Here is a 112,008-nt window from a genome sequence, read left to right as displayed (position 1 = left end):
GGCGATTCCCACACATCTTGACCGTTCCGGACACCGCGCCCGGTGATCAGAGCCTTACCCGGAAAGGCTCACTGCCGTCCGCGCAACCAGGGACACTGCGGTCGAGCAGCCCGCGTTCCTTGCGTAGCGGAGTTCACCAGGCGGGCCGGATTCGCTTGTCGACATATTCAAGGTCGGGCCATCCCGCTTGTGGTGTTACGCGAACACCTCGGCGGTCACTTGCCCGGTCTCGTGGTCCTTGCCGGAAATCGACGACCAACTGCCGCCTTCGGCAGTCCATTCCTGATCGGCGAAGCTCACCCGTTTTATGCCGTGCTCGGTAGCGTGCGAAACGAGCCAGTGTGCGTATCGCCAGCCGGCCTGGGCATCGGCGACCGGCACACCGAGCGCGGGCGACTCAAGCGCCAGGAACAGGGTCTCGAGATTGCCCCAGTCCAGTCGCATGCCATCGGTCAGCGCGGTCATCGCCTCCGCGCCGCGCAGTACCGGATCACGGCTCACTGTGCAGGCGACCGCCCCCGTCGCTTCGCCGAGCAGCGCTGCGGTCAGCACCTGTGACTCGTCGGACCACTTCTCGTACGCCTCGGGGAATGCCGACCGCTGGACCGCTTGCGCCGCGTCGGTGACCCGCATGTCCTGCCAGCCGTCGACCCGCTCCAGCCCGGCGTAGAACGCGTTGGTGGCGTACCGGGTGTCCTGGATCTCCTCCGCTGTGCCCCAGCCCTGGCTGGGTCGCTGCTGGAACAACCCGACCGAGTCCCGGTCACCGCCGGCGAGGTTGCGCAACTTGGATTCCTGGAATCCGGTGGCCAACGCCACCACCACCGCACGCGGTGGCAGCCCACGCTGGGTCCCGATGGCCGCGATCGTCGCGGCGTTCGCCATCTGCTCCGGGTCCAGCGACACCCGCCGCAACTGGTCGGCACCGGCACCGGGCATGCTCTGCGGCAACTCGACCGTGCACCCCCGCGATGCCCCTGGCAGCGAGAAGTCGCCGATCCACCGCCCGAGGCCAACCCCACCGAGTAGGGCGAGCGCCGCCAGCACGGCGACCAACCCCAGCAACGTCCGAGCCCGCACCATCACCCTCCCCGCCAAGCTACTGGGACCTTTGGTACACCAGAGACAGATGTGCCGTCCAGCCACGGCCGTCCCGTTGCCCCGGCCAGTCCGGACACCCCCACTCAGGGCACGGGTACCCACGCTGGATCGCGCTTCTCCCGGAAGGCCAGAACACCTTCCCGGCCCTCCGCCGACAGGAAGTAGCCGGTCGAGAGCTCACGGAGTTCCCCGACCTCGGTCCGGAGGTCATCGGCCGGCACCCGGCGAATCAGCTGCTTGGCGCCGGCGAGAGCGCCCGGTGCGCCCCGCACCAGCGCCGCGCACATCTCGGCCACGGTCGGATCCAACTTGTCGGCGGCGACCGCCGCGGTGACCAGCCCGAACCGCTCCGCCAGCGCCCCGTCGAACAACTCCCCGGTGAGGTACAGCCGGGCGGCGGCCCGGGGCTGCAGTCTGCGGAGCACGGTGGCGGAGATCACCGCGGGCACCACACCTAGGCGGACCTCGGTGAACGCGAATGTCGCCGCCGCGTCGCAGATCGCGATGTCGGCGGCGGCGATCAGACCCAGGCCGCCTGCCCGGGCCGGGCCGCCGACCCGGGCGACGACCGGCTTCGGGCAGTCCCAGACCGCCGCCAGCACGTCACCGAGCAGGCGGACCGGCACCTGTCGTGACGCGTACGCCGCGGCGGTCTCCGCGAGGTCGGCGCCGGAGCAGAAGACCGGCCCGGTGTGGGTCAGCACCACCACCCGTACAGCTGGATCCGCCACCGCGGCGGCCAGTCCGTCGAGCAGCTGCGTCATCAACGGGGTGGACAGCGCGTTGCGGTTGCCCGGGCTGTCCAGGGTCAAGGTGGCGATCCCGCCGGCGGTGGCGGTGTGAATCAGCGGCGCGGCACCGAGGAGATGATCGTCGGCGGGTGTGGACCTGGTGGCTTGTGGCTCATCCATGCGGGCACACTAGCCGCATGCCTGGAGCACTACCCGCCGGTGCGCCGGTACCTGTGGACGGAGCGTTGCCGCCGTCCGCCCTCGCCGCCGTCGGTCGGCACGGCTTCGGGGTGTACCTGCACGTGCCGTTCTGCGCGGCACGCTGCGGATACTGCGATTTCAACACCTACACGCCAGCGGAACTCGGGGGCAGCGCGCCGACCGGGCAGTACGTGGAAGCGGTGTTGGCCGAGCTCGACCTCGCCGCCAAGGTCCTGACCGACCGGCCGCCACGGCGGGTGGACACCGTCTTCGTCGGCGGCGGGACACCGAGCCTGCTGCCCGCCGACGACCTGGCCCGACTCCTCGCCGCGATCGACGCGACCTGGGGACTGGCCCCGGACGCCGAGGTCACCACCGAGGCGAATCCGGAGTCGGTCGACCCGACGTCGCTGCAGGCCCTGCGGCGGGCCGGTTACACCAGGATCTCGCTCGGGATGCAGTCGACGGCTTCGGGCGTACTCGCGGTGTTGGACCGCCGGCACGCACCGGGCCGGGCCGTCGCGGCCGCGTGGGAGGCGCGCGACGCCGGCTTCGCGCACGTCAACCTCGACCTGATCTACGGTACGCCGGGGGAGTCCGCCGACGACTTCGCCGCCTCGCTGGACGCGGTACTGGCAGCCGGGGCGGATCACGTCAGCGCGTACTCGCTGATCGTGGAGGACAGCACCCGCCTGGCGGCGCGGATGCGCCGGGGTGAGCTGCCCTACCCGGACGACGACGAGGCGGCCGACCGTTACCTTGCCGCCGAGGCGGTCCTCACCGCTGGCGGATTCGGCTGGTACGAGGTCTCCAACTGGGCGGCGTCGGAGGCCGCCCGATGCCGGCACAACCTGCTCTACTGGACCGGCGGCGACTGGTGGGGGCTCGGGCCCGGTGCGCACAGCCACGTCGGCGGGGTCCGCTGGTGGAACGTGAAGCACCCGACGGAGTACGCGCGGCGGCTGGCGGCCGGGCGGTCGCCGGGCCATGGCAGGGAGTTGCTCACCGACGCCGAACAGTTGGTCGAGGACGTGATGCTGCGGCTGCGGCTGTCCAGCGGGCTGCCGCTGACCCGGCTGGCCGCCGGAGGTCGGGCCGCCGCCGGGCGGGCGGGCCTCGACGGGCTGCTCGATGCCGCGGCGCTCGACGCCGGGCGTGCGGTGCTGACGTTGCGCGGCCGGCTGCTGGCCGACGCGGTCGTGCGGGATCTGCTTGCCTGACCTGCTGCCGGGGCCTGATCTGCCGTTCGGCCGGGATGCCCCGGGTCCCGACGGGACCCGGGGCATCAGTGTCACTTGATGAAGTTCGCCGACATCGGGTACTTGTACAGCTGGCCCTCGTTGGCCTTCACACCTGCGATGACGCCGAAGATGATCTGGATCGCGAAGACGACGAGGCTGGGGATGAAGAGCAGGCACCAGCTGACGAACAGCATCACGAAGGCGATGCCCGACCAGAGGATCTGGAAGTTCAGCGCGGCCAGCGCGTGCGCCCGAACCGCCGGCGACTGCTGGCCCTTGGCCAGGTAGGCGATCAGCGGGCCGACGAAGCCGAGTGGCCCGAAGCTGATGAACGCGCCGACCGCGCCACCGAAGTGGGCGAGCAGCGACCAGGTCTTCTCGTCGTTGTTGGCGTAGCCGGGTGCGGGTGGACCTCCGTACGCCGGACCGCCTGGGGGGTAACCCCCGGGCGGTGGATAGCCGCCGGGCGGTGGGTAACTCCCGCCACCGGGCGGCGGGTTGTATCCGGGAGAGGAGGCCTCGCCCGGCATCGAGTAGGACGCTGGAGGTGGGGGCGGAGAGGTGGGGTCCGACGGTGTGCCGCCGAAGCCGCTGTCTCCTGGTGGGCGAGGTGGTTCAGTCATGCCCGTCACGGTAGGGGGACGGATCAACCCGTGCCAGCTAGCCCCGCCGACGATTTTACCGGCCGGGTAGCTGATCTTCGCTGCCCAGCCGGGCTGGGGTCAACGCCAGCCGGCTGGATTCCGCGCCACTGGTTTGCGAGCAATAGTGGCATTCGCGGCCTCCATGGGCGGAACCGATCGTCGCAACCTCGCCGTCGGGGACGTATGCTGGCACTCACAATCGACGAGTGCCAGCACCCGGGTCGGCCCGTCGTCGACCTCGACCCGAGCGGTCGACCACGGCGGTCGACCGACATCGGTCAGCTGGCTGCCGACATCGGAGGGGGTGAGATGGGTCTCGACGACCGCAAGCTCGACGTACTCCGGGCAATTGTCGAGGACTACGTCGCGACCCAGGAGCCGGTGGGCAGCAAAGCCCTCGTCGAGCGGCACCAACTCGGCGTCTCGTCGGCTACCGTCCGTAATGATATGGCTGTGCTGGAGGACGAGGGCTACATCCGCCAGCCGCACACCAGTGCGGGTCGGGTGCCGACCGACCGTGGGTACCGACTGTTCGTCGACCGGCTCTCCCGGGTCAAGGCGCTGAGCCCCGCCGAGCGCCGGGCGATCGAGCGGTTTCTGGCCGGGGCGGTCGACCTGGACGACGTGGTACACCGCACGGTGCGGCTGCTGGCCCAACTGACCCGGCAGGTGGCCGTCGTGCAGTATCCGAGCCTGTCCCGGTCGTCCGTACGTCATCTGGAGCTGGTGCCCATCTCGACGACCCGGCTGATGCTGGTCCTGATCGTCGACACCGGCCGGGTGGAGCAGCGGCTCGTCGAGTTGCCGGGGCCGATCAGCCCGGAGGACGTGACGGACCTGCGCCGGCTGGCGAACGAGAAGCTCGACGGGTGTCGGTTGTCCGACACCCCGCCGCTGGTCCAGGCACTGGTCGAGGAGGCGCCGCCGGCCCTGCGACCGGCGATGACCACGCTGTCGACGGTGCTGTTGGAGACGCTGGTCGAGCGACATGAGGAGCGCATCGCGCTGGCGGGGACGGCTAACCTGACCAGAGGGGGACTGCTCGACTTCCAGGGCTCCCTGCGTCCGATACTGGAGGCACTGGAGGAGGAGGTCATCCTGCTCAAGCTGATCGGTGAGGTCGAGCCGAGCACGCTTCGGGTGCGCATCGGTGACGAAAACGAGATTGACAACCTACGGGCCGCCTCCGTGGTCAGTACCGGTTACGGACCAGGGGTGACCATCGTCGGGGGCCTTGGAGTACTCGGCCCGACCCGGATGGACTACCCCGGCACGATCGCCACGGTCCGCGCCGTGGCACGCTACGTCGGCGATCTGCTGGCGCAGAACTGACCGGCGATCAGGGAAACGACCCGGCGAACTGCACATGCGAGACTGACACATGAGGACACCAGACGCAGTGGCCAAGGACTATTACGGGATTCTCGGCGTGAGCCGGGACGCCTCGGCTGACGACATCAAGCGGGCCTATCGCAAGCTGGCCCGGCAGTACCACCCGGACGTCAATCCGGACCCGGCGGCAGCCGACAAGTTCAAGGACATCAACGCCGCGTACGAGGTGCTCTCCGACGACCAGAAGCGGCAGATCGTCGACCTCGGCGGCGACCCGCTCGCGCCGGGCGGCGGTCCGGGCGGTGGTCCCGGCGGAGCCGGACCATTCGTCGGCTTTCAGGACATCATGGACGCCTTCTTCGGGGCCGCCGCTGGATCGCGCGGGCCCCGTTCGCGTACCCGGCCGGGCGCCGACGCCATCCTGCGCCTCGAACTCGACCTGACCGAGACCGCGTTCGGCGTCGAGGCGCCGATCACCGTCGACACAGCGGTCATCTGCACCACCTGCACCGGCGCCGGCACCAGCGCCGGAACCCATTTGGCGACCTGCGAGGCGTGTGGCGGCCGAGGCGAGGTCCAGTCGGTCCAGCGGACCTTCCTCGGCCAGGTCGTCTCGTCCCGGCCCTGCGTCGCGTGCCAGGGTTACGGCACGGTCATCCCGCATCCCTGTGCGACCTGCGCTGGCGACGGCCGGGTCCGTACCCGCCGGTCGCTGACCGTCAAGATCCCCGCCGGGGTCGAGGACGGCATGCGGATCCGGCTGGCCCAGCAGGGCGAGGTCGGCCCGGGCGGTGGCACCGCCGGGGATCTGTACGTCGAGATCCACGAGCGGCCACACGACGTCTACTCCCGCAAGGGCGACGACCTGCACTGCCGGGTCACCGTGCCGATGACTGCGGCGGCCCTGGGCACCCGGCTGACCATCCGCACGCTGGACAGCGACGAGCCGGTCGACGTCAAGCCGGGCACCCAGCCCGGTGCCACGCTGCGGCTGCGCGGCCGTGGCGTACCGCACCTGCGCGGCACCGGCCGCGGTGACCTGTACGTGCACCTGGACGTGCGTACCCCGACCAAGCTCAGCGACGAGCAGGAGCGCACCCTGCGCGAGTTCGCCAAGGCGCGCGGGGAGGAGGTCGCCGAGCTGTCCAAGCAGGGCGGCTTCTTCTCCCGGATGCGTGACGCGTTCAACGGACACGGCTGACCCAGGGCGGCCGAGTGCCGACCGACGCGGGATCTGACCAGACGTGAGCGCGCCGTTGTTCGTCGTCGAGCGGTTGCCGGCCGGCCCGACCTACACCCTCGACGGGCCGGAGGGACGGCACGCCGCGACCGTCACCCGTCTGCGGGCGGGCGAGTCGGTGCTGCTCGCCGACGGGTGCGGCGGCATCGCACACGCCGTCGTGGCGCAGGCCGGCCGGCACAGCCTCGATCTCCGGATCGTCCACATCGACTTCACGGCCGCCGCCGACCCCCGGCTGGTCGTCGTCCAGGGCGTCGCCAAGGGCGACCGGGGCGAGCTGGCGGTGCAGGCGATGACCGAGGTCGGCGTGGACGAGATCGTGCCGTGGGCGGCGATCAGATCGGTGACCCGTTGGCGCGACGACCGTGGCGTCCGGTCGCGGCAGCGTTGGGTGAGCACCGCCCGCGAGGCGGCCAAGCAGGCCCGCCGGGCGTGGCTGCCGGCGATCGGCGGATCGGACCAGACACCCGCCGAGTCGACCGCGGCGGTGGCCGCCCGACTGTCCGCCGCGACTGCGGCCTTCGTACTGCACGAGTCGGCGGAGCAGCGGCTGGCCGGGGCCGAACTGCCGGAGACCGGATCGGTGCTGCTCGTGGTGGGCCCGGAAGGCGGCATCGACGACTCGGAGCTGGCCGCGTTCACCGCCGCCGGCGCCCGGGTGGTCCGACTCGGCGAGCAGGTGCTGCGGACCTCCACGGCGGGGGTAGCCGCGCTCGCGGTGCTCTGCGCACGTCTGGGCCGCTGGTAGCCGTCTCGCACCGACTGGCCGATACCATCCATGACGTGAGTGACAACTGTGTCTTCTGCCGGATCGCCGCCGGCGAACTGCCGACCACCCTGGTGCACGAGAGCCGACACACCGTCGCCTTCCGGGATCTCCACCCGCAGGCACCGACCCATGTGCTGGTCATCCCGAAAGCCCACCACACCGACGTCGCGGCGCTGGCAGCGGCGGACCCGGCGGCGGCCGGGGAGGTGCTGGTCACCGCAGCTGCGGTGGCGCGGGCCGAAGGGCTCGCGGCGGACGGATTCCGACTGATCTTCAACACCGGCCGGTACGCCGGTCAGGAAGTCTTCCACGTGCACGCCCACGTGCTCGGCGGCGCGCCACTCGGTCCGATGCTGTCCCACTGACGCTCCCCGCCGGCGGCGGAAATGGAGCCGGTGCGTCCAGCGTTGACCAGATACGATGGGTGCAATCCGCTCGTCGCGGCCATCCCGGTCGTGGCGCTGAGATGGAAGCAGGTGCGAAAGGCCGTCAGGCCGACCCATGACCGGCACTCCACCGCCCGGGCAGGCCCGGGTGCAGACCAGGATCACCGTTCCGGACCCGCAGATCATGGTCAACCTGCTTGGCGCAGGCGACGAGATCCTGCGGTTGGTCGAGCAGTCCGTCACCAGCGACGTGCACGTGCGCGGCAACGAGATCACCATCACGGGCGTCCCCTCGGACAACGCGGTGGCCGAGCGCCTCTTCGGCGAGCTACTCGAGTTGATCGCCAAGGGCGAGACCCTGACGACCGACGCGGTCCGCCGTACCGTCGGCATGCTGGCACAGGGTGGCACCGAACGCCCAGCCGACGTGCTGACCCTCAACATCCTTTCCCGTCGGGGCCGGACGATCCGGCCCAAGACCCTGGGCCAGAAGCGGTACGTGGACGCGATCGACGCGCACACCATCGTCTTCGGTATCGGTCCCGCCGGCACCGGCAAGACCTATCTCGCAATGGCCAAGGCGGTGCAGGCGCTGCAGGCCAAGCAGGTCAACCGGATCATCCTGACCAGGCCGGCGGTCGAGGCCGGCGAGCGGCTCGGCTTCCTTCCCGGCACGCTGTTCGAGAAGATCGATCCGTACCTGCGACCGCTCTACGACGCGCTGCACGACATGCTCGACCCCGACTCCATCCCGAAACTGATGGCAGCCGGCACCATCGAGGTCGCGCCGTTGGCGTACATGCGTGGGCGCACGCTCAACGACGCCTTCATCATTCTCGACGAGGCGCAGAACACCACCGCCGAGCAGATGAAGATGTTCCTGACCCGGCTCGGCTTCAACTCCCGGATCGTTGTCACCGGTGACATCACCCAGGTCGACCTGCCCGGCGGCACCACCAGTGGGCTGCGGACGGTGCGGGACATCCTCACCGGCCTGGACGACGTGCACTTCGCCCAACTGTCCAGCACCGACGTGGTGCGGCACCGACTGGTCAGCGACATCGTCGACGCGTACGCCCGCTGGGACGCCGACCGTGAGGCACAGCAGAATCAGGGCGTCCACGCGGTCCAGGGCCGGACCGCCCACGGCGGTGGCCGGGCCAACCGGCGCCGATAGAGCCTCAGGAGAGACACGTGTCCATCGAGATCGCCAACGAGTCCGGAGTCGACGTCGACACCGACGCGGTGCTCGCCGTCGCCCGTCACGCGCTGGACGAGATGGGCGTCAACCCGCTCGCTGAGCTGTCGGTGCTCCTCGTCGACCAGGACTACATGGCGGAGCTCAACCACCGGTGGATGGGTGGCGACGGCCCGACCGACGTGCTCGCCTTCCCGATGGACGAAGGCAGCGTCGATCACGGCCCGGGTGAGGCCAGCGCGGGGGAGCCGGGGCTGCTGGGCGACATCGTCCTCTGCCCGGAGGTGGCCGCCAAGCAGGCCGCCACCGCCGGGCACGCGGCCGCCGACGAGTTGCATCTGCTCACCGTGCACGGGGTGCTGCACCTGCTCGGCTATGACCATGCCGAGCCGGACGAGGAACGTGAGATGTTCGAACTGCAGGCTCGCCTGCTCTACAGCTGGAAGGAAGCCCGGGCCAAGTGAACCCCGGCCATATGTCCGGCACCCCGTTGGCCGCCCTCGGCGGCGCGGCGGGGCTGCCGGACCTGCAGTTGTTGTTCATCGCGGCCGCACTCGTGGTGCTGGCCGGGATCATCGCCATGACCGAGGCGGCGCTGGTCGTCGTCTCGCCGGCCCGGGCCGTCGAGATGGCCCGCGACGGCAGCCGCAGCGCCCGCGCGTTGCAGTCGGTGGCCGCGGACGCCGTACGGCATCTGAACCTGTTGCTCCTGCTCCGCCTGCTCTGCGAGTTGACCGCCACCACCCTGGTTGCGTTGGTCGCCGTCGACACCTTCGGCGCCGGCTGGACGGCCGCCCTGGTGACCGCCGGTGCGATGACGGTGGTGAGCTTCGTGGTGGTCGGCGTCGGCCCACGGACGGTCGGACGGCAACACGCGTTCGTGGTGGCCCGGGCGACCGCGCCGCTGGTCCGTGGCCTCGGCCGGGCGTTGAACCCGTTGGCGTCCCTGCTGATTCTGATCGGCAACGCGGTCACCCCCGGCAAGGGCTTCCGGGAAGGCCCGTTCGCCACCCAGATCGAGCTCCGTGAGCTCGTCGACCTGGCTGAGCAACGTGGCGTGGTCGAGCACGGCGAGCGGCAGATGATCCATTCGGTCTTCGCGCTCGGTGACACCATCGCCCGGGAGGTGATGGTGCCGCGTACCGAGATGGTGTGGATCGAGCGCCACAAGACGTCACGGCAGGCCCTGGCGCTGTTCATCCGGTCGGGTTTCTCCCGGATTCCGGTGATCGGCGAGAACGTCGACGACGTGGTCGGGATCATCTACCTCAAGGACGTCGTCCGCCTCGCGCAGGCGGCGGGGTCGTGGGGCGACGACACGCCCGTGGCCGACGTGATGCGTCCGGCGACCTTCGTGCCGGAGTCGAAGCCGGTGGACGACCTGCTCTCCGAGATGCAGGCCGCCCGTACCCATCTGGTGGTGGTCGTCGACGAGTACGGCGGCACCGGTGGTCTGGTCACCATCGAGGACATCCTCGAGGAGATCGTCGGCGAGATCACCGACGAGTACGATGTCGAGCGGCCACCGGTCGAGCGGCTCGACGACGGCCGGGTACGGGTGACCGCCCGGCTGCCGGTCGAGGACCTCGGCGAGCTGTTCGACGTCGAAGTGTCCGACGACGAGGTCGAAACGGTCGGCGGGCTGATGGCACACCTGCTCGGGCGGGTCCCGATCCCGGGGGCTGAGGTCACCGTCGCTGGTCTGCAACTGATCGCCGAGGGCACCACCGGCCGGCGAAACCGGGTGGACACCGTGCTGGTCACCCCGGTCGGTGTCCGGCCGGCGGAGCCGACCGGCCACGGCCACCCCGACCAGGACGACCGCCGGTCCGCCGGAAACGACACATCAAAGGAAAGGCAGCACGCCGATGCCTGAGTCGCCGACCGCTTCCGCTTCCGCCGGGGCGGATCCCACGGCACCGCTCAGCGCCGAGGACGCCAAGCTGGTGGTGCTCGCGCGAGGAGCGCGGGCCCGGATCAGCGCGGTGGAGGGCGCCGCCGTGCGCGACCAGGACGGCCGGACCTACGCGGGCGCGAACGTCACGCTGCCGTCGCTGACCCTGACCGCGCTGCAGTTGGCGGTGGCGTCGGCGGTCGCGTCCGGTGCGACCCGGCTGGAGGCGGCCGCCGTGGTCACCGAGGCATCCACCCTGGACGGCGCCGGCCACGCGGTGGTACGCGACCTGGCGGTCGACGCGCCGGTGCACGTCGCCGCCCCGGACGGCACGCTGCTCGGCACGGTGCGCCAGTGAGTTCCCGTAGGTCGTCGCCGTCGCGAGGGTTGATGCCCGTCGACGGCACCCAGCCGGGGTTCCGGGCCGGCTTCGCCTGCTTCGTCGGGCGGCCCAACGCCGGCAAGTCCACGCTGACGAACGCGATCATCGGTCAGAAGATCGCGATCACCTCCAGCAAGCCGCAGACCACCCGGCACGTGATCCGTGGCGTGCTGCACCGCCCGCGGTCGCAGGTCGTGCTGGTCGACACGCCGGGGCTGCACCGCCCCCGGACGTTGCTCGGTGAACGCCTCAACGACCTGGTCCGGCAGACCTGGAGCGAGGTCGACGTGATCGGCCTGTGCATTCCCGCCGACGAGGCGATCGGCCGTGGTGACCGGTTCATCACCGCCGAGATCGCCGACCTCAAGGCGACCGTGCTGGCCGTGGTGACCAAGACCGACCTGGTCGACCGGGGCCGCCTGGCCGAGCAGTTGCTGGCGGTCAGCGAGTTGGGCGACTTCACGGAGGTGGTGCCGGTCAGCGCGGCCACCGGCCACCAGGTGGAGACGCTGGTCGACGTGATCGCCAAGTACCTGCCGGAATCACCCCGGCTCTACCCGGACGACATGCTCACCGACGAGCCCGAGCAGGTGCTGATCGGTGAGCTGATCCGGGAAGCCGCCCTGGAAGGGGTCCGGGACGAGCTGCCGCACTCGATCGCGGTGATCGTCGAGGAGATGGTGCAGGAGGACTCGCTGATCCGGATCTACGCCGACATCTACGTCGAACGGTCGAGCCAGAAGGCGATCGTGATCGGTGCGGGCGGGAGCCGGCTGCGCGACGTCGGTACCCGGTCGAGGCGGGAGATCGAGCAGCTGCTGGACAGTCGGGTCTACCTGGATCTGCACGTGCGGGTGGCCAAGGACTGGCAGCGCGACCCCCGGCAACTGCGCAAACTGGGATTCTGAGACAGGACAGCCGGGCACGGGCGCGCAGCCGACGACGCTCGGAGCTGCCCGACCCGGTGGCGTCACCGTTGAGCGATGGTGATGCTTCCGCTGCCGGTTTCGGCGTCGATCAGGTGTTCGCCGTCGGCGTCGTGCGGTAGCTGTACGTCGGAGTGGCCGGAACCGGTCCGGGTCCGCACCTGGTAGCTGCCGGACGGGACGGCGATGTGGACCGAGCCGCTGCCGGCCTGTGCCTGGACTGGACCTGCGCTGTCCAGCGACAGTGTCACGCTGCCCGATCCGGCCGTCGCCGCGACACCCTGGCCGCCCAACTCGCGTCCCTCGACGGAGCCGGAACCGGTGGTCAGCGTGACCGGCCCGGCAGCCCTGGCCACCGTGATGCCGCCGGAACCGGTCTGCGCGGTCACCGCACCGTCGGCGCCGTCGACGGTGACGCCGCCGGAACCTACCTTCATCGACACCGACGCCACGTCGAACAGCGCCACTTGTCCGGAGCCGTTCTCGCCGCGTACCGACACCCCCGGTGGGGCATCGATGTCGTACGACACGCTGCATCGCCACCCGCAGTCGATCTTCAACTCCAGCACCGTGCCGACGACCCGGTAGGTGGTGCCCGGTTCGTCGCGTCGGTAACGCACCGTCCGGTGGATCTCGACAGTCTCCGCCGGCCGGGTACGCACCAGCAGGTCACCGCTGCCGGGCGAGACGATGTTGATCTCGGTGATCGGGGCGGTCTCGGTGTGTCGGAAGTCGAGCCGGTGTTCACCGATCGGGCCGCAGCCGGCAGAACCGGCGAGTAGTGCAGCCGCGGCGAGCAGCGTGACAGCCGTACGGGGGAGTGCCATGTGTCCGACGCTACGGGCGTCGGCCGGGTCGCACATCCGGCGCCTTCACCGAGCGGTCCCCGATCACGACCCTGAGATCGGGTCAGGGTCGGGTCGCCGGGTCCGGCAGGGGCCGGCAGCGTCGCCGGACGGGCAGCGTCGCCGGGTCGCCGTACCGCCGGGTCGGGGCACGCGGGACAATGGCCCGATGCCCGGTTACCGCCGCCAGCTCTACCGCGACGACGCGGTGGTGCTGCGTGTGCAGAAACTGGGCGAGTCCGACCGGATCATCACCCTGCTGACCCGTCGACACGGCCGGATGCGGGCGGTTGCCCGCGGCGTACGCCGGACCACGTCGCGCTTCGGTGCCCGGCTGGAGCCGTTCGGCCACGTCGACCTGCAGCTCGCCGGCAACCCGGACGGCCCGGGTAGTTCGCTGCACACGGTCAGCCAGGTCGAAGGACTGCACCTGTACGGCAAGCGGTTCCTCACCGACTACCCGCGCTACACGGCGGCCAGCGCGATCGCCGAGACCGCCGAGCGGCTCACCCCGATGGAGCGGGAACCGTCCCTGCAGCTCTTCCAGCTCACCCTCGGGGCGTTGCGCGCGTTGGCCGACGGGGAGCACGCCAGCACGCTGGTGCTCGACGCCTACCTGCTGCGCGGCATGGCGTTCGCCGGCTGGGCCCCGGCGTTGACCGACTGCGCGGTGTGCGGCACCCGGGGCCGGCACCGGGCGTTCTCCGTACCGGCCGGGGGTTGTGTCTGCCCGGACTGCCGACCGCCCGGCGCGGCCCATCCGGCGCCGGCCACCATCGACCTGATGGCCGCCCTGGCCGGCGGCGACTGGCGGGTCGCGGACGGCTCGGAGCCGGCCGTCCGCCGGGAGTGCAGCGGGCTTGTGGCGGCGCACCTGCAGTGGCACCTGGAGCGCGCGCTACGCTCGCTGCCGCTGGTCGACCGCCGTTCCCCAGGAGACTGATCATGACCAAGGGCAGGGGCCTGCGCCCGCCGGTGGCACCAACGCCACATCCGTCCGGTGCCCGCCCGCCGACGTTGCCCAAGCAGGTGCTGCCCCGGCACGTGGCGATCGTCATGGACGGCAACGGCCGCTGGGCCAAGGACCGGGGGCTGCCGCGGACCAAGGGTCACGAGCAGGGTGAGTCCTCACTGTTCGACACCATCGAGGGCGCGATCGAGCTGGGCATCCCGTATCTGACCGCCTACGCGTTCTCCACCGAGAACTGGCGGCGTTCACCGGAGGAGGTCCGGTTCCTGATGGGCTTCAACCGGGACGTCATCCGCCGTCGTCGCGACCAGCTGGTCGACCTCGGGGTACGGGTGGTGTGGTCCGGCCGTGCCGGCCGGCTCTGGAAGAGCGTGATCTCCGAACTGCAGACCGCCGAGGAGATGTCGCGGCACAACAGCACGCTCACCCTTCAGTTCTGCGTCAACTACGGCGGCCAGGCGGAGATCGCCGACGCGGCGGCGGCGATCGCCAGGGAGGTGGCGGCCGGCAAGGTGGATCCGGATCGGATCAACGAGAAGGTGCTCGCCCGGTACCTCTACCATCCCGAGGTGCCCGAGGTGGATCTGTTCCTGCGGCCCTCCGGCGAGCAGCGGACCTCGAACTTCATGCTCTGGCAGTCGGCCTACGCGGAGCTGGTCTTCCTGGACACGCTCTGGCCAGACTTCGACCGGCGACACCTGTGGTACGCCTGTGAGCTGTACGCACAGCGGGACCGCCGGTTCGGCGGCGCGCTGCCCAACCCGGTCGCCCCGCAGACCTGACCGGACCCGGTGCGAGCCGACGGTTTGCCGGACGTCGGCGGTTCAAGATCTGTGCGTACGGCGAGCCCGGTTAATCGGGTGCGTACGGTGAGCCTGGGCGCTAGCCTGGCTGTCATGCGCTGATGACGCCATTTCTCCGGTGCCGCGACTCCCGCAGTGGGGTTGCCGTCGATCCGTGCCGCGCGCCTCTGCGCGCCGGCCGGAATCTGCACCGCGGGCGTCACCGCACACCGCCGGACCGTTGCGCTGCAACGGAACCCGTAGGTACGCAACCGGCGCCCGCCTCCACCGCTCTCCCGCCACCGCCACGGCTTGCGTGGTGGTCCCGCAGCCAGGAGGTTCCGGATGCCCGAACGATCAGAACAAGATGCGAAGGAAGCCGGCTTCACCGTGCCTGACCTCGCCGTGCCCGAATTCACGCTGCCCGACGTCGAGTTGCCCGCCGCTGCGCCCCGCCCGGTCAGGTCGGCACCCAGCACTGGCCCGCAGTCGGGTGGATCCCGCCGGGGCCGGGCGGGCGGCCGCGATCAACGGGTTGGTGGGGGCCGTAACTACCAGTTCCGGCGCAGCTGAGCGGCTGCGTCCGGGGAGCCGATCCGGTGGCGGGATGGTGATCCCGCCACCGGATCACGGTTGAGCCGCCACCGGATCACGGTTGAGCCGCCACCGGATCGCGTGCGAACAGCCGGCGACGTTGAGCCTCGTCGAGGTGAACAGTGCCGCACCGCCTTCCGGATCCGCTGATCTTGCTGCTAGCTTCTTGCCATAGTTTGGCAAGAGCAATCGAGTAGCGGATCGGGGTGGGTGTGATGGTGGCGGCCACCCTGCTGGCAGGTCGGAGCGACCTGCTCGGCCTCTGTGCGCAGCGGCGCCGGACCGGGATCTGGTTGCTGGCGCTGACCGTCGGGCTGATCGTGACCGGGGTGGTGGCGGTCGGGTCCGGGGCGATCGGGATCGCGCCGACGACCGTGGCCCGGATCATCGGCCACCACCTCGTCGGGGTGCCCGCCCAGGTCAGTTGGACGGTTCCCGAGCAGGCCATCGTCTGGCAGGTCCGACTGCCCCGGGTGTTGCTCGGCATGCTCGTCGGTGCCGGACTCGCCGTGTGCGGGGTGGCGTTGCAGGCCATGGTCCGCAACGTGCTGGCCGACCCGTACCTGCTCGGAATCAACTCCGGCGCCTCCAGCGGCGCGGCCGCGGCCATCCTGTTCGGCGCCGGTGCCGGCTTTGGTCAGTACGCCCTGTCCACCAGCGCCTTCCTCGGTGCGCTCGCGGCGTCGCTGCTGGTCTTCCTGATCGCACGCAGCGGCGGCCGGGTCACCTCGATCAGACTGCTGTTGTCCGGCGTCGCGGTCGGCTACACGCTCTACGCCACCACCAGCTTCCTGATCTTCGCCTCCGGCTCCGCCGAAGGCGCCCGATCGGTGATGTTCTGGCTGCTCGGCTCGCTCGGGCTGGCCCGCTGGAACGCCCTGCTGGCAGTCGCCGCGGTGGTGCTGATCGGCATGATCGGCTACCTGACGATCGTCGGGCGGCGCCTCGACGTGCTGGCGATCGGCGACGAGACCGCACAGACCATCGGTGTGTCACCCGACCGGTTCCGGCTGCGCCTGCTGGTGATCGTCTCGCTCAGCGTCGGTGTGCTGGTCTCCGCCGCCGGCAGCATCGGATTCGTCGGCCTCGTCGTCCCGCATCTGGCCCGACGGATCGTCGGCGCACCGCACGTACGGGTGGTGCCGGTGGCCGCGTTGCTGGGAGCGATCCTGCTGGTCTGGGCCGACGTGGTCGCCCGGGTCCTGCTGGCACCGCAGGAGATTCCGATCGGCATCATCACCGCGCTGCTCGGTGCGCCGTTCCTGCTGGTCCTGATCCGTCGCCTGCACTCCAACTCCGCCTGACCCCGATCCGTCCGATCTGTCAAGGGAGCGACGATGAAGCCATTGCGTACCGCCATCGCCGTGGCGGTGTCCGCCGCGATGCTGCTCACCGCCAGCTGCGGTGGCGGCGGCACCGACGACGGGGCGGCCGCGGCGGCGGGGCAGGGCTATCCGCTGACCATCACCAACTGCGGCGTCGACGTCACCTTCGAGGCCGCGCCGCAGCGGGTCGTGCTGCTCAAGAGCGCGGCCGTGCCGTACCTGCACGCGCTCGGCGTGCTGGACCGGGTCACCGCCCGGGCCGGGCAGTACCCGGCGGAGTACTACGACGAGGCGACCCTCGCCGAGCTGGACCGGATCGCGTTGCTGACCGACAAAACCGACACCAGCGGTCACCTGCAGATCTCCAAGGAAGTGGTGATCAGCCAACAGCCGGACCTGGTGCTCGGCGAGGTGGACAACCTCTCCCGGGACACGCTGTCGGCGGTGGACATCCCGCTGCTCGAGGAGCCGGCGATGTGCCCGGGAAGCACGACGGTGCCGACCTTCGACGACATCTACGCCCAGCTGCGGACCTACGGCGAGGTGTTCGATCGGGCCGACGAGGCGGCAGCGGCGGTCACCGCGCTTGAAGAGCGGATGGCGCAGGTGCGGGCCCAGGCCGGGGCGGGCACCGGCCGTACGGCGGCAGTGCTGTACCCGACCGTCGGCGGCGGCGTCACCTACGCGTACGGCACCGCCAGCATGGCGCACCCGCAGTTGGAGGCGGCCGGGTTCCGCAACGTCTTCGACGACGTACCGGAACGGGTCTTCGAAGTCACCGTGGAGGAACTGCTCGGCCGCGACCCCGAGGTGCTGATCCTGCTGTACAGCGACGGCGACCCGGTCGCCGTCGAACAGGGCCTGACCGGGCTGCCCGGGGCGGAGAACCTGGCCGCCGTACGCAACGGCGACGTGCTGACCCAGCTGTTCAACTTCACCGAGCCGCCGACACCGCTATCCGTCGACGGACTCGAACGGATCGTGCGGCACTTCCAGGCCGAGTCGTGATCACCGCGACCGAGGTCTCCTGGCGCTACGGCGCCAACCCGGTGATCGACGGGGTCAGCGTGACCGCCCGGCCCGGTCGGGTCCTCGGATTGATCGGCCCGAACGGCAGCGGTAAGACGACTCTGCTGCGCCTGCTCCACGGCGCCCTGCGCAGCGGCGGTGCCGGGCGCAGTAGCGGTGCCGGGCGCAGTAGCGGTGCCGGGCGCAGTAGCGGTCCTGGTCGGAGCGGTGGGGCCGGGCGGGTCGTGGTGGACGGGGACGAGCTGACCGGTCTGCCGTCGCGGGAGGTCGCCCGCCGGCTGGCCGTGGTGGTGCAGGAGGCCGGCGGCACCGACACCGCGTTGACCGTGGCCGAGCTGGTGCTGCTGGGCCGGGGCCCGCACCTGTCGACGTTCCAGCGCACCAGCCGGGCCGACCACGAGATCGTGGCCCGCTGCCTGGCCCGGGTCGGTGCCGCCCACCTGGGTGCCCGCGCGTTCGCCGGGCTGTCCGGCGGCGAACGCCAACGGGTGCTGATCGCCCGCGCTCTCGCCCAGCAGGCCACCCATCTGCTGCTCGACGAGCCGACCAACCATCTGGACATCCGCTACCAGCACGAGGTCCTGCAGCTGGTACGGGATCTCGGCACCTGCTCCATCGTCGTACTGCACGACCTGAACCTGGCCGCCCGCTACTGCGACGACCTGGTGCTGCTCGGCGAGGGCCAGGTAGCGGCCGCCGGCAGCACGGATGAGGTGCTCGACCCGGCGGTGCTCGAACCGGTCTACGGGATCGGCATCCGGCGGCTGGACCTCGACGGTGCCATTCACCTGCTGTTCCGCCCACACGAGGTCACCCAGGAAAGGACTGCGGCATGACGGCCGTACAGGATCGGATCAACGCGTACTGGACCGGCCGGGCCCCGGCTACGTCGCGGACGTGCAGCGCCCCGGGCGCTTCGCCGCCGACCAGCAGGCCTGGTCACAGGTCTGGGCGACGGCACTGCCGCCGGCTCCGCTGGACGTGCTCGACGTCGGCACCGGCACCGGCACCGGACAGGCGGCCATCGTGCTGGCCGGCCTCGGCTCCCGGGTCACCGGCATCGACCTGTCCGAGGGAATGCTGCAGCGGGCCCGCCACCACGCCGCCGCGATGCCCAACGGCCCGGTCATCGCGTATGGCGACGCCGTGTCCCCGGACTTCCCGGCGGCCAGCTTCGACGCGGTGACCAGCCGCTACCTGATGTGGACGCTGCGGGAGCCGCAGGTCGCCGTGGCCAACTGGGTACGCCTGCTCCGCCCCGGCGGCACCGTCGCCGTGGTCGACAGCACCTGGTTCCCAGACGGGCTGGACAACGCCTCGGAGAACTTCGCCGACCACTACGACAATGCGGTCCGGTCGGCGCTGCCGCTGGCCACCGTGAAGTCCATCGACCAGACCGTGGCGGTGCTGGAGTGGGCCGGTCTGCGTGATGTCACGGCGTACCGCTGACCTCGATCTACGAACTCAATCAACGGTTCGGCGTGGCACCCGACCACGAGCTCAAACTGCAGTACATCGTCACCGGTCGTCGATGACGGTCGCGGCTCGCTAGGGGTGACGGGTCAGCGGAGTCCGTCCCCTCATCCGGCCCGTTCCAGATGGAAGCAGCTCGACGGTTGCCTCCAGCGACTCAGGATCCTCTGCCGAGATCAGCACCACTACTCGCGGCCGTTGCGCCTTATGCGAACGCGGCGATGTCGGCGGCGCCGGAGCCGGATGGCGGTCCGCGTCTTCGACATCCGCTACGGCCCGGACGACGCCGATTCCCCGGTGGTCGGCATCCTCGCCACGATCACCTCGGCCGGGCGGGACGGGCGGATGGCCGCGATCGGCGTCTACAAGAGTGCCCTGACCCGCTTCGGTGTGGTGCAGCGCCGGCAGCCATTCAACGGCGTCAACCATCCCCACTCGTAGAGAAGTCAAAGAGGATCATGGATATCTGCGCGTTGACGAGCGTGGCGGTACTCGGTTCCTCGCCGGGTTGTTCTCATTCCGAGTCAAGAGCCGCTGGTGCCCTCGGTGCGGCGAGCTGACCACAACCCCACCGCCCGCGAGGTGACGCTGACACACCCTATTTTCGCGTTTTAAGGTGCGTCAGCGTCACCTCGCGACTCCGGATAGGTGAGGCTGGATAGGTAAGGCGTACGGTCAGTGCTTGTCGGCGCAGCAGGGGGTCGGGTCGGGCAGTTCGAACGGCCCGATCCGCCGCCCTGACCCGACCGGAGTGGCGATCAACGTGAGGACTCGGTTGATCCACTGCGGCCGGACGAAGTCCCGGGTCTGCACCGGCGTCTCCGGCTCCGGGTCGACTCCGCCGAGCATGATGACCCGCTCGATCGCGCTGAACTCGAGTAGCTCCGCGACGGTGAGTGTGCCGACCAGACGGTCGACCCCGGGGTAGCGGACTGCCCGCCCGGACCGGCCGGCCCGGTGCTCGGCAGCGGCGAGCTCCGCCGCCGGGATTAGATCGGCCGGGGTGGCAGGCAGGTCGGGCAGCCCGTCGGGGGCGGCCAGGCTGATCGCCACGTGTGGCCTCGGCGTCCGCACCAGATGGGTGCAGGCGACGAGGTTGGGCAGGTCGGCCACGCCGACGACGTCGTGCAGCCAGTGTTCGGCGGCGGCGTCGTCGGCATGCCCCAGGCTCACTCCAGTAATCATCATGGCGGTGGCGGTGGCGGTCAGGACGGCAGGACCCAGATCGGGTTGCCGTAGAACCACAGGTCCAGCCACGGGTCGGCGTCACCGAGCACGTCCATCGCCGGGCCGGCCGGGTCGACGGCCGCGCCCATCAGACCGGGCGCGCCGCGCTTGCCGTCGGTGCCACGGACCCGGACATACATCGGCCGGTCCACCCGGCCCAGCGGGTAGCTGAACGACACCCGCTTGCGGCCCGGCTGCACCTCGAACGAGGCGGCGACCCGGGTGGTCGGCGCGGTGAAGTTGTCCGGGTCGGTGACCGGCCCGGTCACGTCGCTGACGATCAGGTCCACCCGGGCCAACTGCGGCACGAACTGCGCCCAGTTCGGCATGGTGGCCAGGTCGATGTTTAGGGTCACCACGACCGACGTACCACTCTTGACCTTCAGCGTGCCGCCGAGGGTGGCGCCGGCGCCGGGGCGCTGGTCGCCCTGCCGGCGGACCCGCATGTCCAGGCCGCCGATCAGACCACCGTGGTCCACCCAGACCCGGCCGGCCCGGATCGCGTCCATCACGGCCCGGTAGCCGAACGACTGCGCGCCGACGTGGGTGCGGCTGTACTGGCCCGGCCAGAAGTCACCGGCGGTGGTGATCAGCGGACCGTACACCGGGTCGTCGTACCGGCCGTTGGCGTTGAAGTCGCTGTTCGGCCCGCGCATCGAGGTACCGAGGTAGTTGACGTGCGAGTCGGAGTTGGCGCTGATCCACCACGGCTTGCCCTCGGCGAGCAGGCTGTCCCACAGCCCGCCGACGGTGGCGGTCATCCAGTCGAAGCCGCCCCAGGTGCGGTAGCTTTCCAGCGGGTAGCCGGGGAACGACGCCGCCGACGGGCTGCCCTCGTAGTAGCCGCGACCGCGACCGGGGCCGTTCGGGGCGGGCAGGCTGGAAGCCTGGTGCCCGGGCGCGCCTTCCATACCGACGGCCACCGTCGGATCGGCGTCGCGCCAGGCCCGGATCTCGTGCGGCGAGTCGACGCCCCGCCGGGACGGGTGGTTGGCCAGGAACAGCGCACCACCGATCCGACGGTTACGGACCTCTTCGGCGAGGAACTTGATGCCGGCGACGGCGAGCGCCTCGTTGGCCGGGCTCGGGCCGCTGGTGCCGTTCACCGAGCCGTCGTAGTCGGTCTCGAACTGCTTGAGTACGGCGACCTCGTTCTCACCGGGCTGAACGAAGACGGTGCCGTGCTCGGCGGAGGGGATGTTCCACTCCAGACCCTGGTAGATCAGCAGGTCCTTGATCTCCCGGCGGGTCGCGACGATGTCCGGGTTGACCTTCTCCACCCCGATCCGGGCGTGGGTGTCGCCGCCGTGGTCGGTGATGACGATCCAGTCCAGGCCGTACGCGCGGGCGTGCCTGGCCTGGTCGGCCACCCGGTACATGGCGTCGGAGCTGTACTGGGTGTGGATGTGGTGGTCGCCGGCCAGCCAGACGAACTCGCCGTCGTTGGCCTGGCCGCCGGCTGCGGCGGCGCTGTCGCCAGCCGGTGCCGCGTGCGCGGCGTGCCCGCCGGCCAGCACCGACGCGGCCGCGCCGGCACCGAGCAGCCCGGCGCCGCGCAGGAAGGCACGCCGGGACGCCTCGGTCGGGGCGAGTTCGGCGGTCGGCACCGACATGTCGAGCGCCGCCGGGACGTCGGCACCGGCCGACGTGTGCTCGTGGTCGTGGTGGTGGTGTCCCATCCGTGTTCCCGCCTTCCAGATCAACTTTGTCGTGGTCAATCTCGTGGAGGTGGGGAAACGGCAGGCGACCAGCCGTCGTCCGGTCGGCGCACGTGATGTGAAGGTGTGGCCATGTGTGCATGCTTCGCACGGGCGGTGATCTGCGAATTCTCCGTACCTTCAGCCGATCAGCGGGTGGAGCACCCCAGCGGCGACGCCGACCGCCAGCGACAACCCGCCGACCCCGGCGGCACCGACGACCAGACCGGCGTCGGCGGGCCCGAACCGCTGCCGCCGGGCGCTGCTGCGCGGGGTGTCCGAGTCGAACCCGCGCGCGTCCATCGCGGTGGCGAGCCGGGTGCCCCGGCGGATGGCCAGCACCAGCAGGCCGAAACCGGTCGAGGCGAACAGCTGTAGCCGGCGGACGGGGTCCCGGCCCGCGTCCACGCCACGGGCCCGCCGCGCCATCGCCATCAGCCGCCACTCGGCGGCCAGCATCGGTGCCAACCGGAACGCGGCCAGTGCCCCGATCGCGAACCTGGGCGGTGCCTTGACGTTCTGGATCAACGCATCGGCCAGATCCGTCGGATCGGTGGTGGCGAAGACCAGCACCCCGGGCAGCGCCACCGCCAGCAGCCGCAGCGCCAGCCCCAGCGCGGTGACCAGGACGCCCGTGGTGACCAGCAGCGGCCCGGCTGCCAGCAGCACCGTCCCGGTCCGGGCGGCGGCGAAGATCACCAGGGTGATCAGCACCCCGGCGGCGCTCAGTAGCAGCGGCAGCATCCGGCGCAGCACCGTGCGGTAGCGCAGGCCGAACAGCGGGATGACGGCGAACTCGACCGCGATCGCGACAGCCGGCGCCACCGGGTCGAGGGTGGCCAGCAGCACCACGGACAGCACCAACGCGGCGGCGAGCTTCGCCACCGGGTTGCGCCGGGCCAGCGGAGCGCCGGAGGTGGCGGCGTCACTGGCCCTGGGCGGGCCGCCGGTCACCGGGTCAGCCGTCGGTCGGCGAAGGCGTCGACGAAATCGGCGTCGTGGGTGACCGCCACGATGCCGTGTCCGTCGGCCCGCAACCCGGTGAGCAGGTCGACCAGCTCGATCCAGGTCCGGCGGTCCTGACCGAAGGTCGGCTCGTCGAGCACCAGCAGCCGTGGCGCGGTCGCCAGGGCGGTCGCCACGCTGAGTCGCCGGGCCTCACCCCCGGAGAGGGTGTACGGGTTGGCCCGGGCCAACCGGTCCAGCCGCAGCCGCCCGAGGAGGTCGTCGACCACCCGGGTGACCGCCGGCTCCGCAATGCCGCAGCGGCGTGGCCCGAGCGCCAACTCGTCGGCGACGGTGGCGGTGACGAACTGGTGCTCCGGATTCTGGAACACCGAACCGATCCGCCGGACCAACTCGCCCGCCCGCCACCGGTGCGGCGCTGCACCCAGCCGCCCACCGGTGAGTGCGGGACTGGCCCGCACCGCCCCGGTGTCCGGCGCCAACAGACCACCGAGCAGCAACGCCAGGGTGGTCTTGCCGGTGCCGTTGGGTCCGAGTACCGCCAGCGCCTCGCCGGCGCGCACCGGCACCGGCTCCGGCAGCTTGGCCAGCCGTGGTGCCAGCCCGACCCGGTCGGCGGTCAGCAGCGTCTCGCCGGCGGTGGCCGTGGCCCGGCGTGCCGGCAGTGGCTGGTCCGGCACCCAGACGCCCTCGGCGGCCAGTTGCGCGCCGTACCGGTCGAAGACCTGCCCCGGAGGGCCGTCGGCGCGCACCCCGCCGCCCGGCGACAACACCACCACCCGGTCGACCAGCGGCAGCGCCTGCGCGACCCGGTGCTCCACGATGACCATCGTGGTGCGGTCGTCGACTGCGAGCGCGCCGGTGAGGGCCTCGCGGATCAGCACGGCACCGGCCGGGTCGAGGTTGGCGGTCGGTTCGTCGAGCAGCAGCAGATCGGGCTGGAGCGCGAGCACCCCGGCGAGCGCCAGTCGCTGCTGCTCGCCGCCGGAGAGTGCGGCGGTGGAGCGCTGCCGGCCGTACCGGAAGCCGACCAGATCCAGCGCGGTGTCGACCCGGTGCCAGATTTCGGCCGCCGGCACCCCTCGGTTCTCCAGCCCGAAGGCCACGTCGTCGCCGCTGCGCGCCATCACCAGCTGGGTCTGCGGGTCCTGGAAGACGATGCCGACCCGTTCCCGGGCCTTGCGCGGGTCGAGCCCGTCGACGCGGACCGTGCCGACCTGCTCGCCGGAGTCGTCCGGCAGCAGCCCGGCCACCGCCGCCAACAGGGTGCTCTTGCCCGCGCCGGACGGTCCGAGCAGCAGGACCCGTTCACCGGCGTCGACCCGCAGGTCGACGTCGCGCACCGCGAAGGCCCGGCGGCCGGCGTGGCGCCAACCGAACCCGCGCAGCTCCAGCCGGCTCACACCAGGGTGCGGTCGCGGCCGGCCGGGAACCGGTCGAGTACTCCGGTTCGGGCCAACGCCCGGGTCAGCGCGACGCTGCCGGCACCGGCCAGCACGACGGCGCTGACCACGGTGACGATGAAGATCGGAATCCGGAAGCCGACCAGGTCGTACGGTGCGTAGTAGCGGATCTGGTCGAAGATCGCGGCGCCGAGGCCGGCGGCTGCGCCGGCGGCCAGCGCCACCGGCATCCGAAACGAGCGGTACGCCACCGCGAGAAACACAAGTTCGGCACCGACGCCCTGGGCCAGCCCCTGCACGATCACCAGCGCGCCCCACTGGCTGCCCAACGCCGCGGAGACCAGCGCGGCGACCAGTTCGCAGTACAGCGCCGCGCCGGGTTTGCGGATCACCAGCGCGCCGAGCACGGCCGGCACCAGCCACACCCCGTACAGCATGGCCTGGGCGGGTGGGAAGAAGGTGAAAGCGGCCTCGGTGGCGGACCAGACCAGGCCCCAGGCCCAGAAGATCACCCCGAAGGCGACCGCGATCACCGAGGCGACCACGATGTCGACGGTCCGCCAGCTCCGGTCCGGGCGCGGCCGGGCGGTCGGGTCGGTGGCTGGGTGCTGTGTCATACGTCGCTCCAACTCCCTGCGCTGGCATTACCCAGATCAGGTTCGAGGGTCTGCGGGTCTTCCCGCACTCTCAGCGCTGGGTGCGCTCCCCTGTCGGACATGAGGTTGTCTCGCCTGACGCTAGCACCGGGCGGCCCGGGCGAACAGTGATCGCGTCCGGGTGTGGCGGTGGGCACCCCTGCGCGGGTTATCGTGGGCTGCCCGCCTCATTCACCCAGCGAAGGGGATCAGCCCGCCGTGACCGCTGCCGATCGCACCGCGACGCGCCGGGCGCGCCCGGGTGACGAGATCGACTGGGGCACGCCGGCACCGGAGGACCTGCCCGGGTCGGCCGGCACCGGTGCCCCGCCCGGCCCACCGCGCCCACCCCGGCGGCGGCTGTTCGGCGACCGCGTCGGCTCGGTGGAGGTGCTCGCCTTCCTGCTGATCGGATTGGTGATCTTCCGGGAGCCGTTGGCCAACGCCATCTCGAACCCCCGGTTGCAGACCTGGACCACGGTCTTCGTCTCGGTGATGGTCCAGGCGATGCCGTTCCTGGTGTTCGGGGTGGTGTTGTCCGCGGTGATCGCCGTTTTCGTGCCGCGGTCGTTCTGGGCGAAGGCGCTGCCGAAACATCCGGCGCTGGCCGTGCCGGTGGCCAGCGCCGCCGGAGTGGTGCTGCCCGGTTGCGAGTGTGGCTCGGTGCCGATCGCCGGTTCGCTGATCCGCCGGGGGGTGACGCCGGCCGCCGCGCTGGCGTTCCTGCTGGCCGCCCCGGCGATCAACCCGATCGTGCTGGTGTCCACGGTGGTCGCCTTCCCGAACAATCCGGAGATGGCGCTCGGGCGGGGTATCGCCAGCCTGGTCGTGGCGATGGTGATGGGTTGGCTGTGGCTGCGGCTCGGCCGCACCGACTGGATCCGGCTGCCGCACCGGCCGGACCTGGACGACCTGTCCCGGGCGCGCGCGTTCTGGGCGGCGGTCCGCCACGACATCATGCACGCCGGCGGCTTCCTGGTCATCGGCGCGATGGCTGCGGCCAGCATCAACGTGCTGGTGCCCGAGCGCTGGCTGCAGACCCTGGCGGACAACCCGGTGCTGTCGATCCTGGCCCTCGCCGTGCTCGCCGTACTGTTGTCGATCTGCTCGGAGGCCGACGCGTTCGTCGCCGCCTCGCTGTCGCAGTTCTCGCTGACGTCGCGGCTGGTGTTCCTGGTGGTCGGGCCGATGGTCGACCTGAAACTGATCTCGATGCAGGCCGGAACGTTCGGGCGCCGGTTCGCGTACCGGTTCGCTCCGGCGACGTTTGTGATCGCCGTCGTGGTGGCGGTCGCGGTGGGGACGGTGCTGCTGTGAACAAGCAAGCCCAAGGCGTGCTGCTGCTACTGCTCGGCGGTGCGGTCGTCAAGGCCAGCGTCACCGACATGTATCTGCGCTACGTCAAGGAGGTGCTGCAGCCGTTCCTGATCGCCGCTGGACTGCTGCTGATCGCCGCCGCGATCATGACGCTCTGGCACGATCTGCGCCGCCGGTCGACACCCATCCCGGCGGAGCCCCCGATCGCCGACGCCGACGGCGGGCACGACGAGCACGGTCACGGCGGGCACGCCCACCACGAGCCCAAGGTCGGCTGGCTGCTGATCCTGCCGGTGCTCGGACTGCTGCTGGTCGCCCCGCCCGCGCTCGGCTCCTACTCGGCCGCACAGGCCGGCACCGCGTTGAGCAGCGAGCAGGCGGCGTCGGACTACCCGCCGCTACCGGACGGGGATCCGGCCACGATCAGTGTGCTCGACTACGCCTCCCGGGCGATCTTCGACGAGGGCAGGTCACTGGACGGCCGCGCCGTCGCGCTCACCGGCTTCGTCACCGACGGGCCGGACGGCCAGCCGATGCTCGCCCGGATCGTGCTCTCCTGCTGTGCCGCCGACGGCCGCCCGATCAAGGTCGGCATGGACGGCAGTGTCCCCACCGGTCTACCGCAGGACACCTGGATCGAAGTGGTCGGCCGGTACAGCGACCGGATCGGCACCGACTCGGTGAACGGGGCGAGCATCCCGTACCTGCAGGTCGATTCCTGGGAGCAGATCGACCCACCCAGGCAGCAGTACGAGTAGAGGTTTCACGTCCGCCGATCCGGGGCATCCTTCCGCCCGCCGATTTCGGTAGCGGTTGGCGAGAGGACGAGCACAATGGGCCGGGAGACCGACCGGGAACGCTGGCAGCGCAACTTCGCCGACCTGTTGCAGGAACTGCGGGTCGCCCAGACCGGGGTGCAGATCCTCTTCGCGTTCCTGCTCACCCTGCCGTTCAGCAGCGGCTTTCCGGACACGACCGACTTCCAGCGGGACATCTACGTGGTCGCGCTGCTGGCCGCCGCGGCGGCCGCGGCGATGATCATTTCCCCGGTGGCCTTTCACCGGGTGCTGTTCCGCCAGGGCCGAAAGCCGGACCTCGTCCGGTTCGCCCACCGGATGGCCAGCGGCGGCCTCGGCTTCATGCTGATCGCCATGGTCAGCTCGGTGCTGCTGGTCACCGACTTCATCCTGCCCCGGCCTGTCGCGTTCGTCCTCAGCGGTGTCACCGGGATCTGGTTTCTGACCTTCTGGGTCGGCCTGCCATTCGTCAACCGCAGTTGGATGCGCGACGACGACGAGTGGAGCGAGGACGCTCAGGTCCAGTTGCTGCGGGATCCGGCGCGGTGACCGTCAATGCGGTGCGCGTAGTCCGAGAGACCGCAGTTCCAGCGCGGCGAGCGCGGCGGTGATCTCCGGGTCGCCGTCGCGCCACCGGGCCGCCACGTCCGGGTCGATCGCGGCGATCGCGGCGAGCGGGCGGGTGGTCAGCGCCCGTAGTGCCAGCAGGTCCTGCCCGGCGGGCCGGCCACGCAGGGCCGTGGCGGCGCTGGCTCGGCGGATCCAGCGCACCCGCAGCGGCAGCCAACCGAACAGCACCAGACCCAGCGGGAGGATCAGCACGGCGACGGTGAGCCCCAGGGCCAGGTCGGCGACCACGTCCTGTTGCTGCTGACCGGCGGTGGCGACCGAGCTGGCCGCCCCGGCGGCCTGCTCGAACGGGCCGGTCAGCTCGTCACCGACGAGCGGCACCCGCCCTACCCGGCTGCCGACGTCGGCGAAGTTGTCGGCCAGGCCGGTGCCGGCGTCCTGCAGGGTCCGGCCGGCTGCGGCGAGGCCGCCGACCCAGTCGTGCAGCCAGTTGGCGGCTCGGATCCACAGACAGACCCAGACGACGACGATCAGGTCGGTGACGAGTTGGCGGGCGGCGGCGGGGAGTCGGTCCGCGTAGATCTGCATGGGAACACTGTGCCGGACCGGCGTCGTGGAGCGCGGGTCAGCTGGAGCCGACGCGGGTCACTTGGCGGGGGTGCGTCGCGCCGCGCACTGTGGGCAGGTCCCGAAGATCTCCATGGTGTGGCTCACCCCGACGTACCCGTGCTGGGCGGCGACCCGCTCCGCCCAGGCCTCCACGGCCGGCCCTTCGACTTCGACCGCGCTGCCGCAGGACCGGCAGACGAGATGATGGTGATGGCCCTGGCTGCACCGTCGGTACAGGTGTTCGCCGCCGGGTGGGCGCATCACGTCCACCTCGCCGGAGTCGGCCAGCCCTTGCAAGGTCCGGTAGACGGTGGTCAGCCCGACCCGGTCGCCGCGTTCGCGCAACATGGCGTGCAGCTCCTGGGCGCTGTGGAAGCCAGCCAGCTCGTCGAGGATCGCGCTGACCGCGCTGCGCTGCCGGGTGTTGCGTACCGCCGTCTGCTCGACGGTGGCGCTGTCATCGGTCTTCATCGTGTGCCTCCGGAACGTTTCTCGCTGACCGGAATCTGCCGGCGGACTGTCACCGGACCTCCCGAGCATGGCTGACGGCGTCCGAGACGATGTGCGCGACGTGTTCGTCGACCAGCGCGTACGCGATCTCCCGGCCGCGCCGGGAGCCATGCACCACGCCGGCGCCGCGCAGCACCCGCAGGTGCTGTGACACCAGGGGCTGCGGTGCGCCGAGCTTCTCCACGAGCTCGTGGACGCAGCGTTCACCCTGGGCGAGCTCCGTCACGATCGCCACCCGGATCGGGGCGGCCAGCGCGCGCAGCAGTTCGCCGGCGCTCTCGTACCCCTCGTACCCGTTGGCCATCGTCACCCCGCAACGGTAACCAATAGCGGGGCCGGATCGGCAGGCAGGCGTCGTGACGCCGGCTCTCAGCGTTCCAGAACCACCTCGGGGGGCTCCGCCTCGGTGGGCAGCCGGGCCGGGGCGGGCAGCCGGACACCGCGCCGACGTAGCAGCCGCCACGCCCCGGCACCGGTCGCGGTCGCCGCGAACGCCCCGATCGCCAGGATCACGATCGTCGCGCCCATCGCGGTGTTGGCGGTGCCGGCCAGCCACACGCCGGAACCGGCGCAGGCGAGGCCGATGGCCATCGCCGCCGCCATCGTGCTGCGGAATCCCCGGGTGACCTGCTGTGCGGTCGCGACCGGCACCACCATCAGCGCGCTGACCAGCAGCAGCCCGACCGCCCGCATCGCGACGGTGACGGTCACCGCGGTGGTCACCGCGATCAGCAGGTTGAGGGTGCGCACCGGCAGGCCGGAGACCCGGGCGTACTCCTCGTCGTGGCAGATGGCGAACAGCGCCGGGCGTAGCAGCAGCATCGTGACGAGCACGACGGCCGCCAGCACCACGATGATCCGCAGGTCCTCGGAATTGGTGGTGGTGAGCGACCCGAACAGGTACGCCATCAGGTTGGCGTTGCTGCGGTCGCCGGCCAGCCCGACGAGCATCACCCCGCCGGCGATGCCGCCGTAGAAGAGCATGGCCAGCGCCATGTCGCCGGAGGTGCGGCCACGTTCGCGCAGCAGCTCGATGGCGATCGCGCCGATCGCGGCGACGATCACCGCGGTGAGTACGGGGGAGCGGTCCAGCAGCAACCCGACGCCGACCCCGGTCAGGGCGACGTGGCCGACGCCGTCGCCGATCAGCGACATCCGCCGCTGGACCAGGTAGATGCCGAGCGTCGGGGCGGCCAGCCCGATGACCAACGCGCCGATCAGGGCGCGGATCATGAATTCGTACTGGAAGATGCTCATGTGTGCCACATCCGGGGCAGCTCCGCCGGGGCGTGCGGGTGTACGTGTTCGTGGTCGGCATCGGCGTGATGGCCGGCGGGCTCGGGCACGGGTCCGTCGTGGACGACCTCGCCGTGGTGCAGCACCACCGCCCGGCCGATCAGCGGCTGCAGTGGCCCGAGCTCGTGGGCGACCAGCAGTACGGTGCCACCGCTGGTGCTGAAGGCGCCGAGTGCCTGGGCGAACGCCTCCTGGCTGGCCGCGTCGACGCCGGCGGTGGGTTCGTCCAGGACCAGCAGCTCCGGCTCGCCGGCCAGCGCACGGGCGATCAGGGTCCGCTGCTGCTGTCCGCCGGACAGCGTGGCGACCGGGTCGCGTACCCGGTCGGCCAGGCCGACGGCGGTCAGCGCCGCCGCGACGGCGGCCCGGTCGGCGGCACCGGCCGGTCGCAGTACGCCGCGCCGGGCGAGCCGGCCGGAGGCGACGACTTCGCCGACGGTGGCCGGTACGCCGCTGCCAGCACCGAGTCGCTGCGGCACGTAGCCCACCCGGTGCCACTGGCGGAACCGTTTCAGCGGCACCCCGAACAGCTGCACGGTGCCGCTGCGTAGCGGCACCAGGCCCAGCGCGGCACGGATCAGCGTGGACTTGCCGGAGCCGTTGGCGCCGAGTAGCGCGACGACCTCACCGCTGGTCACGGTGAGGTCGACGGCGCGCAGAACGGGGCGGCCGTCGTAGCCGGCCACCCCGTGCGAAACCTGAACGACGCTGTCGGTCACGAACAGCCCAGGGCGACGGTCAGGTTGTCGAGGTTGCTCCGCATGACCGAAAAATAGTCCCCGTCGGCGTCCGGCTGCAGCCCTTCGATCGGGTCGAGCACCGACGTCTCGGCGCCCACCTCGCTGGCGATGGTCTCGGCGATGCTCGGACTGACCAGGGTCTCGAAGAAGATGGTGGTCGCCTGGTGCTCCTGCGCCTCCTCGATCACCTCGGCGAGACGCTGAGGCGCCGGCTCGTCCTCGGGGCTGAGCCCGGTGATGCCGATCTGCTCCAACTCGTAGCGGGTGGTCAGGTAGCCGAAGGCGGCGTGACTGGTGATGATCTCCCGACGCTCACAGGTGGTCAGCCGCTCGGTGTACTCGGTGTCCAGGGCTTCCAGCTCGGTGCGCAACTCGGCGGCGCGGGCGGTGTAGTCGGCGGCGCGGTCCGGGTCGGCGGCACCGAGACGCTCGGCCAACTCGTCGCCGACGGTCGCGAAGCGGGTCGGGTCGAGCCACAGGTGGGGGTCCTTGGCGGCGTCGCCGTCGGTGTGCTCGTCGTCCTCGTGAGCGTCCTCGTCCTCGTGAGCGTCCTCGTCCTCGGCGTGCTCGTCCTCGTCGCCGTGGTGGTGACCGTCGTCGCCGGCGGCGTCGAGAAGCGGCTCGACGGTGACGACGTCGAAGGCCCGGTCGCCGCCCTCCTGCTCGACCGCCGCGTCGACGGCAGGTTGGAATCCGCTGAGGTAGACGACCAGATCGGCGTCACTGATCTGGCCGACCTGTTGAGGGCTCAGCTCCAGGTCGTGTGGTTCGGCCCCGGGCGGGGCCAGGCCGGTGACTGAGACGGCGTCGCCGCCGATCCGCTCGGCCAGGTACTGCAGGGGGTAGAAGGCGGCGACCACGCCGAGAGTCTCGGCGGTGGAGGCGGTGCTATCGGAGCCATCCTCCGCACAGGCAGCGGTGCCGCCCAGGGCGAGCAGCGCGCCGGCGGTGGTGGCGACGGTACGGCGGAAGAGGTGGTTGTGCATCAGGCAACTCTCCGCGAGGGCGACAATCATTGTCAACAACGCATGGTTGCATGCGTCGCCGCAGGTCGCACGGCTTGATCGACGCACGGGTGCGGTCAGGGCGCGGGTGCGGTCAGAAGATCTTGGCCAGCGCGGCCGCCACCACCAGGGTCAGCACCAGCAGCCGCAGCAGTCGTCCCGCTGGCGGTACCGCCAGCCAGGTCAGCCGCAACAGCATGACCAGCGCGCCAGCCAGAAGTAGCAGTGCCGCGCCGCCCACGATGCCCGGCGCGAACAGGCCCACCAGCATGAGCGCGAGCGCGGCGAGGAACGCTCCGGTCGGGTTGATCCGCCGGACCCGGGTCGGCCAGGACGGCTGCGTAGGCTGCATCCGACAGACTCTAGTCAGAAGGGGGATCAGCGTGCTGGTGGTCAACCGGTTCACCGTCACCGATGCGGACACCTCGGGCTTTGTCGATCGGGCCCGGTCCGCGCTGCGGGCCCTGGCCGGCTGCCCCGGATACCAGCGCGGCGCGGTGCACCGTGCGTTGGAGGAGCCTGAGACCTGGTGCCTGGTCACCGAATGGGAGTCGGTCGGCACCTACCGGCGGGCGCTCGGCGCCTTCGAGGTCAAGGTCCACGCCACGCCGCTGCTCGCCGCCTCGCGTGACGAACCGTCCGCGTTCGAGGCCCTCGTCACCGCCCTGCCCGGCGAGGAACCGGCGACGCACACCAGTGACCGGGCCACAGGGCCCGGGCGCTGATCCGCCGGGCACTACCCTAGCGGAATGACCGATCCCGGACCGGTGGAACCGCGCCCATCGTCCGCCGTACCCGCCGGCCCGTCCGAGTGGGCAGCGCCCTCGCCGTGGGAGCCGCCACAGCGCCAGAGCCAACCGGTTGCGGCTGGGCCCGCCGTGCCACCGTCGCCGCACGCCGAGCCGGCCCAGCCACCGTCTGACCTGGCCCAGCCACCGTCTGACCTGGCCCAGTCACCGGTCGACCTGGCCGAGTCAACGCCCGTCCCTACGGGTCCGCCGTACCAGGTGCCGACCGGGCCAGGCGTCGCGCCGCCGTTCGCCGCACCGCCGGTGGAAGGCCGCACCGCGCGGGTCTGGATCGGGCTCGGCGTGGCCGCGCTCGCCGTGCTGCTGTGCTGCGGCGGCGGCACCGTCGCGCTCGTCGGGCTGATCGTCACCGGCACCGAGGCGGTCAACGAACAGGCCCGGGTGGCGGTAGACGACTACTTCGAGGCGGTGAGCCTGCAGGACTTCGGTGCCGCGTACGGGATGCTCTGCGCGGAGGCACAGCGTCGCGAATCATCCGACGAGTTCGCCGAACGGCTCACCGAGGAGCCCGAGGTCGACTCGTACTCGGTGGGGCAGGTCTCGGTGACCAGCAGGATCGTGGTGCCGGTCGAGGTGACGTACTCCGATGGCGGCTCGGAAACCCTGCGCGTGTCGCTCAACCAGGACACCGGCACCGGTGAGCTAGAGGTCTGTGGCATCGAGGAGTAGCCTCCGAGGATCTGCCACAACCGTCCACCCGCACGTCCCCGCTGGCCGCCAGCCGGCGTAGGAGCAGCGCATGCCAGCCGACCGTATCGACGCCGTGGTCAGTCTCGCTCAACGGCGGGGCTTCGCCTTTCCGTCCGGTGAGATCTACGGCGGTGAACCGGTGGCCTGGGACTACGGGCCACTCGGCGTCGAACTCAAGGAGCACCTGCGGCGGCAGTGGTGGCGGGCGGTGGTCCAGCAGCGCGACGACGTCGTCGGTCTCGACTCGGCGGTGATCCAGGCCCGCGAGGTGTTCGCCGCCGCCGGCCTGCTCGATGCGTACGCGCAGACCCGGGCCCGCTGCCGGGCGTGCGATCATGTCCGATCGCTGGACCGGATGGTCGAGGAGTTCACCCGGCGCTCCGGCCGCGCCCCGGCCGCGCTGACCGACATCGTCTGCCCGAGTTGCGGCACCCGAGGCAGTTTCACCGAACCGGAGCGGGTCAGCGGGCTGTTCGGTGCCTGGCCGGACCGGGCGGCACCGGCCAGCGACCCCTACTATCTGCGCCCGGAGGCGGCACCCGGCACGTTCGTCAACTTCGCCAACGTGATGATCGCCGCCCGGAAGAAGCCGCCGTTCGGCATCGCCCAGATCGGCCGGGCGTTCCGCAACATCGTCGGGCCGGGCGAGTTCCTGCTGCGCAGTCGTGAGTTGGAGCTGATGGAGCTGGAGTTCTTCGTGGAGCCCGGCTCGGACGACCACTGGCTCGAATACTGGGTGCAACAGCGCTGGGACTGGTACGTCGACCTGGGTCTCGCACCGGGCCAGCTGCGCCGGGTCGAGCTGCCCCTGGCCGGCCTGCCGCAGCACGCCAAGCGCATGGTGGAGATCGCGTACCGCTCCGGCGGTTCCGGTGCGGAGTTCTTCGGCCTGGAAGGGGTCACCAACCGGGCCGACCACGACCTCACCGCCCACGCCAAACACTCCGGCGCCGACCTGTCCTACTTCGATCAGGAGCGCGGTGAGCGGTGGGTGCCGTACGCGATCGAACCGGCGGCCAGCCTGACCGCCGCCGTGTTCGCCTTCCTGCTCGCCGCGTACGACGAGGACGAGGCACCGAACACCAAGGGCGGGGTGGACAGACGCACCGTACTGCGGTTCGATCCCCGGCTGGCCCCGGTCAAGGTGGCGGTGCTGCCGCTGTCGCGCAACGCGGACCTGTCGCCGAAGGCCCGCGACCTCAGTGACGCGCTGCGGCGCCGCTGGGTGGTGGAGTTCGACGACTCGCAGGCGATCGGCCGCCGCTACCGCCGCCAGGACGAGATTGGTACGCCGTACTGCGTGACCGTCGATTTCGGCACGCTGGCCGACGACGCGGTGACGATCCGGGACCGCGACACCATGGTGCAGCAGCGGGTATCGCTCGACCAGGTCGAGCGGTACCTGCTGGAGCGGCTGCCCACCAGCTGATCCGGACCGGTCACGTGGAATCCTGGACGATGTGTCCGTGACCGCGCACCAGAGTTTCCCGCCGGCCGCCACCAGCCGCGCGCCGTTGCCACTCGGCCCGTATCAGGTCTGGCCGCCGGTGGTGCTGGCCCCGATGGCCGGGATCACCAACGTCGCGTTCCGCCAGCTGTGCCGGGAGCAGGGCGGCGGGCTCTACGTCTGCGAAATGATCACCACGCAGGCGTTGGTCGAGCGTAACCCCAAGACGCTGCGCATGATCGCGTTCGGGCCGGCGGAGCGCCCGCGGAGCCTGCAGCTGTACGGGGTCGATCCGCGGGTCACCGCTGCCGCCGTCCGGATCGTGGTCGAGCGGGACCTGGCCGACCACATCGACCTGAACTTCGGCTGCCCGGTGCCGAAGGTCACCCGCAAGGGTGGCGGCGCCGCGCTGCCGTGGCGGCACCGGCTGTTCAGCCGGATCGTGCGGGACGCGGTGCGGGCGGCGGCCCCGGCCGGAGTGCCGGTGACGGTCAAGATGCGCAAGGGGATCGACGACGACCATCTGACGTACCTCGACGCCGGTCTCGCCGCGCAGGAGGCCGGGGTGGCCGCCGTGGCGCTGCACGGGCGCACCGCCGCGCAGCGCTACTCGGGCAGCGCCGACTGGGACGCCATCGGCCGGCTCAAGCAGGCGTTGGACGTGCCGGTGCTGGGCAACGGCGACATCTGGGAAGCCGACGACGCACTGCGGATGGTGGCGCACACCGGTGCCGACGGTGTGGTGGTCGGTCGCGGTTGCCTGGGTCGACCCTGGTTGTTCGCCGACCTGTCGGCCGCGTTCGACGGCCGGCCGCAGCGGGTGCTGCCCGCGCTGGGCCCGGTGGCCGCCGCCATGCGTCGGCACGCCGAACTGCTGGTCGACTGGTTCGCCACCGGGCGTGCCGACCGGGCTGTCGCCGAGCGGGACGGCTGCACTGATTTCCGCAAGCATGTCGCGTGGTATCTGAAGGGGTTCCCGGTCGGCGGCGAGCTCCGGCGGGCCCTGGCGATGGTGTCGAGCCTCGCCGAGTTGGACGCCCTGTTGGCCCAGCTCGACCCAGCGGAGCCGTTCCCCGTACACGCCCTCGGCCAGCCGCGTGGCCGGACGAACGCCCCGGGGAAGGTCTTCCTGCCGGCCGGTTGGCTGGCCAGCCGGGACGACGAGTCGGTGCCGGCCGGGGCGGAGCTCGCCGACTCCGGTGGCTGAACCGGCGGCACATCCGCAAGGTGACGTTCGACACCGGTGAATGCGCGATCCTGCGCATGGGAGCGTTTCCGTAGGGGCGTTCCGAGCGGTGCCGCTGCCAGGTGCTGTGCGGCTGGTCACCCACTACTGTCGGCCGGCTGCGCTGGTCGCATAGCCTGCGCCAACCAATGGCCATTGGTGAACCATCGTTCAGCGTCGAACGGCACACGGAGGCCAATGATGGCGGTAGCAGGCGAATCCGGCGATGCGTTCCGGTCGGCACCGGAGCACCCGCGATATGTGTACGACTTCGCCGAGGGAAATCGCGAACAGCGGGATCTGCTCGGCGGCAAGGGCGCGAACCTGGCCGAGATGACCAATCTCGGCCTGCCGGTCCCACCCGGCTTCACCATCACCACCGAGGCCTGTCGGGCCTACCTGGACCGTGGCGTTCTGCCGGCCGATCTGCCCGAGCAGATCGCCGCCGCCCTCGCCCGGCTGGAGGGCCAGCGCGGCAAACGCCTCGGCGACCCGGCCGACCCGCTGCTCGTCTCGGTCCGTTCGGGGGCGAAGTTCTCCATGCCGGGGATGATGGAGACGGTGCTCAACGTCGGGCTCAACGACGACTGTGTGGCCGGACTCGCCGCCCAGGCCGGTGGAGACGAGCGGTTCGCCTGGGACTCCTACCGGCGGCTGATCCAGATGTTCGGCAAGACCGTCTGCGAGGTGCCGGGGGAGGAGTTCGAGCAGGCGTTGGAGGCGGCCAAGCGCACCCGCGCGACCGACGACGACCTGGCGTTGAACGCCGACGACCTGCGCAAACTGGTCCAGGCGTACCAGAAGATCTTTTTTGCGCACACCGGCCGGGACTTCCCGCAGGACCCTCGCGAGCAGCTTGACCTGGCGATCCAGGCGGTGTTCGACTCGTGGCACGCCGATCGGGCGGTGGTCTACCGGCGGCAGGAGCGGATCCCGGCCGACCTGGGCACCGCGGTCAACGTGGTCGCGATGGTCTTCGGCAACCTTGGCCCGGACTCGGGCACCGGGGTGGCCTTCACCCGCGACCCGGCGACCGGCGCCCAGGGCAGCTACGGCGACTACCTGGCCAACGCGCAGGGCGAGGACGTGGTCGCCGGCATCCGCAACACGCTGCCGCTGCAGGAGCTGGCCCGGATCGACCGGGACTCCTACGACGAGCTGCTGACCATCATGGCCCGGTTGGAGAACCACTACCGGGACCTGTGCGACATCGAGTTCACCATCGAACGCGGCAAGTTGTGGATGCTGCAGACCCGGGTGGGCAAGCGCACCGCCGCGGCCGCTTTCGTCATCGCCAGCCAGCTCGTCGACGAGGGGATGATCGACCTGGACGAGGCGCTGCACCGGGTCAGCGGAGCCCAGCTGGCCCAGCTGATGTTCCCCTGCTTCGACCTGTCCGCGGGGCCGCTCGCGATCGCCACCGGGATCGGCGCCTCACCCGGGGCCGCCGTCGGCAAGGTCGTGTTCGACTCCGCGCGGGCGGTGGAGCTGGCCGGCCTGGGCGAGGCGGTGATTCTGGTCCGGCGCGAGACCAATCCGGACGATCTGCCTGGCATGATCGCCGCCGAGGGCATCCTGACCAGCCGGGGCGGCAAGACCAGCCACGCCGCGGTGGTGGCCCGGGGGATGGGCAAGACCTGCCTGTGTGGGGCGGACGCGCTCGACGTCGACGTCCGGGCCGGTCGCTTCACCGTCGGCGAGCACACCGTCATGCAAGGCGACGTCGTGTCGATCGACGGCACCAGCGGTTGCCTCTATCTGGGCGCGGTGCCGGTGCGCCCGTCGGAGGTGGTGCAGTACTTCGAGGGGGAGGTCGATCCGGCCACCACCGACGATCCGCTGGTACTGGCCGTACACCGGATTCTGGCGCACGCCGACGGCCGGCGGCGGCTGGCGGTGCGCACGAACGCCGACACCGGGGCCGACGCCGCCCGGGCCCGGCGGTTCGGCGCGCAGGGGATCGGCCTGTGCCGCACCGAACACATGTTCCTGGGCGAACGCCGAGGGCTGGTGGAGCGGCTGATCCTGGCCCACGACGAGGCGCAGCGGTCGGCGGCGCTGGCCGACCTGCTGCCGTTGCAGCGGGCCGACTTCGTCGACATCTTCCGGGAGATGGACGGGCTGCCGGTCACCGTGCGGTTGATCGATCCGCCGTTGCACGAGTTCCTGCCGTCGTTGGAGGAACTCGCCGTGTCGGTGGCGTTGGCGCACTCCCGTGGTCAGCACCCCGGGCGGGACGAGGCGCTGTTGGCCGCGGTCCGCCGGATGCACGAGCAGAATCCGATGCTCGGCCTGCGCGGGGTGCGGCTCGGACTGGTCATCCCGGGCCTGTTCGCGATGCAGGTGCGGGCGATCACCGAGGCGGCGGCCCAGTTGGCCGCCGCCGGGTACGACCCGCGGCCCGAGATCATGGTGCCGCTGGTCGGTGCGGTCCAGGAACTGGAGACGGTACGCGCGGAAGCCGACCGGATCATCGCCGACGTGCTGGGGGAACGTTCGGTCGAGGTCCTGATCGGCACGATGATCGAGGTGCCCCGGGCGGCGTTGACCGCCGGCCAGTTGGCCAGCTCGGCCGAGTTCTTCTCGTTCGGCACCAACGACCTGACCCAGATGGCCTGGGGATTCTCCCGTGACGACGTGGAGGGTGCCTTCTTCTGGCGCTACCTTGAGCTCGGCATTTTCGGCATCTCGCCATTTGAGTCGCTCGACACCGACGGGGTCGGCCGGCTGGTGCGGATCGCCGTCGACGAGGGGCGCGCGGCCCGGCCGGGGCTGAAGATCGGGGTATGCGGCGAGCACGGGGGCGATCCGGACTCGGTGCGGTTCTTTCACGAGGCGGGACTGGACTATGTGTCCTGTTCGCCGTTCCGGGTGCCGGTCGCCCGGTTGGCGGCTGGCCGCGCGGCGGTGGAGTCGACCGGGTCGGACAGCCGCTGACGACTCAGCCCGGGTCGGCCGTGGCTGGTCCGGGTAGGCGGCCGGCTGCCGTGGGGGGGCGGGTACGGCAGCCGGCCACCGGTTTCCCGGTCGGGCCGAGGGGCGGGTGCCGGCAACTGGCCACCGGTTTCCCGGTCGGGCGAGGACGGCGTCAAGAGCCGGGTCAGCGCCGCCGGCGGGGCAGCGCCGGGTTGTACGGCAGGGTGGCCATCGGGGTGCGTACAGCCAGCGGTGCCCGGTTGTCCAGGAAGCTCGGGTCCGGATCCGGCACGTTGGTCACCAGATCGGTCTGCAGGATCCCGTCGACCAGTTGCGCCACCCGGCGGGCGTGCGTGTGCAGCAGTGGCAGGTCGGCACCCGGGCCGGCGAGTACCGCGAGCAGCGCCCGGCTGCCCGCGGCGTACAGGGCGACGTAGCCGTGGGTGCCCGCGATGACGGTTTCCCGTAGCTCGCCGTGACCGGAGGTGACGGCGAACCGGCGGCCGAGGCCGACGCTGGCGGCGGCGAGCGCGGCGATGCTGTCGGCGTCGGTGCCGGTACCCGCGAGGTCCCGGCTGATCATCAGGCCGTCCACGCCGGCCAGTACGGAACCGGCCACTTCGGGCACCCGGCGGCGTAGCCCGTGCAGCTCGGTGAGAATGGCGGTGTCGGTATCCACCGGCGGTCTCCTTCACTCGATCGTCCGGGTGACTGGTCGCCGGCCCCGCTCGTTCGCAGACCGAGACTGGTGCACGGTCCAATCGACGGGATCAGGGCTGAAGTGACGTTGTGCTCCTGGCACGCTACCGCAAGCGATGTGGCTGTGCTGGCCCGTAACCATCGGCAATTGGACAACAACTGGTAGCTGATCGGCCATTGCGAACGATCTTCGGACTGGCTTCGAGTGTTTGGACCGTCACTGCGGTGTGGTCGCTCCGATCGCCGTACCGTAGGGGTGAGCTTGGGGTTCGTCGTGGACAGCGGGAGGTGGTCCAGTGGTCAGTCAGTGGGAGAACCTGGTGGTCGATGCCCACGACCCGGCCCGGCTGGCGCGGTGGTGGGCGGAGGCGCTCGGCTACCGGATAGTGCACGAGGCGCCGGACGAGGTGGAGATCCGCAAGTCGCCGGAGCAGCCTCCCGGGCTGCTCTTCGTGCCGGTGCCGGAGAGCAAACAGTTGAAGAACCGGATTCACCTCGACCTGCGACCGACCGACCAGGCGGCCGAGGTGGAGCGACTGGTCGACATGGGAGCCCGCCGGGTCGACCTGGATCAGGGCGACGTCTCCTGGATGGTGTTGGCCGACCCGGAGGGCAACGAGTTCTGCGTACTCAGCGGGCGGGGCTGAGTCGGCCGGCGGCCACAGTGGGTCGGCGTCGGTCGGCCAGCACCGGCCGCCCGTTGGCCGCCCGGTCGACCGCCGACCGCAGGAGCAGCAGAAAGGTACGTGCGTCGGGCCCGTCGCCGAACCCCAGCCAGCAGGATTCGGCGCGGCCGTGCGCGTGCCAGCGGGCGGTCACCAGCATCCCGTCCCCGGTGGGCGGGGCGAGAGTCAGGGCATTGAGCCTCGCCGAGCGGGCGTATCCGCGTGGCAGATCGTCGCCGGCGGTGACCAGATGCCGACCGAGCAGGATGTCGATCCGATGGTGGACCGCGCCCTGCGTCCGGAGGTGCGGCGACCCTGGTGCGGTCGATCTGGTGAGACAGCAGGCGCTGGCGCCGGCCAGCTCCCCCATGAGCTGGCCGGCGCAGTGCTCCTCGACGGCGTACCGCATCGGTCCGGTCACCTCGGTGCTGTGGACGAGCCGGCTGGTACGGGTCCACCCCTGGTCAGCCACGTCTGCGATTGTGAACCGGTAGCCGGCGCCGCGGGCCGTCGGCGTCAACATCGCGACACAATTCGGAAATCGGACCGAAACTGTCCCCCGGTCGAGTGACGTACTCCACCAGGCCACCGCCCGGTCCGGGTCGATAGGCTCCCGAGGTGAACCCGCCATCCGGCGATCCGACGGCCGGGACCATCGCCGACAGCCACCGCTGGGTGCCCGAGCCGGCGAAGGGCACCGGCTCCGGACGCAGCCCGTTCGAGCGTGACCGGGCCAGGGTGCTGCACAGCGCCGGATTCCGCCGGTTGGCCGCCAAGACGCAGGTGCACACCGCCGACTCCGGCGGTGCCGACGGGGTACCCCGTACCCGGCTCACCCACTCGCTCGAGGTCGCGCAGATCGGTCGCGAGATGGGTGCCCGGCTCGGCTGCGATCCGGACGTGGTGGACGTCGCCGGGCTGGCACACGACCTGGGTCATCCACCGTTCGGCCACAACGGCGAGCACGCGCTGGACGAGATCGCCGCCGACCACGGCGGATTCGAGGGCAACGCGCAGACCCTGCGGGTGGTCACCCGGCTGGAGGCCAAGGTGATCGGCCCACGGGGCGACTCGGCCGGGCTCAACCTCACCCGTGCCTCGCTCGACGCGACCTGCAAGTATCCGTGGCCCCGACGAGCAGGGCAGCGCAAGTTCGGGGTGTACGCCGACGACCTGCCGGTGTTCACCTGGCTGCGTGACGGGGCACCGCAGCCGGACCGGCGCTGCCTGGAGGCACAGGTCATGGACTGGGCCGACGACGTCGCCTACTCCGTGCACGACCTGGAGGACGGCATCCACGGCGGCTACATCGACCTCGCGGCCCTGTGCGCCGACCGTGACGAACAGGCCGCGCTCGCCGCCGACGTCGCCGAGGTCTACTCCACCGAGTCGGCGGACGACCTGGCCGGCACGCTCGCGGATCTGCTCGCGCATCCGGCGCTGCGTCCGCTCACCGGCTATGACGGCAGCCACCCCGCGCAGGCCGCGTTGAAGGGCATGACCAGCATGCTGACCGGCGCGTTCGTGTCGGCCGCGGTGTCGGCGACCCGGCAGCACGCCGGCCGGCTACCGGTCCGGCGGTACGCGGCGGACCTGGTGGTGCCGCGCGTGGTGCGGGCCCGGTGCGCCCTGCTCAAGGGTCTCGCCCTGCGGTACGTGATGCGCCGTCCCGGCGCGCAGGCCGGATACGCCCGACAGCGCGAGATCCTCGCCGAGTTGGTCGAGGCGTTGACGCTCCGGGCACCGACCGACCTGGACGCCGTCTTCGCCCCGTTGTGGAGGCAGGCGTCGGACGATCAGGGCCGGGCCAGGGTGATCATCGACCAGGTGGCCTCGTTGACCGATCCGGCGGCGGTCTCCTGGCATCGGCGACTCACCGGGTCGGCGGGTCGGCGGTCACCGAGCTGACCAGCGCGTCGCCGGCTGCCGGCGGCGCGGGATCGGCCAGGTTGGCGGAGGCGGCGGTCGCGGCGGCGGCGACACCGAGGAAGAACGTGCATCGGGCGTTCGACTCGGTGTACGGCCCGTCGTGCCTCCTGCAGCTGTACGTACTCGGCCAGCGTGATGCTCAACGTGTTCTCGGGCGAGCGGGTCGGATCCTCGGGCGTCGGTGGCACCCTCCTCGGCCATGGAGAGTAGCGCCCCGGTTCATCCTGACCGCCGCGGTCAGGCTCCCGGTCGAGGTCAGCCGCTGGTCGGTGGGCGGACCGCGACGAGGTCGGCGGCGAGCAGCGCCGACCACCAGTTCTCGACGTTGGACAGCGACCCGGAGATGATCCGGGGCTGCTCGCCCTCGGTCAGCAGGGTGAGCGCGGAACCGTCCGGCCAGGCCAGTACCCAGCCGGCGATGTGCGGCAGCTCCTCCTCGGGCGCCAACTCGGCGTCGCGGGTGCGGTAGAGGGCGCACAGGCGTGGGGCTCCGTCGAGGGCAACCACGTCCAGGTGGTCGATGGCGTTCGTCTCAGGCAGCAGCTGGGGCATGGGGGTGCCTCCTCCTTCGGGCTGGGTTTCCGGCAATGTAGACAAGACACAGTGAATCGTGAAGAAAGAGAAACAAGCCAGCGAACGGTTCACTAGGTGCGACACAGACAGTATTGCTGCGGTTACAGGTCAGGACAAGGTCTGTTCTGCGGCGAGGCGTGGAAAATGCGTATTGACAGAACACTGCCTGGTCAGGACGGGGTTCGGCGATCTTGACCGGCCTGGTCGACGGCCGGGCGTCCGGCCGGGCACCCGCACTGCCGGTGATCACGGTGGCAGGGCAGGATGTACCCGAAGGGGGTGGCGCCGCAGCATGGCTGGTCGGATTCGGGACGAGGACATCACTCTCGTACGGGAGCGGACGTCGATCGCCGACGTCATCTCGGACAGCGTCACGCTCAAGTCGGCCGGTGGCGGCAATCTGAAAGGGCTCTGCCCCTTCCACGACGAGAAGACCCCGTCGTTCACCGTCGCGCCCGGGCGCAACGTGTACTTCTGCCACGGCTGCGGCAAGGGCGGTGACGCGATCACCTTCCTGATGGAGGCGGAACACCTCACCTTCATCGAGTCGGTGGAGCGCCTCGCCGCCCGGGCCGGTCTCCAACTGCGCTACATCGAGGCCGGACCGGCACCGGTACGCCAGCAGACCGGCCAGCGGCAGCGGCTGATCGCGGCGCACGCCGCCGCGGTCGAGTTCTACGCCGGCCAGCTGACGACGCCGTCCGCCCGCCCGGCACGGGAGTTCCTCGCCAGTCGCGGCTTCGACCGGGCGGCGGCCCAGCGCTACGGATGCGGGTTCGCTCCTGACGCCTGGGACGAGCTCACCCGCCACCTGCGCCAACAGGGCTACACCACCCAGGAGCTGATCACCGCCGGGCTGGCCCGACAGGCCCGGTCCGGGTCGCTGATCGACCGGTTCCGACGTCGGCTGCTCTGGCCGATCCGCGAACTCAGCGGTGACGTCATCGGATTCGGCGCCCGCAAGCTGTTCGACGACGACGACGGCCCCAAGTACCTCAACACCCCGGAAACCCCGATCTACAAGAAGTCCCATGTCCTGTACGGCATCGATCAGGCCAAGCGGGAGATCGCCCGGCAGGGCCGGGCGGTGATCGTGGAGGGCTACACCGACGTGATGGCCTGTCACCTGGCGGGTGTGCCGACCGCGGTGGCGACCTGCGGCACCGCCTTCGGGCCCGATCACATCGGCGTGCTGCGGCGGCTGCTGATGGACACCGAGGCCGTCGCTGGCGAGATCATCTTCACCTTCGACGGCGACGCGGCCGGGCAGAAGGCCGCGCTGCGCGCCTTCGAGGAGGACCAGCGCTTCGTCGGACGTACCTTCATCGCGGTCAGCCCGGACAGCATGGATCCGTGCGAGCTCCGGCTGGCCAAGGGCGATCTAGCCGTACGCGATCTGGTCGCGCGCCGCGAGCCGCTCGTCGACTTCGCGTTGCGGCAGATGCTCAGCCGGTTCGACCTGGACACCGTGGACGGCCGGGTGGAGGCGATGCGCCGGGCCGCGCCGCTGGTGGCGAAGCTCAAGGACCGGGAGAAACGACCGGAGTACGTCCGTAAGCTCGCCGGTGACCTCGGCATGGAGATCGAGCCGGTGCAGCGCGCGGTACTCGCCGCCGGCGCCGCCCCGCCACGGTCCGCCGGCGGCAACCGGGCCGCGCCACCGCAGCCGGCGGCGCCCCGGCCGCCGGTCGAGCCGGACGACCCGCAGGTGCTGGTCGAACGTGAAGCGCTCAAACTGGGGCTGCAGGTGCCGGTGCTGGCCGGGCCGATGTTCGACACGCTCGGCCCGGAGGCCTATCTGCATCCGGTGCACAGCGCCGTCCGCGAGGCGATGGCGCAGGCCGGGGGGGTTGCGGTCGCGGTGACCGGTGCCGTCTGGATCGAGCAGGTCCGGGACAACTGTTCCGATCTGGCGGCCCGGGGACTGGTCGCCGAGTTGGCGGTGGAGCCGCTGCACGTCGACCGCGAGCCGGACCCGCACTACGTCTCGGTCACCCTGGCCCGGCTGCAGTGGGCGGCGGTCACCGCGCGGATCCGGGAGATCAAGTCCAAGGTGCAGCGGATCAACCCGGTGGCGAACAAGGACGAATACCTGACCCTGGCCGGGGAACTGTTCTCCCTGGAGCAGAACGCGCGGGCGCTGCGTGACCGAGCCGCAGGAGGGCTGTAGCCGTGTGGGGGTTGTTCCGGCGCGGGAACCGGTTGCCGGCGCAGGCGCGTCCGGCGTTGGAGCGTGACGAGCGGGTGCTGGCCTGGGCGTCGGCGGCGGCCGCAGCCGTGGTGGTCACCAACCGGGGCGTGTGGCTGCCGGGCCGGGCCGACCGGCTCGGCTGGCACCAGGTACACAAGGCCGTCTGGTCGGGCGAGGTGCTCACCATCACCGCCGCGGAGGTCGTGGCCCGGCACGAGCAGTACGCCGTGGTCGTCGATCTGCCGCCGATCTCGATCGAGCTGCCGGATCCGCAGGACGTGCCGAACCAGATCCGGGCCCGGGTGACCCGGTCGGTCGGCTTCACCCTGCACCAGCCGCTCGACGGTGGTGGATTCCTGATGGTCGGCCGACGGGTCGCCGGTGTCGACGGGCTGACCTGGACGGTCCGGTACGACCCTGACACCGACGTCGACGCCCCCGGGCTGGCCGAGTACACCGCCGAGTTCGTGGCGGCGACCCGGTCGAGCGTCGAACGGGCCGACTGACCGGTGGTGCCGGCGGCCCCGGTCAGCTCGCCGTGAAGACGTGATCGCTGGCCATCCGGGTGGCGCCGATCAGCCCGGCCTGGTCGCCGAGTTCGGACAGCACGATCAGCATGTCTCCGGTGGCCAGCGGCAGGGAGCTGCGGTAGACCACGCTGCGGATCTCGGCGAGCAGGGCGTGCCCCATGCCGGAGAGCCCGCCGCCGATCACCACCATCCCCGGGTTGAAGAAGCTCACCAGCCGGGCCAGCACCTGGCCGACCCGCCGGCCGCCGTCGCGGACCATCCCGATCGCGACAGGGTCGCCGCTGACAGCGGCCTGGGTGACGTCCAGCGCGGTCAGGGTGCCGATCCGGGCGAGCTGATCGGCGAGTTGGTCGGAGCGGCCGGCGCGGGCGGCGGCCAACGCGTCGCGGGTCAACGCCGCACCGCCGAAGTAGGCCTCCAGACAACCGACGTTGCCGCACAGACACTGCGGGCCGTTCTCGTCGACGGCTGTGTGGCCGATGTCGCCCGCACAGCCGTTGGCACCGCGGTAGACGTCACCGGCGACGACGATCCCGGCGCCGATGCCGACCCCGATCTTGATGAACAGGAAGTCCTCGAACGACCGGGCGATGCCGGCGTGTTTCTCCCCGAGCGCCATGATGTTGACGTCGTTGTCCACCAGCACCGGGCAGCCGAGTTCGGTGCTGAACATCTCGCGGACCGGAAAGCGGTGCCAGCCCGGCATGAACGGCGGCGAAACCGGCACGCCCTCGTGAAAGCTGACCGGTCCGGGGAGACCGATGCCGGCGCCGGTGAACCGGGCGGTGCCCGAGTCGGCGGCCAGCTTGGTGACCAGTTCCAGCGCCTGTGCGATCACCGCGGTCGGTCCCTGCCGCAGCTCGGTGCGCTGCGCGCGGCGGGCCACGACCTGCAGCTCGCCGTCGGTGAGCGCGACGTCGAGGGTGTTGACGCCGATGTCGACGCTGAGGAAGCGGGTGGCTGCGGCGATCCTGATGATCGATGAGGGGCGCCCGCCCCGGGAGGCGGCGGGGCCGGCGGTCTCGACCAGGCCGCGGCTGAGTAGCCGGTCGAGTTCGGTGGCCACCTTGGACCGGGAGAGGCCGACCGCGTCCCCGAGCTCGGCGCGGGATCGTGGGCCGTCGCGGAGCAGACGCAGGATCCGCGCCTGGTGTGCGTTCTCCGGCCACACTCCTAGCACGTTGTCATCGTCCTTTACCTGGAGCCGGCACGCGGAACAGTCCGACGTGGGGCCGGTGGACACGCGGGCGAGGCGAACCGGCGTGGGCAGGGACCGTGCGGGGCGTTGGCTCTACACGCTGACGCAGAGTTAATCGCCAGGATGGTAAACTTAGTGTATAGAGACGCAAACTTCAAGCTGTACAAGTCGTACTTTGTCTTCGATTTGACTAAAGTCGGTCGGGATCGACCCCTTCCACCTCCTCCAGCCGGGGTCGGGAAACTCGCTGGCTGCGGTGTCACCGCCTCGCGGTAGCGTCGTCAGGTGACTGAACGAGGCACCCGACCACTCATCCACGCACGAGGGCTGGTCAAGCGGTTCGGCGGGTTCACCGCGGTGGCCGGCATCGACGTCGATGTTCAACCGGGTGAGGCCTTTGGCTTCCTTGGGCCGAACGGTGCCGGCAAGAGCTCCACCATGCGGATGGTGGGCTGTGTCTCGCCGCCCAGCGACGGGACGCTGCGCATCCTCGGGATGGATCCGGGTCGGGACGGGCCGGCGATCCGGGCCCGCCTCGGTGTCTGTCCGCAGCTGGACAACCTTGATCAGGAGCTGACGGTACGCGAGAACCTCGTCACGTACGCCAGGTACTTCCGCATCCCACGGGCCGTCGCCCGGCGCCGCGCCGACGAGTTGCTGGACTTCGTGCAGCTACGGGAGCGGGCCGACAGCAAGGTCGAGCCGCTGTCCGGTGGGATGAAACGCCGGTTGACCATCGCCCGGGCGCTGGTCAACGAACCGGAGATCGTCCTGCTCGACGAGCCGACCACCGGGCTGGACCCGCAGGCTCGGCACCTGGTCTGGGAACGGCTGTTCCGACTCAAGCAGCGCGGGGTGACCCTGGTGCTGACCACCCACTACATGGACGAGGCCGAGCAGCTCTGTGACCGGCTGGTGGTGATGGACGGCGGACGCATCGTCGCGGAGGGCTCGCCCCGCGACCTCATCGGCCACTACTGCACCCGGGAAGTGGTCGAGTTGCGGTTTCCCACCGACGACCAGGCGGACTTCGCTGGCAAGCTGGCCGGTGTGGCCGACCGGACCGAGGTGCTGCCGGACCGGATCCTGGTCTACGCCGACGACGGTGACGCCGCGCTGAGTGAAGTGCACGCCAGAGGGCTCGACCCCGCCAGCACGCTCATCCGGCGCAGCACCCTCGAAGACGTCTTCCTGCACCTGACCGGCCGCACCCTCGTCGACTAGGACCGCCAGGCATGATCGTGCAGACCGACCGGCTGTCCCTGCGCCGCTTCACCCTCGAGGACCTGCCACTGTTGGTGGAGCTGGACAGCGACCCCGAGGTGATGCGCTACCTCACCGGGGGCAGACCTACCCCGGTCGAAACCGTACGCCGTGAGGTGCTGCCCGCCATCCTGCGGGACTACCTGCGCTTTCCCGAGTTCGGCAAGTGGGCCGCGATCGAGCGCCGCAGCGGGGCGTTCGTCGGCTGGCTCGCGCTGAAGCCGGCCGGCGGTGGCCGGGGCGGGCCGCTGCCGATCACCGAGGTCGAGCTCGGCTACCGGCTCCGCCGGGCGTACTGGGGGCGCGGGTACGCGTCGGAAGGAGCGCGTGCGCTGCTGCGGATGGCCTTCGCCCATCCGTCGGTCGACCGGGTGTTCGCCGAGACCATGGCGGTCAACATCGCGTCGCGACGGGTGATGGAGGCGGTCGGCCTGCGCCTGGTCCGCTCCTTCCACCTGCAGTGGGACGATCCGATCGACGGCGTCGAGCACGGCGAGGTCGAGTACGAACTACGTCGGGTCGACTGGGTGACCAGCCCGCTGGCCGACCGGTTGCCGTTGGCCCCGCCCGGCAGGCGCAACGCCACTGGTGCCGTCCCGCCACCACGGTGAAGCTGAGGGTGACCACCGAAGGCGTAGCGCAATCGCCGTCGCCACAGCGGCCGGCGTTGCAGCGGGTGCTGCTGCTGGCCACGGTCCATCATCTGGCGACCACCCCGGTCAGCCGGCTGGTGGAGATCCCCGCGATCCGCGCCCTGCTCGCCAACCCGCGACGCGGTTCGCTGGCGCGCAGTACAGTACCGACGGTTTTGTCGTACTCGGCCGGTAGAACTGCGACTGATCGTCGGCGCGGAGGAGGATCGGGATGTCGCTGACCGGCGCTGACCGGATCGGCCCGGCGCAGCCGGACGCCCCGGCGCGGGCACCCCGCGGTCTCGGGCCGGCGCTGAGCGTGCTGGAGTTCCACCTCACCGGCTACCGCCGTGCCTGGCGGTCCTCGGTGTTCTCGTCCTTCCTGCTGCCGCTGCTGATGGTGCTCAGCTTCGGCGTCGGCGTCGGCGCCTACGTCGACACCCGGATCGACGGATTCGGCTACCTCGACTGGATCGTCCCGGGCCTGATCGCCTCCACCGCCGTGCAGGTGGCGATCGGCGAGTCGTCCTGGCCGGTACTGGGCGGCTTCAGCTGGCACAAGATCTACTTTTCGCAGGTGGCCGCGCCACTGCGCATCGGTGACATCGTCGGCGGGCTGCTCGGGTTCGTCCTGTTGCGCACGGTGACCAGCGTCCTGGCGTTTCTGCTGGTCGCCACGACCTTCGGCGCGCTGCACTCGGGCTGGTCGGTGCTGACCCTGCCGGCGGTGCTGTTGCTCGCCGCCTCGGTGGCGCTGCCGGTGATAGCCTTCTCCGCCACTGTCACCAGCGACGGCTACCTCGCGATACTGTTCCGCTTCGCGGTGATCCCGATGACCCTCTTCGCGGGCGTGTTCTTCCCGGTGGAGTCACTCCCGGCGGTGGTGCGCCCGCTGGCGTACCTGTCCCCGCTGTGGCACGGCGTCGACTTGTGCCGGGCAGCGGTCCTCGGCGTCCAGCCCGTCTGGTCCGTCCCGGGTCATCTGGCCTATCTGGCGTTCTGGGCGGGTGCCGGATGGTGGCTGGCGACCCGCCAGTTCCGCAAGCGCCTCATTCACTAGCGGGATGTCGAGTCCCGCCGGCCGGATGTCGAGTCGGCCGACCGGTCGGGCACGCGTCGCAAGGAGACAACATGGTCACCCTCGTCCTGCCCCGGCTGCTCGGGGTCGGTGCGTCCGCTCGGCGGGCGGTCTCGGTGATGGAGCGCAACGCGGCGGCGCTGAAGTCCGCCTACTGGTTGGTGCTGGTCTCCGGGCTGTTGGAGCCGCTGCTCTACCTGCTGTCGATCGGGGTCGGCGTCGGCCGGTTGATCGGTGACATCACGCTACCGGGCAGCGGACGGGCGGTCGAGTACGCCGCGTTCGTCGCGCCGGCGATGCTGGCCGCGTCGGCGATGTCCGGCGCGCTGTCCGAGACGACCTTCAACTTCTACGGCAAGATGAAGTTCGTCAAGCTCTACGACGGGATCCTGGCGACTCCGGTGCGGCCGACCGAGTTGGCCTTCGGCGAGTTGGGCTGGGCGATGGCCCGGGGCAGCATCTACTCGGCGACCTTTCTGGTGGTGATGGTCGCGATGGGGCTGACCACGACGCCACGGGCGTTGCTGGCGTTCCCCGCCGCGGTGCTGGTCGGGTTCGCCTTCGGCGGACTGGGCATGGCGTTGTCCACGTACATGCGGAGCTGGCAGGACTTCGACCTGATGGGCTCGGCCCAGTTCGCGGTCTTCCTGTTCTCCGGCACGTTCGTGCCGGCGCAGTCGTACCCGGTGGTGCTGCGGTGGCTGGTCGAGACGACCCCGCTGTACCGGGCGGTCGACCTGATCCGAGCCATCACCATCGACACGGTCGGCTGGCTGCAGTTGCTCGACGTCGGCTACCTGGTCGGGGTGACGCTGATCGGATTGTCGATCGCCGGCCGTCGGGTCGGCCGATTGCTCTGCGAGTAGCCGTCGCGGCATCATCGCTCGACCGCCGTCGCTCCCTTCTGCGACAGACGTCGATCAACTGCGTTGACCAGGTCATACTTCTGGCTCACCGAGGACAAAGTCATCGGCGGTTCATCAGAAAGTTTGGTTCGTCGGGGTCTTTCTTTCCGCTGGTCTCTGGGGTTACTGTCTGCCCCAGACGTAACACCAGCGACACAGTGCCGTAAACGCCGAGTCGCTATCAGGGTCCACCGGACCCGGGCTGCCGCGCCAGGGGCGTGGCGACGGCAGCTGCGGTCCGGGTCGGCGTCGCCAACCGTGATGCCGACCCGGACCGCCACCCCCCAACCGTCCGCCCCGGGGTCACACGTTTCGGCGGCGCGCGGCTCCGTAAGCCCGACCCTCCTCACTCGTCATCCGGCGGCTCTGCGAGCCGCCCTAGAAAGGTGGACAAGAATGGACGAGGTGCTACGCCGCAACGGTGAGCTCACCGCCCCCAACCCCGCACTCACCCGCCGCAAGATCCTGGCCGCCTCGGCCGGTGCGGCGGCGGTACTCGGTGCGGCCGGCCTGCCCGTGCTGCAGACCAACCGCCCGGCCCGGGCCGCCGGTGGCTGGTCCGTCAATCCGCTGATCCCTGAGCAGAACCGGGGCATCATCCTGTTCTCGGTGCGCGACCGGATCGGCGCCGCGCCGGACGACAGCGGCGTGCCCTACGGCTTCGAACGGGTTCTCGCCCGACTGGCCGAGATGGGCTACAAGGAGATCGAGTTCGCCGGCTACAACCAGCACACCTCGATCCTCGGCCGGCAGATCACGCCTACCGAGATCCGCAAGATCCTGGACGACAACGGACTGGTCGCCAACGGCTGCCACGTGTCGATCCGGGCGGACACCTTCCAGGAGCAGCTGGACATCGCCGAGGAACTCGGCATGAAGAACATCGGCACCGGCAGTGACCCGACCCGCAGCGACTACCAGGCGGACTGGGACGAGGCCGCGGAGGTGTGGAACGAGCTCGGCCGGCAGGCCAAGGAACGCAAGATGCGGCTCTACACCCACAACCACGACGCCGCGTACAACTTCCTGCTCGACGCCGGTCCGCTGGACGAGCAGGGGCGACCGACCCGGTCGTCCGGCACCCGCAAGCTCGAGTACTTCATGGCCAAGACTGAGGCCCAGTACGTCTACTTCGAGATGGACATCTACTGGGGCTACGTCGCCCGGCACAAGCACCACACGTTCACGAACTCGGCTGGCCATCAGCGGACCCGTGTCTTCGACCCGCTGTTGACCGTGGCCCGGCGCCCGCGCCGGTTCCCGCTGTTCCACGCCAAGGACGGCAACAAGAACCTGGACCTGTCCAACGGCTACGAGATGGTGCCGATGGGCGACGGCGACATCAACTTCCAGCAGTTCTTCCAGACCATCGGCCACTACGACTTCCACCACGCCAACTGGGAGCAGGACACCGCTCCCGGTGGCTCGGCGAACCCCAGCCAGTCGCTGGCGTTCGCGGAGCGGAGCTACCAGCACATGGCGGACCTGAGCGTCTACAGCCAGACCGCCGAGTAATCCAGCGGTCGCCTGGGTGTACCGCTCAGGCGACCGCGAACTGTCCGCGGTGCTCCGGCACCGGCGCGAGGTGATCCGGTCGCCGCCGTATCCGGCGGCGACCGGGCCGCTCTTGCGGCTGCACCCTGCTGGCCAGGTATTTGTCGGCTCTATCAACAACTTCTGTCACGATCAAAAAAAGTTTTGTTCCGAGCGATCAAAGCTCTGGACACAGGGGTTGGAAGACTCCTAGTGTTTCGGACATGACACGCCGAGGTTGCGTCGGCGTCAACCCACTGTCGGAGGTGGACCCATGCGTACGGCGGATCCCCTGCACCTCCAGTTGTTGCGCCTGCTGCGCGACAACGGCCCGGTCTCCCGTGCCGAGCTAGCCGACCGGCTGGAGATTTCCCGCCCTCGCCTGCTGTCCGAGCTGGAACGGCTGGTCGCCGCCGGGTTCGTCACCGAGGCGGGGATGGCCGCCTCGCGCGGCGGTCGTCGTTCGACCCTGGTCGAGCTCAACCCCAACCTGCGGTTCGCCGCGGTCGACCTCGGCGCCAGCTCGGTGGACGTGGAGATCACCGACGGCCGGCTCGAGCCGGTGGCCGCCTACACCGAGCCCGCCGACATCCGGCAGGGCCCGAAGGTGATCCTGCACCGGATCAACGAACTGCTCACCAAGGCCCGGGTCGAAGGTGTCCACGACCGTCTCGACGCGATCGGCATCGGGGTCCCCGGGCCGGTCAGTTACCGCGACGGCGTACCGGTCTCCCCGCCGATCATGCCGGGCTGGGACCGCTTCCCGGTCCGGGAGCTGCTCACCCGCGAGCACGGCTGCCCGGCGGTGGTGGACAACGACGTGAACATCATGGCGATCGGCGAGCGGCACGGCGGCGTCGCCCACTCGGTCGACGATTTTCTCTTCGTCAAGCTCGGCACCGGTGTCGGCTGCGGCATCTACCTCTCCGGTGAGGTCTACCGGGGCATCGACGGCTGCGCCGGCGACATCGGCCACATCCAGGTCGACCCGCAGGGTCCGATGTGCTCCTGCGGCAACGTCGGCTGCCTGGAGGCGCTGTTCAGCGGCGCGGCCTTGGTCAAGGAAGCCGCCGCCGCCGCCCGAGCCGGCACCTCACCGGCGTTGTCAGAACGGCTCGGCCAACGCGCTGAACTCACCGCTCGGGACGTAGCCGAGTGCGCCATGGAGGGCGACGTGACCTGTATCCGGTTGATCCGCGACGGTGGGCGGCGCCTCGGTGGCGTGCTCGCCGGCCTGGTCAGCTTCGCGAATCCGTCGATGATCGTCATCGGTGGCGGGCTGGCCAACCTCGGGCACATCCTGCTCGCCGAGATCCGTAGCGTGGTGTACCGCCGGTCGCTGCCGCTGGCCACCGGCAACCTGCCGGTCGTGCTCTCCGAGCTCGGCTCCCGCGCCGGGGTCACCGGTGCCGCGGTGCTCGCCAGCGACGTCGCCTTCGAGCAGGCGTCATGAGCGCCGTCGAACCGGCCGGTGCGCAGCCGGCCAAGACCGACACCGAAACCGCCTCCACCCCGGCCGACCAGGCCTCCACCCCGGCCGACCAGGCCTCCGCGCCAGCGGAAACCGGCGGCGACGTGGTGCTGCGGCTGACCGACGTGGTGAAGACCTTCCCCGGGGTACGCGCCCTCGACGGGGTGCAGCTGGAGGTCCGGGCGGGCGAGGTGCACTGCCTGCTCGGCCAGAACGGTGCCGGCAAGTCGACTCTGATCAAGGTACTGGCCGGGGTGCACCGCCCCGACTCCGGCCGGGTCGATTGGCAGGGCCACCAGGTCCGGTTCGCCAACCCGCAGGCGGCCATGAGGGCCGGCATCGCCACCATCTACCAGGAGCTCGATCTGGTCGACGACCTCTCGGTCGCCGAGAACGCCTTCCTGGGCCACGAGCCGCGTACCGTCGGATTCGTCCGCCGCGGCCAGATGGCCCGGCTGACCCGCGACATCCTCGGCCGGCTCGGTCACGGCGAGCTCCGACCCCGTGGGCTGGTCAGGTCCCTGCCAGCGGCCGGCAAGCAGGTGGTCAGCATGGCACGGGCGCTGTCCCACGAGGCCAAGCTGATCATCATGGACGAGCCGAGCGCGGTGCTCGCCCACGACGAGGTCGACAATCTGTTCCGGATCATCCGGGAGCTCACCGCCCAGGGGATCGCGGTCATCTACATCTCGCACCGGCTGGAGGAGATCCGCGAGATCGGTGACCGGGTCACCGTGCTCAAGGACGGCCGGACGACGGCGCAGAACCTGCCGGCGCAGACCACCCCGACCCGCGAGCTGGTCAGTCGGATGACCGGCCGGTCCATCGAGTACGTCTTCCCGCAGCGCGAGACCAACACCCACGGCGAGGAACTGCTGGACGTTTCCGGGCTCAGCCGTGACGGGGAGTTCGACGACGTCTCGCTGAACGTGCGGCGGGGCGAGATCGTCGGCATCGCCGGCCTGGTCGGCTCCGGCCGTTCCGAGCTGCTGGAGACGATCTTCGGTGCCCGTACCGCATCGGCCGGCACGGTCCGGATGGCCGGCAAGGCGGTCCGGCCCGGCAGCGTCGGTGCCGCCGTACGGGCCGGCATGGGCATGGCCCCCGAGGAGCGCAAGAGCCAGGCGCTGCTGCTGGGTGAACCGATCTTCCGCAACATGACCCTGGCGACCTTCAGCCAGCTGTCCCGGGCCGGGTTCACCGACTCCGGCCGGGAGGCGGCCGAGGCCGAGCGGGTCGCCGACTCGCTGGAGCTGCGCCCACGGGGCGTGCACCGGCCGGTCCGCCAACTCTCCGGGGGCAACCAGCAGAAGGTGGTCGTCGGTCGGTGGCTGCTCGGTGACACCCGGCTGCTGCTGCTCGACGAACCTACCCGGGGCGTGGACGTCGGCGCCCGCGCAGAACTCTACCAGGTCATTCATGACCTCGCTGCCCAGGGCGTGGGGGTCCTGCTGGTCTCCAGCGAGGTTCCCGAGGTACTGGGATTGGCCGATCGGGTGCTGGTGATGCGCGAAGGCAGCGTGATCCATGAGGCCCCGGCCAGCCAGATCGATGAGGAAACCGTGCTCGACCTCGTCATGGCGGGGTCGTTGATGGAAGGTGCCGCGGCGTGACCGGGCGACCCGACCAGCTGGTCAGCGGCCAGCCGGTGAGCGAAGGAGTAGGACTGTGACCGCGGACGAGGCCACGGCAACCGTACCCGGCAAGGAGAAGCCGCCAGCGTCGCCGGCGTCCGGCGCCGGTGAACCACCCCGGCAGAGCTGGTGGCGGTCAGACGCCAGCGAGTACGCCCGACGCAACCTCTGGCTGGTCGGAGTCCTCGTCGCACTGATCATCATCGGCGCGGTCACCCGCCCCGACCTCTACAGCGACCCGAACTGGGTCCGCAACAACATCTTCACGATCCTGCAGCAGGCGTCCGCCATCGGCGTGGTCACCGTTGGGATGACCTTCGTCATCATCGCCGGCGGCATCGACCTGTCGGTCGGCGCGATCATGGCGTTGGCCGGGGTGTGGGCCACCACCCTGGCCACCCAGAGTTACGGACCCGGCGGCATGATCTTCACCGCGGTGTTCGTCGGGCTCTGCGTCGGCCTGGTCAATGGCGTGCTCATCTCCTACGGGCGGCTGGTGGCGTTCATCGCCACCCTCGCGATGATGGTGGCGGCCCGCGGTCTCGCCGCGCTCATCTCCGGTAAGCAGACCCAGGTCTCCACCTCCACGGTGATCAACGGAATGGCCACCGAGCGCATCCTCGGGATTCCGTTGCTGGTGATCATCCTCGCCGGGGTGGTGGCCGCTGGCTGGGTGCTACTCAACCGCACCACCTTCGGCCGGCGGACGGTCGCCATCGGCGGCAACGCCGAAGCGGCCCGGCTCGCCGGTATCAACGTCCGCCTGCACACCCTGATGATCTACGGGTTGTCCGGACTCTGCTGCGGTATCGGGGCGATCATGCTGACCGCCCAGGCGAACTCGGCCCAGGCCGCGATGGCCAACATGTACGAACTCGACGCGATCGCCGCGGCGATCATCGGCGGCACGCTGCTCACCGGTGGCCGCGGCACGATCATCGGCGCCCTGTTCGGGGTGCTGGTCTTCTCCACCATCACCAACCTGTTCGCCATCAACGGACTCTCCACCGAATCCCAGAACATGATCAAAGGCGGGATCATCGTGGCGGCCGTTCTCATCCAGCAGTTCCGGTTCAACTCCCTCAGCCAGTTGCTCACCCGAAGGACGACCTGACCCTTCCGGGCCCGGCTGATCCCACCACCCACCGTCCCAGGTGGCCGTCGACTCCGACGGTCGCCAGGAACAGCACACCCAGATAACCCCTCACCTTCCGATCCAGGAGGTCGTCATGACCGCTCTTTCCCGCCGGGCCCTGTTCGGTGCCCGCGGCGCCGCCGTCGACACGTCGCGTCGTCGGCTGCTCATCGGCGGGCGCCGCCGTCGGCGCCGGGGTGCTGCTGTCCGCGTGCACCAGCAACGAGGCCGCACCGGCCAACACCCAGACCCAGGCAGCCAACCAGGGCAACCCCAACTCGGAGTCCGGTGAGACCGTCACCATCGGCTTCTCCGCTCCGGCGGCCGACCACGGCTGGCTCGCGGCGATCACCAACAACGCCCGCGCCCAGGCCGAGGCCTACTCCGACGTGGAGTTCCTCACGGTCGAGGCCGGCGCCGACGCCGCCGCCCAGCGGGCCGCCCTGGACACGCTCATCTCGCAGGGCCCGGACGTCATCGTGATGCTGCCGCACGACGGTGCCGAGTTGACCGCCAGCGGCCTGCAGGCCATGGAGGCCGGCATCCCGGTGATCAACCTGGACCGGGCGTTCACCCAGGCGCTGGCGTACCGCACCCAGATCAAGGGCGACAACTACGGCATGGGCGTGTCGGCCGGCAACTGGATCGCCGCGCAGATGCAGGCCAAGGGCGTCGCGAACCCGGTCATCGCGGAGATCGCCGGCATCGACGCCCTGGAACTCACGCAGGAGCGCTCCGCCGGCTTCAAGGCCGCGCTGGAGGTGCACGGCTTCACCGTCGCCAACCGTCGTGCCGCCGAGTTCACCGCGGACTCCGGCCAGCGCGAAGCAGCGAACCTGCTGCAGGCCCTGCCGCAGATCGACGCCCTGTGGAACCACGACGACGACCAGGGCATCGGGGTGCTGGCCGCGGTCAGCCAGGCCAACCGTTCCGAGTTCATCATGGTCGGGGGTGCCGGCTCACGGGCCGCGATCGAGGCGATCGCCGCCGACGACAGCGTGCTGAAGGCAACCGTCACCTACAGCCCGTCGATGGCCTCCTCGGCGATCTCGCTGGCCCGCCTGCTCGGCCAGGGCAAGGGCATGTCCGACCTGGTCGAGCTGGAGGTGCCCAAGGAGATCATCCTGGCCTCGGAGACCATCACCAAGGAAAACGCGAGCGAGTACCTGCCGCTCGGTTTCTGACCCGCACGGGGAGGCTTACCTTGTCCGCTCTAGACAACGAACTGCGGGTCGGCATGGTCGGCTACGCGTTCATGGGTGCCGCGCACTCGCAGGCGTGGCGCACGGTGAACCGCGTGTACGACCTGCCGCTGCGGGTCCGGATGGCCAGCGTGTGCGGCCGCGACGAGTCGCAGGTGGCGCAGGCCGCCGACCGGCTCGGCTGGGAGTCGCACACCACCGACTGGCGTGAACTGGTCGCCCGGGCCGACGTCGACGTGATCGACATCTGCACACCGGGGGAATCGCACGCTGAGATCGCCATCGCGGCACTCGCCGCCGGCAAGCACGTACTGTGCGAGAAGCCACTTGCCAACACCGTGGCCGAGGCACAGCAGATGGCGCAGGCCGCGCAGGCCGCCCGGGCCGGCGGCGTCCGGTCGATGTGCGGGTTCAACTACCGGCGGGTGCCGGCGGTGACGCTGATGCGTCAGCTCGTCGCCGACGGCCGGATCGGGACGATCCGCCACGTGCGTGCGGTGTACCTGCAGGACTGGATCGTCGACCCGGACTTTCCACTGGTCTGGCGATTGCAGAAGGACAAGGCGGGGTCCGGTGCGTTGGGCGACATCGGTGCGCACATCATCGACGCCACCCAGTTCGTCACCGGGCAGCGGATCACCCGGGTGAGCGGGCTGACCGAGACGTTCGTCAAGCGGCGGCCGCTGCCGGCCGGGTCCAGCGGGTTGACCGCTTCGGCCGGTGGCGACACCGTCGACGGCGCCGGGCCGCCCACCGGCCCGGTCACCGTCGACGACGCTGCGCTGTTCATGGCCCGGCTCGACGGCGGGGCGGTCGCCAGCTACGAGGCGACCCGGTTCGCCACTGGGCGCAAGAACGGGTTGCGGATCGAGATCAACGGCTCGCTCGGGTCGGTCGCGTTCGACTTCGAGCGAATGAACGAGCTGGAGTTCTACGACGCTACCCGTCCCGGCGCGGAGCAGGGTTTCAACCGGATCATCGTGACCGAACCGGAGCACCCGTACCTGTCTGCCTGGTGGCCACCCGGTCACGGCATCGGGTACGAGCACTCCTTCACCCACCAGGCCCGCGACTTCGTCGCGGCGGTCGCGGCCGGGGACGACCCGGCACCGTCCTTCGCCGACGCCCTCCAGGTCCAGCAGGTGCTGGAAGCGGTGGAGCGGTCGGCCGAGCTCGGCGAGTGGATCACCGTGGAATCGGCTCTCGCCACGGCCACCGGCTGAGTGTGTCGACGGCCGTCGAGGCGGCCGGCACCTGAAGACTCCTCGTCCCGTGGGCGAGGATCCCCCGGCGCGGTTGCGCCCCGCGCCGGGGGATCCGCGGGTACGAGGTCGGTCCGTCCGGCGGGACCGGATCGGGATTCCCCGGTCACGCCGGACGGCCAGCACGGCGTACGGAAGAACTCTGGCGGACGTGGCACCGCGCCAGGGGTGAGGCACCAACCGTAACTGTCCGTCCACAACGGAAACAGTGCCCTACGGTGAGGCTCCGGCCTCCCGAACCCCCGGAGGAACGACCCATGAGAACATCCACCCGGCGATGGCTTTCCATCGCCGCGGGCGCGGCGCTCGTCGCACCCATGATCGCCACCGCGCCAGCGGTCGCACACGATGGACACGAGCACCACGACGACTACCAGGTGCTGGTCTTCACCCACAGCGAAGAGGCGGCCCAGCCGTCGACCGCCAAGGGCGTCAACGCCATCCGTACCCTCGGCAAGAACAACGGCTTCACAATCGACGTGTCCCGCAACGGGACCACCTTCACCAGTGCGAACCTCGCCAACTACGCGGCAGTGGTGTTCATCAACAACACCGGTGACGTGCTCGACGACGCGCAGCAGGAAGCGTTCGAGGACTACATCAAGGCCGGTGGCGGGTACCTCGGCGTGCACCTCGCGGTGGACGCCGAGCCGGACTGGGCCTTCTACCGCGACCTGGTCGGCACCACCTCGACCGGCACCACCGCCAACGGTGCTGGCGTCATCGACGCCGCTGACCGCTACCACCCGTCCACCGCGACGATGCCCCGCGAAGTGATCGTGGAGGACGAGTACCTCAACTACACCGGCAACGTCCGGGGCGTGCAGCACGTGCTGGCCAGCGTCGATCCGACGTCGCTGGACGGTAGCAGCATGGGCACCGACCACCCGATCTCCTGGTGCCAGGACTACCAGGGCGGCCGGTCCTGGTACACCGGCCTCGGTGCGTCGGCGGATACCTTCGCCATCGGGGCGGTTCGCAAGCACCTGCTCGGTGGCATCGAATGGGCTGCGGGCATCGCCGAGGGCGACTGCGGCGCGACCGTCGAGTCCAACTACGAGCGGGTCGTGCTCAACGACCAGCCCGGTGAGCCGATGACCCTCGCGGTGCTGCCCGACGGACGGGTGCTGCACAACACCCGCTCGGGGGAGATCCGCCTGTACGACCCGTCGTCGGGGGCCAGCCCGGTCATCAACAACCTGGACGTCTACCAGCACGACGAAGACGGCCTGCAGTCGGTGACCCTGGACCCCAACTTCGCCGAGAACAAGTGGGTCTACCTCTACTACGCGCCGCCGCTGAACACCCCGGTCGACGACCCGGCCACCCAGGGCGTCAACGAAGGTGACGCGCCGGCCAACAGCGACGACCCGAGCGTGTGGGAGGCCTTCAAGGGCCACAACCTGCTGTCCCGGGTCAAGTTCGTCGAGGAGCCGACTCCGCACCTGGACATGTCGACGGAGCAGGAGATCCTCACGGTCGACGTCGACCGCGGTGCCTGCTGCCACGTCGCCGGTGAGGTCAAGTTCGACGGCAAGGGCCTGCTCTACCTGGTCACCGGTGACGACACCAACGCCAGCGGCTCGGACGGCTACACCCCGATCAACCGGTCGGCGACCCGGGGTCCGGCGTACGACGCCGCCCGGTCAGCGGCCAACACCAACGACCTGCGCGGCAAGGTGCTGCGGATCCGGGTCAAGGACGACGGTAGCTACAGCATCCCGGCCGGCAACCTGTTCCGGGAGTCGGCGGACGTCGATGACAAGACCCGTCCGGAGATCTTCCTGATGGGCCTGCGGAACCCCTTCCGGTTCGACGTCGACGACCGTGGCTTCGTCTACATCGGCGACTACTCGCCGGACTCGCGTAACCCGGACCCGCAGCGGGGCCCGGAGGGCACCGGCCGGTGGTTCGCGACCAAGACCGCAGGCAACTACGGCTGGCCGTACTGCTACTCGCCGACCCTGCCGTACATCGACTACGACTTCGAGACGGGGACCTCGGGCGAGCCGTTCAACTGTGCTGCGCCGATCAACGACTCGCCGCGCAACACCGGTCTCAGCCTGCTGCCACCGGTGGAGCAGCCGCAGTTCTGGTACACCTTCAACGCCACCACCACCTGCCGGGACGCCTACCTGGTCGACCCGGCCGGCACCTGTGACTTCCAGTGGCCGACGATCGGCACCGGCGGCGTCGGTCCGATGGGTGGCCCGATCTACTCCTACGACGAGTCGCTGGAATCGGACTACAAGCTGCCGGAGTACTACAACGACGCCGTCTTCTTCGGCGAGTTCAGCCGGGACCGGATGTTCACCATGCGGACCAACGGCAGCGGCAAGTTCTTCGGTGTCGAGCAGTTCCTGCCCAGCACGTTCACCTTCGACAACCCGATGGACATGGAGATCGGACCGGACGGCACCCTCTACGTGCTGGACTATGGTGACGGCTTCTTCCGGGCCAACCCGGACGCGTCGCTCTACCAGATCCGCTACGTCAAGGGCACCCGTGGCCCGGTCGCCGAACTCGACGCGAGCCCGACGTCCGGGCAGGCACCGCTGAACGTGCAGTTCTCCAGCGAAGGCTCGTTGAGCCCCGAGATCGGTGAGACGATCAGCATCGCCTGGGACTTCGACGGAGACGGCACCACAGACTCCACCGAGGCCAACCCGTCGCACACCTACACCAGCAACGGCGTGTACTACGCCCAGCTGACGGTGAGCGATTCGACGGGCAAGCAGGCGACGCTCAGCCGCACCATCACGGTCGGCAACACCGCTCCCACGGTGGAGGTCACCACACCGGTGTCCGGTTCCTTCTTCAACTGGGGTGACGTGGTGCCGTACGCGGTGACCGTCACTGACCCCGAGGACGGTGCCATCGACTGCAGCCGGGTGGAGGTCTCCTTCGTGCTCGGCCACGACGAGCACGGTCACCCGCAGACCACCACCACGGGCTGCACCGGTGACCTGCCGACGCCGGCCGACGGTGCCGACCACGCTGGTAGCTACCTGTTCGGCGGAATCAGCGCCAGGTACACCGACCTGGGCGGCGGCGGCCAGCCGGCACTGACCACGGTCGGCCAGGCCACCATCCAGGTCTACCAGCAGCAGGCCGAGTACGCCCAGATCAAGCAGGGCGTCGAGACCTCCAACACCACCGACACCGACGGTGGCCTGCACGTGTCCAGCATCGACGGCGACGACTACATCGCCTTCGATCCGATCAACCTCGACGGGATCGAGTCGCTGACCCTGCGGCACAGCCGCGGCTCCTCGTCGACCGTGGGTAACCCCCAGGCGGTCGTCGAGGTGCGGGTCGACGCGCCGGACGGTCCGTTGGTGGCCAGCAGCACGCTGAACGCCACCACCGGCTCGCGTGACTGGACCAGTCACGACGTCGCGATCGACCACCCGGCCGGGACGCACCAGCTCTACCTGGTGTTCCGGACGGTGGACGGCGGCCCCGACAGCAACCTGGTCTTCCTCAACTGGGTGCAGTTCAACCCGGCGAGCTGACCGGTCCGTGGGCCGGTGGCCGCCAGGTCACCGGCCCACGGGCAACGATCCGGTAGCCGGCCGGGGACGGGCACACCACCCGTCCCCGGCCGGGGACCGACCAGCAGGACCGCGGCCGGCGCGAGCCGGCCGGGGACAACTGAATGCGGGGGAGGCAGGGCCGAACGCCGAACGTCCCTGCCTGCCACAGCCCCGTCCGTCCGGTCGACCGGGCCCGGCGGCGGCGTCGTTGACGCCGACTTCGGCGCCGTCGGCGGTGGTGCCACCCTGGCGCGCCCGGACGGACGGGGCCCAACCAGATCGGCAGGACCAGCACACCCACAGCAGTACGAGCCGCCAGCGGCGGGCTTGGAGGCGCAGATGCGTACCGGAATCTGGCTGATTGGCGCTCGTGGCTCAGTCGCGGTCACCAGCATCGTCGGGGCGTTGGCGCTACGCGCCGGCCTGGCCGATCCCACCGGCTGCGTGACGGAGCTTCCCGCCCTGCGCGGACCGGCGCTTCCCGGCTTCACGGACCTGGTGTTCGGCGGTCACGACGTCGCGGTGACCCCGTTGGTCAAGAAGGCCGACGCGTTGGCCAGCGCCGGGGTCGTCCCGGGCCGGCTGGGCACCGCGTTGCACGCCGAACTGGCCGGCATCGAGTCCCAGGTCCGGCCGTTGCCCGCGCTGGCCACGCAGGCCGAGACCGCAGCGGCCATCACCGCCGACCTGGTCGCCTTCCGGCAGCGGCACCACCTGGACCGGGTGGTGGTGGTCAACGTCTCCACCACCGAACCGGCACCGCCGCCGCACCCGGCGCACCTCAGCCTCGCCGCGCTCACCGCCGCGCTCGGCGGGGAGACGCCGGTGCTGCCGCCGAGCGCCGTCGCCGCGTACGCGGCGCTGCACGCCGGCTGCGCCTACGTCGACTTCACCCCGTCGGTCGGGGCCCGACTGCCGGCCCTCGACGAGCTCGCCCGCCAGAACCGGGCGCCGTACGCCGGACACGACAGCAAGACCGGTGAGACGTTGGTGAAAGCGGTGCTGGCCCCGATGTTCGCGCTGCGCAACCTGCAGGTACGCAGCTGGTCGGGGAGCAACCTGCTCGGCGGTGGAGACGGGGCCAATCTGGCCGAGCCGGCGGCCAACGCGGCCAAGGCGGCCAGCAAACAGCGGGTGCTCGCCGAGATCCTCGGCTATCAGCCGCAGGGACACACCCGCATCGAGTACGTCGACGACATCGGGGACTTCAAGACCGCCTGGGATCTGATCACCTTCGCAGGCTTTCTTGGCACCGGGATGCGGATGGAGTTCACCTGGCACGGCTGTGACTCGGCGTTGGCCGCCCCGCTGGTGCTGGACCTGGCGCGGCTGACCGCCGCCGCGCACCAGGCCGGCCGCAGTGGTCCGCTGCCCGAGCTGGCCTTCTTCTTCAAGGACCCGATCGGCGACGGACCACATGCCCTCGGTGACCAGTGGCATGTCCTGGTCGACTTCGTCGCAGACCTGCACCGCCAGGCAGCCGACGGCGCGGCCGACTGATGGCCGGCTTCTGGCGCGACCTCGCCGAACTGGTCCGGGCACCAGCGGCCCTGTCCGTGCCGGGTGACGTGGTGGTCGGTGCCGCCGCGGCCGGTGGGCTCGGTCCGCGTACCGTCGGCCTCGCCGGTGCCTCCGTCTGCCTCTACTGGGCCGGGATGGCCGCCAACGACTGGGCCGACCGGGATCTTGACGCGGTCGAGCGCCCGCAGCGGCCCATCCCGTCCGGCCGGGTCACCCCGGGCACCGCGCTCACGGTCGCGGCCGGACTCACCACCGTCAGCCTCGCGCTCACCGCCGCGGCCGGCGGCCGGCGGGCGCTCGCCGTCGGAGTGCCGCTGACCGCGGCGGTGTGGGCGTACGACCTGTGGGCCAAGAACACCGCCGCCGGCCCGGCGGTGATGGCCACCTGCCGTGGCCTCGACGTGCTGCTCGGCGCGGCCGGAGCCGGTCGGGTACGCCCGGCGCTGCCCGCCGCGCTCGCCGTCGCCGCGCACACCTACACCGTCACCGAGCTGTCCCGCAGCGAGGTCAGCGGCGCCGACCCCCGGCTGCCGGCCGCCACCCTGGCCGGCACCGCGGCCATCGCCCTGGCCAGCGCGGCACCGGCGATCCGTCGGTCCGCGCCCGGCACCCCGGGCGCCGGCCCGGGCCACTGGTGGCGGGCGGCGGTCGCCACCGGACTGGCCGGCTGGTACGCGGCCCGCTACGGTGCCGCGCAGACCGCCGTGATCCACGACCCGGCGCCCGAGCAGGTCCGCGCGGCCGTCGGCGCCGGCATCGTCGGGCTGCCCGCCCTACAGGGCGCCCTCACCGCTCGGGCCGCCGCGACACCGGGCCCGCTGGCCACCGTCGTCGGGCTGGCCGTCTCGGTCGCCGCGCCGATCGGTCGCCGACTCGCTCGCAGAATCTCCCCGACATGAGCGGCGACGAGGTGCCCGGGCTGCGGTTCGGCTACGGCACCAACGGGTTCGCCAACCATCGGCTCACCGATGCGCTGACCCTGCTCGCCGACCTCGGCTACCGGGGCGTCGCGCTCACCCTCGACCACGACCACCTCGACCCGTACGCCCCCAGCCTGTCGCGCAGGGTCGCCCGGGTCGCCGATCAGCTGCGGGAGTTGGACCTCGCGGTCGTCGTCGAAACGGGGGCCCGCTACCTGCTCGACCCGTGGCACAAACACGCACCCACCCTGCTGCACGACGACGCGGCGCGCCGGATCGACTTTCTGCGCCGGGCGGTGTCGATCGGCGCCGACCTCGGCGCGGAAGCGGTCTCCTTCTGGTCCGGGATACGCCCGGACGATGTCGGCGAATCGACCGCCTGGGACCGGCTGGTCGCCGGCTGTGCCACGGTCGTCGAGGCCGCCGACGCCGCCGACGTCACCCTCGGCTTCGAACCCGAACCGGGGATGCTGGTCGGCGACATCGCCAGCTGGCGGCGACTGCGCGACACGCTCGGCGCTCCGGACCGGTTCGGCATCACCCTCGACATCGGCCACTGTCGTTGTCTTGAGTCGCAGTCGGTGTCGCAGTGCGTCACCGACGTGGCCGAGCACCTGGTCAACGTGCAGATCGACGACATGCGGCGGGGAGTGCACGAGCACCTCGAGTTCGGCACGGGCGAGATCGATTTCCCGCCGGTGCTGGCTGCCCTCGCCACCGCCGGCTACCGGGGACTGGTCGCGGTCGAGCTGCCCCGGCACTCGCATGCCGCCCCGGCGGTCGCCGCCCGGTCCATCGATTTCCTGCGGTCCGCCGAACGCCGTGCGCCCGTGATGGCCGTCGGTGCCGCCACCTGCAAGGGAGGTCAGCCGTGAACCAGCCCACCCCGGCCAGCACCGGCCCTGGGCCTGACACCGAGATCGACGTCGAGATCGCGCGGCTCGCCGACGCGCTACGCGGCGTATCCGATCCGGACTGGCTCGCCGCCGCGCGGACCCGGCTCGTCGCCGACCCGGCCGGCCTGCCGGCGCTGTGCGCCGCCGCCGGTCGGCGCTGCGGCCGGGCGGATTTGGCCGGCGCGCCGGGCTGGAGCGCCGACGAAGCGGCCCGTGCCCTGCTGCTCGTCGACCTGTCCACCGTCACCAGCACAGCCGAGCTGGCCACCGCCGTCGACGACTGCTACCACCACGGTGACGCCGCGGAACGCCGGGCGGTGCTCAAGGCCCTGCCGCTGCTGCCGATCGGTGACCGGGCGGTGCCGCTGCTGCACGACGCCATCCGCACCAACGACACCCGGCTGGTCGCCGCCGCACTCGGCCGCTACGCCCGACATCTGGACCAGGCCGCCTGGCGTCAGGCGGTGCTCAAATGCGTGTTCGCCGCAGTGCCGCTGGCCGCCGTGTACGACCTGGACGCCCGCGCCGACGGCGAGTTGTCGATCATGCTGGCCGGGTTGGCCGAGGAGCGTACCGCCGCCGACCGTACCCTGCCCGCCGACGCGCTCGCCCTGCTCGCCCGGCTGCGCGCGGCCGATGCCCCTGCCGCCACGGGCGGGCCCACCACAACGCATCAGGAGGGGTGAATGCGCATCTTCGACCCACACATCCACATGACCTCGCGGACCACCGACGACTACCAGGCGATGGCCGACGCCGGGGTCAAGGCGCTGGTCGAGCCGGCGTTCTGGCTCGGCCAGCCACGGACCAACGTCGGCTCCTTCGTCGACTACTTCGACTCGCTGCTCGGTTGGGAACCGTACCGGGCCAGCCAGTTCGGCATCCGGCACTTCGCGACCGTCGCGCTGAACCCGAAGGAGGCCAACGATCCGCGCTGCGCCGGCGTGCTCGACGTACTGCCCCGCTACCTGGTCAAGGACGGCGTCGTGGCGGTGGGGGAGATCGGCTACGACTCGATGACCCCGGCCGAGGACGAGGTGTTCGCCGCCCAGCTGGCGCTGGCCCGGGAGCACGAACTGCCAGCTATGGTGCATACCCCGCACCGGGACAAGGCGCGCGGCACCGAACGGACCCTGGCGGTGGTGGCCGAATCCGGCGTCGAACCCGGCCGGGTGGTGGTCGACCACCTCAACGAGGTCACCATCGGCCCGGTCAAGGAGTCCGGCTGCTGGATGGGCTTCTCCATCTACCCGGAAACCAAGATGTCGCCGCCGCGCATGGTGGAGATCCTCGCCAAGTACGGCCCGGAGCGGATCCTGGTCAACTCGGCGGCCGACTGGGGCCGCTCCGACCCGCTGCTCACCCGAACCACAGCGGAGGCGATGCTGGCCGCCGGTTTCAGCGCCGACGACGTCGACCGGGTGCTGTGGCGCAACCCGGTGGAGTTCTACGGCCAGTCCGGCCGGCTCGACCTCACCGACCTCGACGCCCCCGAGCCAACCTACGAGGGTAGTTCGATCATGCGCGGCGGTGGCTGATGCGGCTACGTGACCGGCGGCACCGCACCGTCCACCTCAGCTACTGCACCAACGTGCATCCGGCCGAGGACCTCGGCGGGGTGCTCGACCAGCTCGACACGTACGCGGTGCCGGTGCGCCAGCGTCTCGACGCCGACCTGCTCGGGCTGGGGTTGTGGCTGGCCGCGCCGGCCGCCGCCGCGCTCGCCGTCGACCCGGCCGCCCGGGCCCGGCTGCGGACCGCGCTCACCGACCGCGGCCTGGAGGTGGTCACCCTCAACGGCTTCCCGTACGAGGCGTTCCAGGCGCCAGTGGTCAAACACGCCGTCTACCATCCGGACTGGACCGATCCGCGGCGGCTCGACTACACCCTGGCGTTGGCCCGGATTCTCGCCGACCTGCTGCCCGACGACGCCGAGCGGGGATCCATCTCCACGCTGCCACTGGCCTGGCGTGAGCCGTGGGACGCCGACCGGGCCGCCGGCTGCGCCAGGATGCTGGACCGGCTGGCCGCCGGACTGGCCGGCATCGCCCGGGACACCGGCCGGACCATCCGGGTCGGCTTCGAACCCGAGCCCGGTTGTGTCATGGAGACCACCGCGCAGGCCGTCGAACTGCTCGCCGGAGCCGACACCGACCGGCTCGGCGTCTGCGTCGACCTGGCCCACCTGGCCTGTGCCTTCGAGGAACCGACCGCCGCGCTCGGCCGGCTGCGGGCCGCCGGGATCGCGGTGGTCAAGGTCCAGGTGTCGGCCGCGCTGGAAGTCACCGACCCGGTCCGCGACCGGGCGGCGATCGCCGGGTACGTCGAACCACGGTTCCTGCACCAGACGAGATCGGGCACCGCCGGCGCGACCGACGACCTGGACGCCGCGCTCGACGCCAGGCTGCCCGGCCCGTGGCGGGTGCACTACCACGTACCGCTGCACGCCGCGCCCGCGCCGCCGTTGGCCTCGACGATGCCGCAGCTGCGGGCCGGCCTCGCCGCCGTCTTCGACGGCGACGGCTGCGACCACCTCGACGTGGAGACATACACCTGGGGGGTGCTGCCGGTGGAACAACGCCCGACGGGGCCCGGGCAACTCGCCGACGGCATCGCCGCCGAACTCGCCCAGGCCCGTGACGAACTGGTCGCGCTCGGACTGACCGCGGCCACCCGTACCACCGCTGGATCGGAGGCCGCGTGAACCCGCTGCTCGTTCTCGACGTCGTCGGCCTGACTCCCCGGCTGCTGCGCCGGATGCCCCGGCTGGCCGCGGTGGCCGACACCGGCTTTCAGGCCGAACTCGGCACGGTCCTGCCCGCCGTGACCTGCTCGGTGCAGTCCACCTTCCTCACCGGCGAGCCGCCGTCCGGGCACGGCGTCGTCGGCAACGGCTGGTATTTCCGTGACCTCGGCGAGGTGCTGCTCTGGCGCCAGCACAACGCCCTGGTCGGCGGGGAGAAGCTGTGGCAGGCCGCCCGCCGGGTCCGCCCCGACTACACGGTGGCGAACGTCTGCTGGTGGTACGCGATGGGCGCCGACGTCAACTGGACGGTCACGCCCCGGCCGATCTACCACGCCGACGGACGCAAGGACCCGGACTGCTACACCGACCCGCCGCAGCTGCACGGCGAGCTGACCGGTCGGCTCGGCACGTTTCCGCTGTTCAACTACTGGGGTCCGGGTGCCGGGCTGGGGTCGTCGGAGTGGATCGCCAAGGCGACCCGGCAGATCATGACCGACCACTCGCCGGACCTGACCCTGGCCTACCTGCCACATCTCGACTACGACCTGCAACGGTACGGCGGGACCAGCCCGCAGGCCGAGCGGGCGGCGGCGGAACTCGACGGGGTGCTCGCCCCGCTGCTGGACGCGGCGGTCGCGCGCGGCGCGACCATCGTGGCGCTCTCCGAGTACGGCATCACCGACGTGTCCCAGCCGGTGCACGTCAACCGGCTGCTGCGCGCCGAAGGGCTGCTGCGGGTCTACACCCAGGCCGGCATGGAGTACCTCGACCCGTGGACGTCGCGGGCGTTCGCCGTCGCCGATCATCAGGTCGCGCACGTGTACGTTCGGGATCCGGCCGACGTGCCGCTGGTCGCGAAACTCTGCGCCGGGCTGCCCGGGGTGGCGCAGGTGCTCGACGCCGACGGCAAGACGGCCGCCGGGCTGGACCATCCGCGTTCCGGTGAGTTGGTGCTGGTCGCGCAGCCGCAAGCCTGGTTCACCTACTACTACTGGCGCGACGACGCAGCTGCCCCGGACTTCGCCCGGTTGGTGGAGATTCACCGCAAACCCGGTTACGACCCAGCGGAGCTGCTGTTCGACCCGGCCAACCCGGGCGCGGCGAAGGCTCGGGCGGCGATCGCGCTGGCCCGGAAGAAGGTCGGGCTGCGCTACACCATGAACGTGGTCGGGTTGGCCGCCGGCGCCCGGGCGGTGCGCGGCTCACACGGCCGGCTGCCCGACGATCCGCAGGACGGACCGGTGCTGCTCTGTTCCGACCCGGCGCCGGCCCGGGAGCGGTTCGCCGCCACCGAGGTCAAGTCGCTGTTGCTGGGCCTCGCCGGGCTGGGCGAAGGTGTGGCCGGGCCCGGTGACGGTGCCGCTGCGTCGGCGACGGAGGTGACCCGGTGACCCTGGCACCGGCGCGTCCCGGTGCGGTGTCGTCGCTGCGCACCCGGTGCGACGCCGAGCTGACCGCGTTCCTCGACCGGCAGGACCCGCACTGGCCGGACGGTGCGCCGCGCGGGGTCTACGACACCCTGCGCCGGTTCGTGCTGGTCGGGGGCAAGCGGCTGCGTCCGATCTTCTGCTACTGGGGCTGGCGCGGCACCGGCGGCGACGACTGCCGGGAGATCGTCGCGGCGGCGGCCGCGTTGGAGATCTTCCACGCCTTCGCGCTGATCCACGACGACATCATGGACGGCAGCGACTGCCGTCGGGGTGAGCCGTCGGTGCACCGGGTCTTCGCCGACCTGCACACCCGGTCTGCCTGGCGCGGCGACGCCGGCCGGTACGGGCACAGCGCGGCGCTGCTCTGCGGCGACCTTTGCGCCGCGTGGGCGGACCAGATGTTCCACGAGTGCGGGCTCGACGCCGAGCGGATCCGGCGCGGCTATGCGGTCTTCGCCGGCATGCGTACCGAGGTCATCGCCGGCCAGTATCTGGACCTGGTCTCTGGGGTCGGTGACGGTTCTGTGGCCAGTGCGCTGACGGTAATCCGGATGAAAGCCGCCAGATACACAGTTACTCGACCATTGCAGATCGGTGCGGCTCTGGCTGGGGCTGGACCTGAGCTGCTGGCCGCGTACGCTGCCTTCGGTGATCCATTGGGCGACGCCTTTCAGCTCCGCGACGATGTGCTCGGAGTGTTCGGCGATCCAGCGGTCACCGGGAAATCCGTGCTCGACGATCTGCGAGAGGGCAAGTCGACGGTGATGATGGCGCTTGCCCGCACCATGGCGGACCGCGGCCAGGCCGCCCGGTTGCGAGAGTTGTTCGGCAACCCGGAGCTGGACGCCGCCGGGGCGGACGAGTTGCGTGCGATCATCACCGACACCGGTGCGCTTGAGTCGATCGAGCAGATGATCCGGATTCGTACCCAGGAAGCGGTCACCATCCTCGTCGATGCGTCGTTGACCCCCGAGACGCGTACGGAATTGACCGCCCTGGCTGAGTCGGTGGCCGAGCGGCAGAACTGACCCGCAGATTCCAAGGAGGCATCGTGGCCATACCCCATCAGGTTACTGGGAACTCGCACCCGGTCGACCAGGAAGGTGCCGAATCCGGCGCGGGGTACCGGCCCCTGCGAATCGCCATGATCGGGCAAAAAGGCATGCCGGCGACCTATGGCGGGATCGAGCGGCACGTCGAAGAACTGGCCAGCCGGCTCGTCGGCCGAGGCCACGAGGTCACCGTCTACTGCCGGCCCAGCTACGGCTCGGTGCCGATGGACCGCTACCGCGGGGTACACCTTCGTCAGGTGCGGACCGTAGCGAGCAAGCACCTCGACGCGATCGTGCACTCCACCACCTCGACCGTCGCCGCGATGCGCGAACGTCCGGACATCGTGCACTACCACGGGCTCGGCCCCGGTCTGGTCGCCCCGCTGCCGCGTTACCTGGCCCGCAGCAAGGTGGTGCTCACCGTGCACGGCCTCGACCAGCAGCGGGCCAAATGGAGCCGGCTCGCCCAGACGGTGCTCGGCACCGCACACTGGCTCAGCGGCCACGTTCCGGACGCCCGGGTCGCCGTCTCCCGTGGGTTGGCCAACCACTACCAGACCCGGTTCGGCAACCCGGCCAGTTACATCCCTAACGGGGTCGCCGCGCCGCGGCAGGTCCCGGCGCTGCACATCGGGCCGCGCTTCGGCCTCACCCCCGGCCGCTACCTGCTGATGGTCGGTCGTCTCGTTCCGGAGAAGTCAGCGGACCTACTGGTCCGTGCTTTCCGCCAGGTCGACACCGACATCCGGCTGGCCATCGTCGGTGGCTCGTCGTTCAGCGACGACTTCGTCGCCCGGGTACGCGCCGAAGCGGTCGACGACCCACGGATCGTCTTCACCGGCTTCGCCTACGGCGACCTGCTCGCCGAGCTCTACTCGCACGCCGCCGGGTTCGTCCAGCCGTCCCGGCTCGAAGGACTGCCGCTGACCCTGCTGGAAGCAGCCTCGTACGGGCTGCCAGTGGTCGCCAGCGACATCACCCCGCACGTCGAGGTGCTCACCGTCGACGGTCCGGGCCATCGGATCTTTCGCGACGGCGACCCCGACGACCTGGTCCGGGCGCTGCGGCAGGTCGTCGCCGACCCGGCCGGGGAGCGGGCCGGGGCACAGGTGCTGCGTGAGCGGGTCAGCGCCGAATACACCTGGGACGCCGCCGCCGCCGACCTCGAAGCCCTCTACCTCGACCTGCTGCGACCCCGTCGGGCACCGATTGTCCGCCCGCGCCGCAGGGCCCGCTCGTAGCCAGACGGCTGATGCCCACTCCCGGCGCATCGGCCCATACTGCCTCATCAAGGACCCAGCTAGATTAGGCCGACCCGGAACGGGCCGAGCGGACAGCGGATCGGCGTGCGGTGACCACGACACAGCAGGAGCCCCGGCCGGCAGGCCGGGAGCCGGACGATGCCATCGTGTCCGGCGGCTCCGACGTACCCGGCCACGCCCGGCCACGCCGATTCGCCGGCCGACTGCTCAGCGTGCTCGCAGCGGTGGCCGCCGCCGCCGTCGCGGTCAGCGCCGGACTGGCCCTCGCCGCCGGTGACCGCCGTGGCGTGGTATTGCCGCTGGCCGTGGTGGCCGGCGCCGCCGTCGGGGTGCTGGCCATGACCAGGTTCTCCGGGTACGTGATCCTGTTGCTCGCGGTGCGGCCGCTGCTCGACGTGGTCAAGCTCAGCGGGCCCACCGCCGGGCGGGCCGACACCGAGCAGACGTCCCGGCTGACCGACCCGTCGACCATGGTCGCGGTGTTGTTCCTGCTCGCCGCCGGACTCTGGCTCGCCGCCCAGCTACGCCGCCGGGGGCGGCTGCGCGGCTCCCCGCTGGGCTGGGCGATGCTGCTCGTCGGGGCGACCGCGCTGGTCAGCGCGGTCGGCGCGGGCCGGCCGACACCCAGCCTGCTGGAGGCGCTACGGATCATGACCGTGGTGGTCATGTTCGTGGTGCTCGAACAGTTGATGCCCGACCGGGCGGCGATCCGCCGGATCCTGATCGCCTGCTACGGCTCGTTGGCCCTGGCCCTGCTCTACACCGTGCTGACCAGTGCGTTCGGGCAGATGCCGTCCGAGGTCAAGGGCGAGTTCGTCCGGGTCAGCGGACCGTTCAGCCAGTCGACCACGTTCGGCCGGTACCTGATGTTTCTGGTGATCTTCGGGTTCGCGATCCACCGGTTCCTGGCCCGACGCGCGCAACTGGTCCTCGCCGTACTGCTGGGTCTGTCACTGGTCTTCCTGATGCTCACCAACACCCGGTCGGCGATCCTCGGCGCCGCGCTCGGTCTGATCGTCGTCGCCGTCCTGCACCGCAGCGCCCGGATGCTCGTCACGCTGCTGATCGTCGCGGTCGCCGGGGTCAGCCTGCTGCCGTCGGTCGGCGACCGGTTCGCCCAACTCGGCCAGGACCGGTCGACTGGCGGCGGCCCGACCGGCAACACAATGCAGTGGCGGGTCGGCTTCTGGGTGGAGATCCTTCCGCTGGCCAACCGCAACCCGGTCACCGGCATCGGGCCGAACATGACCCAGCACGAGACACCGCAGGCCAAGAAGCCGCACAACGACCTGCTCCGGGCATACGTGGAGACCGGCATCGCCGGTCTGCTGGCGTACCTGGCGATGCTGGTGCTGATTCTGCACACGGCGCGGTCGGCGTTGCGCCGCGCCCCGCCGGGCAGCCTGGAACGCGGCGTGGCAGTCGGCTTCGCTGGCTGCGCCGTCGCGTTCATCGCGGTAAGTCTCGGCTCCAACGTCATCTCCAACGTGGTGACCCTGTGGTACTTCGTCACGTTCGCCGCCGCCGCCAGCGCCATCGCCCACGGGCGTGCCACCCCGGACGGCACCGCCGCGTCGCGATATCCGATCCTTGACCCGTCGACACGGCCCGTCGGGAACCCGCGTCCGGTCGCCGGGCCATGACACCAACCGGTATGAGTAGGAGCCATAGCGTGGAGATCGTCGACTATCTGCGCATCGCGCGCCGGCGGCTGTGGCTGCTGATCGGTGTGCCGGTGCTGGCCGCTGGCGCTGCCGCGACCCTGGTGCTGATCGCCCCGCAGCAGTTCACCGCGACTGCGTACGTGGCCGCCCCGGCACTGGTCGGTGGGGCCGCCGCCCAGCAGTACACCGGCAACCAGGCTGCCAACCAGTTCGCCGCCGCGTTCAGCGCCGCCGCCACCTCGCCACGGGTGGTCGACGAGGTCGCCGCCGACACCGGGGTAACTGCCAGTCGGCTGCGCTCCGGGCTGGGTGTCAGCCAGGTCGGCGCGAGTAGCCAGATGATGGTTACCTTCATCTCGCCGGACCGGTCGACCGTGTCACCGGTGCTCGCCGCGACCACCGAACGCGCGCTGGCGTTCCTTTTCTCCTCCCAGGTCGCCATCGCCACCGAGCAGGTCACCGCGGCCAGCGCCGACGTTGCCGCCGCGACTGCCGCGATCACCGCCTGGGAGAAGGAGAACAAGGTCACCCAACCCGACAAGATCTACCAGGCGACCCTCAACGAGATGGCGAGCCTGCGTCAGCAGCGCCTGCAGATGCAGGCGGTCGGCAACGGCCGCGGGGCCGACGCCGCCACCGAGGCGATCAAGGCCGGGCAGCAGCAACTCGACACCATCGGCCCGAAACTGCCCGACTACCAGGCATTGCTCGCCCAACGTGACGCCGCTACCGGTGCGCTCTCCTCAGCCCGGCAGGGCCTGCAGGCCGCCCGGGCACAGGTCCAGGCAGCCGACCCGGCGGAGGTCGCCAGCATCGGCGCCGTCGGCGCGGTCTCCCGCACCACCAGCCTGATCAACACAACCGTCCCGGTTGCCGGTGCCGGTCTGCTGCTCGCCGTGGTCCTGGTCGCAATGCTCGAACTGCTCGCCCGCAACCGTGCCGGTGAACCCCCGACGTCGTCGACTGACAGCCCGAACCCGCCGCCGGGGCCCGACCCGACCGGCGGCGGCGAGACCCGGGAAATCCCGGTGGCCCGCGTCGGCCGGGTTGGTCGGGCCGCGCCGGTCGGTCAGCTGTCCGACACCGGTCAGCCGTCCCAGGCCGGCGGCCGGGTCTATGGATCCGGCGGTCCGCTCGAACCGCAGCCGGGGCGGTGACGTGCCCGCCGGGGTGCAGCCGACGACCGACGCCGCCGATTCAGGTGACCAGCAGGTACGCGGGATGGCCCGGGGCGGCGGACTGAATCTGGTCGGGGCGATCCTCAACCAGGGCGCCGTCTTCCTGGTCATGCTGCTGCTGGCCCGGTTCCTCGGCATCAGCGAGGTCGGCCAGTACGCCCAGTGCTACGCGGTGCTGGCCCTGCTCAGCCTGCTGTCGCTGTCCGGGTTCCGGGCCGGGCTGACCCGGTTCGTCGCGGTGCACCTCGCCGACGACGACCCGGCCGCGATCCGGGGCACGATCCGGCTCGGTCTGCTCATCTCTGCCGGCTCGTCGACCGCGATCGCGGTCGCACTGGCCGGCGCCGCCCCGGCGCTGGCCGCCGCGCTGCACGACCCCGGCCTGGTCACCGGGCTACGGCTGGTCGCATTGACCCTGCCGGCGCTGACCGTCTGCGAAGCCGCGCTGGCCGCCACCCGGGGCTGGCGCACCCAGCGGCCGTTCACCATGATCGGGCAGATCTACGAGCCCGGTACCCGGCTGCTGCTGACCGCCCTGGCGTTGATCACCGGCGTCGGGATCACCGGCAGCTACTGGGCGTTGGTCATCGCCGGCTGGTCGGCCGCGCTGCTGGCCCTCGGCGCGTTGGCCCGGCTGATGCGCAAGGTCGCGCCCAGCCCGGTGGTGTACCGGCCCCGGCAGTTGTTCAGCTTCTCCACGGTCAGTTGGCTTTCGTCACTGTCGTCGACCGGGCTGATCTGGGTCGACACCCTGATGCTGGGCTTCTTCGCCAACGACGAGATCGGCGTCTACAACGTCGCCACCCGGCTGGTCACCGTCGCGATATTCGTGCTCGCCCCGATCAACGCCGCGTTCGGGCCGTATCTTGCGTACCTGCACCACCAGGGGCGGGCCGAGGAGGTACGGCGGATCTACGGTGCCGCCACCGGTTGGGTGGTACGGCTGTCGCTGCCGGCGTTCGTGGCGCTGCTGGTCTTCCCCGAGGGCCTGCTGCGGGTGTTCGGTGGAGCGTTCGCCGCCGGTGCGGCGGTAACCCTGATCCTGGCGGTCGGCCAGCTGGTCAACGCCGCGACCGGACCGTGCGGCACCGTGCTGAACATGTCCGGCCGGGTGGCGGTCAACATGTACGACAACATCGCCGCCCTGCTGCTGAACATCCTGCTCAACCTGTGGCTGATCCCGGCGTACGGAATAATCGGGGCGGCGATCGCCTGGGCGATCTCCCTCGCCGTGGTCAACATCGCCCGGGTGCTGCAGGTTCGGTCGCTGATCCACGCGCTCCCGGTGACGACCGGAATGCTCAAGGGCTTCGCCGCCGGCCTGGTCGCCTTGGTCACCGGACTGCTGGTCCGGCTGCTGCTGCCCGGCTGGCCGGAGCAGTTGCTGGTCGGGCTGCCGGTGGTGGTGCTCAGCTACGTCGGTGCGGTGCTGGCCCTGGGCCTGAGCCGGGAGGACATCATGGTGCTGCGTACCCTGCGTCGCGGCGGTCGGCGCGGTGCCGGTGCCGGTGGCGGTGGCGGTGGCCCGGGATCGGGCGGTGCCGGCGGCCGTGGTTCGGCTGCCCCGACCCTGGAGGAGACGGCGCGGTGACCGGCAACCGGGGCGCGACGGACCGGCTGCGCCGGACGGTACGCGGGGCGCGGGCCTGGGCGCGGTCGGTGGTCCCCGGCCAGCTCGGTGCTCTACCGGACTTCCTGATCATCGGCGGCCAGCGCTGCGGCACCACCTCGCTGCACCACTACCTGGCCGGCCACCCGCAGGTACGCCCGGCCACCGGCAAGGAGCTGCAGTACTTCAGCATCCATCACGGGCGCGGCGAACGCTGGTACCGGGCGCACTTCCCGGCCCGCCCGGCCGGGGTACGCAGCTTCGAGGCCAGCCCCTACTACCTGTTCCACCCGAGCGTGCCGGCCCGGGTCGCCGCCGGCCTGCCGCCGGCCCGCTGCATCGCCCTGCTGCGGGACCCGGTCGAACGGGCCTACTCGCACTACCTGCACACCCGCTCGTACGGCGCCGAACCGTTGTCGTTCGCCGACGCGGTCGACGCCGAGGAGCAGCGGCTGGCCGCCGCGCTGCATGACGGACCGGACAGCCCGACCGCGCACACCGCCCTGCGCAACTACTCCTACCTGGCCAGGGGGCGCTACGCCGAGCAACTGCGGCGCTGGTACGCCGTACTGCCTGCCGACCGGCTGCTGGTGCTGCGCAGCGAGGACATGTATGCCGACCCGGCCGGCGTCTACGACCGGGTGCTGCGCTTTCTCGACCTGGATCCGTTCACCCCGGCGGTGTTCGCCCAGCACACCCGGCGTGCCGACAGGGGCCCGGGGGAGTTGACCGAGGCGCTGCGCGCGCGGCTCGGCAGCTACTTCGCCCCGCACAACACCGACCTCGCCGACCTGCTCGGCTGGCCACACACCTGGCACCCCACCGGCAAACCGTCCTGACCTGACGGGCGACCACGTTGGTCTCGGGCCGAGACACCGGAGGCGCTCGCTGGGGGCGGTCCAAGTTGTCTCGTCGTCGACTACCAGGGCCGGTCAGTGCCGTGTCGCTGGTGCTCTGCGGCGCGGTGACCCTGATGGTGGCGTACGCGCGAGCCTTGGAGTCCGTCACCGGTCTGCCGATCGGCTCGCTCGGTTTCACCGTGTCCGTACCGAACACCCGCGCTGTGCGGGACGGCGAAAGCGTCGACGAGCTGGGGACGCCGGAAACGACCACTCTGGTGCCGAGCGGCGGATCGGCCTCGCGCACGGTGCCGGTCGGCACTACCTGGTGCTGCTGCAGCACGGCGACCGGCTCACCGTACGCAGCCTGCCTGGGTCGTCCGACGCGCCACTCACCATGGACGTGACCATCGACGGTACCGTGGTCACCGGGACCTGGGTCGACCGGGCGTCGACCGGCCGGCGTCGGCTGGCGGGCGTCGGCTGGCCGGCAAGTGGATCGGGTTTAGCAAACCGCTGCCTCATGATCAGTTGTCGTGTTTACGGACGACACGCCGTTGAGAGCCCGTAAACACAACAACTGATCATGAGGGACCGGTAGCACATCACCGGGCCCTGCACCGCCCGATCCACAGCCGACGATCCGTCCACAGCGCGAATGCACCGGGGTCGGGCCGTGGACTGCTGCTGGGGCATCGTCGACGGTCATGGACACAGAGCTCGCCGCACTCCTACGCCGTACCGAGGGAGTGCTGACCCGCAGCCAGATGTCCCAGGTGGTGCCCCGCTGGGCGCTGGAGAACGCGGTGTCCACCGGCCGGCTCCGACACGTGCTGCCAGGCGTCTACGTCGCAGCCGAACTGATCGACGACAACCGTGGTGGAGCGTCGCCGATCCAACTTCTTGGCCCGCAGTCGCGACGGCGTGCGGTGCTGGCCTACGCCGACGGACGGGCCGCGTTCAGCCACACCACCGCACTCGATCTCTGGGGGCTGCGCCGGCAACCCGCTGACGAGGCACTGAATCTGACGGTGCCGTTCGGTGCGGGCATGCGCGGCCGGGCCGGCCTGACGGTGCACCACCGGCGGGCGTTCGCCGTCGGTCCGCCGCAGGTGGTGGTACGCGGCGGCGAGCCAGTGGTACGGCTGGAGCGGGCGCTGGTCGAGTCCTGGCCGCTGCTGCCCGCCGCCGACCGGCCGGCTCCGCTGATCCGGGCGGTCAACGACCGGTGGACGAACGCGGGCCGGATCAGCGCAGCCCTCGACGAACTGCCGCGACTCACCGACCGGGCCGCGTTGCGGACACTGCTGGCGAAGCTGGCCGCCGGCTGCCGCAGCCAGCTGGAGATCTGGGGCCACGATCACGTCTTCGTCGGCGGCGGCATGCCCGACTTCCAGCGGCAGTATCCGGTCCGGGTCGACGGCGGCCGCACCTGTTACCTGGACGTGTACGCCGAGCGGGAACGGGTCGACTTCGAGCTCGACGGGGCGGCATCGCACGGCAGCCCCGCTCAGCGTGAGGTCGACCTGCGGCGCGATGCGCTGCTGGCGACCGCCGGCATCCAGGTGGTGCGGTTCGCACACCGTCGTCTGGTGTACGAACCGCACCAGGTCCGCCGCGAGGTTCTGACGATCCTCGACCGACGCCGCAGCCAGTGATCGGCTGTGCCTGGTGCAGCCGGCGGCCGGCTGCGGCCGGTGTCAGTCGACGTCGGCGAGGATGGACCCCGGGGAACCGCCGGCGCGTAGCAGCATCGGCCGGTCCGAGACGGTGACCTCGCCCCCGGCCGGGGCGAGAGCGGCCCCGGCGACTCCTGCCTGCAGGCTCGGCACCGGAGACACCCGTACCGCGTCGTTGACCTCGGTGGACCACACGACGAGGGTGCTCTCCTCGCCGCGCTGGAACGCCACCCCGGTCAGTCCGTCCTGGTCGATCGGGGAGACGGCGGCGCCGCGCGCCGCCACGGCCAGGCTCTCGAACATCCGGCCGGCCTCGCGTTCCGCGCCGTCGGGTTCGAGCAGCCCGTAGCGGACCTCGCTGCCGGCCCGGTTGTCCGGGTTGTAGCCCAGTGGCAGCCACATCACCTGCCGGATGCCGCCGGCCAGCAGCATCGTGGAGACCTTGACGACCTCCTCGGCCCGGCTGGTGTCGTCGCCGTCGCCGTCGCGCCAGAACTGTCCGACCTCCCATGCCTCGATCGGCACGTCGGCCGGATTCTCGGCCGCCAGATAGTCCAGCAGCGCCGGAACGCCGTCGAAGTGTTCGTAGTAGTGCACCTGGCGGAGCTGCACCACCCCGTCGTCGATCAACCGTTCGGTGGCGGCGAGGAACGCGACGCTGCGCGCGTTGGTCTCGTTGGCGAGCGCGGTGCGTAGCGTGTCGATCGTGTCGACCTGGGGGATCTTGCGGCCGCGGGTGCCGATCCGCCGCTGGAAGTACGCGTTGTATGCGGCGATCGCCTCGTCGTCGCGGCCCTCGCCGACCAGCCGGTCGACCACGCCGAAGCCGTACGCAACGCTGCTGATGCCGGAGTCGACAACGACCGCGGTCGGGTCGGCGGCGTGCACCGCCTCGGCGGCGGCGGTCACCAGAGTGACGAACTCCTCGGGGGTGCCCCGCCAGTACTGCGGGGCGTTGACCTCGTTCTCGATCGCGTACTGGCGTACGCCGTAGGGCGCGTAGCGGCGCACCACGTCACCGACGAACCGCTGGTAGGCGGCCATGTCCAGCGGCATCGTCGACTCGGTCTTGTTGGCCTGGCCGCGCAGATACTCCGGGGTGCCGCCGGTGGCCCAGCACATCTCGGTCCGGATCTTGATGTTGAGCGCGATGCCGAGTTCGCGACTGCGTTGGGCGATCCGGTCCACCGCCGTCCAGTCCTGCTGGCCGGCGGTCGGCTCGATGCTGCACCAGCTGATCTCGTGATACGTCGCCGAGCCGGACAGTTTCCGCAGGTACGGCAGGAACTCGTCGTAGCGGTTCCAATCCCAGTGGGCGCCGAACGGATGGGTGTCCTCGGGGTAGGGCGGCAGGCTCGGCAGCGGCGCCCCGGTGGGCGGGACCGGCAGGGGAGCGGTGTCCTCGTCGCCGCTGGTGCAGCCGGCGAGCAGCAGAATCACGCCCAGCGCCGCCGCGACGCAGCGCCGGGCCGAGGTGTTCAGCCGGGCCGGAGTGTTCACCGGTAGTCCAGTTCGCGCAGCATGCGGCCGGAGAAGACGGCGACGAGCAGCCGCAGGAACGGGTCGAGTTCGCGGCGGTGGCTGCCGACCCGGGACCGGTAGATCGCCGAGTCGGTGCCAGCGGCGACGCGGCGTCGGTCCGCCTCGGTGGTGTACTTGCCGGCTACGTCGTGTGGCTTGTCGACGTAGTCGAGCACGCCTTCCTCCCAGGGCTCACCGAGGAACTCGAACAGCGCACGCATCGACTTCTCCGGCTCATGTACCGCGTCCTCGTAGCGCAGTTCGTGATAGCGGTCGGCGGGCAGCGTGGCACCGACCGCCCGGGCGGTACGGATGTAGCGCGGCCACTTGACCACGCACTTCACCGCCGACCAGTAGCCGAACCGTTTGCGGTGCGAGACGACGACGTCCCGGCCGTCCCGGATGACGTGCACGATCTGCGCGTCGGGGAACACCTCGGTGACGAAGTCCAGGGAGATCGCGTACAGCGGGGTCTTGTCGGCCCAGCGGGCCTTGCCCCGGCCTTGGGCGTAGTCGGCGTGTACGCCACCGAAGAAGTCGGCGATCCGCCGCAGCCAGTCCTCCCGGGGGAAGCCGAAGCGGGACAGCCGTTCCCAGTCGGAGCCGACGATGCGCCGCAGGTCGGGCAGGAACCGGGTCTCCGGCCCGCAGGAGATCCGCGAGTGCGAGTCGAGCACCAGGCGCAGGAAGGTGGTGCCGGACCGTTGGCAGCCGACCAGGAAGATCGGTGCGGTGCGGGTCGGCGGGTCGGCGTCCGACGTGGTCATCGTCGATCCGGGCTCGGTGGGCGGCGCGGCGGGCTCAGTCACGGTCGGTCCTTTCCACGCTCACCGGGGGTACGCCGGTCGGTGTCGGCCTGTCGAGGTGGGGTGGCGAGGGCCGCCGGCGCGCTGCCGGCGAGTCGTTTGGTGAGGTCGTCGCAGAGGGTACGAACGGCGGGGTCGATCGGCAGCGGCCGGCGATGCGGCGCGCGGGGCGCGATGTGTGCGGACAACTCCGGCCGGTACGCGACGCCGAGGAAGTCGCAGAGCCGGCTGACCTGCCCGGCCGGGTCGGCGATCAGCGCGTCGTAGGAGCTGAGCAGTACGTCGCCGCGCTGGTCGAGGCCGAGCCGGTAGTAGAGCGTGTTACGGACGTACCAGAACAGCGCGGCGGCGGTGTGTGGGTCCATCCGCCGGTAGTCGAAGCCGTGGATGAGTTCGTAGGTGTCGGCGTCGAGGCGTTGCCCCTGCCAGCGGCGGCCGATGGTGCCGTCGGCGATGGCGGCCAGAGCGCGCAGGTTGGCGTCGCCGAACTTGGCGACCTCGGAGCGGGCCCGGTCGTCGACGTCGCGCCACGCCCAGATGGCCCTGCTCGGCGCCACGCCGGCGAGGTCGAGCAGCTCGTCCACGCGGTGACTCTCGCACAACGGCTTGACCAGCACGTACGCGTGTCTGCTGCGCCGGAGCACGGCGGTGAGCACCGGGTCGTCGCGCAACTGAAAACGGCGGAAGACCCGGCCGTCGTTCTCGTTGTGGACCTCGAACTCGCCGGCGTTCTCCAGGCCGCGGACCAGCATGTTGGTGCCGGAGCGTTGCAGGCCGACCAGGTACACCGGCGTCGCCTGACCGCGCGGTACGCCGTGCCGTGCTCGCCAGCGCAGTTTGGTCCACGCGGTGCCGGCCCGGTCGATCGGGTTGAGTCGGTCCTCTTCGACGAGCCGGCGCAGGCCTTCGCTGCGGATCCACCGGGCGTGTCTGGCGATCCGTCGGGCGGTCCAGGCAATGGTGGAGGGTTCGTCGTCGTCTTTCACCGGTCCTCCTCGGGCACGTCACCAGCCGTTGTGGCCAGGCTGGGGCGAGGTCGGGCCGCGGCCAGGCTACCCACAGATCGGGGCGAAACGCCAGAACGCCGGCTGGTCAGCCACACAAGATCATCCGATCAGCTAGTTGGCGATTCGGTGCTGGACTAACCTCACGCAGGTGCATAGCGTGAGCTAGCAGCCAGGGTCGGAGCCCTGAGCCACCATAACCGGGTGGACGCACCCCGGTATCGAGCGAGCGGGCCGGACTGATGCGTGTCCTCCATGTGAACAAGTTTCTGTACCGTCGCGGTGGTGCGGAGGGCTATCTACTCGACCTCGCCGATCTGCAACGCGCCGGTGGCGACGAGGTGGCCTATTTCGGGATGACTCACCCGGACAATGACAATCCACTGCCGTACGCCGCGCATTTTCCGCCGCACGTCGAGCTGGAGCCGGCACCGCGCGGTCTGCGCCCCCGGATCGCCGCCGCCGGCCGGATGATCTGGTCACCGGCGAGCCGACGCGGCCTCGCCCGGGTCATCGACGACTTCGGGCCCGACATCATCCATCTGCACAACATCTACCACCAGTTGTCTCCGTCGGTGCTGGCCGCAGCCCGTGACACCGGCGTGCCGTGCGTGCTGACGATGCACGACTACAAGCTGGCCTGTCCCAGCTACCAGCTGCTCGACCAGGGCAAGGTCTGCCAGGCGTGCGTGGGTGGCGGCCCGCTACACGCCGCGCGGCGCAGGTGCAAGGACGGATCGGTAACCGCCAGTACGCTACTCGCGGTGGAGACCTGGTTGCACCGACAGTTACGGATGTACGACCCGGTCGGGGTGTTCGTCAGCCCCAGCCGGTTCCTCGCCGACGTGATGCGCCGGGCCGGGGTCTACCCGGACCGACTGCAGGTGATCAACCACTTCGTCGACACCTCGGCGGTTGCCGTCAAGGATTCGCCGGGTGGCGGTGTCGTCTTCGCCGGCCGGATCTCACCCGAGAAGGGAGTGGACGTGCTGGTCGAAGCGGTCGCGCACCTGCCCCGGCAGGTGCCCGTCCACGTCGCGGGCGACGGCCCGGCGCTGCCTGCGGTGCGCGCCCTCGCCGAGCGGGTCGCACCCGGCCGGGTGCGGTTCCACGGCCGGCTGGACAAGACCCGGCTGCACGAGCTGATCCGCTCGTCGGCGGTGGTCGCGGTGCCGTCGCGCTGGCACGAGAACCAACCGATGGCGGTGCTGGAGGCGTTCGCCTGCGGCGTGCCGGTCGTCGGCACCGACCTCGGCGGGCTACCCGAACTGATCAGCCCGGGGACCGATGGTGAGGTGGTCGCGGACGGCGACCCGGCGGCGCTCGGCGCGGCGCTCGGCAAGCTTGTCGCGGACCCCGACCGGGCGTACGCGATGGGTGGCTCCGCCCGCGAGAAGATCGATCGGGACTTCACCCCGGCGCTGCACCTGAGCCGGCTGAGGGAGGCCTACCTCACCGCCGCGTTGACCGCACCGGCCGGCGGCCGGCGATGAGCGCCCCGGCCGCTGCTCAGCCGTCGCCCGCACCGGTCCGGGTCCTCTATCTGGCCGGCAGCGGGCGCAGCGGCAGCACGCTGATCACCACGATCCTCGGCCAGCTCGACGGCTGTTTCGCCGCTGGCGAGCTGCGCTACCTGTGGCAGCGCGGCGTGCTCGACAACCGGCCGTGCGGCTGCGGTGAGCCGTTCGACGCCTGCCCCGTCTGGCAGGCGGTGCTCGCCGACCTGTCCGCCGCTGGGCCGCCCGCTGCCGCCGCCGTCGATCCGTCCACGCCCGCTGCCGGTAGATCCGCACCGACTCCTGGCAGCTGCGCGCCGGACGCAGCCGGTATCGCCCGACGGCTGCGTTCCCGGCTGCGGATGCGCGACCTGCCGGCCCTGCTGCGCCGCGCCGCCGGCGGTCGGCGGGCCGTGGCCGAGCATCCCGACGACCTGATGATCGCCGGCCTCTACCCGGCGATCGCCCGCCAGGCGGCCCACGCGCGCATCGGCGACGGACCAGTGGTGGTCGTCGACTCGTCGAAGCTTCCCCCGTACGGTGCCCTGCTGAGGGACCTGCCCGGAATCGATCTGCGGGTGCTGCACCTGGTCCGGGATCCACGAGCCACCGCCTTCTCCTGGCGGCGGCGGCGTGGCCTGGACGGGGCCGACGACCAGAAGATGATGAGCCGGCCACCGGTGTGGAAGGCGGCCTTGCTGTGGCGGGTGTGGAACGCGGCCACCAGCCGGCTGTTCGAATCCGCCGGGCCCGAGCGCTATCTACGGATCCGCTACGAGGACGTGGTCGCCGAACCCGCTGTGCAGTTGCGCCGGATCGCCGCGTTCGCCGGACTGGACCCGGCCGGGTTGCCGCTGGACCCCGAGGGCCGGGTCACCCTGGCACCGACCCACTCCGTTGCCGGCAACCCGGGGCGGCACCGCACCGGGGCGGTCGCGATCACCGATGACGCCGAGTGGCTGCAGGCGCTGTCGACCCGGTCGTACGCGGTGGCCACGGCGGTGACCATGCCGCTGTCGCTCCGGTTCGGCTACCCGGTGCGCCGACCTGCCGGCTCGCCGCCGCCACCGGATCCGCCGCCGCCGTCATCGGCGGCATCGGCGGCATCCCCGGCGCCGCCGGCGCAGCGGCCGGAGTCCGCGTCGTCGTCCATCGCGGCATCGACCAGGAAGGGCTGACCAGATGCTGTCCGTCGTCGTAGGCACCGGACGGTGCGGTTCCACCCTGGTGCAGGAGATCCTGGCCCGGCATCCGGCCAGTGGTTTCGTCTCCGGGCTGGACGACAAGCTCCCCCGGCTCAACCTGGCCGGACGCCGCAACGGGCGGCTCTACCGCCGGTCGGTGCCCAGACCCGCCGGGATGACCTCGCTGGGGCACAGCCGCCGGCTGCTGGAGCGGGGCCGGTTGCGGGTGGCGCCGTCGGAGGCGTACCAGTTGATCGACCGGCAGGTGATGGCCGGCTATTCCAAGCCGTGCCGGGACCTGCGGGCCGACGACCTCACGCCGTACGTGGCGCAGCGGCTGCGGGGCTTCTTCGACCGGCGCATCGAGCGGCAGGGCTGCCAGGTGCTGCTGCAGCACGTCACCGGCTGGCCACGTACCGGCTGGTTGCACGCCGCGTACCCGGACCTGCGGGTGATCAACGTGGTGCGTGACGGCCGCGCGGTCGCCAACTCGTGGCTGCAGATGGGCTGGTGGGATGGCTGGCGTGGGCCGGACAACTGGTTCCTCGGGCCGCTGCCGGCCGATCTGCGCGCCGAATGGGAGGAGGCCGAGCGGTCGTTCCCGGTGCTCGCCGCCCTCGGCTGGAAGATGCTGATGGCCGCCTTCGTCGAGGCCCGCGCCGCACATCCGGCCGGCCAGTGGCTGGACGTCCGCTACGAGGATCTGCTGGTCGCCCCGCGCGACGAGGTCGCCCGGATGCTGGACTTCCTCGGACTGCCGTGGTCACCGGAGTTCGGGCGCGGCTTCGACCGGTACGAGTTCCACGGCGGCCGGGGCGCGGCGTACCAGCGGGAGCTGAGTCCGGCCCAGCTGGCCGCAGTGGACCGGGTATTGGAGAAGCCGCTCGCCGAGTGGGGCTACTGAATCCGAGGCCGGGTGCTGCCCCTACCGCTGCCGCCGGTGTCGGCCTAGAGTGATGCCGGAGGCCCACGTGGGCCGGTGTCCGGGCGGGAGGCGCAACCCGCCCGGGTGGTCTTCATCGGCCGTTCACCGGTCCCGGCAGTGCCACCACCGCACCTTTAGCTTCATCGGGCCGTCACCTCGCGCCGGTCCAACCGGTTGCCGCACCAGCGGCGTCGGTCGGAATCCCAGTGACGACAACGGGAGAAGGACCATGGCGCGACCCATCACGCTCTTCACCGGCCAGTGGGCCGACCTGCCGTTCGAGGAAGTGTGCCGGCTGACCTCGCAGTGGGGCTACGACGGACTGGAAATCGCCTGCTGGGGCGACCATTTCGAGGTGGACCGGGCGCTGGCCGACGACGACTACGTCGAACAGAAGCGGCAGACGCTGGCGAAGTACAACCTCAAGGTGTACGCGATCTCCAACCACCTGGTCGGTCAGGCGGTCTGTGACCACCCGATCGACGAACGGCACCAGGGCATCCTGCCGCCGCGGATCTGGGGCGACGGGGAGGCGGAAGGGGTTCGTCAGCGCGCCGCCGAGGAGATCAAGAACACCGCCCGGGCTGCGGCCAAGCTCGGTGTGTCGACCGTGGTCGGCTTCACCGGTTCGTCGATCTGGCACACCCTGGCCATGTTCCCGCCGGTGCCGCCGGAGATGATCGAACGCGGCTACCAGGACTTCGCCGACCGGTGGAACCCGATCCTGGACGTCTTCGACGAGGTCGGGGTCCGGTTCGCGCACGAGGTGCACCCGAGCGAGATCGCCTACGACTACTGGACCACCCGCCGCACCCTGGACGCGATCGGGCACCGGCCGGCTTTCGGCCTGAACTGGGACCCGTCGCACTTCGTCTGGCAGGAGTTGGACCCGGTGAACTTCATTCTGGAGTTCGCCGACCGCATCTATCACGTCGACTGCAAGGACGCGAAGGTGCGCACCGGCGACGGGCGGCGGGGTCGGCTTGCGTCGCACCTGCCCTGGGCGGACCTGCGGCGTGGCTGGGACTTCGTCTCCACCGGCCACGGCGACGTGCCGTGGGAGGACTGCTTCCGGGCGTTGAACGCGATCGGTTACGACGGGCCGATCTCGGTCGAGTGGGAGGACGCCGGGATGGATCGACTCGTCGGCGCGCCCGAGGCGCTGCAGTTCGTCCGGCGACTCGCCTTCGACGCACCGTCAGCGGCCTTCGACGCGGCGTTCTCCAGCAGCCGCGACTGACCGCGCGTAAGGGTCGTCACCGACACACCACGATCGGGCCGGCCACCTCATGTTCGCATGAGGTGGCCGGCCCGATCCGTGTGTCGCCGGCCGCGCCGGTGGGTGCCGAGTCTCAGCTGATGCCGGTCCCCGTGGTCTTGCTCGTGGACGAGCCGGTCGATGCAGTGCCGGTGGAACCGGCAACGCCACCGCCCGCCGGGCCCGCGCCGACTCCACTGCCGGTGAGGCTGTCGGAGTGGTCGTGGCCGTTGAGCTTCTCGCCCAGCCTGGTGTGGCCGAGCCGCTCCTTGCCCTCGCTGTAGAGCCGGTTGGCCTGGGCCTGCGCCACACCGGCGGCTTCCTGCACTGTCGGGTGATCCATCACCTTGCGGGCGTTGAGTACCAGCTCGTCGTACTTCTCGCGGCCGGCGCGGGCGCCCAGGACGAAACCCACGGCCACCCCGCCGATGAACCAAAGCTTTCCGCGCATGGCGGCTCCTTCCGTACCTGACCCGTGCTGCTCGTCGGACACCCGACCCGGGAATCGAGTCCGTGCCGGATGGTCGATGAGCGACCCGGTCGTCACTTTCGTCGTCTGTCCAGTGCTGTCTACCCATACTGCTCCCTTCTCACGCATGACCGCAGACAACTCAGGTATTTGTCCGCTTTGTCGATAGGTCGATCACCGCCGCCACCGCTGGCCCGGCAGCGCCCGACCCGGTCGCCCGCGGCGACCGGATCTGCTGTACTCTTGTCCCGTCGCAAGGCCACTGGGGAGATCCAGTCGCCCGGGCGGCGCAAGCGGTCCCCCGTAGCTCAATTGGCAGAGCAGCCGGCTGTTAACCGGCAGGTTTTTGGTTCGAGTCCAAACGGGGGAGCTTTCACCCAGATCATCGCTGACCGTACGAGTGGCGTAGGCCCTGCCGCCTCGGGGCCGCTTGGGCGACCCGACCCGACCCGCGTCGGCGAGGACATCTGCGTCGGCGGCGGCTACCGGGAAAGTCCGTCGATCCAGGCGCCTTGGCCAGGAGCTGGAACCGTAGAACATTGAGTTCTACACTCGTGCCCATGGAGCGCATCGGTGTCCGGGAGCTGAACCAGAACACGAGCCAGGTGTTGGCTCGGGTGAGTGGCGGCGAGACCGTCGAGATCACCGATCGCGGACGCCCGATCGCCCGACTTGTTCCGGTAGGCGACGACAGGTCGATATTGGCCAAGTTCGTAGCGGCAGGGCGAGCCGTTGCCCCCACCGGCGGCGGATCTGTGCCACTTCCGCCGAAGTTCGGTGACGAGAATATGGACGTGGCCGCCTCGCTCGCTGCGATGCGTGACGAGGAGCGCTGGTGATCTATCTCGATTCAGCTGCCGTCGTCAAGCTGGTTCGGCAGGAGGTGTGCAGCGCCGAGCTTGTCTTCTGGCTCAACCAGCACGACGACGTGCCGCTGGTCTCCTCCGCCCTCGTCGAGGTGGAAGTGCCCAGAGCGCTGCGCCGATCAGCTCCGCAAGCGTTGATCGGCGTGCCGGCTGTCGTCGGGCGGCTGTTCCGACTGGAGATCGACAGTACGATCCGTGCGACCGCAGCCGCGTTCGCTGAGCAGACGCTCCGCAGCCTCGACGCGATCCACCTGGCCACCGCCCAAGTACTGGCCAACGAGTCCGGCACGGCACTCACCGCCTTCGTCACCTACGACCGGCGGCTGCTCGATCACGCCAAGCAAGCAGGACTGCCCGTAGCAAGCCCCGGCCAGAACTGACCCACGAATCCACTGCCCTGGTGCGGAGTCGGTCGCCACACGGCAACGCAGGCCACGACATCGGCCGTGGCCTGCGTCTTGCGACCCTGCGCCCTCCGTTTGGGCATCCGTTTCGAGTGGGGCGGGCGGGGCTCGAACCCGCGACCGAGGGATTATGAGTCCCCTGCTCTAACCGGCTGAGCTACCGCCCCGGCGAGGGAATCTTATCCGGTCGCCTCGAACGGCGTGGTCCCACTGTGGTCGGATCGAATTGCGCCGATCGTCACGAAACCGTCTTGTAGCTCAGGGTAGTCGGCTGGCATTCATAGGTGATAGTCGTTTCGTTGACGGTCAACCGGCGCGGTGAGGGGCAGCGAGGTGACCCTCGGTACTTCGGCCAGCGGTACTTCGGCCAGACGAGCCCGTCCAGGTCGGGCAGCCGGCGGGTGCCACGTTCGACGTCGTACTTCCCGCCCGACTACCGACGGTGCGGGTCCGCCCGGCTCGCCGCCGCGCCTTCGACGCCCTGCTCGCGCAGGCGCGGTCGGTCTCGTACGCGTGTGAGGTCTCGGACGATGAGGCGTACGCGGCGGTTGGACGCCGAGTCCTGGACCGTTGTGATCTGCTCTTCGCGGTCTGGGACGGAAGCGCGGGCGGAGTCGGCGGCACGGCAGAGGCCGTCGCGGCGGCACGACGGCGTGGCGTCGCCGTGGAGGTGATCTGGCCCCCGGGTGCGGCCAGATCGCGCTGAGCTGACCGGACAGCCCGGTCGCCGCTGAACGACTCCAGCGGCGACCGGGCGTCGGCCCGGACCGGATCAGCTCTTGAGGAAGGTGAGCAGGTCCTCGTTCACCTGATCCTGGTGCGTCGCCGTGATGCCGTGCGGCGCGCCGGGGTAGTACACCTCCTGGGCCCCGGGCACCAGCTGCGCGGTCTTCATCGAGGCGTTCTCGATAGGAACGATCTGGTCGTCATCGCCCTGCATGACCAGCGTCGGGATGTCGAAGGCGGCCAAGTCGTCCCGGAAGTCCGTTTCGGAGAACGCCGCGATGCTCTGGTACGCGTTCCACAGCCCAGCCTGCATACTCGCTGCCCAGAACGCGTCGAGCACACCCTTGGACACCTTCGCGCCGGACCGGTTGGCGCCATAGAACTTCAGCGCCAGTTCCTGATAGAACTGCGACCGGTCCTTTGCCAGCGTGGCCCGCATCTCGTCGAACACCGCAAGGGGCAGTCCGTCCGGATTGTCGGGGGTCTGCACCATGATCGGCGGAACCGAAGAGATCAGCACCACCTTGGCGACCCGATCGGTGCCGTACCGGCCGATGTAGCGGGCGACTTCGCCGCCACCGGTGGAGTGGCCCACCAGGGTGGCTTCACTGATCCCCAGCGCCTCGATGACGGTGGCGAGATCGTCCGCGTAGCCGTTCATGTCGTTGTTGTCCGGTGACTGGCTCGACCGGCCGTGTCCACGCCGGTCGTGAGCGATCACCCGGAATCCCTGCTGGGCGAGGAACAGCATCTGGCCGTCCCAGGCATCGGCGTTGAGCGGCCAGCCGTGCGAGAAGACGACCGTCGGTCCCGAGCCCCAGTCCTTGTAGTAGACCTCGGTGCCGTCCTGCATGGTGAGGTAACCCATGGCGTCACTCCTGACTGTTGGTGTGCTCCCGCGCGGTCGACGCGGCTGCGCTGCCGGTCGCGTTCGGCGAGGGCTGCCGTCACTGCAGTCAAGGAGTCTCCGCAGACCCGGCAAGCAAACCGGTGTAGGTAGCCGACATCGGGGAACCGACAGCGCGCCGGTCCTACATCTGGTGCACAGCGGCAGCACGCCGTGCGAGCAGCGTGGGCGAGCGTCCTTGCCTGACGTCGGTACTGTCTGCGCCCGGCGCGGCGGCACCGATCCGGTCACCAGGCCGTCGGCGTTGCATCCCGACCCGTGTCGGTCCTGGCGCTGGTGTACCTGATCGCGGCACCGGCGTCGCTGCGGCGGCGGCGCCTGGTCCCACCTGCTGCCCGGCGGGCTGGCCATCGTGGGTTCCGCCGGCTGGTGGATAGCGATCGTCGAACTCGTTGCGGCGAGCTACCGCCCGCGCACCGCGCACCGACCGTGCCCGCGCCGGGCTGCTCCTCTGGGGAGGATGGCTGCTGGTCACCACGGTCCGGCCGCAGCCCGACTGGCATCCCTGGCTGCGGATCATGGTGGCCGTCGCCGGCACCGCCGCAACGGTGGCGCTGCCCTTCTCCGGCCGGCTGTGGACCCGCTTCGCGCTGATGGCCGCCGGCGCGGCCACCCGCGTACGGCGAATGTCCGTGCTCGACGGTATCGGTGCGCGCCGGGTCGACGCGGCCCGGGTCGGCGCCTGCGACGGCGGGATCCGAAGATCGTGGTCAGGGTACGGTGGGCGGGGTCGGGGAGAGGGGTACGGCTGATGGCCGACGCGGTCACCAACGAGGCAACGGACGTGGCCGTTCCGGTCACCAACTGGGCGGGAAACGTCACGTTCGCCGCCCGACACATCCACCGGCCCACCAGTGTCGACGAACTGCGCCGGATCGTCGGCGCCGCGACCCGGATCCGCGCACTGGGCACCGGACACTCGTTCAACCGGCTCGCCGACACCGACGCCGAGCTCGTCTCGCTCGCCGGACTGCCCACCGAGGTCGTCGTCGACCCGGTGGCGTCGACGGTGACCGCCGGCGGCGGGATCCGCTACGGCGAACTCGCCGAGCACCTGCACACCCGTGGGTACGCGCTGCACAACCTGGCGTCCCTGCCGCACATCTCGGTCGCCGGGGCCTGCGCCACCGCCACCCACGGTTCCGGTCAGGGCAACGGCAACCTCGCCACGGCGGTGCGCGGGATCGAGCTGGTGACCGCTGCAGGCGACCTCGTCGCGCTGGATCGGTCCGACCCCGACTTCGCCGGCGTGGTGGTCGGCCTCGGCGGGCTCGGCGTCGTCACCAGTGTCACCCTGGCGATCGAGCCGACGTTCGAGATCGCGCAGTACGTCTACCAGGGGTTGTCGCGCGACGCGCTGGCCGACAACTGGGCGCGGATCGCGGCCAGCGGCTACAGCGTCAGCCTGTTCACCGACTGGACCAGCCCCGACATCGACCAGGTGTGGGTGAAACGGCGGATCGACCGGGACCATCCGCCGGTGGACGCCGACGGGTGGGGGCTGACCGCCGCGGACGGGCCCCGTCATCCCGTGCCGGGCATGCCGGTGGAGAACTGCACCAGCCAGCTGGGGGTGGCCGGGCCGTGGCACACCCGCCTGCCGCATTTCCGGCTCGACTTCACCCCGAGCAGCGGTGCCGAGCTGCAGTCGGAGTATCTGGTGCCGGTGGCCGACGCGGTCGCCGCGCTCGACGCGGTCGCCACGATCCGGGACCGGATCGCACCGGTGCTTCAGGTCTGCGAGATCCGGACCGTCGCCGCCGACGAGCTGTGGCTGAGCATGAACCACCGGCGGGACGGCGTCGCGATCCACTTCACCTGGACCGCCGACACGGCGGCGGTCGCCCCCGTCATCGCCGCCGTTGAGCAGGCGTTGGCGCCGTTCGCACCCCGGCCGCACTGGGGCAAGCTGTTCGGTATCGGTCCGGACGAGCTGGCCGGTCGGTACGAGCGGTGGAACGACTTCGCGCAGTTGCTGGCCCGGCACGACCCGACCGGAGTGTTCCGTAACGACTTTCTGGACCGCTACTTCCCGCGCTGACCCGGCAGCACGCCGGCCGCCAGCCGGTGGCCCGTGCCGGCAGGCCTGCCGGCGGCCGCTGTCGCGCCGACCGGGACAGCCGCTGGCGTGGCGACCGTGCCCGCGCCGCCGGTGCCGGCCGGGTCGTCGGCGACCGGCGGGCGCCACCTGCGCAGCCGCCACGCCTCGCCGTCGGCGGCAATCGCCTCGGCCCGTAGGCTCCGGGCCGCCGCCCGAGCAGTCTCCACCGCGGCCCAGGCGCCGCGTTCCCGTTCACCGGCGGCCAGGTAGTCGCGGTACCGGCCGTCCCGGATCACCGTTCGTAGTGCCAACTCCTGTTCCACCGGGTGTTTACGTGGATCCCAACCGTTGCGGTTGGCCAGTGCATCGGTCAGTTGCCGTACGGTCAGCTCCCGCCGCCAGTAGGCGCTCATTGCCGTGCGGTGCAGGTAGCGTTCCCGGTCGGCGTACTCGGCCGGTGTCCTGGCGGTGTCCGGGGTCGGCAGCGTCGCTGTCGAGGCCAGCCGCCGCACCGCCTGGTCGGCGTCGTCGAACTCCTGCCAGGCGACATCGACCTCAGCCTGGACAGCCAGCCATTCGGCGTGCTGGCGGCGCACCGTCTGCTCCGCACGTGCGGCGGCGACGGCGACCTCACCGGCGTATCGGTGAGCGTCACGGGCCTGTTCCACGCGGTGCCCTCGCCGCCGGAGCCGGCGGCCGAGCCACCTGGGCCCCTCGGCCAGGCCGACCGCCAGTCGGGCTACCCATGCCGGCAGCCGACCAGGTGCTGGTGCCGGCATCGTGCCGGTGCTTGCCGATGCCTGCTGGGTGCGAAACATGAGCAGGGTGAGCGCGAATCCTGCCGAAAGTAGCATTCCGGCCCAGATCGCGGTGGCCAAGGGGAGATCGGTCATCGTTACCTCGTTGGTCAAGGCGGGCAGCGGGGTGGCAGCGGCCCGGCGCGGTGCTCGTGGGACGCCGGGCCGCGGCAGTTGGCCGAGCCGGGTGAGGCTGGCCAGGGTCGCCGGCGGCGTGCTGCAGCCGGGGTACCTCTGACGTCAGTCAGTCGGAGAAGCGGACGGGTACGTCCGAGCGGGTCAGCGGCGCGGCGGAGCGCGTGGCCCGGCGACCTGCGATGCCGGACCTGACGCGAGGCCGGCATCGGCGGGACCGGTCCGCTCCTGGGCGGCGCTGTCCGGCGCGTACCCGGTCAGGCTCCGTGTGGCTCGCGTCGCGAAGTCGATCGGGCCGGGGCCGCGAGCATCCGTCGTGTCCTGGCTCAGTGCCGTGCCGGGTCGGGTCGACTCCGTGAGGTCGGCCGGTGCCGTGCCCTGGACGGCCGCCGACGGCGGCAGGGTCACCACATGTGCCGGTGAGGTCGCCCCCCAGGACCGGTACGGCTGATCGGCGGATCCGGCCGACAGAGCCAGGACCGCGATGGCGAGGCAGGTCAGCATCCTGATGGACCGACGGGCCACCCACCACAGTGGTGAAAGGTGTCCCGAGCCGCCCGACATGCTGACAAATGTAACGCGTCGCCCGCCGAGTCGGCGTAGACCGTGACGCAACAGACGAGTGACCGGTGGCACCGAGCCGGGCGCTCCCGTCACCGAGACGGCGCTATCGGCGTGGGGGGCTGTGCGGAGGTGCGGCGATCCGGGCAGTCGGGGGAGGATGGGCCGGTGACGGACGACAAGCAGGATCCAGGTGTGGCCCTGGTCACCGGGGCATCCCGCGGGCTGGGCAGGGTGATCGCCCAGGCCCTGGGGGCCGCCGGCTGGACGGTCGCGGTCAACTACCGCTCGGACGCCGCCGGCGCCTCGGCCGTGGTCGACACCATCCGGTCCGCTGGTGGCACCGCCGCCGCGTTCGGTGCCGATGTCACGCAGGAGGCCGCCGTCGCGGACCTGGTGGCTTCGGTGGCCGAGCGCCTCGGCCCGGTCCGGGCGTTGGTGGCCAACGCGACCGGCCCCCAACCGGAGCGGCGGATCGAGGAGTTGACCTGGCAGGACCACCTCGACCAGCTGACGTTCTTCGTGAAGAGCCCGACCCTGCTGGTGCAGGCGGTGCTACCGGGAATGCGTTCGGCCGGCGGTGGCCGGGTGATCCAGATCGGCACTGACATGTTCGACCGGGGACTGCCAGGCTGGTCGGCGTACGCCGCGGCGAAGGGCGCACAGATCGGCCTCACCCGGGTCTGGGCCCGTGAGCTGGGCCCGTCGAACATCACCGTCAACCTGGTCGCACCGGGTTGGATCCCGGTCGAACGGCACGCTGGCAGCACCGAGGAGTCGCTGCGGTCGTACGCAGCCGAGGTGCCGCTGCGACGCGTCGGCACGCCGACGGACGTCGCGGCGGCCGTTTGCTACCTGGCCTCGCCGGCCGCCGCCTACGTCACCGGGCAACGGATCACCGTCAACGGCGGGCACACCGCCTGACCGTGACCCCGCCGCGCTCAGCTGCGGTCGTCGATGCGGGCCTTGACGCCACCGGACTCGGCGAGCATGTGCAGCAGCGCCGACCCGTCGATCAGCTCCAGCGGCTTGCCGGAGGCGAAGTCGAATGCCGCTGGCACATAGCCGGCAGTGGTCACCAGGATGCCGTTCGAGGCGTTCTCGGCCTGTACGACGCCGAACAGGTCGCGGACCGCTGACACGCCGACCGTGGCGCCGCCGCGTCGGGCCAGCACGACGACCTTGCCGCCGAACAGCGGGCGGGGATCGTGCGCCATGCATTCCACCGTGCCGTCGGAGGTTGTGCGGACCTGCCGCATCTCCAGCCCGAGCCGGGTGAACAGGTCGGCGATCAGCTGCTGGAACTGGTCGGCCGCGATGGTCAACAGGTTCGGCCGTTGATCGAGGTCGGCCAGCACGTCGATTTCGTCGGCGAAGCGCTTGTCGACCTGGTCGAAGTCGATCACCGGTGTCACCGGGTCCAGACCGGCCGGGTGATCCGACAGCCGGGCGTGCAACCGGCGCAGACAGGCGGCCGGGTCGACCTTGGCCAGGTTGATCGCCACGAACTCCGCCCGGTTGGTACGCAGGCTGACCAGGCACGGGCGGGCCCGCCGCCCAGTGCCCGGGTCGAGCGTGTCGACGATCCCGTTGAGGGTGACCGTCTCGATCAACCCGGTGCGGTCCGCTTCGTACAGCTCGTGCACGGTCCGTAGGGTGATCTGGGTGATCACGTCGGCGTACCGCTCGACGATGTCGGCGGCCGGGCGACCGACCGCCGTGACCTCGTCGTCGTCGGGCAGGTAGCGGTACTCGTGGACCCGGGGAATGATGCCCACCGTGGGGAGCTGGTACTCGACCACGAGTTGGCGCGATTCCGGCAGATAGGCCAGCCGGTACCGCTGCGGGAAGTCGTCCGGGTAGACGGAGTTGCCCAGCACGAGGCCGAAGTACTCGACGACGGCCTTCGGATCCGCGGCGGCGAAGACGGCGGAGAAGCGGTCGATCGCCGCGTTGTGCGCGGCGACCTTCGCAGCCAACTTCTCGCTCTGCTGGTGGTGGCGTTCCTCGGCGGCGGCAAGTAGCCGCCGGCGTTGCGTCTCGGCTGCCTCGTGCTGCACCTTGGCCTGCTCGAAGGCCTGCTGCGCCTCGGTGACCTGCTGTTGGTGGCGGGCCTCGCCGCCGAACATCTTGCCCAGTCCGGCCGGCGCGGGCGGGGCGAAGTCCTGCCACTGCGGCGGCGACAGGGGAGTAGCGAGCTTCCCGGGATCGAACGGGGGTGGGGTGGTGCTGCGCTTGAGCCGGTTGAGGTCGATGTGGTCGTCGACCGCGAGAGTCTCGGCGAGCAGCTCCTCCAGCTCCTCCAACCGGGAGCGGATGTTGCCGTTCGCCGCCGCCACCTTGGCCAGCCGGGCTTCGGTGAACAGCCGCTTGCGTTGGCGCTCGTCCTCGGCGGCCGCGCGTTCGGCGGCCTGCCTGGCGTGCTCGGCCTCCCAGGCCAGCTGTTGATGCTGGCGGTACGCGAAGGCCTGGGTCCGCTGCTGGGCGTGCACCTGCTGTGCGTGCGCCCGCTGCATTTCCCGCATGCTGCTCATGTGTCGCCCCGATCGTCGCGCCGGCCATCACTGGACGTGCGTCAATCTTGTCCGAACGTCACAGTAGCGTCCAGTGTCCAGCGCTGGTGGCGGCGGTTCGCGCCCCACCACCCCGACCGGTTCGCTACGGGCCCTCGGCGAGGAGGACGGTGATCTGGCCGACCGCCCGGCGCAACCTCCCGCGTCCGGTGGTGCCAACCCGGCCGCGCGCACCCGGCTCACCGGTGCGTCCGAAGCGGTCCGGTTGCCTATCCTTGTGCGTACCTCCGCCGAGCGGGCCGGTGGTGACGGGTAGGGAAGGCGGACGGGGTGGCGGACGACGACATGGCGGCTGGTGGCCGCGACCCGTACCGGTGGCTGGAGGAGGTGCACGGTGAAGCGGCCCTCGATTGGGTCCGTGGACACAACCTCGCCACCGCGGCGACCTGGACCGAAGCTCCGGCCTTCGCCCAGCTACGGGACCAGATACGGCAGGTCCTCGACTCCGTCGACAGGATCCCCGACCCCACCTGGCGCGGCGAGCACCTCTACAACTTCTGGCAGGACGCCGAGCATCCGCGCGGGACGTGGCGGCGGACCACCATCGAGGACTACCGCGCGCCACAGCCCCGCTGGGAGGTCCTGCTCGACCTCGACGCCCTCGCCCGAGCCGAGGACGAGAACTGGGTATGGAAAGGTGCCTACGTGCTACGGCCGGGGTACGAACGCGCCCTGGTCAGCCTCTCCCGGGGCGGATCCGACGCCGCCGTGGTCCGCGAGTTCGACCTGACCACCCGGGAGTTCGTCGCCGACGGCTTCACCGTGGCGGAAGCCAAGAGCTCCGTCTGCTGGATCGACGCCGACCACATCTACGTCGGCAGCGACTTCGGCCCCGGGACCCTCACCACCTCCGGCTACCCCCGTACCGTCCGGAAATGGCGTCGCGGCACCGCGCTCGCCGACGCTGAGGTGGTGTTCGCCGGTGAGGCCGACGACGTCTCCGTCGTCGCGGTGCACGACCCGACCCCCGGCTACCAGCGCGACCTGGTGGTACGGCGTACCGAATTCTTCCGCAACCGCACCTTCCTGCTGCGGCCCGACGGCGAGTGGGAGCTCGTCGACGTACCCGACGACGCCGAGATCGACCTGCACCGGCAGTGGATGCTGATCGAGCTGCGCAACGCCTGGCAGGCCGGTGACGTCACCTATCCCGCCGGGGCTGTGCTGGTCACCCCGCTCGACGAGTTCCTCGCCGGTAAGCGCGAGCTGACCACGGTCTTCGAGCCGACCGAGCGCAGCGCCTACAGCTACCACGCCTGGACCCGTAACCACCTGCTGCTGGTGACCCTCACCGACGTACGCAGCGAGATCACCGTACTGACCCCCGGAGACGACGGCTGGCAGCGGCGGATGCTGCGCGACGCCGGCGGATTCGACCACACCGACGTCGCCGACACCGAGCCGGACCTCGGTGACGAGTTCCTGCTGCACACCGCCGGGTTCACCCGCCCGCCGACACTGCTGCACGGCAGCGTCGACGGCCCGACGCAGCCGGTCAAGACCGGGCCGGCCTTCTTCGACGCCGACCAGATGACCGTCCGGCAGTTCTTCGCCGTCTCCGCCGACGGCACCGAAGTGCCGTACTTCCTGGTCACCCCGGGGGAGACCGCCGATCCCGGACCGGCTGCCGGGCTGACCCTGATGACCGGGTACGGCGGCTTCGAGATTGCCTGGACGCCGGCCTACAGCGGGGTGATCGGCACCGGCTGGCTGGCCCGGGGCGGCAGTTTCGTGGTGGCCAACATCCGGGGCGGCGGCGAGTACGGCCCGCGCTGGCACACCGCCGCGCTGCGGGAGAACCGGCCCCGCGCGTACGAGGACTTCGCCGCCGTCGCCACCGACCTGGTCGCCCGCGGCCTGAGCACCCCGGAGCAGTTGGGCATCTACGGCGGCAGCAACGGCGGGTTGCTGATGGGCGTGATGCTGACCCGCTACCCCGAGCTGTTCGGCGCGGTCGTCGGCCAGGTGCCGCTGCTGGACATGCACCGTTACCACAAGCTGCTCGCCGGAGCTTCCTGGATGGCCGAGTACGGCGACCCCGACGACCCGGCCGACTGGGCGTTCATCCGGGAGTACTCGCCGTACCAGAACATCGCGCGCGGTCGGGCGTACCCGCCGTCGTTGTTTCTGACCTCGACCCGCGACGACCGGGTGCACCCCGGGCATGCGCGCAAGATGGTCGCCCGGCTGCAGGAGTACGGCCACGACGTGACCTACCACGAGAACGTCGAAGGGGGACACTCGGCGGCTGCGGACAACGCCCAGCAGGCGTTCAAGTGGGCGCTGCTGCTGGAGTTCGTCTGGCGTACCCTGACCGACCAGCGCCCGTCCCCGGCCGAAAGCCTGCCGACGACGCGGTGAGGTCCACCTCGCGGCGGGGCCACATCGGGTGGAGGCTGATTGACGCTATGCGGGCCAGCCGACGTCAGCCAGTCTCCAGCCGATGAGTCAGCGACGTTCCTGGATTGCGACCGGCACGTGGCGCTCAGGCCGGCGACAGCGCCGTCCAGCGGCAGCCACAGCGCTGCCGCTTCGTACCAGCGTCGGTGATCGGCTCTGACCGCTGCCTCGGCGTTCAGGCAGACGTCGGAAACAATCGCCGTCGGCACGCTGCTGCCCGATGGGCCGCTCGCCGGTGTCGGTGAAGTGCTCGCTGGCTAGCCCGGGTGCGGGCACTGCTCGACGGCGAGCCGGCCGGCTGATTGCTCAGGTGATGCCGGGTGCCCGGTCGCGGACGGGTAGGAACACCGTGACCACGGCCATGCATGACGCCCAAATGACAAGGATCATGGTGAGCTGGCCGCCGCTGATCCCTCCGTCGAAGAGCACACCGGCGGCGACTCCGACGGCGACTCCGGTGCCGAGCGTCGCGGCGACCGCCCACCGACGCTGGATCCAGCCCCAGAGCAGGACCGTGGTGAGCGCGGCCGTGAGCAGGCCGACCCCGATGGCCGGGAAATGCCCCTCCGGTACGCCGTGGATGATCATCTCCACCCCGCCGATCGGCAGGTGCAGCGGCTCCGTGGCGATACCTTCGAGCAGCTGCCGGGGCTGTTTCCAGACGACGACCGGCAGTAACACGAACAGCACCGTACCGGTGAGGATCGCGCGGCTGGTCGGGACGGGCCGACGGTGGTTGGCCGCGCTCCACTCCGGCGCGTACGGTCGTTTCCGTCGACCCAGCTGTGGCAACGGGATTCGGGCCGGGTCATGCCGATGGGCCAGCCACCACAGTGTGACGGCAACGATGGTGCCGATGATCGCCAGCGACTCCGGACGGTCCTCCATGGGCTGGTTGGCCGGCCAGCGCAGGAGTATCGCGGCGCCACTGACGGCGAAGACCGCTGCCAGCGCCAGTCCCAGCACCCTCCACCGTCGGGCGCAGCGCGACATTTCACTGCCGATCTTGTACCAGTGTTCGTCCCAGGATTCGGTTTCCCGGCTCAGCCGTGCCCAGTTGCCGAATCCTCGTACCCAGCCGACACCGATGAGCACGGCCGCCATCAGCGCGGCGACTCCGGCGAGCCAACCGGGTCGGGTGCCGTCGTCGGCCGACGCGTCGCCGACAGCGGCGTAGCCGAGGAGGAACAGCAGGACGGTGGTCGCGGCGCGGATCGGGTCGGCAGCCAACGGCAGCAGCACGATCAGCGGGCGTCCCGCCAGCAACAGCAGCCGGCTGATGCACGGTAGCCAGCCGCCGCTGACCGGCCAGGCGGCTCGGTAGCAGAGGTGGACGACCCGGCTGACCAGTCCGTACCGGTAGGCGACCGGAAGATCGCTGATGCCCTCGTTGCCGCGGGAGACCCGGTTGGTCAGCTGTTCCCAGTGATCCGTCGCCGGTCGTTGCCGAGGCTGGTCGGATTCGGTCTGACCGGACTCCTTGGCATCGTCGTCCTCCTCCAGCAGGATCTGGTACTGCAGCCAGCACTTCAGGGCGTTCTTGAGACATTCACGCTGGTCCGGTTGGAGCCGACTCGGGCCGGTGGGTTGGGCCGGCAGATCCCCGCTGTGGCCGGTGAGAATCTGGCGCCAGTCCCGACCGGAGACGCCAGGGACGGGCTCCTGCACCCAGCGCCGCCAGGCGCGGTCGAGCTCCGATTTGTCGCAGCAGCCGCAGAGCTTGTCGACGATCATGTCCGTGATGCCGGCTGCGGCGTCCAGCCGCCCCCAGGCCCAGTCGTTCGCGCGCCACGGTCGGCGGAGGAATCCGCCGAAGTTGTGCAGCGTGGTGCCGGCGAGTTTGGCGCGGGAGTTGATGACCGGCTCGGTCGGATCGAGCTGGCCGTTTTTCAGCCACTCGGTCAGCCGCTTTCGGCGTTCGCTGTAGTCGATGTTGCGGAACTTGCCCTGCAGCGGGCTGCGTTGACTGCCGGTGATCTTGTGGTAGTGGATGACCGGCTGTACGCCCGGTATGCCGCCGGCGACCGCGAACAGAGTGTGCAGCTTCTTGATCTCCAGGTTCTTGAGGATGTCGCAGTCATGAATGTCGTAGAACGCGGAATCACACCAGCTGCGCTGGTCGTCGGAGCATACGCCCGGGTTGAAGGGGCGGTGGGCGATGGAGCCGCCCTGCTCGAGTAAACCGCAGCGGAGCTCCTCCGCGATCCGCCAGATGTCATCGAGGGCGTTTGTCCTACCGCCTTCGGTGAGGCTTACCTCTTTGGCCATGTACTTCGTGGGGTAGCGTTCAAGAAGTCGCCGGTTGAAGGAGCGTTCGTCATGTCCGTCGTCGCGTATCGCCCGATCCAGGTCGCCGCCGAGCCCGTGTAGTCCTTTTTGGAGCGCACGGGCGCGCCGGGTGGCAGCTGCCAGGTCAGGATTTTCCAGCGGGCCACCCGGTCCCTGGAAGTCGCGGAGCAGCTCGGCGCCGGCGAGGTCGCGGATATGGTCGGCCACCAGTAGGAGCCGGTACGACTTCCGCTTGGTACGGGAGAGCTGGTCGCATGCTTCGTCGAATTCCTTCGTGTCGTCGTACCGGGAGTTTCTGTTCTTCTCCTCCAGCGCGCGTATCCAGGCGATCATCAGCATGATGGCGCCGTAGGCGGCCTCGATGTCCTGCAATTCGTTGTGCTCGTTGGTGATCTCGCGGGGATCGGTTTCCGGTTCGGCTGTGTGGTATATGTCGGCCAGTTGGCTCCGGATGTGTAGGGCTTCGTATTCGCCGAGCACGTGGTATGGTCCGGACAATGCCGGTCTGCCGATCGAGTATTCTGACGGCTTGGTCAGGATCTCGGCGATCTTCTGCGCGTCGACCGAGAGACGGTATTCGCTGTACTGTTTCGCTGCCGGTGGGAGCGACTGACTGTCCGGTGTGCCCGATCTGTTGCCGGCGACCAGCCGGCAGATCCGACAGTTACATGAATTTCCCGTGCCAAATCGTCGTGACCGGCCCCGCTCGGTCATCGAGACCTGCTGAGTGAGCAGGTGTTGCCGGATCTGGGCTGCCGATCCGATATCGTTGGTACTGCGGATCGCCCCAAGTTCCTCTTCTTCGGTCTCCGCACGCTGTTTTAGGGCGATGGCCCGGAAGAGGACCCGAAGCCAATGCACCGCCCCTTTCTCATCGTGCCGGCTTGCGGCCTTCGCGGATGGCGACGGGTCCGGATCGAGATAGACCAGCCGACGGTCAGTCGGGGACGAGGCCGCTGTCCGACAGATCGCCAGCAACGCCCGGCGGATCGGGATGTTGTCGAAGATGCCGCCGTCAACGACGTGGAACGGTTTCGAGTTCAGATGCAGGCTGGTTTTCTCGGGGCGCAACCCGGAGAAGACCAGCGACATCTCGGGCACCGCGGTCCGGTCGGCGCCGCTGCCGTACTCCAGCTTGTACTGGTGGCCGGCGACTGCGTGGATCGACGCGGGCTCGAACGCTCCCGGGAACGACGAGGTGGCCCGGGCGGCGAGCGCGAGCCGGTCGAGGCGGAACTTGACCGGGTGCGGTGGCTCGTCGCCGGGGTGGTCGGTGGCGTCCGGGCGGTCCTCCGGCCCGGGAAAGTCGGTGACGCCGGTGTCCAGGGGAGCCGTCCGCCGGGTGAAGTGGAACTGAGCCTGCCCCTGTGCCAGGCTGCGTTCCAGGCTCTGATCATGATCGACGAGCAACGTCGCGGACAGATCCACGGTCATGTCGGCGGCCGCGAGTTCACGTCTGCCCCGGTCACGGAGCTTGTAGAGCGCCTGACAGATCCGTCGGTACAGGTACCGGTCCCCGGCCAGCAGCGAGGGGACCCGGCCAGCCGGGCGAGGCTTGCGCAGCATCTGCCACATGTCGGCGTCGTCGAGCCAGAGGTCGCGCACCTCGTCGACGGTTGCTCCGGCGCACTGCGCGACGCCGTAGACGACGGCGTTCAGTCCTCCGGCGCTCGCACCGGCGAGCACGTCGATCTTCACTTCGTTGTAGCGGGCGAGCCGGAGCAGGCTTGCGTAGATCTCGGCTCGATGCTGCTGCGTCGGGCGCTCCGGGGACTTCCCGCGGCGCAGAACGGCCGTCCGCTGCAGCCCCGGCTTGGTGCGCCGCAGCACGTCCAGCTCGGCCACCGCCCCGCCGATCCAGGTGGCGAGGCTGACGCCGCCGCGCATGGCGAGCGCAATTCGTAGCTCGCGCCGGTTGGTCTGCGCCTCGTCGTCCGACATCTCCGCTTCCGGCGGTTGGTCGTCCAGCGTGCTGCGCGGCTCGCACGGGCCGCATTGCTCCTCCGGCATGATCACCTCCGGGCGGTCGCTGGGAGGCAGCCTGATGGTCGCACGAGGTCGGGCCGGTGCGAGCGGAACCAGCAGGAGCTCACCCTGTGACAGCCAGGCGCCGACGGCCCATCACTCCGTGATAGGGCGGGACCGGTATAGCCGTACACATTGAAGTTGCTATTTTTGTCGATAGTGTTCGCACCGGGTACCCAGCAGCGCCTGTCGCTCAGGCGCACCACCTGTCGCCGGGCTCGCCCACGAGGCTGGCCCGGACCCCCCGACGATGAGGACACCTCGACGATGAAGGCACTCCCGCTCCTGTCCCGGCTGCTGCTGGCCACCGGGCTCGCCGCCGCCAGCCTGGCCATGCCCGCCGCTGCCCAGGCCGCACCGGTGTCGAGCACGGCAGACGACATCGGCATCCTGGTGGTCAACGGCCGCCCGGCGACCGAGAACTACTCGTTCCTCGTGTACACGTCCGGTTGCACCGGGTCGCTGATCAAGGCGAACTGGGTGGTCACCGCGAGGCACTGCCCGACTCCGAGTTCGGTGCGGGTCGGCAGCGTCAACCGCAGCAGCGGCGGCACCGTGGTGTCGGTGATCCGGGCGGTGAACCACCCGACGATCGATGTGAAGCTGATGCAACTGGCGAGTTCGGTCAGCTACGCGCCGGCTCCGATCCCGACCACCTCCGGCGCGGTCGGCACCGCGACCCGGATCATCGGCTGGGGTCAGACCTGCGCGCCGCGGGGCTGTGGCTCGGCACCGACGGTCGCGCACGAACTCGACACCTCGATCGTGGCCGACAGCCGCTGCCTGGGAATCAACGGAACGTACGAGATCTGCACCAACAACACCAACGGAAACGCCGGTGCCTGCTACGGCGACTCCGGCGGTCCGCAGGTGCGGATGGTCTCCGGCCGTTGGAACCTGATCGGTGCCACCAGCCGCGCCGGCAACAACAGCTCCGTCTGCGCGACCGCCCCGTCCATCTACGGTGACCTGCCGTCCATCCGTACCTGGATCAACACCCAGGTCGGCGGGCTGCCTGCCTGATTCCTCGCTTGACCCGTGCGCCGCACCGGCGAGTCCGGTGCGGCGCACGTCCATGCCTGACCGTCGGCAACGTATGACTGTCCGCCGTCCTGTCGCCACCGCTTGGGCCGATCGGTGGGTTGCGGTCGTAGCGCTGCCCGCCGACGATTGTGCGCGCGAGTGATTCCGGCCCGCCGGTGGTCGTTGCTGACTTGTCCCCCGGGGCGTACTCGTGGAGTTTCTCACTTCGAACGACATTCGTTCCTCGCAAATTCGCTCCGTCTCCACGCGGTTGCCTGCAGTGTTCAGTGGGTTGTCGGTGGTGGGGAGCCCCGATCGTCCACGGCTAGCTCGTCAAGCCACTGACCTGCGAAAACGAACTTTTCGGATCGGCGTTGAACCCCCCGCATTGACCGAAAGTACGATGTCCTCAGGTTGAGGGATACCCGCCAATTTTCCATCAACGGTGACTCGACCCAGATAAGGGAAGGGTCTGCTTGACAGTCCTGGATTCCCGCTTTTAGCGTTGCCACACGTAAACGTGGTGCGAACTCGTCCCGGCAATGGAAGTGGCGTTTGAAGGCACCCGTTTGACCAGCACCAGCAGTGTACGGCTGCCTCCACCGGACGACGCCTGTCAACCGCGCCGCCCTCGACGAGAAGGAGTAGGTAACCCCCCATGTACAGGTCGACACAACGGCGCAGTTCGACCCCGCGTGGCCGAAGCCAGCGCGGCATCAACGGTCGGAGCAAGCGGGTCATCGCTGTTCTCGGCACGGTCACTGTGTTCGCAGGGATCGTCGCAGTCACCCAGGTCTCCTCGGCGAACGACCAGCTGAGAACATCTTCCGAATGCGTCGCGCCCAGCCCCGGCGCTGCTGCTGAAGGTGGCGTCACCACCACCGTGACCAGGGAGAACGGGCGCGAGGTGCGCCACCACTGGGGCGACGGTCAGACCACGCTGGAGGAATGTGAGAGCGGCACGACCGTGTTCGCCGCTCCGACCATCGCTTGCCCGTCGGTCGAGGACCAGCTGCCGGAGATCCCGGCGGCGGCGCGCACCGAGGTGGCCGACAACCTCCAGTTGCTGCAGTCCCAGATCGACGAGGCCAACAACCGGCTCGCCGACAGCGTCGGCGAGGGCGGGCCGAACTTCATCAACAACGCCATCCTCGACCCGCTGGCCAGCGCGCGGGTCGCCACCCTCGACCGGATCGCGATCGCGATCGGGCGGGTCGCGCCCCGCCCCCGGGACCTGGACGAGCTGGCCACCTGTGACCTGGTCAACCAGCCGACAGGCGACGGTAACGACGACGGCGATGCCGGCAACGACGGTAACGACGACGGCGATGCCGGTAACGACGGTAACGACGACGGCGATGCCGGCAACGACGGTAACGACGACGGCGATGCCGGTAACGACGACGGTAACGACGACGGCGATGCCGGTAACGACGACGGCAACGACGACGGCGACGCCGGCAACGACGACGGCAACAACGGGCTGGAGATCCTGGCCAACAGCTGTGAGAACAGCAACCTGGATGACCACGACGGCTTCCAGATCGGCAACCGCTGCGTCGACACCCAGATGGGTGAGGTCGGCGCCGCCAGCAACAACCCGTCGCTGCTTATCACGGAGTTCCCGGATGAGGTCGACGCCAACGAGCCGTTCACCATCCGGGTCAGCACCCGCAACCTGATCCGTGACCGCTTCCTCCCGGCCGGGCAGGGCGGCTACTACGTCGAGAGCTCGCTGCTGAACGAGCAGGGCCTGACTCGCGGTCACTTCCACACCGCGTGCCGGCTGCTGCCCTCGACCGACGAAGCGCCCGACCCGGCTCCGGCTCCGGAGTTCTTCGTGGCGACCGAGGACGGCGGCGGTGGTGCCCAGCCAGACCAGGTGACGATCCAGGTATCTGGGATGCCGCAGTCCGGCATCGCGCAGTGTTCGGTCTGGGCTGGTGACGGATCGCACCGGGTGCCGATGTCGGAGCGGGCCAACCAGACGCCGGCCTTCGACTCGGTCCGGATCCAGGTCAACTGATCACGCGCTTCGGGTAACCGCAACGACCCAGCCGGTGCAGGGCACGGACTCGATCGAGTCCGTGCCCTGCACCGCATGGTGGGTGGATCAGGACAAGATCGCCAGGTGGAACCCGCGGTCGGCGAGGACGCCGGCGCTGGTATAGGTCTGGATGAAGACGCCGTTGGCGATGCCGGCCCGGCCGACGACGGTGATCTCACCGGGGGCGGACGCGCCGACGCTGCCGGGCAGGCCGATCGTGCCGACGTACGCCGATCCGGTCAGATCGTGGCTGAAGACCACCTGGTAGGTGCCGACGGCGAGACGCAGCGCGGAAACCGCGCCGAATCCACGGACCAGACCCCCGGCGGCGTTGACGACGGCGAAGAACGTCTGCGCGGTCGGCGGCATTCCGGATGTGGTGGCGGGGACAAGGGCGATGCTGGCCCGTTCGCGGTCGGTCTTGGTGGCGGGCGGTTGCTCGATGACGGCGGCGCTGAGCTCCGCACTGGTCGGTTCAGACATGTGCACTCCTCGGGTGCGGCGTGTCGCGGCATGGACGCGAACTGCCGGAAGGGGATCGATGACGTCGCCCGTGGGGCCCCAGCGGATCTGAACGCAACTAAAAGTCTATGAATAAATACGGAGAGTTACCATTGATGAGCCTGTCCAATCGAGGACAGCCTGGTGGTGCTCTCGCCGCCGCCAGGCTGGAGCTCAGGGAAGCTGTGCTCCGGCGTCGGACAGTCGGCGCTCGAGGAGGACAGCTAGAGGAATCGACTCGCCGTCGCGACCGCCTGCGCCGATCACCAGCCGGGGTTGTGCCGGGGTGAGTTGAACGCCGGCCATCCGGGCACGCAGGCTTGGTAGCACAGTCAACAGGTAGAGGTTGCCGTCGGTGCCCACGGCCAGTGAGTGATCCGATTTCAGATACCAGCCGTGCAGGCCGGTCCGGTAGTGACCCCAGCCCCGGTGCGGCCGGGCGACCAGCCGGTGTGCGGCGATCCCCTGCTCGTGCGCCGTGGCGACGAAGCTGGCGATCAGCGCCACGGCTTGCCGGGCTTCGGCCGCGCTGCGCTGCCGCTGATCGGCCGCGTGCGCCGCGATTGCCCGCTTGCGCTGCCGCGCCCAGTCGTCCTGGTCCCGCCGATCCACCGACCCACCGTACTGTCGTCGGCTCACCGGCCTGGCGTCGGCCTCCCGCACCCGGGGCACTGCGGATCGGGCCGGGAACGTGCGGGAAGCGGGGGAGCGGGCCGGGAAGGTGCAGGGGAGCGGGCCGCAACCTTGCGGCCGGTCGGGCAACCCACTGCTACCGGGCTCCTTGACCAAGGCCAAAGCCGGTAGGGGTGACGCCGATGCGATCGGTGCCGCCCCTACCGGCCGGAAATCGAGGTGTGCTGGGCAATGCCTCGGTCACGGCCGCAAGGAAGAGCCGGTCGGTTCGTCCACCTCGACGAACTCGATCCGTCCGTCGACGGAGTCGGTGCCGTCGCGGTGCGCGATGGCGGACCGGGCCATCGCACCGGCCAGCCAACCCAGCGCCACTCCTGCGGCGGCGGCACCGGCGATCCACGCCCATGGCATCGCGGGACGTCGTCCGGCGAGCGCGTCCACGGCGGCCATCGCTCGCTGCCGGGCTTCTCCGGTGGCCGGCCCCACCCGGTGGCCCGCTTCGCTGGCCATGTGCGAGGTGTGCTGGCGGGCCAGGCGGGCCGCGTCGCCAGCGGAACCAACCGCCGAGACCAGCTGGTCCCATGCCTGGTCGGTGATTCGTTGCGGCTTTCTGCGGCGCTCCAACAGGTTGGTCGCGAACATGCTGCTGCTACCTCCTCCGGCGCCGCGACCGCCAGCGGGAGACAGGTCGGGCGGGTGCGACGCGTTGCGATGCGTTGCGTTGCGATGCGTTGTTCTGGGATGCCCAGCCGGCGACCGCCCCAAACGTCGCGCGCCGGTCGGGTGTCGGTTGTGAGGACCTGCCGGGACGCGGTGGCCGGTTGGGGATGTCCGGGACGTGGGGCGCGTAGCGTTCCCGGGGCAGGCGTGGGCAGACAGCCTGTGTTCTGTCGCAATGGGCGGCTAGGGTTGGAGCAACAGCCAGTCATGCTCCCCTGGCTGGTGCGCTCGGCTACCACGCACGTGCGGGATGGCAGGTCGCTTCCGGTATCCGGTGCGTTGCTCGACGCGATGGGGGCTATTATGCGGGATGTCTGATTGTGAGTGATGTCTTAGCCGTCGGGCGCAGATCTGGCCAGTCAAACGCTGGCGGGGACGCGCACAGAGGAATACCCTCGGTCGCGGCCCGCGTACTGACGAGACGCCCTGGTGGGCGAGTGGAGGTGCTCGCGTGAGCCTTTCGATAGTCACATCGACGCTGCCCGGTGCAGTGGTGGAGATCTCGCCGCAGGGTGAGATCGACGTTGATACCGCACACGAGGTGCGTGAGGCGATCCAGGCGGTGCTGACCAAGGGCCAGCCGACCCGGATCCAGCTCAACATGCGGCTCGTGACCTTCATCGACTCGGTCGGCATCAGTGCGATGGTGGCCGGTTTCCAGGCGGCAGAGGTGAGTGGCATCAAGCTCGTCGTCACACAACCGAGTCGTTTCGTGCACCGTCAGTTGTGGGTGACCGGATTGCTGGGGCTGTTCGGCGCACCGGAGCCGTACGTCGGCGATGGCGCCGAGCGCGAGGTCCCGCAGCGCTGAGCTTGGGGTAGCGTCGCGTTGATACTTTTCAGCGAGGCTTGTCGCGAAACTGATCTTGCTGGAAAATATTCCCTCGTGACATGGTTGCGGATGGGTACGACCATTTCGTGGCGCTATGTCCTACTTCGTCCGATCGGTCGAGGTGGCGTGTCCATCGTCTACCAGGCGATTGACGTAGCGAACGCGCGGCCGTGCGCGGTCAAGCTGCTCGCTCCGGCCGCCGCCGGTGACACTCGGGCCCGAGACGGGATCCGCCGCGAGGCGCTGATCGCCCAGCGCCTGCGTCATCCCAGCGTGCCGCGGGTCTTCGACGTCGGCGAGTTGCCACTCGCCGATGGCTACACGTCCTCGTACGTGGTGATGGAGCTGCTGATCGGCCAGCTCCTCACCACCCGGCTGGCCGATGGTCCGTTGCCGTGGCGGGAAGCGGTACGCACCGCCGCCACCGCGGCGGACGTTCTGGCTGTTGCCCATCGTCGTGGCGTTGTCCACCGCGACCTCACCACCAGCAACGTGATGTTGACCAGCGGTGGCGCCAAGGTCATCGACTTTGGGTTGGCCACGGTGACCGACAGCTCCGCCGCCGGTTCCCGCCGCCCGCCGGTCCGCTGGTCGACCGCCACCCACCGGCACGAGTTGCCAGCTCATCCGCTTGGCGGTGCCGGTCGACCCGGCGATGATGTCTACGCTCTCGGGGTGCTGCTCTACACGATGGTGACCGGGCGGTCGCCGTACCTCAGCGCCACTGCGGGGTCGCCGGCACCGGGCCTGCGTTTCAGCGCGCTGGCACCCACTCCGGTGCTGGTCGTCGCCGGGCTGCCCCGATTCGTCGCGGATCTCTGCCGTGCGTGCATGAGTAAACAACCGGGGGACAGGCCGACCAGCAGCGAGGCCGCGTTCGCCCTCTGGGAGCTCGTCGACCGCCCGAGCGATCATCCGGTCAAGGCCGTCGCAGGCTGACCGGGACAGATGAGGCATCTTCCCCCAACCGTCGCGTCGGGAAAGGGCCTCATCTGTCGTCGGTCCAGATCAGCCGAGCTGGAACGGCACCCGGACCGTCGACTGCCCGGCCGCTGCCGTGGCCGCGTCCACCCGAACGGTCGTGGGGGCGTTGCCGATCGCGTTCCACAGCTCCAGCCGGACACAGCCGTTGCTCATCGCCCGGAACTCACCGGAGGAGGAGCGCAGGCCGGCGGTCTGCCGGTACGACTCAGTGCCCGACACCGGGTCGGTGGCGAAGTAGTGGTAAGTCTGCGACCTGCTGTAGGTGCCGGTGCCGGCGAAGTCGTACGACACCCGTGCCTGGATGCCGGCGCCGACCGCGGTCCCCGCGTCCACCTGAAGGCTGAACGTGGTGGCCGTCGACCGGTAGGACCCGGTCAACCCGCAGGCCCGGAAGGTGACCGGGTTGTGTGGCGTACCGTCGTAGTTGGCCCCGCCCGCGGACGGCAGCGTCACGGTCGTCGCGGCCGACCCGGTGGTGTTGGTCAGGGTGCCGTCGGATCGCAGGTGGAACAGATCCGAGGTCGCCGGTGGGTTGGTCGGGTCCGGGGTCGGTGGTGGTGGTGTGCCGGTGGGGGAGACGCTCGGTGACGGCGTCGGGCTGGTGATCGGACCACCACCAGCGTTGCCGCCACTCCAGGTGTACGCCCCGGCGGTGGCCGTCCGTCCGGCCGGCACCGTCAGCCGGGTCCCGTCGGAGAAGGTGACCGTCACCGGTGCCGCGGTGATGTTGGCCGCGACGTAGGTGCGGGCTCCGTTGCGGTTGAACACCGAGTACAGCGGGGTGTCCGCGGTGACCCCGGTGTCGACCCTGCCGAGCGCGGCCAGGTTGCGGACCCAGTGGAAGGTGTGTGCCCGGCTCTCGCCCTCCTCGACGGGATAGTTCGGGTTGGCCCGCAGATTGGCCAGGGCGGCGTCGCCGTCGCCGAGCGCCTGGAACGACCAGAGGATGTCCTGCCAGACGGTCGGCGGGCCGCCGTTGTTGGTGACCAGCGCGTTCCAGTTGGTCGCGACGTACTCCGGCCGGTAGCCGAGGTAGAGCGAGCCGCCGGTGATCGGCAGCATGTTGATGCCCTGGATCATCTCCGGGTCGGCGCTGAACCAGGTGGCGTACGCCCCGCCGTCGCCCCAGACCATGCCCACCGAGCGGTGCCCGAACGCTGCCGGGAAGTTGGAGTCGGACGAGTCGAACCAGTACTCCTGGATGGCCGCCGACTGGGTGGTGTAGACGAACAGCCCGGCGTCGCGGATCGCGGTGTTGCCGGTGGCCAACCCCCACTGGATCAGAGCGTAGGCGAAGTTCATTCCCTCCGACGACGACTCCTGGTTGTTGCCGGCGAAGAAGGCGCCGTGTCCGGCCGCCCAGTCGTGCCCGGCGTAGATGTCGAAGTCACGCAGGAACGGGAACATCGCGTCGTTGCGGTCCCAACTGTTCGCGTCACGGATGAGCAGGTTGACCATGCCCCCGTACTGGCTGGACGACGCCCACGTCGGGTCGAACTTGGCCAGGGTGGCGGCGGCGGCGATGTAGTAGCCGTAGTGGAAATGGTGGTCGTTGAGGTCGGTGTCGGAGCCGTACGAGGCCGGGTAGCCGACCAGGGTGCCCCATGCCTGGTCGTAGAAGAAGACCCGTTCGGCCTTGCCGGGGCTGGCGGTGAACCAGGGTCATTGCGTAGTCGAGTAGCTGCTGGTCACGGTGGTGATGAGGTCGTGTGGGCGGCGGTTGGCGCG

102 protein-coding genes, 2 tRNA genes, 2 pseudogenes and 1 riboswitch are annotated in these 112,008 nt (G+C 70.5%); of the genes and pseudogenes, 72 read left to right on the top strand and 34 right to left on the bottom strand.

The features are described from left to right. Window positions 1–195: 195 nt before the first annotated feature. On the bottom strand, window positions 196–1,086 hold the full coding sequence (locus tag ACFHVL_RS11530; RefSeq protein WP_416627622.1) for a hypothetical protein: 891 nt from the start codon (window positions 1,084–1,086) through the stop codon (window positions 196–198). A 98-nt stretch (window positions 1,087–1,184) separates the two neighbouring features. After that, window positions 1,185–2,012 (bottom strand): enoyl-CoA hydratase-related protein, encoded by an 828-nt coding sequence (locus ACFHVL_RS11525; RefSeq protein ID WP_416627621.1) that lies wholly within the window; start codon window positions 2,010–2,012, stop codon window positions 1,185–1,187. Between the two features lie 17 nt (window positions 2,013–2,029). On the opposite strand from ACFHVL_RS11525, the gene hemW reads away from it, so the two are divergent. After that, on the top strand, window positions 2,030–3,253 hold the full coding sequence (hemW, locus tag ACFHVL_RS11520; protein WP_416627620.1) for a radical SAM family heme chaperone HemW: 1,224 nt from the start codon (window positions 2,030–2,032) through the stop codon (window positions 3,251–3,253). A 71-nt stretch (window positions 3,254–3,324) separates the two neighbouring features. On the opposite strand, the gene ACFHVL_RS11515 is transcribed toward hemW, so the two are convergent. Next, window positions 3,325–3,897 carry a DUF4870 domain-containing protein gene (locus ACFHVL_RS11515; protein WP_416627619.1) on the bottom strand — a complete coding sequence of 191 codons (573 nt, stop codon included), beginning with the start codon at window positions 3,895–3,897 and terminating at the stop codon, window positions 3,325–3,327. Between the two features lie 330 nt (window positions 3,898–4,227). Here ACFHVL_RS11515 and hrcA point away from each other — a divergent pair, with 330 nt between their 5' ends. From hrcA to era, 9 genes are all read left to right on the top strand, one after another. Then, complete coding sequence (gene hrcA / locus ACFHVL_RS11510; RefSeq protein WP_416627618.1) at window positions 4,228–5,250, top strand: heat-inducible transcriptional repressor HrcA; 1,023 nt, start codon at window positions 4,228–4,230, stop codon at window positions 5,248–5,250. Window positions 5,251–5,317: 67 nt separating this feature from the next. Next, window positions 5,318–6,451: a molecular chaperone DnaJ gene (dnaJ, locus tag ACFHVL_RS11505; protein ID WP_416627617.1), complete on the top strand. Its 1,134-nt coding sequence runs from the start codon at window positions 5,318–5,320 to the stop codon at window positions 6,449–6,451. Between the two features lie 43 nt (window positions 6,452–6,494). After that, a complete protein-coding gene (locus tag ACFHVL_RS11500) occupies window positions 6,495–7,238 on the top strand; it encodes a 16S rRNA (uracil(1498)-N(3))-methyltransferase (RefSeq protein WP_416627616.1) in 744 nt (247 codons plus the stop codon). Window positions 7,239–7,273: 35 nt separating this feature from the next. Continuing rightward, window positions 7,274–7,624 (top strand): histidine triad nucleotide-binding protein, encoded by a 351-nt coding sequence (locus ACFHVL_RS11495; protein WP_416627615.1) that lies wholly within the window; start codon window positions 7,274–7,276, stop codon window positions 7,622–7,624. A 136-nt stretch (window positions 7,625–7,760) separates the two neighbouring features. Further along, a complete protein-coding gene (locus tag ACFHVL_RS11490) occupies window positions 7,761–8,822 on the top strand; it encodes a PhoH family protein (RefSeq protein WP_416627614.1) in 1,062 nt (353 codons plus the stop codon). Window positions 8,823–8,839: 17 nt separating this feature from the next. Continuing rightward, window positions 8,840–9,307: an rRNA maturation RNase YbeY gene (gene ybeY, locus ACFHVL_RS11485; RefSeq protein ID WP_326552451.1), complete on the top strand. Its 468-nt coding sequence runs from the start codon at window positions 8,840–8,842 to the stop codon at window positions 9,305–9,307. 11 nt (window positions 9,308–9,318) lie between these two features. Then, a complete protein-coding gene (locus ACFHVL_RS11480; protein ID WP_416627629.1) occupies window positions 9,319–10,719 on the top strand; it encodes a hemolysin family protein in 1,401 nt (466 codons plus the stop codon). After that, window positions 10,712–11,095 (top strand): cytidine deaminase, encoded by a 384-nt coding sequence (locus tag ACFHVL_RS11475; RefSeq protein ID WP_416627613.1) that lies wholly within the window; start codon window positions 10,712–10,714, stop codon window positions 11,093–11,095. The genes ACFHVL_RS11480 and ACFHVL_RS11475 overlap by 8 nt, the downstream gene beginning before the upstream one ends. A gap of 32 nt (window positions 11,096–11,127) precedes the next feature. Beyond that, entirely contained in the window at window positions 11,128–12,027 is a 900-nt protein-coding gene (gene era, locus ACFHVL_RS11470; RefSeq protein WP_416627628.1) for a GTPase Era, read from the top strand. Between the two features lie 62 nt (window positions 12,028–12,089). Here era and ACFHVL_RS11465 read toward each other — a convergent pair whose 3' ends face one another. Then, window positions 12,090–12,872, bottom strand: a complete 783-nt coding sequence (locus tag ACFHVL_RS11465; RefSeq protein ID WP_416627612.1) for a DUF4097 family beta strand repeat-containing protein — start codon at window positions 12,870–12,872, stop codon at window positions 12,090–12,092. A gap of 187 nt (window positions 12,873–13,059) precedes the next feature. Here ACFHVL_RS11465 and recO point away from each other — a divergent pair, with 187 nt between their 5' ends. The 8 genes from recO to ACFHVL_RS11425 all read left to right on the top strand — a co-directional run bounded on the left by recO (window position 13,060) and on the right by ACFHVL_RS11425 (window position 19,504). Beyond that, window positions 13,060–13,833, top strand: coding sequence for a DNA repair protein RecO (gene recO / locus ACFHVL_RS11460; protein ID WP_416627611.1), 774 nt, complete (start codon window positions 13,060–13,062; stop codon window positions 13,831–13,833). A 2-nt stretch (window positions 13,834–13,835) separates the two neighbouring features. Then, window positions 13,836–14,642 (top strand): isoprenyl transferase, encoded by an 807-nt coding sequence (locus ACFHVL_RS11455; RefSeq protein ID WP_416627610.1) that lies wholly within the window; start codon window positions 13,836–13,838, stop codon window positions 14,640–14,642. Window positions 14,643–14,987: 345 nt separating this feature from the next. Further along, entirely contained in the window at window positions 14,988–15,215 is a 228-nt protein-coding gene (locus tag ACFHVL_RS11450; RefSeq protein WP_416627609.1) for a hypothetical protein, read from the top strand. 236 nt (window positions 15,216–15,451) lie between these two features. Continuing rightward, complete coding sequence (locus ACFHVL_RS11445) at window positions 15,452–16,540, top strand: FecCD family ABC transporter permease (protein ID WP_416627608.1); 1,089 nt, start codon at window positions 15,452–15,454, stop codon at window positions 16,538–16,540. A 33-nt stretch (window positions 16,541–16,573) separates the two neighbouring features. After that, entirely contained in the window at window positions 16,574–17,569 is a 996-nt protein-coding gene (locus ACFHVL_RS11440) for an ABC transporter substrate-binding protein (RefSeq protein ID WP_416627607.1), read from the top strand. After that, window positions 17,566–18,426: an ABC transporter ATP-binding protein gene (locus ACFHVL_RS11435; protein WP_416627606.1), complete on the top strand. Its 861-nt coding sequence runs from the start codon at window positions 17,566–17,568 to the stop codon at window positions 18,424–18,426. The genes ACFHVL_RS11440 and ACFHVL_RS11435 overlap by 4 nt, the downstream gene beginning before the upstream one ends. Window positions 18,427–18,487: 61 nt before the next feature. Beyond that, on the top strand, window positions 18,488–19,039 hold the full coding sequence (locus tag ACFHVL_RS11430) for a class I SAM-dependent methyltransferase (RefSeq protein ID WP_416627605.1): 552 nt from the start codon (window positions 18,488–18,490) through the stop codon (window positions 19,037–19,039). Window positions 19,040–19,306: 267 nt separating this feature from the next. After that, entirely contained in the window at window positions 19,307–19,504 is a 198-nt protein-coding gene (locus ACFHVL_RS11425; protein ID WP_416627604.1) for a hypothetical protein, read from the top strand. A 234-nt stretch (window positions 19,505–19,738) separates the two neighbouring features. Here the strand turns inward: ACFHVL_RS11425 and ACFHVL_RS11420 are convergent, their stop codons facing one another. From ACFHVL_RS11420 to ACFHVL_RS11400, 5 genes are all read right to left on the bottom strand, one after another. After that, complete coding sequence (locus ACFHVL_RS11420; protein ID WP_416627603.1) at window positions 19,739–20,236, bottom strand: hypothetical protein; 498 nt, start codon at window positions 20,234–20,236, stop codon at window positions 19,739–19,741. Window positions 20,237–20,268: 32 nt separating this feature from the next. Then, window positions 20,269–21,969, bottom strand: a complete 1,701-nt coding sequence (locus ACFHVL_RS11415) for a PHP domain-containing protein (protein WP_416627602.1) — start codon at window positions 21,967–21,969, stop codon at window positions 20,269–20,271. Between the two features lie 159 nt (window positions 21,970–22,128). Then, window positions 22,129–22,941, bottom strand: a complete 813-nt coding sequence (locus tag ACFHVL_RS11410; RefSeq protein WP_416627601.1) for an energy-coupling factor transporter transmembrane component T family protein — start codon at window positions 22,939–22,941, stop codon at window positions 22,129–22,131. Next, window positions 22,938–24,356, bottom strand: a complete 1,419-nt coding sequence (locus ACFHVL_RS11405; protein WP_416627600.1) for an ABC transporter ATP-binding protein — start codon at window positions 24,354–24,356, stop codon at window positions 22,938–22,940. Before ACFHVL_RS11405 ends, ACFHVL_RS11410 begins: the two co-directional genes overlap by 4 nt. Further along, the gene (locus ACFHVL_RS11400) at window positions 24,353–24,973 is read right to left on the bottom strand and encodes an ECF transporter S component (RefSeq protein ID WP_416627599.1); all 621 of its coding nucleotides are present in this window, start codon (window positions 24,971–24,973) and stop codon (window positions 24,353–24,355) included. Before ACFHVL_RS11400 ends, ACFHVL_RS11405 begins: the two co-directional genes overlap by 4 nt. After that, a riboswitch (TPP riboswitch) is annotated at window positions 24,970–25,075 on the bottom strand. (Overlaps the previous gene by 4 nt.) Before the next feature lie 216 nt (window positions 25,076–25,291). Here ACFHVL_RS11400 and ACFHVL_RS11395 point away from each other — a divergent pair. From ACFHVL_RS11395 to ACFHVL_RS11385, 3 genes are all read left to right on the top strand, one after another. Then, on the top strand, window positions 25,292–26,308 hold the full coding sequence (locus ACFHVL_RS11395) for a permease (RefSeq protein WP_416627627.1): 1,017 nt from the start codon (window positions 25,292–25,294) through the stop codon (window positions 26,306–26,308). Then, a complete protein-coding gene (locus ACFHVL_RS11390; protein ID WP_416627598.1) occupies window positions 26,305–27,066 on the top strand; it encodes a TIGR03943 family putative permease subunit in 762 nt (253 codons plus the stop codon). Before ACFHVL_RS11395 ends, ACFHVL_RS11390 begins: the two co-directional genes overlap by 4 nt. Before the next feature lie 75 nt (window positions 27,067–27,141). Next, window positions 27,142–27,654, top strand: a complete 513-nt coding sequence (locus tag ACFHVL_RS11385) for a DUF6328 family protein (RefSeq protein WP_416627597.1) — start codon at window positions 27,142–27,144, stop codon at window positions 27,652–27,654. Between the two features lie 3 nt (window positions 27,655–27,657). Here ACFHVL_RS11385 and ACFHVL_RS11380 read toward each other — a convergent pair whose 3' ends face one another. The 7 genes from ACFHVL_RS11380 to ACFHVL_RS11350 all read right to left on the bottom strand — a co-directional run bounded on the left by ACFHVL_RS11380 (window position 27,658) and on the right by ACFHVL_RS11350 (window position 32,186). After that, a complete protein-coding gene (locus ACFHVL_RS11380; protein WP_416627596.1) occupies window positions 27,658–28,263 on the bottom strand; it encodes a hypothetical protein in 606 nt (201 codons plus the stop codon). 57 nt (window positions 28,264–28,320) lie between these two features. After that, entirely contained in the window at window positions 28,321–28,755 is a 435-nt protein-coding gene (locus ACFHVL_RS11375) for a transcriptional repressor (RefSeq protein WP_326552471.1), read from the bottom strand. Between the two features lie 49 nt (window positions 28,756–28,804). After that, window positions 28,805–29,098, bottom strand: a complete 294-nt coding sequence (locus tag ACFHVL_RS11370; protein WP_416627626.1) for an ArsR/SmtB family transcription factor — start codon at window positions 29,096–29,098, stop codon at window positions 28,805–28,807. A 65-nt stretch (window positions 29,099–29,163) separates the two neighbouring features. Further along, a complete protein-coding gene (locus ACFHVL_RS11365) occupies window positions 29,164–30,051 on the bottom strand; it encodes a metal ABC transporter permease (RefSeq protein WP_416627595.1) in 888 nt (295 codons plus the stop codon). Then, window positions 30,048–30,809, bottom strand: coding sequence for a metal ABC transporter ATP-binding protein (locus ACFHVL_RS11360; RefSeq protein WP_416627594.1), 762 nt, complete (start codon window positions 30,807–30,809; stop codon window positions 30,048–30,050). Before ACFHVL_RS11360 ends, ACFHVL_RS11365 begins: the two co-directional genes overlap by 4 nt. Next, window positions 30,806–31,816: a metal ABC transporter substrate-binding protein gene (locus ACFHVL_RS11355; protein WP_416627593.1), complete on the bottom strand. Its 1,011-nt coding sequence runs from the start codon at window positions 31,814–31,816 to the stop codon at window positions 30,806–30,808. The genes ACFHVL_RS11360 and ACFHVL_RS11355 overlap by 4 nt, the downstream gene beginning before the upstream one ends. 112 nt (window positions 31,817–31,928) lie before the next feature. Further along, a complete protein-coding gene (locus ACFHVL_RS11350) occupies window positions 31,929–32,186 on the bottom strand; it encodes a hypothetical protein (protein WP_416627591.1) in 258 nt (85 codons plus the stop codon). A gap of 31 nt (window positions 32,187–32,217) precedes the next feature. Between ACFHVL_RS11350 and ACFHVL_RS11345 the strand changes: the two genes are divergently transcribed. The 5 genes from ACFHVL_RS11345 (at window position 32,218) to ppdK (ending at window position 38,942) form a co-directional block, all read left to right on the top strand. After that, window positions 32,218–32,559, top strand: a complete 342-nt coding sequence (locus ACFHVL_RS11345) for an antibiotic biosynthesis monooxygenase family protein (protein ID WP_416627589.1) — start codon at window positions 32,218–32,220, stop codon at window positions 32,557–32,559. A 282-nt stretch (window positions 32,560–32,841) separates the two neighbouring features. Further along, window positions 32,842–33,312 (top strand): hypothetical protein, encoded by a 471-nt coding sequence (locus ACFHVL_RS11340; protein ID WP_416627625.1) that lies wholly within the window; start codon window positions 32,842–32,844, stop codon window positions 33,310–33,312. A gap of 70 nt (window positions 33,313–33,382) precedes the next feature. Further along, on the top strand, window positions 33,383–34,762 hold the full coding sequence (locus ACFHVL_RS11335) for a glycine--tRNA ligase (protein ID WP_416627587.1): 1,380 nt from the start codon (window positions 33,383–33,385) through the stop codon (window positions 34,760–34,762). A gap of 37 nt (window positions 34,763–34,799) precedes the next feature. After that, window positions 34,800–35,987, top strand: coding sequence for a tRNA dihydrouridine synthase DusB (gene dusB / locus ACFHVL_RS11330; protein WP_416627585.1), 1,188 nt, complete (start codon window positions 34,800–34,802; stop codon window positions 35,985–35,987). 219 nt (window positions 35,988–36,206) lie between these two features. Beyond that, window positions 36,207–38,942: a pyruvate, phosphate dikinase gene (gene ppdK / locus ACFHVL_RS11325; RefSeq protein ID WP_416627583.1), complete on the top strand. Its 2,736-nt coding sequence runs from the start codon at window positions 36,207–36,209 to the stop codon at window positions 38,940–38,942. A gap of 163 nt (window positions 38,943–39,105) precedes the next feature. Here the strand turns inward: ppdK and ACFHVL_RS11320 are convergent, their stop codons facing one another. After that, complete coding sequence (locus ACFHVL_RS11320) at window positions 39,106–39,600, bottom strand: roadblock/LC7 domain-containing protein (protein WP_416627581.1); 495 nt, start codon at window positions 39,598–39,600, stop codon at window positions 39,106–39,108. Window positions 39,601–39,916: 316 nt separating this feature from the next. Between ACFHVL_RS11320 and ACFHVL_RS11315 the strand changes: the two genes are divergently transcribed. Next, on the top strand, window positions 39,917–40,267 hold the full coding sequence (locus tag ACFHVL_RS11315) for a VOC family protein (protein WP_326552480.1): 351 nt from the start codon (window positions 39,917–39,919) through the stop codon (window positions 40,265–40,267). Here ACFHVL_RS11315 and ACFHVL_RS11310 read toward each other — a convergent pair. After that, window positions 40,251–40,757, bottom strand: a complete 507-nt coding sequence (locus ACFHVL_RS11310) for a hypothetical protein (RefSeq protein ID WP_416627579.1) — start codon at window positions 40,755–40,757, stop codon at window positions 40,251–40,253. The two genes, ACFHVL_RS11315 and ACFHVL_RS11310, sit on opposite strands and share 17 nt — an antisense overlap. Window positions 40,758–40,939: 182 nt before the next feature. Here ACFHVL_RS11310 and ACFHVL_RS11305 point away from each other — a divergent pair, with 182 nt between their 5' ends. Continuing rightward, a complete protein-coding gene (locus ACFHVL_RS11305) occupies window positions 40,940–42,193 on the top strand; it encodes a deoxyguanosinetriphosphate triphosphohydrolase (RefSeq protein ID WP_416627624.1) in 1,254 nt (417 codons plus the stop codon). A gap of 276 nt (window positions 42,194–42,469) precedes the next feature. On the opposite strand, the gene ACFHVL_RS11300 is transcribed toward ACFHVL_RS11305, so the two are convergent. Continuing rightward, window positions 42,470–42,766, bottom strand: a complete 297-nt coding sequence (locus tag ACFHVL_RS11300) for a hypothetical protein (RefSeq protein ID WP_326552482.1) — start codon at window positions 42,764–42,766, stop codon at window positions 42,470–42,472. 313 nt (window positions 42,767–43,079) lie between these two features. On the opposite strand from ACFHVL_RS11300, the gene dnaG reads away from it, so the two are divergent. Continuing rightward, complete coding sequence (gene dnaG, locus ACFHVL_RS11295) at window positions 43,080–44,957, top strand: DNA primase (RefSeq protein ID WP_416627577.1); 1,878 nt, start codon at window positions 43,080–43,082, stop codon at window positions 44,955–44,957. Window positions 44,958–44,959: 2 nt separating this feature from the next. After that, window positions 44,960–45,484, top strand: a complete 525-nt coding sequence (locus ACFHVL_RS11290) for a hypothetical protein (protein ID WP_416627576.1) — start codon at window positions 44,960–44,962, stop codon at window positions 45,482–45,484. A gap of 22 nt (window positions 45,485–45,506) precedes the next feature. Here ACFHVL_RS11290 and ACFHVL_RS11285 read toward each other — a convergent pair whose 3' ends face one another. Further along, on the bottom strand, window positions 45,507–46,688 hold the full coding sequence (locus tag ACFHVL_RS11285; RefSeq protein ID WP_416627575.1) for an ROK family transcriptional regulator: 1,182 nt from the start codon (window positions 46,686–46,688) through the stop codon (window positions 45,507–45,509). A 303-nt stretch (window positions 46,689–46,991) separates the two neighbouring features. Between ACFHVL_RS11285 and ACFHVL_RS11280 the strand changes: the two genes are divergently transcribed. The 25 genes and pseudogenes from ACFHVL_RS11280 to ACFHVL_RS11160 all read left to right on the top strand — a co-directional run bounded on the left by ACFHVL_RS11280 (window position 46,992) and on the right by ACFHVL_RS11160 (window position 79,132). Continuing rightward, window positions 46,992–47,930: an ABC transporter ATP-binding protein gene (locus ACFHVL_RS11280; RefSeq protein WP_416627573.1), complete on the top strand. Its 939-nt coding sequence runs from the start codon at window positions 46,992–46,994 to the stop codon at window positions 47,928–47,930. Window positions 47,931–47,941: 11 nt separating this feature from the next. Continuing rightward, window positions 47,942–48,580 carry a GNAT family N-acetyltransferase gene (locus tag ACFHVL_RS11275; RefSeq protein ID WP_416627571.1) on the top strand — a complete coding sequence of 213 codons (639 nt, stop codon included), beginning with the start codon at window positions 47,942–47,944 and terminating at the stop codon, window positions 48,578–48,580. A 253-nt stretch (window positions 48,581–48,833) separates the two neighbouring features. Then, on the top strand, window positions 48,834–49,661 hold the full coding sequence (locus ACFHVL_RS11270; protein ID WP_416627569.1) for an ABC transporter permease: 828 nt from the start codon (window positions 48,834–48,836) through the stop codon (window positions 49,659–49,661). Window positions 49,662–49,732: 71 nt separating this feature from the next. Then, the gene (locus ACFHVL_RS11265; protein WP_416627567.1) at window positions 49,733–50,545 is read left to right on the top strand and encodes an ABC transporter permease; all 813 of its coding nucleotides are present in this window, start codon (window positions 49,733–49,735) and stop codon (window positions 50,543–50,545) included. A 435-nt stretch (window positions 50,546–50,980) separates the two neighbouring features. Then, window positions 50,981–52,099 carry a sugar phosphate isomerase/epimerase family protein gene (locus ACFHVL_RS11260; RefSeq protein ID WP_416627565.1) on the top strand — a complete coding sequence of 373 codons (1,119 nt, stop codon included), beginning with the start codon at window positions 50,981–50,983 and terminating at the stop codon, window positions 52,097–52,099. 292 nt (window positions 52,100–52,391) lie between these two features. Further along, complete coding sequence (locus tag ACFHVL_RS11255) at window positions 52,392–53,570, top strand: ROK family transcriptional regulator (RefSeq protein WP_416627563.1); 1,179 nt, start codon at window positions 52,392–52,394, stop codon at window positions 53,568–53,570. After that, entirely contained in the window at window positions 53,567–55,201 is a 1,635-nt protein-coding gene (locus tag ACFHVL_RS11250; RefSeq protein WP_416627562.1) for a sugar ABC transporter ATP-binding protein, read from the top strand. The genes ACFHVL_RS11255 and ACFHVL_RS11250 overlap by 4 nt, the downstream gene beginning before the upstream one ends. Window positions 55,202–55,256: 55 nt before the next feature. Next, window positions 55,257–56,336 (top strand): ABC transporter permease, encoded by a 1,080-nt coding sequence (locus tag ACFHVL_RS11245; protein WP_416627560.1) that lies wholly within the window; start codon window positions 55,257–55,259, stop codon window positions 56,334–56,336. Window positions 56,337–56,451: 115 nt separating this feature from the next. Beyond that, a pseudogene (locus ACFHVL_RS11240) lies at window positions 56,452–57,541 on the top strand (substrate-binding domain-containing protein). 53 nt (window positions 57,542–57,594) lie between these two features. Beyond that, a complete protein-coding gene (locus ACFHVL_RS11235; protein ID WP_416627623.1) occupies window positions 57,595–58,782 on the top strand; it encodes a Gfo/Idh/MocA family protein in 1,188 nt (395 codons plus the stop codon). 296 nt (window positions 58,783–59,078) lie between these two features. Beyond that, window positions 59,079–62,336 (top strand): ThuA domain-containing protein, encoded by a 3,258-nt coding sequence (locus ACFHVL_RS11230; RefSeq protein WP_416627559.1) that lies wholly within the window; start codon window positions 59,079–59,081, stop codon window positions 62,334–62,336. Between the two features lie 360 nt (window positions 62,337–62,696). Next, the gene (locus ACFHVL_RS11225) at window positions 62,697–63,857 is read left to right on the top strand and encodes an inositol-3-phosphate synthase (protein WP_416627557.1); all 1,161 of its coding nucleotides are present in this window, start codon (window positions 62,697–62,699) and stop codon (window positions 63,855–63,857) included. After that, a complete protein-coding gene (locus tag ACFHVL_RS11220) occupies window positions 63,857–64,777 on the top strand; it encodes an SCO3242 family prenyltransferase (protein ID WP_416627555.1) in 921 nt (306 codons plus the stop codon). Before ACFHVL_RS11225 ends, ACFHVL_RS11220 begins: the two co-directional genes overlap by 1 nt. Continuing rightward, window positions 64,774–65,673, top strand: a complete 900-nt coding sequence (locus ACFHVL_RS11215) for a sugar phosphate isomerase/epimerase family protein (protein ID WP_416627553.1) — start codon at window positions 64,774–64,776, stop codon at window positions 65,671–65,673. The genes ACFHVL_RS11220 and ACFHVL_RS11215 overlap by 4 nt, the downstream gene beginning before the upstream one ends. Continuing rightward, window positions 65,670–66,380, top strand: a complete 711-nt coding sequence (locus tag ACFHVL_RS11210) for an EboA domain-containing protein (protein WP_416627551.1) — start codon at window positions 65,670–65,672, stop codon at window positions 66,378–66,380. Before ACFHVL_RS11215 ends, ACFHVL_RS11210 begins: the two co-directional genes overlap by 4 nt. After that, the gene (locus ACFHVL_RS11205; protein WP_416627550.1) at window positions 66,381–67,232 is read left to right on the top strand and encodes a TatD family hydrolase; all 852 of its coding nucleotides are present in this window, start codon (window positions 66,381–66,383) and stop codon (window positions 67,230–67,232) included. Next, complete coding sequence (gene eboE / locus ACFHVL_RS11200) at window positions 67,232–68,398, top strand: metabolite traffic protein EboE (RefSeq protein ID WP_416627548.1); 1,167 nt, start codon at window positions 67,232–67,234, stop codon at window positions 68,396–68,398. Before ACFHVL_RS11205 ends, eboE begins: the two co-directional genes overlap by 1 nt. Next, window positions 68,395–69,831, top strand: a complete 1,437-nt coding sequence (locus ACFHVL_RS11195; RefSeq protein WP_416627546.1) for an alkaline phosphatase family protein — start codon at window positions 68,395–68,397, stop codon at window positions 69,829–69,831. The genes eboE and ACFHVL_RS11195 overlap by 4 nt, the downstream gene beginning before the upstream one ends. Continuing rightward, window positions 69,828–70,898, top strand: coding sequence for a polyprenyl synthetase family protein (locus tag ACFHVL_RS11190; RefSeq protein WP_416627545.1), 1,071 nt, complete (start codon window positions 69,828–69,830; stop codon window positions 70,896–70,898). The genes ACFHVL_RS11195 and ACFHVL_RS11190 overlap by 4 nt, the downstream gene beginning before the upstream one ends. A gap of 23 nt (window positions 70,899–70,921) precedes the next feature. Further along, complete coding sequence (locus tag ACFHVL_RS11185) at window positions 70,922–72,163, top strand: glycosyltransferase family 4 protein (RefSeq protein WP_416627543.1); 1,242 nt, start codon at window positions 70,922–70,924, stop codon at window positions 72,161–72,163. Window positions 72,164–72,273: 110 nt separating this feature from the next. Beyond that, window positions 72,274–73,827, top strand: a complete 1,554-nt coding sequence (locus ACFHVL_RS11180; RefSeq protein WP_416627541.1) for an O-antigen ligase family protein — start codon at window positions 72,274–72,276, stop codon at window positions 73,825–73,827. A 29-nt stretch (window positions 73,828–73,856) separates the two neighbouring features. Further along, entirely contained in the window at window positions 73,857–75,005 is a 1,149-nt protein-coding gene (locus tag ACFHVL_RS11175) for a Wzz/FepE/Etk N-terminal domain-containing protein (RefSeq protein ID WP_416627539.1), read from the top strand. Then, complete coding sequence (locus ACFHVL_RS11170; protein WP_416627537.1) at window positions 74,965–76,617, top strand: oligosaccharide flippase family protein; 1,653 nt, start codon at window positions 74,965–74,967, stop codon at window positions 76,615–76,617. Before ACFHVL_RS11175 ends, ACFHVL_RS11170 begins: the two co-directional genes overlap by 41 nt. After that, the gene (locus ACFHVL_RS11165) at window positions 76,614–77,474 is read left to right on the top strand and encodes a sulfotransferase family protein (protein ID WP_416627536.1); all 861 of its coding nucleotides are present in this window, start codon (window positions 76,614–76,616) and stop codon (window positions 77,472–77,474) included. The genes ACFHVL_RS11170 and ACFHVL_RS11165 overlap by 4 nt, the downstream gene beginning before the upstream one ends. Before the next feature lie 707 nt (window positions 77,475–78,181). Continuing rightward, window positions 78,182–79,132 (top strand): DUF559 domain-containing protein, encoded by a 951-nt coding sequence (locus tag ACFHVL_RS11160; RefSeq protein WP_416627534.1) that lies wholly within the window; start codon window positions 78,182–78,184, stop codon window positions 79,130–79,132. Window positions 79,133–79,174: 42 nt separating this feature from the next. Here ACFHVL_RS11160 and ACFHVL_RS11155 read toward each other — a convergent pair whose 3' ends face one another. Genes ACFHVL_RS11155 through ACFHVL_RS11145 form a run of 3 tightly spaced genes read right to left on the bottom strand, consistent with a single transcriptional unit; the run spans window position 79,175 to window position 82,466 of the window. Beyond that, a complete protein-coding gene (locus ACFHVL_RS11155; RefSeq protein ID WP_416627533.1) occupies window positions 79,175–80,653 on the bottom strand; it encodes a hypothetical protein in 1,479 nt (492 codons plus the stop codon). After that, the gene (locus ACFHVL_RS11150) at window positions 80,650–81,483 is read right to left on the bottom strand and encodes a sulfotransferase family protein (protein ID WP_416627531.1); all 834 of its coding nucleotides are present in this window, start codon (window positions 81,481–81,483) and stop codon (window positions 80,650–80,652) included. The genes ACFHVL_RS11155 and ACFHVL_RS11150 overlap by 4 nt, the downstream gene beginning before the upstream one ends. Beyond that, the gene (locus tag ACFHVL_RS11145; protein ID WP_416627529.1) at window positions 81,480–82,466 is read right to left on the bottom strand and encodes a hypothetical protein; all 987 of its coding nucleotides are present in this window, start codon (window positions 82,464–82,466) and stop codon (window positions 81,480–81,482) included. Before ACFHVL_RS11145 ends, ACFHVL_RS11150 begins: the two co-directional genes overlap by 4 nt. Window positions 82,467–82,741: 275 nt before the next feature. Between ACFHVL_RS11145 and ACFHVL_RS11140 the strand changes: the two genes are divergently transcribed. From ACFHVL_RS11140 to ACFHVL_RS11125, 4 genes are all read left to right on the top strand, one after another. Continuing rightward, window positions 82,742–83,977, top strand: a complete 1,236-nt coding sequence (locus ACFHVL_RS11140; RefSeq protein WP_416627527.1) for a glycosyltransferase — start codon at window positions 82,742–82,744, stop codon at window positions 83,975–83,977. Further along, entirely contained in the window at window positions 83,974–85,158 is a 1,185-nt protein-coding gene (locus ACFHVL_RS11135; protein WP_416627526.1) for a sulfotransferase family protein, read from the top strand. The genes ACFHVL_RS11140 and ACFHVL_RS11135 overlap by 4 nt, the downstream gene beginning before the upstream one ends. A gap of 4 nt (window positions 85,159–85,162) precedes the next feature. Next, window positions 85,163–86,068 (top strand): sulfotransferase family protein, encoded by a 906-nt coding sequence (locus tag ACFHVL_RS11130; protein ID WP_416627524.1) that lies wholly within the window; start codon window positions 85,163–85,165, stop codon window positions 86,066–86,068. A 250-nt stretch (window positions 86,069–86,318) separates the two neighbouring features. Beyond that, on the top strand, window positions 86,319–87,329 hold the full coding sequence (locus tag ACFHVL_RS11125) for a sugar phosphate isomerase/epimerase family protein (RefSeq protein WP_416627523.1): 1,011 nt from the start codon (window positions 86,319–86,321) through the stop codon (window positions 87,327–87,329). Between the two features lie 112 nt (window positions 87,330–87,441). Here ACFHVL_RS11125 and ACFHVL_RS11120 read toward each other — a convergent pair whose 3' ends face one another. Further along, complete coding sequence (locus ACFHVL_RS11120; RefSeq protein WP_416627521.1) at window positions 87,442–87,798, bottom strand: hypothetical protein; 357 nt, start codon at window positions 87,796–87,798, stop codon at window positions 87,442–87,444. Between the two features lie 315 nt (window positions 87,799–88,113). Here ACFHVL_RS11120 and ACFHVL_RS11115 point away from each other — a divergent pair. The 3 genes from ACFHVL_RS11115 (at window position 88,114) to ACFHVL_RS11105 (ending at window position 89,062) form a co-directional block, all read left to right on the top strand. Next, window positions 88,114–88,186 (top strand) — tRNA-Asn (locus ACFHVL_RS11115). A 190-nt stretch (window positions 88,187–88,376) separates the two neighbouring features. Then, window positions 88,377–88,655, top strand: a complete 279-nt coding sequence (locus ACFHVL_RS11110) for a type II toxin-antitoxin system Phd/YefM family antitoxin (RefSeq protein WP_416627520.1) — start codon at window positions 88,377–88,379, stop codon at window positions 88,653–88,655. Further along, the gene (locus ACFHVL_RS11105) at window positions 88,652–89,062 is read left to right on the top strand and encodes a type II toxin-antitoxin system VapC family toxin (protein WP_416627518.1); all 411 of its coding nucleotides are present in this window, start codon (window positions 88,652–88,654) and stop codon (window positions 89,060–89,062) included. The genes ACFHVL_RS11110 and ACFHVL_RS11105 overlap by 4 nt, the downstream gene beginning before the upstream one ends. A gap of 117 nt (window positions 89,063–89,179) precedes the next feature. Here ACFHVL_RS11105 and ACFHVL_RS11100 read toward each other — a convergent pair. Then, window positions 89,180–89,253 (bottom strand) — tRNA-Ile (locus ACFHVL_RS11100). Between the two features lie 275 nt (window positions 89,254–89,528). On the opposite strand from ACFHVL_RS11100, the gene ACFHVL_RS11095 reads away from it, so the two are divergent. After that, a complete protein-coding gene (locus ACFHVL_RS11095; protein ID WP_416627517.1) occupies window positions 89,529–89,792 on the top strand; it encodes a hypothetical protein in 264 nt (87 codons plus the stop codon). 66 nt (window positions 89,793–89,858) lie between these two features. Here ACFHVL_RS11095 and ACFHVL_RS11090 read toward each other — a convergent pair whose 3' ends face one another. Next, complete coding sequence (locus ACFHVL_RS11090; RefSeq protein WP_416627516.1) at window positions 89,859–90,680, bottom strand: alpha/beta fold hydrolase; 822 nt, start codon at window positions 90,678–90,680, stop codon at window positions 89,859–89,861. Window positions 90,681–91,111: 431 nt separating this feature from the next. Here ACFHVL_RS11090 and ACFHVL_RS11085 point away from each other — a divergent pair, with 431 nt between their 5' ends. After that, a complete protein-coding gene (locus ACFHVL_RS11085) occupies window positions 91,112–91,471 on the top strand; it encodes a hypothetical protein (RefSeq protein ID WP_416627514.1) in 360 nt (119 codons plus the stop codon). Next, window positions 91,471–92,760: a D-arabinono-1,4-lactone oxidase gene (locus ACFHVL_RS11080; RefSeq protein ID WP_416627512.1), complete on the top strand. Its 1,290-nt coding sequence runs from the start codon at window positions 91,471–91,473 to the stop codon at window positions 92,758–92,760. The genes ACFHVL_RS11085 and ACFHVL_RS11080 overlap by 1 nt, the downstream gene beginning before the upstream one ends. Here ACFHVL_RS11080 and ACFHVL_RS11075 read toward each other — a convergent pair. Then, entirely contained in the window at window positions 92,745–93,653 is a 909-nt protein-coding gene (locus tag ACFHVL_RS11075) for a hypothetical protein (RefSeq protein WP_416627510.1), read from the bottom strand. The two genes, ACFHVL_RS11080 and ACFHVL_RS11075, sit on opposite strands and share 16 nt — an antisense overlap. Before the next feature lie 183 nt (window positions 93,654–93,836). Next, window positions 93,837–94,256, bottom strand: a complete 420-nt coding sequence (locus ACFHVL_RS11070; protein WP_416627509.1) for a hypothetical protein — start codon at window positions 94,254–94,256, stop codon at window positions 93,837–93,839. A gap of 165 nt (window positions 94,257–94,421) precedes the next feature. Between ACFHVL_RS11070 and ACFHVL_RS11065 the strand changes: the two genes are divergently transcribed. Further along, window positions 94,422–95,177 carry an SDR family oxidoreductase gene (locus ACFHVL_RS11065; protein WP_416627507.1) on the top strand — a complete coding sequence of 252 codons (756 nt, stop codon included), beginning with the start codon at window positions 94,422–94,424 and terminating at the stop codon, window positions 95,175–95,177. 17 nt (window positions 95,178–95,194) lie between these two features. Here the strand turns inward: ACFHVL_RS11065 and ACFHVL_RS11060 are convergent, their stop codons facing one another. Beyond that, a complete protein-coding gene (locus ACFHVL_RS11060; protein WP_416627505.1) occupies window positions 95,195–96,787 on the bottom strand; it encodes a restriction endonuclease in 1,593 nt (530 codons plus the stop codon). 73 nt (window positions 96,788–96,860) lie between these two features. Between ACFHVL_RS11060 and ACFHVL_RS11055 the strand changes: the two genes are divergently transcribed. After that, window positions 96,861–97,082: a hypothetical protein gene (locus ACFHVL_RS11055; protein WP_416627503.1), complete on the top strand. Its 222-nt coding sequence runs from the start codon at window positions 96,861–96,863 to the stop codon at window positions 97,080–97,082. Window positions 97,083–97,096: 14 nt separating this feature from the next. Continuing rightward, complete coding sequence (locus ACFHVL_RS11050; RefSeq protein ID WP_416627501.1) at window positions 97,097–99,187, top strand: prolyl oligopeptidase family serine peptidase; 2,091 nt, start codon at window positions 97,097–97,099, stop codon at window positions 99,185–99,187. 345 nt (window positions 99,188–99,532) lie between these two features. Here the strand turns inward: ACFHVL_RS11050 and ACFHVL_RS11045 are convergent, their stop codons facing one another. Continuing rightward, a complete protein-coding gene (locus tag ACFHVL_RS11045) occupies window positions 99,533–103,525 on the bottom strand; it encodes a patatin-like protein (protein WP_416627500.1) in 3,993 nt (1,330 codons plus the stop codon). A 282-nt stretch (window positions 103,526–103,807) separates the two neighbouring features. Between ACFHVL_RS11045 and ACFHVL_RS11040 the strand changes: the two genes are divergently transcribed. Next, the gene (locus ACFHVL_RS11040) at window positions 103,808–104,563 is read left to right on the top strand and encodes a S1 family peptidase (RefSeq protein WP_416627499.1); all 756 of its coding nucleotides are present in this window, start codon (window positions 103,808–103,810) and stop codon (window positions 104,561–104,563) included. A gap of 658 nt (window positions 104,564–105,221) precedes the next feature. After that, window positions 105,222–106,589, top strand: coding sequence for a hypothetical protein (locus ACFHVL_RS11035; RefSeq protein ID WP_416627497.1), 1,368 nt, complete (start codon window positions 105,222–105,224; stop codon window positions 106,587–106,589). An 87-nt stretch (window positions 106,590–106,676) separates the two neighbouring features. Here ACFHVL_RS11035 and ACFHVL_RS11030 read toward each other — a convergent pair whose 3' ends face one another. From ACFHVL_RS11030 to ACFHVL_RS11020, 3 genes are all read right to left on the bottom strand, one after another. After that, window positions 106,677–107,093, bottom strand: a complete 417-nt coding sequence (locus tag ACFHVL_RS11030; protein WP_416627495.1) for a hypothetical protein — start codon at window positions 107,091–107,093, stop codon at window positions 106,677–106,679. Window positions 107,094–107,285: 192 nt separating this feature from the next. Then, window positions 107,286–107,723, bottom strand: a complete 438-nt coding sequence (locus ACFHVL_RS11025) for a hypothetical protein (RefSeq protein WP_416627494.1) — start codon at window positions 107,721–107,723, stop codon at window positions 107,286–107,288. A gap of 261 nt (window positions 107,724–107,984) precedes the next feature. Then, a complete protein-coding gene (locus ACFHVL_RS11020; RefSeq protein ID WP_416627492.1) occupies window positions 107,985–108,386 on the bottom strand; it encodes a hypothetical protein in 402 nt (133 codons plus the stop codon). Window positions 108,387–108,915: 529 nt separating this feature from the next. On the opposite strand from ACFHVL_RS11020, the gene ACFHVL_RS11015 reads away from it, so the two are divergent. Then, a complete protein-coding gene (locus ACFHVL_RS11015; protein ID WP_326552554.1) occupies window positions 108,916–109,275 on the top strand; it encodes an STAS domain-containing protein in 360 nt (119 codons plus the stop codon). A gap of 90 nt (window positions 109,276–109,365) precedes the next feature. Further along, window positions 109,366–110,235 carry a serine/threonine-protein kinase gene (locus tag ACFHVL_RS11010; RefSeq protein ID WP_416627490.1) on the top strand — a complete coding sequence of 290 codons (870 nt, stop codon included), beginning with the start codon at window positions 109,366–109,368 and terminating at the stop codon, window positions 110,233–110,235. Between the two features lie 69 nt (window positions 110,236–110,304). Here the strand turns inward: ACFHVL_RS11010 and ACFHVL_RS11005 are convergent. Next, a pseudogene (locus tag ACFHVL_RS11005) lies at window positions 110,305–111,906 on the bottom strand (glycosyl hydrolase); the annotation flags it as partial. Between the last annotated feature and the right edge of the window lie 102 nt (window positions 111,907–112,008).

Source organism: Micromonospora sp. LOL_023, assembly GCF_048060115.1.
GTDB lineage: Bacteria > Actinomycetota > Actinomycetes > Mycobacteriales > Micromonosporaceae > Micromonospora_E.
The sequence above is the reverse complement of the archived record's forward strand: the minus strand, read 5'-3'. Positions and strand labels throughout refer to the sequence as shown.

Coding starts and splice junctions, on each gene's coding strand:
- ACFHVL_RS11215 (WP_416627553.1), top strand. CDS start 64,774: ATGAGCGGCGACGAGGTGCCCGGGCTGCGGTTCGGCTACGGCACCAAC.
- ACFHVL_RS11040 (WP_416627499.1), top strand. CDS start 103,808: ATGAAGGCACTCCCGCTCCTGTCCCGGCTGCTGCTGGCCACCGGGCTC.
- ACFHVL_RS11220 (WP_416627555.1), top strand. CDS start 63,857: ATGGCCGGCTTCTGGCGCGACCTCGCCGAACTGGTCCGGGCACCAGCG.
- ACFHVL_RS11170 (WP_416627537.1), top strand. CDS start 74,965: ATGGATCCGGCGGTCCGCTCGAACCGCAGCCGGGGCGGTGACGTGCCC.
- ACFHVL_RS11425 (WP_416627604.1), top strand. CDS start 19,307: ATGGCGGTCCGCGTCTTCGACATCCGCTACGGCCCGGACGACGCCGAT.
- ACFHVL_RS11440 (WP_416627607.1), top strand. CDS start 16,574: ATGAAGCCATTGCGTACCGCCATCGCCGTGGCGGTGTCCGCCGCGATG.
- ACFHVL_RS11265 (WP_416627567.1), top strand. CDS start 49,733: ATGGTCACCCTCGTCCTGCCCCGGCTGCTCGGGGTCGGTGCGTCCGCT.
- dnaG (WP_416627577.1), top strand. CDS start 43,080: ATGGCTGGTCGGATTCGGGACGAGGACATCACTCTCGTACGGGAGCGG.
- ACFHVL_RS11415 (WP_416627602.1), bottom strand. CDS start 21,969: ATGGGACACCACCACCACGACCACGAGCACACGTCGGCCGGTGCCGAC.
- ACFHVL_RS11225 (WP_416627557.1), top strand. CDS start 62,697: ATGCGTACCGGAATCTGGCTGATTGGCGCTCGTGGCTCAGTCGCGGTC.
- ACFHVL_RS11075 (WP_416627510.1), bottom strand. CDS start 93,653: ATGACCGATCTCCCCTTGGCCACCGCGATCTGGGCCGGAATGCTACTT.
- ACFHVL_RS11355 (WP_416627593.1), bottom strand. CDS start 31,816: ATGCACAACCACCTCTTCCGCCGTACCGTCGCCACCACCGCCGGCGCG.
- ACFHVL_RS11130 (WP_416627524.1), top strand. CDS start 85,163: ATGCTGTCCGTCGTCGTAGGCACCGGACGGTGCGGTTCCACCCTGGTG.
- ACFHVL_RS11110 (WP_416627520.1), top strand. CDS start 88,377: ATGGAGCGCATCGGTGTCCGGGAGCTGAACCAGAACACGAGCCAGGTG.
- ACFHVL_RS11300 (WP_326552482.1), bottom strand. CDS start 42,766: ATGCCCCAGCTGCTGCCTGAGACGAACGCCATCGACCACCTGGACGTG.
- ACFHVL_RS11465 (WP_416627612.1), bottom strand. CDS start 12,872: ATGGCACTCCCCCGTACGGCTGTCACGCTGCTCGCCGCGGCTGCACTA.
- ACFHVL_RS11010 (WP_416627490.1), top strand. CDS start 109,366: ATGGGTACGACCATTTCGTGGCGCTATGTCCTACTTCGTCCGATCGGT.
- ACFHVL_RS11230 (WP_416627559.1), top strand. CDS start 59,079: ATGAGAACATCCACCCGGCGATGGCTTTCCATCGCCGCGGGCGCGGCG.
- ACFHVL_RS11270 (WP_416627569.1), top strand. CDS start 48,834: ATGTCGCTGACCGGCGCTGACCGGATCGGCCCGGCGCAGCCGGACGCC.
- eboE (WP_416627548.1), top strand. CDS start 67,232: ATGCGGCTACGTGACCGGCGGCACCGCACCGTCCACCTCAGCTACTGC.
- ACFHVL_RS11450 (WP_416627609.1), top strand. CDS start 14,988: ATGCCCGAACGATCAGAACAAGATGCGAAGGAAGCCGGCTTCACCGTG.
- ACFHVL_RS11335 (WP_416627587.1), top strand. CDS start 33,383: ATGCCAGCCGACCGTATCGACGCCGTGGTCAGTCTCGCTCAACGGCGG.
- ACFHVL_RS11205 (WP_416627550.1), top strand. CDS start 66,381: ATGCGCATCTTCGACCCACACATCCACATGACCTCGCGGACCACCGAC.
- ACFHVL_RS11135 (WP_416627526.1), top strand. CDS start 83,974: ATGAGCGCCCCGGCCGCTGCTCAGCCGTCGCCCGCACCGGTCCGGGTC.
- ACFHVL_RS11475 (WP_416627613.1), top strand. CDS start 10,712: ATGCCTGAGTCGCCGACCGCTTCCGCTTCCGCCGGGGCGGATCCCACG.
- ACFHVL_RS11260 (WP_416627565.1), top strand. CDS start 50,981: ATGGACGAGGTGCTACGCCGCAACGGTGAGCTCACCGCCCCCAACCCC.
- ACFHVL_RS11515 (WP_416627619.1), bottom strand. CDS start 3,897: ATGACTGAACCACCTCGCCCACCAGGAGACAGCGGCTTCGGCGGCACA.
- ACFHVL_RS11275 (WP_416627571.1), top strand. CDS start 47,942: ATGATCGTGCAGACCGACCGGCTGTCCCTGCGCCGCTTCACCCTCGAG.
- era (WP_416627628.1), top strand. CDS start 11,128: ATGCCCGTCGACGGCACCCAGCCGGGGTTCCGGGCCGGCTTCGCCTGC.
- ACFHVL_RS11250 (WP_416627562.1), top strand. CDS start 53,567: ATGAGCGCCGTCGAACCGGCCGGTGCGCAGCCGGCCAAGACCGACACC.
- ACFHVL_RS11385 (WP_416627597.1), top strand. CDS start 27,142: ATGGGCCGGGAGACCGACCGGGAACGCTGGCAGCGCAACTTCGCCGAC.
- ACFHVL_RS11045 (WP_416627500.1), bottom strand. CDS start 103,525: ATGCCGGAGGAGCAATGCGGCCCGTGCGAGCCGCGCAGCACGCTGGAC.
- hemW (WP_416627620.1), top strand. CDS start 2,030: ATGCCTGGAGCACTACCCGCCGGTGCGCCGGTACCTGTGGACGGAGCG.
- ACFHVL_RS11400 (WP_416627599.1), bottom strand. CDS start 24,973: ATGACACAGCACCCAGCCACCGACCCGACCGCCCGGCCGCGCCCGGAC.
- ACFHVL_RS11235 (WP_416627623.1), top strand. CDS start 57,595: ATGGTCGGCTACGCGTTCATGGGTGCCGCGCACTCGCAGGCGTGGCGC.
- ACFHVL_RS11030 (WP_416627495.1), bottom strand. CDS start 107,093: ATGTCTGAACCGACCAGTGCGGAGCTCAGCGCCGCCGTCATCGAGCAA.
- ACFHVL_RS11445 (WP_416627608.1), top strand. CDS start 15,452: ATGGTGGCGGCCACCCTGCTGGCAGGTCGGAGCGACCTGCTCGGCCTC.
- ppdK (WP_416627583.1), top strand. CDS start 36,207: ATGGCGGTAGCAGGCGAATCCGGCGATGCGTTCCGGTCGGCACCGGAG.
- recO (WP_416627611.1), top strand. CDS start 13,060: ATGCCCGGTTACCGCCGCCAGCTCTACCGCGACGACGCGGTGGTGCTG.
- ACFHVL_RS11020 (WP_416627492.1), bottom strand. CDS start 108,386: ATGTTCGCGACCAACCTGTTGGAGCGCCGCAGAAAGCCGCAACGAATC.
- ACFHVL_RS11070 (WP_416627509.1), bottom strand. CDS start 94,256: ATGTCGGGCGGCTCGGGACACCTTTCACCACTGTGGTGGGTGGCCCGT.
- ACFHVL_RS11480 (WP_416627629.1), top strand. CDS start 9,319: ATGTCCGGCACCCCGTTGGCCGCCCTCGGCGGCGCGGCGGGGCTGCCG.
- ACFHVL_RS11035 (WP_416627497.1), top strand. CDS start 105,222: ATGTACAGGTCGACACAACGGCGCAGTTCGACCCCGCGTGGCCGAAGC.
- ACFHVL_RS11120 (WP_416627521.1), bottom strand. CDS start 87,798: ATGCGCGGAAAGCTTTGGTTCATCGGCGGGGTGGCCGTGGGTTTCGTC.
- ACFHVL_RS11455 (WP_416627610.1), top strand. CDS start 13,836: ATGACCAAGGGCAGGGGCCTGCGCCCGCCGGTGGCACCAACGCCACAT.
- ACFHVL_RS11080 (WP_416627512.1), top strand. CDS start 91,471: ATGGCCGACGCGGTCACCAACGAGGCAACGGACGTGGCCGTTCCGGTC.
- ACFHVL_RS11060 (WP_416627505.1), bottom strand. CDS start 96,787: ATGAGCAGCATGCGGGAAATGCAGCGGGCGCACGCACAGCAGGTGCAC.
- hrcA (WP_416627618.1), top strand. CDS start 4,228: ATGGGTCTCGACGACCGCAAGCTCGACGTACTCCGGGCAATTGTCGAG.
- ACFHVL_RS11160 (WP_416627534.1), top strand. CDS start 78,182: ATGGACACAGAGCTCGCCGCACTCCTACGCCGTACCGAGGGAGTGCTG.
- ACFHVL_RS11380 (WP_416627596.1), bottom strand. CDS start 28,263: ATGCAGATCTACGCGGACCGACTCCCCGCCGCCGCCCGCCAACTCGTC.
- ACFHVL_RS11255 (WP_416627563.1), top strand. CDS start 52,392: ATGCGTACGGCGGATCCCCTGCACCTCCAGTTGTTGCGCCTGCTGCGC.
- ACFHVL_RS11350 (WP_416627591.1), bottom strand. CDS start 32,186: ATGCAGCCTACGCAGCCGTCCTGGCCGACCCGGGTCCGGCGGATCAAC.
- ACFHVL_RS11375 (WP_326552471.1), bottom strand. CDS start 28,755: ATGAAGACCGATGACAGCGCCACCGTCGAGCAGACGGCGGTACGCAAC.
- ACFHVL_RS11525 (WP_416627621.1), bottom strand. CDS start 2,012: ATGGATGAGCCACAAGCCACCAGGTCCACACCCGCCGACGATCATCTC.
- ACFHVL_RS11125 (WP_416627523.1), top strand. CDS start 86,319: ATGGCGCGACCCATCACGCTCTTCACCGGCCAGTGGGCCGACCTGCCG.
- ACFHVL_RS11370 (WP_416627626.1), bottom strand. CDS start 29,098: ATGGCCAACGGGTACGAGGGGTACGAGAGCGCCGGCGAACTGCTGCGC.
- ACFHVL_RS11090 (WP_416627516.1), bottom strand. CDS start 90,680: ATGGGTTACCTCACCATGCAGGACGGCACCGAGGTCTACTACAAGGAC.
- ACFHVL_RS11490 (WP_416627614.1), top strand. CDS start 7,761: ATGACCGGCACTCCACCGCCCGGGCAGGCCCGGGTGCAGACCAGGATC.
- ACFHVL_RS11365 (WP_416627595.1), bottom strand. CDS start 30,051: ATGAGCATCTTCCAGTACGAATTCATGATCCGCGCCCTGATCGGCGCG.